Source organism: Planotetraspora thailandica (assembly GCF_016863335.1).
Classification (GTDB): Bacteria; Actinomycetota; Actinomycetes; order Streptosporangiales; family Streptosporangiaceae; genus Planotetraspora; species Planotetraspora thailandica.
Window position 1 is genome coordinate 1 of the sequence record NZ_BOOR01000007.1, and the last position, 115343, is coordinate 115343.

Consider the following 115343-nt stretch of genomic DNA (forward strand, 5'->3'; position numbering starts at 1 on the left):
TCAGACCCCGCATTTCAACAACCGGCCCGGGCAGGCCGTGAACCGGCGGAAAAGGCCCGTAAGCCGTCCGCTGACGACCCGAACGACGTGCCGCCCTTCTGACGGCCGAGACGAATAACCCCCGAGTTGTTCGGCTGCGGAATGGGGTTGCTACTCGCCGCCCCCCCGGTGCGGCCAGCCCGCCGTACGGCTACCCCCCCGTGCGGCCTGCTCGCTGTGCGGCCAGCTTCTCGTGCGGCTAGCCCGCCCAAGCCCGCTCGCAGTACGGCCTGTTGGCCGGAGGGGCCGAACACCGGTTCCGGCAGGTCCAACGGGGAGCCGTAGAGCGAAGATGCGGCCTTTGCCATCGTGGTGGCCGCTCTCTCACCCCCTGCGTGACGTCTACACGCTGACCTTGTTCAGGACGTGTCGCCCGGCCGCCAGATCCAGTTCTGCCTGGTGTAGAGCTGCTGGAGCCCGGCCCTGAGCATGTTGTTGAGCGACGGGTTGCTCTCGCCGTCCGAGGGCTGCCCGGTCTCGGCGACGAGCCAGCGGCAGCCCGCGCTCGCGGCCTCCTTGGCGCGGGCCGCGATCAGGGCCGACTGCGCCCCGCGGTTGCGGTGATCGGGCAGCGTGGACCCGGTGTTCAACGAGCCGACCTCGCCGTGGACGTACAGGTTGCCGCCGCCGATGATCTGGTCGCCCTCCCAGGCCGCGTACGGCCGGAAGTGCGGGTGCCCGACGCTGGCCACCAGCATCTCCGCGATGCCCTCCTCGGGCATGCCGAACGCCTTGAGGATCGCCGACGCCCACATGCGGGCGTCGCCGGCGCCGACCGGCTCGATGCGCAACCGGGTCTCCCCGGCCGGCACGACGGCTTCGATCGGGGCGCCGAGCTTCGCGATGTGCCCTCCCGGCTGAAGGCCGTGGGTGCGGGCGATTTCGGGCCAGTTCGGCGGAAGCACGGAGGGCGCGATCTGGATGACCGCGCCCTTGCTGCCTTCCGAGCGGTAGAAGTCCAGCACGCGGCCGATGAGGTCATCGGTGACCGGCTCGTCGAAACCGAATCCGAGCGCCTTGCTCCAGTAGCCGGTCGGATCGTGCCGCATCGACATGGCGACGCCGCCCCCGATGCGGCTGGTGGTGATGCCGAGGGCCGACGCGGTGGACGGCGGGACATTCGACTCGTACTGGTACATGAACTCCGCCTCGGCGCTTTCGGCCAGGGCGGTCAGCTGTTCGTGCGACATGGATTCCTCGCTGGGCGACGCGGTCATGGGGGCACGGCCGCGCCCCGTTCCTTGCCGCCCAGGGTACAAATCCACCCGAACTGCTAGGGAAGCCCGCTACTTCTCAGGAGGGGTGGCGCTGGACCAGGCGGCGCTGGTGACGAGGGTGTAGCTCGTGAGCTTCCCCTGACCGGAGGCGCTCTTCCCGAGGTTCCAGAATTCTCTGGCGAACGCCTGACCGGTCCGCGGATCGAAGATCAGCCGGACCTGACCCAGCGTCCCTGCGTCTCCGCGCCGGGTGTACGCGACGGCCACTCCCTTTCGGCCCTGTTGGTCGGTGACCTGACCCAGGGTGGTGACACCCTTCAGGCCGGCCATCATCCGGTAGGCCGCCGCGCGTACCTCCGGCGTCACCGGCATGTCCAGCACGAGCAGGTTGGCGCTCCAGAACAGGTACTCCGTCTGGGTCTCGCCGGTCGTGGTGTCCTGCTTCAGCAGGTACGCCTTCAACCTCGCAGGATCGGCAGGCAACGTGGACAACTCGGCCGCGGAGACCCGTCGGCCGCCGAGGACGAAGCCGGTACCACGGGTGGTCTTGAGCCGGCGTGGTCCGCTCGCCGCCGTGATGACGACCGGCTTCATCCCCCTCGGGGCCGGTTGCGTCCACTTCGCCGGGGAGCCGTCCCTTTTCCACGCGGCCGTGTCGGCGGGGGTGGCCGGTGCGGCACCGAGACCCTGGAAGAAGAACCGGCTCTGGTCCTTCGGAGTCCACGCCAGCCAGCTCTCCTGGCTGATCTTCTGGAGGATGTCGTACGGCCTGCCCGCGGGGCCGACCTGCCGGGTCGCCCCCTGCTCGGTCTTGATGACCCAGTAGCGGCCAGCGATGGCCTTCTCGTCGGCGACACGTTCGAGGGCGACGCGGTCCGCGGCGGTCAGCAGCAACTGCTGTGCCGTGGCCGGCGGCGATGCCTCCCGGCCTGTAGCCGTCGATGCCGGTGGTGGGGCGTCAAGCCTGACGACCACCGCTGACACGGCCAGTGCTCCGGCGGCCACCGCCGGGATCAGCCCGCCGGCCACCAGCAGCCGGCGCCGGCGGCGGCGCCTCGTGGTGTCCCGGGGGTATGCGGTGATCGCGTTCAGATCGAGGGGGCGGGGGCCCCGGTCGAGTTGCCCCGGCCGGGCCTCGGACAACATCTCCAGCACGTCGCGATGGCGGCTCACCGGCTGAACTCCTTTGTCGATTCGGTTTCGTCTACGTCGGTCAGGGCCTGTTCCAGTCGCTTTCTCGCGCGGTGCAGACGGACGAAGAAGGTGGCCACAGAGCAACCGACGACCCGGGCCGCGTCCCGGTTGGACAGCCCGTGCCAGGCCACGAGCGTCAGCAGTTCCCGGTCGCTCTCAGCTAATTGGGCCAGGGCGGCGAGCACGGAGGACCGTTCGGCTACGCCGTCGGCCACGTCCGCGTCCACCTCATCGACCCAGGCACGCAGTTCGTCCGCCAGGGAGGCCTGCCGTACCTCGTCCCTGTAGCGCCCGTGCATGACGTTGCGGGCCACGACCAGCAGCCATGGCAACGGCGCCGGGGGCATCGCGGACAATCGCCGCCACGCGACAAGGAAGGTCTCACTGACGACGTCGTCGGCGAGTCGGCGGCCCGCCCGGCTCACCGCGTACGCGTACACCTGCGCATGGTGTGCCGCGTACATCTCGGTGAACCGGGCGCTCGCATCTGGTTCTGTCACTGGCCGGTGCTCCTCCATGAGGAAGGGACGGTTTCACCCGGTAATGCACGTGAGGCCGCCGTTCTTACACAGGCCGGATCGTGCTGTCGAAGGGGGTTGTCGTACCGTTGCGCGATACTTGCTGCTCGTCATGGCAGATTCAATGGACGGTTCCAGAGCCCTCGACTTGGACGCTCTGGCCATCGGGGACAGATTCCGGCTGTTCAACTTCACCCGCAGGGACGACCACGTCGCCTACCTGTGGGTGCTCCGGGCGATGGAGCGCCTGCGCGCGGTGCATCGGGTCCAGGTCGACACCGACGACGTGGCGGCGGCGCTCCGCGATCTGGCGCAGGTGCACGACGATGTCCCGCAACTGGACACGGGCCTGCGGAGCCGGTTGGACGCGCTGGCCGACGACGGGATCGTCCACCGGCTCGAAGACGCGTCCCGCGCGGGAACGCTGGAGCGCTACCGGAACAGGCAGTCGGTCTACCAGTTCAGCGAGCTCGGCTACCGGGCTTTCATCGCGGTGGAAGACGTGCTGGCGGCCAGGGTCAGGGACGCGAACCTGTCCCGGCTGGTCTTCTCCGACATCCTCGACGACCTCAAGGCGCTGGCCGTCGCCAATCGCACCGGTGACCAGGAACAGGTCTACCGGCGGTTGTCCCGCCTGAACCAGGTCATGGAGGACATGGTCCGCAGGTCCGCCCAGTTCCACGTGACCCTCAGCGAGATCGTGAGCTCGACGGAGACTTCGCCCGAGCTGTTCCTCAGGTACAAGAACGCCCTGCTCGTCCACATGAGCGATTTCATGGCGGAGCTCGACCGTTACCTGCCTCGCCTGGACCGGGCCGTACGCGACGTCGAGGAGACGGGCGTCAACACGCTGCTGGTCAGGGCGGCCGACGCCGACGACCGCCCGTTCCTCAGCCCCGCCGAGCGGATCGAAGACTGGGAGAGGCGCTGGCAGGCACTGCGGGCGTGGTTCACGCGGCGGCCGGGATACGAGTCCGGGGCCGGTGAGCTGCGCCGGGCGACCAGGTCAGCGGTGTCCGCGGTGATCGCACTGCTGCGCCAGCTCACCGAGGCGCAGCGCGGCGGCGTCAACCGGGCCTCCGAGCTGCGGCATCTCGCCCAGTGGGTGTACAACACGCCCGATGAGGACGCGGCGTACGCCCTGATGTCGGCGGCCTTCGACCTCGGTTCGGCCCGTCACCTCGGCGGTGCGCACGACGACGTCGAGGAGATCTCGCCCAGGGCCACCTGGTGGGACGCGCCGGGCATCGAGATCGCGCTCACGCCCTTCCGCACGGGACGGCACGCCGGTCCCGGCCTTCCCCAGCCGGTCCGCGTCGACACGGGGCAGCGGGCCGACCTGCGCAGGCGGCAGATCGAGGCGAGGAGCGCCGAGCGGGCGGCCGCCCGCAGCCTGGCGAAGCGCGGCGCGCACGGCCGGGTCCTCGACGACGCCGAGACCAGGGTGGTGATGTCGTTGCTGACCCGGGCACTGGAGGCCCGGGCGGTGGTCGCCGGCCGGTTGAAATCCGGGTCGGGAAGCGACGACACGGTGGTGTTGAGGCTCGTCCCCGATCCGGTGGGCAGTTCCGTCCGCACCACGCACGGCGTGATGCACCTGCCCGGGTTCGCCCTGGAGATCGTCCCCCGTTCCGGGAGGGCGCATGGCTGAGCCGCGCGCGGCGGCCGACGTGCCGGTCACCGACCTCGCCGCCTATCAGGACGCCGTACGGCTGGTGCTCACCAGCGACCTCATCACGGCCATCCACCCCCGGCCGGGTGTGCTCGACCGGGTGCTGCCCTGGGCCGACCAGCTCACCCGGGACCTCCACGACCTGTTCGGCTACACCCTGATCGCGACGACCCGGCACGTGCGGCTGATCCGCCGCCTCGACGGGCTCAACCCGTCGCGCGGGAAGGTCTTCACCACGAAGGCGGGCAAACCCTTCGACCGCAGGCGCCTGGCCTATCTCTGCCTGATCCTCGGCTCCTTCCAGCGATCACGGGTGGAGATCAGCCTGGCCGACCTCGTCCGGCAGTTCGGGCCGGTGGCCAACACCATCGAGGGTCTCGGCTTCGACCCGCTGGTCCCCGGGCACAAGGCGGCGGTCGTCGACGTGCTCGGCTGGCTGGTCGAGCGCGGGGCGATGAGCCTGTCCGACGGCTCGGTCGAGGCGTGGACCCGCGGCGGCGGAGGCGACGCCCTCTATGACATCGACCACGACATCTGCTCGATGATCTTCCGGCCGGCCCGCCCCGTGCAGCATCTGACCAGCTCCGCCGCCCTGCTCGAGTATGTGTACGAGGGCAATCCCGACGCAGCCTTCGAGAACGCAGCCGAGCGCCGGGCGCGCCGGCTGCTGCTGGAGCAACCGGTGGTCTACTACGCCGACGTCGACGCGGAGACGGCCGCCGTGTTGCGGCGCGACGACGTCGCCGAGAACCTGGCCCGGCTCACCGGTCTGGTGGTGGAACGCCGGGCGGAGGGCGTCATGCTGGCCGATCCCAGTGGGAAGTTCACCGACCGGCCCTTCCCCGGCCGGGGTGGCGCGGTCAACCGGGCCGCCGGGCTGCTGCTCGGCAAGATCGCCGACCTTCTGGAGGACCCAGGCGCGCTCCGCCGCGTCGAAGCTCCGACCGAGGCGGAGCGGCAACGCGACCTGATCACGCGGATCGACTCCGCGCTCCCCGAAGGCGGGGTCGTGCACGACCTGGCGTGGTCGCCGGCCGAGCGCGCGCCCGCGCCGCGCCGCGAGCCCGAACTGCTCGCCCTCGTCGAACGGCACCGCCTGGAAGAGCTGATCGGGGAGCTGTACGAGAGGTTCGGCGCCGCGTCCTTCACCGGCACGTGGCAGCAGGACCCCCACGGCCTGCTCGACGCCGCGGTGGTCCTGCTGGCCGAGCTTCGGCTGGTGCGTCCCGTGCCCGGCGGCGTGCTGGTGCTTCCCGCCGCCCTCCGCTACCGCAACATCACCTTGGCGATCCCGGCGCCGCCCAAAGGCCAGCTCGACCTGTTCGATGGAGACACGAAATGACGAGATTCAAACCGTCCCGTGCCGGGCTGATCAACATCTGGGACTACACGGACGAGGAGTTCGTGTTCGCCGACGGCAGGCTGGTGCTGCGCGGGCACAACGGCTCCGGCAAGACCAAGGCCCTGGAGGTGTTGTTCCCCTTCATCCTCGACGGGGTCGTCGACGCCCGCCGCCTGGACCCGTTCAGCGGTGAGAACCGCACCATGAAGTCCAACCTCCTCTACCGGGGGCAGGAGTCGGAATACGGCTTCGTGTGGATGGAGTTCGCCGCGGACGCGCGGACGGTCACGCTGATCATCGCCATGCATGCCCACAAGGACCGGCCGGAGGTCAAAAGGTCCTACTTCGTGACGGGCAAGCGGCTCGGCGTCGACTTCGGCCTGCTGTCGGACGACTCCCGGCCGCTGACCGACCAGCAGCTCAAGCGCATGCTCGAACCCGACGCGTGGCAGGGCAGCCCCACCGACTACCGTGAGGCCGTCGACGGCGCGCTCTTCGGCCTCGGGCGGGAGCGCTACATCCAGCTGCTCGACCTGCTGCTCGCGCTGCGCCGGCCGTTGCTGGCCAAGGACCTGGACCCGGGTAAGGTCTCCGACACCCTCACCGCCGGGCTGAGCCCCGTCTCGGAAAGCCTCGTCGAGCAGGCCGCGCGTGACTTCGACAACCTGGCCGCCGTCCAGCGCCAGTTCGACGACCTCACCGCGGCCGACGGCGCCGCCCGGGCGTTTCTCGACCGCTACGCCGACTACCTGCGGGCCGAGGTGCGTTTCCATCTCGACCGGATCGCCGGCCGTACGCAGAAGGTGGCGAAGCACGCCGCCGAGATCGACGCCGCGCGGGCGGAGGCGGAGCGCGCGGAGGAGGCCCATGCGGACGCGCAGGAGGCGTGCGAGGCCGCGACCGGCGAGCAGAGCAGGCTCGCCGCCCGGCTCGACGGGCTGAAGAAGGACACGGCCTACACCGCCCAGAGCGATCTGGAGAACCTGCGCGGGCAGGTCTCCAGGGGAGCGCAGGAGATCGCCCGCGCGCGTGAGGCCAACGACCGCAGCGCCGCGCACATCGCCGAACTCCGCCAGGAGGCGGCCGAGCTCGACACGCAGCTCAAGGACGCGCGTGACAGCACCGGACGGCTGGCCGCCCGCAGGGCAGAAGCCGCCGGGCTCGCCGGCATCACGCACGCCGACGACGACGACCTCCAGGCCGCCCGGGCGCATGTCAGCGCACGCCGGCGAGACGTCGAAGACGTACGGCACCAGCTGGCCGAGCTCGGTGACGCGGAGAAGGCGCGAGGGCGCGCCGAGCGGGCGGCGCAGAAGGCGCAGCAGAAGATCGAGACGTGCCGGCTGGCCGTCGAGGCGGCCGAGCGGGACCTCGACGAGACGCGCATGCGGGCGGAGGAACGGCTGAGCGCCTGGGCCGGCCGCTGGACGGCCCAAGCCGCCGGCGAGGCCGCGGTGGTGCCCGCCGACGACGTGGCGGTCCTCACGGAAAGCCTGGCGCGGATCGGCGAGCCGGGCGCGCCGAGCCTGGCTGAGGTCTTCGGCGACCTGGCAGAAGGGCGGCGCACGGCGCTCGCCACCGGCATGGCGGCCCTCGACGTCGAGCGCCGCCGGCTCGCCGCCGAGCTCGAACGGCTGGCCGCGCTGCGCGACGAGATCGCCACCGAACGCGACGACGCGCCCGCGCCGGCCGCCCACCGGCACGCCGACAGGACCGGACGGCCGGGCGCCGCATTGTGGCAGCTCGTGCGGTTCGCCGACGACGTGCCGGACGCCGACGCCGCGGCCGTCGAAGGAGCCCTGGACGCGGCCGGGCTGCTGACCGCCTGGATCCACCCCGACCCGGGGCTCACCGAGGCCGCCGTCGCCGAGGCGGAGGCCGACGCGTACCTGATTCCGGCCCCCGCAGCGTCCCGGCCCGCGGGTCCCACCCTGTCGGGCGTCCTCGTTCCCGAAGATCAGGACCTGGTCCCCGCCCACGTCGTCTCCGCCGTGCTCGACTCGATCGCGCTGCCCGATTCGGTCGCCGACGGCGCGACGGCCGGTCCGGCGGTCAGCAGGAAAGGCCAGTTCACCTACGGCGTCCACCTGGGAGCCCAGCCCAAGGCCGGGGCGGAGTTCATCGGCGCCACCAACCGGGCGGCCCGGCGGCGGGCACGCCTCGCCGAGTGCGAGCACGACATCCAAGCCCGGTCGCAGGAGCTGTCGGACGTCGAGGCGGGGCGGGACACGCTGCAGCAGCGGCTGGCCGACGCCGGCCAGGCCAAGAGCGAGCTTCAGCCCGTGGGCAAGGAGATCCTCACACGCGTCGCGGCGCTCGCGGAGAAGTCGACCCTGCTGGCCGCGGCCCGTGCCGAGCACGCCGAGGCCGCCACGACATTGGACGACGCCACAGCCGAGCTGGACGCCGAGCGGCGCAGGCTCCGGCAGGCCGCCGCCGATCGCAACCTCCCGGCCGCTCCCGCGGAGATCGATGCGGTCGACCTCGCCATCGGCGACTTCATCGAGGCCGCCGAGCAGCTGTTCCAGGAGCGTACCCGGATCGGCATCTACGAGGACGACCTTCTCGCGCGCCGCCGTACGGTCGAGCGGCTCGAAAGGGAGCACCGGGACGCCGGCGAGGCACTGGCGGAGAAGGAGGAGGCGCACCTCAGCGTGGCCGAGCGCCTCGCCGCGATGGAGGAGGCGCTGAGTGCGCCGCTGAAGGAGATCCTGGACCAGATCAACGAGGTCGAGCGGGCGCTCCAGGCGGCGGGGGCCGCGTGGCGGGCCGCCGACGAGCGGGCCCGCCGGGAACATGACGCGCTCGTGCAGGCGCAGGCCGCCTGCCGGCACGGCAAGGACGCCCTCGTGGCCGCGCTGAGTGAGATGGTCGACGAGTTCGTGGCGTTCGGCCCGCTCGCCCAGGCGGAGTTGCGGCCGGTCATCGGGGTCGCCTCCGGGCCCGCCTGGCCGGACCGGGCGCAGTGGGCAGACCCCGAGCGGAGCGTCGCCGAGATCGTCGCCCGGCTGCCCGAGCAGGACGCGGGCAAGGCGATCGAGTCCGTGCTCCCGGAAGGCACGGCCGCCCTGCTTGACCACTACGAGGCGGCCACTGCGGGCCGGTCGGCGGGGGAGGCGGCCCGCAAGCGGGCCCGCGACCGCATGTCGGCCGCCATCACCGAGTTCGGCGACGCGCTGGGCGCCTGCGAGGAGGACTACCGGCTCGACTGGCAGCCGGGAGAGTTCGTGGTCGTCGTGCGCGTGCACGACGCCGACGGCCGTCACCCGGTCGCCGAGTTCGCCCGCCGTACGGCCGAGCGCGCGCAGGAGCAGGGTGTTCTGCTGGAGGAACGCGAACGCACCGTCCTGGAGGACGAGCTGCTCGCCGGCCTGGCCCAGCAGATCTTCGACCGGGTCTTCGCCGCGAAGGACCTGGTCAAGGGTATGGACGCCGACACCAGGTCCAGGCCGATGGCGACCGGAACCACGGTGGGCATCCGCTGGGTGGTGGCCGACAAGATTACCGATTTGCAACGGCAGATCGCCGAACTCCTCGGGCACGACGGCCTGGGAGGCGAGCAGCTGGCCGATCTGCGCCGGATCCTGCGCCTCATGATCCGCGAATATCGGGCCGGGCATCCCCGCGCGACCTACAAGGAAGTGCTCTCCAAGGTGCTGGACTACCGCGCCTGGCGCTCGTTCGAGCTGCGGCTCAAGGTCCCCGGCGAGGAGGAGGTGCGGCTGAGCAAGAAGCGCCACTCGCAGATGTCCGGCGGGGAGAAGTCGGCCGCCATCCACCTGCCGCTGTTCGCCGCGGCCAACGCGCTCTACTCGTCGGCCGCGGACACGTGCCCGCGGATGATCGCGCTCGACGAGGCGTTCGCCGGTATCGACGACGTCTACAAGCCCGACCTGCTCGGTCTCACCGTCCGTTATGACCTGGACGTGTTCATGACCGGCCACGACCTGTGGGTCCGGTACGAGACGGTGCCCGCGGCGGCGCATTACGACATGCACAGCGACAAGGCGTCCCACACGGTCTCGGCGATGCTCGTCCTGTGGGACGGCCGCCAGCTCGTCGACTCGGCGGCCGGGTTCTCCGGCAACGACGAGCTGGCCCAGGAACTGCTGGGCTTCGCCCCGACCCGGCGGGTGCCGGTGGCGACCGGCCTCCTGGCGATGGCGGGTGCGCAGGACACCCCCGGCGGAACACGAGTGAGCGAGAAAGCGTAGGGTCCCGACATGAGCGATCATTACGACGTCGTGGTGCTCGGCGCGGGCCCCGGCGGCTACGTCGCCGCGATCCGGGCGGCTCAGCTCGGGCTCCGTACGGCGATCATCGAGGAGCGTTACTGGGGCGGCGTCTGCCTCAACGTGGGATGCATCCCCTCCAAGGCACTGTTGCGCAACGCGGAGCTCGTCAACCTCCTGTCCCGGGAGGCCAAGACCTTCGGCATCCACGTCGACGGTGAGATCACCTTCGACTACGGCGAGGCGTTCCGGCGCAGCCGCAAGGTCGCCGACGGCCGGGTCAAGGGCGTGCACTTCCTGATGAAGAAGAACGGCATCACGGAGTACGACGGCCGGGGCACGTTCACCGACCCGAACACCCTGCAGGTGGACGGCTCCGACGGCTCCTCGACGACGGTGACGTTCGGCCACTGCATCATCGCCGCGGGCGCCACCACCAAGCTGCTGCCGGGCACCTCGCTGAGCGATCGGGTGGTGACCTACGAGGAGCAGATCCTCAGCGAGGAGCTGCCCGAGAGCATCGTGATCGCGGGCGCCGGCGCCATCGGCGTCGAATTCGCCTACGTGCTGAACGGCTACGGCGTGAAGGTGACGATCGTCGAGTTCCTCGACCGGCTCGTGCCGCTGGAGGACGAGGAGGTCTCCGCCGAACTGGCCCGGCGCTACAAGCGGCTCGGCATCGAGGTGCTGACCTCGACCCGCGTCGAGGCGATCGACGAGTCCGGCGACAAGGTCCGCGTCACGGTGTCACGCGACGGGCAGGCGCGCACCCTCGAAGCCGACAAGGTCCTGCAGGCCATCGGCTTCCAGCCGCGGGTCGAGGGCTACGGGCTGGAGAACACCGGCGTACGCCTGACCGACCGGGGAGCTGTGGACATCGACGGCTACTGCCGTACGAACGTGCCGCACATCTTCGCGATCGGCGACGTGACGGCCAAGCTCATGCTCGCGCACGCGGCCGAGTCGATGGGCATCGTGGCGGCCGAGACGATCGCGGGCGCCGAGACCATGGAGCTCGAGTACGTCATGATCCCCCGGGCGACCTACTGCCAGCCGCAGATCGCGAGCTTCGGCTACACCGAGGCGCAGGCGCGTGAGCGCGGTTACGACGTGAAGGTCGCGAAGTTCCCCTTCACGGCGAACGGCAAGGCCCACGGCCTGGGCGACACGACGGGCTTCGTCAAGATCCTCAGCGACGCGAAATACGGCGAGCTCATCGGCGCGCACCTGATCGGGCCCGACGTGACCGAGCTGCTGCCCGAGCTGACGCTGGCCCAGCAGTGGGACCTCACGGTGAACGAGGTCGCGCGTAACGTGCACGCCCACCCGACGCTCGGTGAGGCGGTCAAGGAGGCGATCCACGGCCTGGCCGGCCACATGATCAACTTCTGACAATCAGATTCCCAGGCGGGCGGCGACGCCGTCGAGCACGCAGTCGAGCCCGAGCTCGAACTGCCACTGCGGATCGTCCTTGCGGGTGGCCTCGCGGAGGTAGCGCCGGTAGGTGGGGTAGCGGCCGGTGCCCATGAGCCAGCTCATCTGCGGGGCCAGCCCTGTGCGGGCCTCGTCGCCGCTCGCCCACCCGCGTTCCCGCATGATCTGCTCAAGGCCGATCTCGGATTCGACCGCGCCGCGCACATAGGACGTGACGGTCCGGAAGACGGCCATCATCGTGTCGGCGTCCAGACCCAGGCCGTCGAGCGTGGACAGAACGCGTTCCGGCACGGCCATCTGGTTCGGCGTCAGCACCAGCACCACCGTGCGGATCATCCACGGATGTTTCAGCATGACGGCCCGGGTGCGGGTGGCGAGCGTGCGCATGGCCTCCCGCCAGTCCGCGGTGTCGTCGGACAGCGACAGCTCGCCGTGCACGAAGTCGGTCATCAGCTCCAGCAGCTCGTCCTTGCCGTTCACGTACCGGTAGGCGGCCATGGGGGCGACTCCCAGCTCGGTGGCCAGGCGTCGCATCGTGACGGCGTCGAGCCCTTCCGCGTCGGCGATCGCGACGGCGGCCTCGGCGATCCGCTGAGGGGTGAGGGTCGCGCGGGGAGCGGGAGCCGGGCGCTCGAGCCGCTCCCACAAGGTGAGCTTCGCCGGGTCCTGCTTCTCCTGGGAAGGCATGGGGCTCCTCTCACCGACCTGTCTCGCGTACACCGTATCAACAGTAGACGTTATATACCGAACTGTGTACGATGTATCTCGATCGATACGACGTACACATCGGAGGGGTACCCATGGCGGACGAACCATTGACCGTCGCGGTCGTCGTCGGCAGCACCAGAGACGGGCGTTTCGGCCCGGTCGTGGCCGAATGGCTGCTCGGCCACACCGCCCAGCGCGGCGACATGAAGGCCAACGTCGTCGACCTGGCGGTGACCCCGCTGCCCACCGTGATGCCGGCCTTCGGGAAACCGCCGTCCGACGACGCGATCAAGCTGCTCGGCGCGGTGATGCCCCGGATGGAGGCGGCCGACGCCTTCGTGATCGTCACGCCGGAGTACAACCACAGCTTCCCTGCGTCCCTGAAGAACGCCATCGACTGGCACAGCCACCATTGGCACGCCAAGCCGGTCGGCTTCGTCTCCTACGGAGGACTGGCCGGCGGCCTGCGCGCGGTGGAGCAGCTCCGGGTCGTGCTGGCCGAGCTGCACGCCGTCACCGTCCGCAACACCGTGAGCTTCCACAATTACGGCGACAAGTTCGACGCGGACGGCAAGGCCGTCGACCCGGCCAGCGACGGAGCGGCCAAGGCCATGCTGGACCAGTTGGCCTGGTGGGGCCACACCCTGCGCGACGCCAAGCGGGAGCGTCCCTATGTCGCCTGACACGCAGGCCGAGCGGGGCCGCCTGCCCTACCTCGGCGTCTTCGGGCTCATGCTCGGCATCTTCCTGGCGACGCTCGACGGCCAGATCGTGAGCACCGCGCTTCCCACGGTCGTCGGCGAACTCGGTGGCATCGAGCACCTCGCCTGGGTGGTGACGTCCTACCTGCTCGCCAGCGCCGCGGCCACGCCGATATGGGGCAAGCTCGGCGACCTCTACGGGCGCAAGGGCGCCTTCCAGTCCGCGGTCGTGCTCTTCCTGGCCGGCTCCGTCCTGTCCGGTCTGGCGCGGAACATGAACGAGCTCATCGCCTTCCGCGCCATCCAGGGGCTGGGCGCGGGCGGGCTGATGGTCGGCGCGCTCGCGGTCGTCGGCGTGCTGGTCCCCCCGCAGGATCGGGGGCGGGTCCAGTCGATGATCGGCGTGATGTTGCCCGTCGCCTTCGTCGGTGGACCTTTGCTCGGCGGGTTCCTGACCGACCAGCTGAACTGGCGCTGGGCGTTCTACGTGAACGTGCCGGTCGGCGTGGCCGCGTTGCTGACCGTCGGCATGGGCGTGCGGCTGCACGTCGAACGCGTCAAAGTCAGGATCGACTACCTCGGCGCCACCCTGCTGACGATCGGCATCCTGGCGCTCACCCTCGTCGGCAGCTGGGGCGGCGTCACGTACCCCTGGGCGTCACCGCAGGTCATCCTGCTGGGAGTGGTCGCGGCCGGTGCTCTGGCCGGGTTCGCCCACGCGGAGCGGCGCGCGGCCGAGCCGGTCATCCCGCCGCGGTTGTTCCGCAGCCGCGAATTCGCTCTGGCGCAGATCCTCAGTTTCCTCGTCGGCGCGGTCATGCTCGCCGTGGTGAGCTACCTGCCGCAGTACATGCAGTTCGTCCAGGGAGTCTCCTCGACGGCCGGGGGCATGCTGCTCCTGCCCCTCATGCTGGGCATGCTCGGGTCGCAACTGGCCACCGGCCGGCTGATGAGCAGCGGCAGGCGCAAGCGCGTCTACCCGGTCGTCGGCGGAGCCGTCATGGTCGCGGGCGCCCTGCTGCTGCTCAGCCTCGCCGTCGACACGACGACCGCCATGGCATCGGGGCTCACCGCGGTCATCGGGGCCGGCGTCGGCCTGCTCATGCAGAGCACCCTGCTCACCACGATGAACAACGCCGCGCCGCGCGACACCGCCGAGATGACGGCGACCCCCACGAGCTGAGCCCTCGCCTTGTCTCGCCACCGGGCACGGTCCGTCAGCCGAGGGGCGCCGGCTCGACGTGGTGCAGATCGAAGGGGAACAGGTCGTCGCCGTGATCCACGACGGTGCTGCACCGGTGCCGGACCAGTTCGATCGCCGAGGCGGGGTCGAGTGCATCCTCGTGGGCCCAGCCCGGGAGCATCGCGGCGTCCACGTTGTAGTGGAGTCGCCCGTCGACCACGTAGTCACGGCGGAAGTCGGTTCCCCACTGGGAGTTGTGGCCCCAGCCGTGCGAGAGGTCGTTCGTGGGCCGTGACCGGCGACGGTAGGTCCAGTAGAGGGTCGACCGGTCGGCGACACCGGCCACCAGGTGTTTCGATCCCGCCCGTACGACCACTCCGGCTCGCATCAGCAGCATCGCGCCGACGAGATGGCCGGGCCAGCGCTCCTCGACGACCGACGGCGGCTCGTCGGGGTCGTCGGCCTGCCGTACCTCGATGATCTCGTGGAAGAACGGGTGGAACTCGTGTACGGCGATGCGCTCGGCGCCCAGCGAATCGCAGAACGCGGGATAGGCGTCGGTCGGCGGGAGGAACTCGTCGGCGGCCGACGCGGAATCGGCCGGGGGATCCTGGTAGCGCAGGATGAGCAGGTCGAGGACGCGGCTCAGGTGGTACAGCTGCTCCAGCGGGCTGTAATGGTCCGGCTCGGGATGTTCTCCGAGCGAGACGAGATGTTTGCCCGCGTGGCCCCATTCCCGCACGTCTTCCACGTACTGCGCATGCTCGTCCAGCCAGCGCCGCAGTCGGCCGGTCAGCCCGGGTCCCTCGTGGTCGAGGAGGCGCATGTACAGAGCACGCCAGTGGTGACCTGGTGATATGTCCTCACTCACGCGTTCAATGATCGTATGTGGGTGCTTCTCGTGGCAAAGCGGTTTCCGTAGGGCAGAGTCTGCGAGCGGAGGCCATGTCCCGGTTCATCTTCTCCATGCTTTTCGCCATTTCTCGGGCGAATGGCGAGTGCATTTCGACCGTACGACGTCCTGAACGCTATATGTGCAAATATTTTCGCCTTGTTGGGTAATTCGATGGGATCGGCTCTCGTCGTGGAGAAGAAAGCCGCCTCCCGCCGGTTCGTCGTCCGGCGGGAGGCTGTCTTCCGGCCTGTCAGGTGCAGGGTCCTCTGCGGGGAATCAGCAGGGGACGACCATGTCGATGATGTCGTTCAGCGGCCCGCCGTTGTCGTAGCGCTTGTCGATGGCGAGGTTGGCGCGCCAGTCGTAGGCGTACGTCCAGAACACGAGCTTCCAGGAGCCCTCCCAGTTGTAGAAGTTGGCCCTGGTGCCCGTGGTCTGGTTGTTGGTCATCGAGGAGATGCGGTCGTTCCACTTGGCGCCGGAGGCGCCGGTGCCGACCCACGCGCCGTCCGGGTAGCGGTATCCGCCGAGGTCGTACCACCCGCAGGTGTAGAACCGGATGCCGTTTCCGCCTCCGTTGGAGTGCTCCCACGTGCAGAGGTAGTAGTAGGCGCAGGAGGCGGCCAAGGCACGCGCTTCAGCCTGCGTGCGCGGCAGCATGAGCACCATGCCGTCGGCGATCTTCACTTCGGTGGGGCTGATCTTCACCGCCTTCGGGTTGAGGCTGAGGACCTTGTCCACCGTGAGTTGCGCGCTTCCGGCCGGTGGCGCGGAGGGAGCGGCCTGGGCTGATCCGGCGGAGATGGCGATCGTGCATGCTGCGGTGAGCATGCCGACGATCACGGCGAGCGTGCGGGGGAGTCGCATGAGACTGCCTTTCTACAGAGCGATGATGTGAACTGCGGCATTGCCGTACGTCCGCGAGGGGTGCGTTTCAGCGCGCAGCACAAAAATATTCGCCGCTGCAGTGAGCCACCCCGTCGGAACTCTCCTTGCTCACTCTCATGACTCGCTATGTCGAATCACGCAAAGCAGAACGTAATTGGCGCCTCGAAGGAATGCAACCACTTGATTTGACAGGCATTTTCACGATGTGGAAAACCTGGCGGATAGTGGTCTTTCGAATTTATTCTGTGACCGGATTCGGTGAGCGATCTTTACTTGTCCGTCGCGACACTGTGTGATCGTCGATCGCTGTGCTCGCCGCGTTCACGCGGGGCCTGAGAGGCACGTGCTCAGGGGTGCGGTACGGCCTCTCACGTGCACGTTCGCTCCGTGGTGACGCGTTCGGCCGGCGGCCGGTGTGGAGGTCCCGCGGGCGGCGGGAGGTTTTCACCGTGGGCGTCCGAACGGCTCCTGTGCTCGTGCGGCGATACGGAAATCGGGCCCGCCGAATTCCGAGGGGAGCCGGAGAAATTGTTGCGCCCTCGTGGGAGAGGTGCCGATCCGGGCCGGCTATGCCGCGGCAAACGGGCCGGGAAAATTCCGGCCCATGCAGGGCTTGCCCGGCCGCCGAACCGGCCATGTGGTCAGGGGCTCTTCGGCGAAGTGATCGGGCTCGAACCGGGCAGGTCGACCGATTCGTCCGGGGGGCTCTTCAGCGAAGCGATGCCGTCCGGGCGGACACGTTGGCCGTCAGGCGCCGCAGGCTGGCCCGGGTCCGCTCGAACTCCTCCGGCTCCAGTCCCATGGCGTCGCCGATCGCGGCCGGGATGGACCGGGCGCGCTCCCGGAGGGCGGCGCCCTTGTCGGTCAGGGTGATCCGTACGGTGCGTTCGTCGTCCGCCGCGCGGTCGCGGCGCAGGAGGCCGGCTGTCTCGAGCCGTTTGAGCAGTGGGGTCAGGGTGCCGTAGTCCAACTGGAGGCCGGCGCCGAGTGCCTTGACGGGGACGTCGTCGTCCTCCCACAGGGCGAGCAGGACGAGGTACTGCGGGTAGGTCAGGCCCAGTTCCTCCAGCAGGGGGCGATACAGGGCGGTGACGGCGCGGGACGCGGCGTACAGGGCGAAGCACATCTGGTCGTCCAGGAGCAGGGAGAACTCCTCGGCGGCCGCTTCCGGCTGAGAGGTCATGGCGGTTCCATCAGGTGGGCGGGAGGCAGGGTGGAGGCCCGGCCACGCGACAGCATATTTCGCCACTGACAAAATTTCAACGTCCACACTTAGCTTGTGTACAAGGAAATTGCGCGCTAGGTTTCCTCGTGTTCAACGACGAAGGAGAGCCGCCATGAGCACGAACGTCACGCCTGTCCTGGAGCCGGCCGCCGCCGCGTTCGCCCAGGCCACCGCCAACCCGCCGTATCTGTTCGACCTGCCTCCCGTGGAGGGCCGCAAGGCGGTCGACGAGGTGCAGTCGAGCGAGATTGCCAAGCCCGCCGTCGATGAGGAGTGGGTCACCGTCCAGGGCGGGCCGACCGGCAGCGTCCGGGCACGCATCGTCCGGCCCCAGGGCGCCACGGGCACGCTGCCCGTCGTTCTCTACATCCACGGCGCCGGATGGGTCTTCGGAAACGCGCACACCCATGACCGGCTCGTCCGCGAGCTCGCAGTCGGCGCGCACGCCGCCGTGGTGTTCCCCGAGTACGACCTGTCGCCCGAGGCGCGCTATCCCGTCGCCATCGAGCAGAACTACACGGTCGCCAGGTGGATCGTCACCGACGGGGCGGCCAAGGGGCTGGACACGGCGCGGATCGCGATCGCCGGCGATTCGGTCGGCGGCAACATGACCGCAGCCCTGACCCTGATGGCCAAGGAACGCGGCGACGTGGCCTTCGTCCAGCAGGTGCTGTTCTACCCGGTCACCGACGCGTCGTTCGACACCGAGTCCTACCACCAGTTCGCGGAGGGGTACTTTCTGCGCAGGGACGGCATGCAGTGGTTCTGGGACCAGTACACGACCGACCCGGCGCAGCGCGCCGAGATCACCGCCTCGCCGTTGCGGGCCACCGTCGAGCAGCTGAAGGGACTTCCCCCGGCGCTCGTCATCACCGGCGAGGCCGACGTGTTGCGCGACGAGGGCGAGGCGTATGCGAACAAGCTGCGGCAGGCCGGGGTGCCGGTGACCGCCGTGCGCTTCCAGGGGATCATCCACGACTTCGTGATGCTCAACGCGCTGCGGGAGACCCACGCCGCCGAGGCCGCCATCAACCTGGCCGTCGGCACCCTGCGCAGCGCGCTCGCGTGACGGTCGGTGTGGTCAGAGGTCGAAGCGGACGCCGGTGAGGCGTTCGCTTTCGGCCCATAGGAAGGCACCCTCGGCGGGGTCGCCGGCCCCGTCGGGCAGCGCGACGGGGCGCGGGGTGCCGGAGGTCTGGTCGCGGCCGGCGGGGCCGATGAACTGGCCGCTGCGCACGTCGGGGCTGGTGCCGGCATAGAGGGACGGCCACGCGGCGCCCTCGGGTGAGCCCAGGAGGAGGCGTGAGGCGATGGCCACGAACGCGCGCGCCAGCGGGCCCTCGCTGTGGCGCTGCAGGTTGGTGACGGCCGATCCGGGGTGCACGACGACGGCTTCGACGGTGGTTCCGGTCAGCCGGCGGGCCAGCTCCTGGGTGAAGGCGACGTTGGCGCGCTTGGACTTCGCGTAGGCGGTCATGGCTCCGTAGCTGCGCTCGCTCATCAGGTCGGCGAGGCGGCCGCTGCGCCAGGTCGCGGCGATCGCGCTGACCGTCACGATGCGCGCCGCACGTGAGCGGCGCAGTGCCGGCATGAGTCCGGCGGTGAGGGCGAAGTGACCGAGGTGGTTGGTGCCGAAGGTCAACTCGAAGCCGTCGCTCGTGGTGCGGCGTTCGGGCACGTTCATGACGCCGGCGTTGTTGAAGAGCAGATCGATCGTCTCGGTCTCCGCCACCCGGGCGGTCGCCGTCCGGATGGACGCGAGGCTGCCGAGGTCGACGACGGCCGTGTCGAGCCGGGCGTCGGGCTGGACCTTGCGGATCTCGGCGACCGCCTCGTCGAGCTTGTCCTGGTTGCGCCCGGCCAGGATGACCCGAGCGCCGTGCACGGCGAGCACGCGGGCGGTCTCGAGCCCGATGCCGCTGTTGCCACCCGTGATGAAGGCGGTGCGTCCGTGCAGGTCGGCGATTGCTTCCGGGGTCCAGCGAGCGGTCCGGGTGGTGGCGGTCATGACACCCTCCAATCGAGTGAACATTCATTCAGTAAAGCGACTATGGCACGGCTGCGTCCGAGTTGTCAAATGAACGTTCATTAAGAACAATGGAGGCATGAGGACACGCGATCCGGAGACCAAACGGCAACTGCTGCTCGAAGCCGCGCTGGCGGAGTTCGCCGAGTACGGCGTCGCCGGGGCCCGCGTGGACCGGATCGCCAAGCGGGCGGGGGTGAGCGCCGGCCTCGTCTACTCCTTCCACGAAGGGAAGGAGGGCCTGTTCGAGGCGGTGTACGACGCCGTCGTCCAGCAGGCGGTCGCCGGCATCCCGATCGACGCCGACGATCTCCCGGAATACGCGGGACGCCTCTATGACGCCGGGCTGCAGCACCCCGAGGTGATGCGGTTCATGGGCTGGTACGCCCTGGAGCGCGGCGACACCGGAGTACGACAGGTCGTCGCGGAGGCGATGGCCGAGAAGGTCGCCGCGATCGAGGACGCGCAGCGGCGCGGGGTCGTCAGCGGCCGGATGGACGCCGGGCGCCTTCTCGCGCTCATCCTGGCCGTCGCGAACATGTGGCAACGGCAGGGGGAGGACGTTCGATCGCTCGCTTCCGAGGAGGAACGCCGGTCGACGGTCGTCGAGGGGGTCCGGCTGCTCGTCACCCCGTGACGCGGGCGCTCAAGCGGAGAGCGCCCGCCCCGGAGGACGGGCGCTCCCGTGTCAGCCGCGCAATGTCAGCCGCCCAGTGTCAGCCGCCCAGTGTTAGCCGCGCAGTGCGGCCATGTTGGTGTAGCTGAGTGCGGAGTACTGCAGGGACTGGCCCGGGTTGGCGGCGTTTCCGGGGGCGTTGTCCTGTTCGTACATCGGGTTGTGGTAGCCCTTGGCTCCCATCTGGGAGAAGAAGGCGGTGTAGTCGATGTCGCCGGTGCCGAAGGGGACCATGTCGTAGCCGTTGCCGGTGGCGGGGTTGTACTTGCCGTCCTTGGCGTGGAACAGCGGGAAGCGCGTGGTCTGTGCCTGCACGACGCCGAGCGGGTTGAAGATGCTTTCCTGCACGGAGCCGTCGGGCGCGGTGAAGGTGCGGTATCTGAACTGGGCCACGTGCGCCCAGAAGATGTCCATCTCCAGCCAGACGTTCTCGGGGTCGGTGATCTGGAGGAAGTACTCCAGGCGGCGGATGCCCGAGGAGCGGGTGGGGCGGCCCTGCGCATTCAGCGGCCCGGAGTCCAGCAGGAAGCTGTAGGCCACGTCATGGTTGTGGGTGTAGAGCTTGAGCCCGGCGGCCGAGGCGATCAGGCCGAGTTGGTTCCACTTGTCGGCGGCCAGATCCCAGTCGGCCTTGTAGGCGCTGCCGGTCGGGTCGTTACCGGTGCCCACATGGCCGAAGCCGAGGATGTTGGCGATCTCCAGGTGCAGTTTGAACCGGTCGAGGTCGGCCGGGGTCAGCGGCCAGGAGCCGGGGATGAAGCCGTGGTTGCCCTCGGCCTCCAGCCCGTTGTCGTCCAGCCACCCGCGCAGCAGCCGGGCTCCCTCGACGGTCTCCAGGTTGGCGCCGCCTTCGCTGTTGGCGTGCTGGGAGTACCCGGCGAACTCCACCTGCTTGTAGCCGATCCGGGAAAGCTCCTCCAACACCGGGCGGAACCCGGAGGGCAGGGAGGTCGAGCGCGGATCCCGGGAGATCGCGTCACGGACGGTGTAGAGGATGATGCCGCGCTTGCCCGGCGGCACCAGCACGCCGTTGGAACCGTTGCCGGCCGCCTGTGCGGCCGAGGCGAGCGGGCCGACTCCTGCGACGGCCGCCGCCGCCGTGAGTCCTGTCGTGGCTGCAAGAAACTGACGTCGGTTGAGGCCTAACCCGCGGCGCAGGGCGCCGGCGGTCTGCATCTCTTCTTCGTGTGCAGTCATCGTCTTCGTGACTCCATAGGGTGGAACGAATCGCTTGGTCCCCCGATGACTCCGCGGTGACTCCCTTCTCAGCGTCAGGCCGGATCGCGTAGGCGGCTCACATCGCTCCCGTCGGCCCGTTGCGGAGATCTTGACCTGGAAGTTACGCCCCTTTTGTCGCGAGGGGAAGAAGTTCTGTCCACATTGATGGATCTTTGGTCCAAACGCGCACAAAGTGTCAGGCTGGTGGGGTCGAAGAGAGTTGGCTCGTGGCCAGGTGCTTTTTTGCAAGGGAGATGCTTAGCGTGTCTCCATGAGCGGAAACCCTCTGGGCGAGTTCCTTCGTGCTCGGCGGCAGCTCACCGTTCCCGGGCAGGTCGGGCTCGTCGACTGCGGCGTCCGCCGCAGGACGCCGGGGCTGCGCCGCGAAGAGGTGGCCACGCTGGCGGGAGTCAGCACCGACTACTACGTACGGCTTGAGCAGGGCCGGGAGCGTAATCCGTCGGACCAGGTGCTCGAAGCCCTGGCGCGGGTCCTCCAGCTCGAGCCTGCGGCCGTCGAGCATCTCCACAATCTGGTGTGCTCCCGGGCCCACAAGAACACGGCCGCCCAGATCGATCGGCTCAGCCCGGAAATCGCTCAGTTCCTGCACGGGCTCGATCATGTCGTGGCGTTCGTGGTGAACCGCCGGTTCGACGTCCTGGCGATGAACCCCCTGGCCGCCGCCCAGTTCAGGGGGCTGGAGGGCAGCGACAACCTGATGCGGCTGCACTTCCTCAGCCCCGACGGACGGGAGTTCTACCGCGAATGGGAGAAGGAGGCCCGTTCCAAGGTGGCACAGCTGCGCGCCGCGGCCGGACCGGTGTGCGACGACCCGTCCGTGCTGGACCTCATAGAAGAGCTTCGCAACGGGAGCGAGGACTTCCGCCGGCTCTGGGCTCGCCATGATGTGCTCATCAAAGCCCACGAATCCAAGGAGCTCCACCACCGTGTGGTCGGCGACCTGACTCTCTGGTCGGAGTCGTTCACGATCAACAGCGCGCCCGGCCTGCAGCTCATCATCGGACAGGCCCAGCCCGGCAGCCCGTCCGCGGCCGCTCTGGCCAGGCTGGCCGCTCTCGCCGCCGCCGACATGTAGACGTCCGGGGCCGGCTCCGCGTCACCCTGCCCCGCGTCCCACTACGACGTCGGCAAAACCGTCAAACGAGACCGCACCATGACCCGTCCTACAACCACGCATAGGTTAAAAATCAAGCTAAGCGGGAGCACACAGATACCGGTACAGCTCACCAGCGATCGCCTTGGCGAGACCGACGGGGACGGCGTTACCGATTTGGCGGGCGATCTGGATCTTGCTGCCCACCCACTGGTATTCGGGCGGGAAGCCTTGAAGCAGGGCGGCTTCCAGGTGGGTGATCGGGCGGTCGGCCTTGGGGTGGAGGTAGCGACCCTTCTCGGGCTTGTAGAACTCCGTGCGGATCGTGACCGAGGGCCGGTCCCACCAGAGGCGACCCATGACGTCGCCGGAGCCGTTCCGGTGGTTGATCCAATTCTCGGTGGACAGCTCGTCTGGCAGGGAGCGGCGGTTTCCGCCCTCGGGGATCGCTCGGTAGCGCTTGAGCGAGAGTTCTGTTGGATTGCGCCCGATGTGAAGATCCGTGGTGCTGAAGGTTCCGGGCAACGTCGTACCGAGGAAGCTGCAGGTCCGGTCAAGGAGATTGGTGGTCTGGGTCTCCGGGGGGGTCGCGCTGAAGACCACGCTGGACGGGACCCAGTCGTCGAGAGGCGTGAAGAGTGTGCCCTCGCCGCCCTTCTTGTCCGGCTTCCGATGGGTGGGTTGAGGGTGTTCAAGCGGCTTGCGCGAGGGATGGGAGGCCACAAGATCTCGGTGGGTGGCTAGGACGATCACGCGCCTGCGCGTCTGCGGAACGCCGTAGTCGGCCGCATTGAGGAGCTTCGTTTGCAAGACGTACTCCTCCAGCTCGCCACCCGAGCGGGTGGAGTCCGTGAGCAACTCGTACTCTCGCGACCGTAGGAACCGGTCCACGTTTTCGATGACGAAGATCTTGGGCTTAAGGGCGAGGACTACTCGGACGTACTCCTTCCAGAGTTTGTTCCGGGGGTCGTTCGGGTCCTCCTTGCCCAGTCCAGAGAAGCCCTGGCAGGGCGGGCCACCGAGGATCACGTCCACGGTGGAATCCACGTCCTTGGGGTTCCACTTGGCAATGTCACCGGCGTGGATGTGGTCGGTTCCACCGGCTTCCTCGGCGAAGTTCGCCGCGTAGGTTGAAGCCGCCGCGATGTCCCACTCCACCGCGCCGACGGTGCGGAAAGCGCCGGGCTTGAACGTGTGGAACCCCTGGGTCAAACCTCCGCACCCCGCGAAGAGGTCAACGATGTTTATGGGGTTGGTGGTGCGGGCGGTCATGAGCGTCAACCTTATCGAGGTCAGCCGACCAGTGCTGCAGCGATTTGTCGGCCTATGGCCTCGGCGAGCGGGGGCGGGAAAGCCTGGGCGACCTGTTTGTAGCGTGCGGTCTTGCCTCCGGTGACGATCCAATCGTCGGGCAATCCCTGCAGTGTCATCACGTGCTCGACGGTCAGTTTGGGTATCCCATCCCGGCCGAGTTCCGGGTCGAGGACGAAGTTCACCTCAGGGACGTCGTTGCCGAGGCTGTGGGCGTTCACGGCCAGTTCCATCCACTGCTGCTTGGTTCGGGTGGGGCCGAGGTCAGCGCCGCCGTGGGTTTTCGATCCGCCCACGATCGTCGGTGCCACGCGGTTGGCCAACGACGCCCAGGCATCCGCAAAACGCCAACCCTTGCTTGCCATCGAGTCCCGAAGTACCTGCCCGACCGTCGCGCCGGGCCCGTGAGTCGGCGAAGGCCACATGAAGCGGGCGAAGTCGTCCGGGCGCATCGCGACCAACAGACAGCTGCGCCTGATTTGTGGCACACCGAAGTGCTGAGCATCGAAGACGTTCCATTCCCAGGAGTAGCCGAGGTGTTTCAGTTCGGCCTCGACCTCCTCTCGGACCTGTACGAACTTCGGGGACAGCAGCGATGGTGTTGTCTCCAGGAGGATCGCCCGAGGCTGCAGCTCTATCGCGAGGTATACCGCCGCGGCTAGCAGGTCTCGTTTGTCCTTGGTGCCCTCCTGCTTGCCGGCAATGGAGTACGGAGTGGACGGGACGCCGCCGGACAAGAGGTCGACGGTCGAGATGCGATGGTCGGCTCCGACGAACTGCTTGAAGTCCATCTCCAACACGTTCCAACCGGGTCGATTGGCGCGCAGCGTTCGACAGGCGTGAGGGTCGTTGTCGATCACGGCAACCGGATCGAATCCTGCCCGCTCCAGGCCGAGTGCTTGTCCACCGACCCCTGCACCGATCTCCAGGCCGGTGAACCGTACGCCCACGTGTGCATCTCCTTGATCCGGATTTGCCGAGAATACGCGATCCGTCTGCGGATCAAGCGCCCCAGAACTATTCCGGCATTGCTCCAGCGCTTGGGCTTTCGGTGAAGAGCTGCGTGAAGAGCCTGGCCAGGGAATCCACCGAGGTGGATCTCGTCCGCCCGTCCGAAGGCCCGATCGGCAGTGAGTCGTAAGGAACCAGCACGCCCGTCAACTCCTCGATCCAGTCGCGATAAGCGTCCACGTCCCTGGTGCTGTCTGGCGCGAGCGCCTCATAGGACAACGTGCTACCCGCGGTATTCACCACCTGGGCGAGCGTGTTGACCTGTCGTCCGGTACGGATCACCTCGGCGGCGAGCAGTCTGATGATCGCCTGGGCGGTCGGCCTGTGAAGGATGACGTCGAGCCTTAGCACCGTGTTCAAGACATCCTGATTACTGCAGGCCACCACGACCGGTCCATAATCCGGCCCATCTCGGAACAGTTCAGCGGCCCACCACAATCGGGCGAACGCCTGCGAATGAAACGCCCCAGAAAAACGGGCACGGGACACGATTGGGGGATTTCCGCGGCTCAAGTGCCGCCAATAGACATAATCAGGAGCCAACCGTAGGGCCAGATAGTTCCAGATTCGCGAGTCCGAAGCCTGCCGACGGGTCAATCGCAACGTCGAGTGCAGGATCGGAGCCAGCCAAGCGTCGGCCGAGGTCCGCTCCGACGGTGTGAAACGCTTCATCGCCTCGTCGAAAAGTTGTCGTAGCGGCTCGGCCTCCCACAAAGCCGGCTCCGAGATCTGATCGATTGCGGCAATCGGCAGCGGCTCGCTGTTCTCCAGCACGCCAGTGGTGAGGAACCTCATAGCGGCCTCGTCGGGCAACAAGCTCACCGTCGTGTTCACTCGTCCTCCGGCAAGGTCTTCTCCAGCGATCGGATGAAGCCCCCCAGGCTTCGCGGCATGCGTGCCTGTTTGGCCGCGGCATGTAGTACGCGCGTCTGGATCCCGCCTACGCCCCGGTTGACGATTTCCCGAAGCGCATCGTCCAGCGAATGATCGGGGAAGAGGTCGGGCAGCATGCGTTGGAGCACGAGACCACGCCAACCTTCTGGCCACTCACGGCTACCGACGCGATGAGCCGCCTCGTTGAAGAGCGCGGTCCACATGTCCACCGCGATCTGTGCCGCCAGCGCTTCGCGTATGGGCCGCTCCGCGGCTTTGGGGCTTTCGAGTACGGCACGCAGTCCGTCAAATCCGCTGTTCAGGTTGAGCACGGCCGCCTCGTCGGTGGTGCTCACCATCCAGGGATCGCTCTTGCACCAGACCAGTTCAGGATCCTGGGCGAAGTTCACCCAGCGCGTCTGGATGGATTCCCGCTGTGTCGCCCCCCGAGCTTGGAGATCCACGGTCCAGGGCTGCCCGACGGCCGCGATCACGCGACCGGGCACATCATCTACCGTCGCCACGAGCTGACCGGAGACCTGGACCCGGCCGAAGTGATCGTCACGGTGGAGTTCCATCTCGCCGGTCCATTCACCGGGCTGCCTCATCATGAGCTTCACGGCCGAATGCATGTTGGTACGTCGTTCCGACGCCGTGGCCAGGAAGGCCAGGCTGAACCAGGGACCCGTGTCCAGTTCGTGTCGCGGCGCAATCACATGGAGCATCAGTCGTACGACATTCCAGTCCTCGCGATCGAGGAGATGCAGCGCAACCGTGTGGTCCGGTTCCGAGATCATTCCGTACGGCAACGCCACATCGTCGAGCCGAACCTCGTGCACGGTCATGGTGACCTCGCCGACCAATACCGGATAAGGCATGATCTGCTTCATCGGCTGGCATCCTTGGCTTGGACCAGGTCAACCTCTGCGATCGCCATTTGACCGGCCACGGGGTGGCTGGCCACATCGCTCACACCCGTGAAGACCGCGGACCGCTCGCGGGCGGCAAAGAGCAGCACGTCGCCGCTCACCTCGCAATTCGACTCGGCGGAGAGTTCGGCCCAACGAGCTTCGGGCTTGGGGCCGGAGCGGGTGGCGAATCGGAGCAACGGTCGGAGCACCCAGGGATCTTCCCGCTCCGGCAGCTTGATCTCCACTCTGATCCGCCATGCGCCCTTTTGGTCGACTTGGCCGGTCGCGCTCTTGACGGTCGGATAACCCTTAGTGCGGGGCAACGGTATGGGTTCGAGGCTGGTCAAGTCTCGCAGGATGGAGGGAGCGCCCTCCTGCTCGACTGGTTCGGCGGGTTTCACGGCGCTTCGAACCATGGCGAAAATCGTCTTCCGGAACTCCTTCAGCCTGGTAGTGGCTCCTCGTGCATAGGTAGAAGTCAGGTCTTCGGTGGCCTTCCAGTCGTTGTGCTCGGGCGGCTCGGCGGCCCGTAGGAATGCTTCGGCAGCATTGTCGGCGGGAAGCTCGGCATTCGTTGCGATCCCGGCAAGCAGCACAGCCTGGAACTGAGTCGAACCAAGGGGCAGCCCGGTGACGGGCCGATCGAACACGGTCATTCTGGTGCCGCGCATGCCGACCAGCCGATTGGGTTTCTGGTCGCCCTCGGCCGCCGGCGTCACCAGCAGCACTGCTCGATGTTCGATCGGAACGGCGCCGGCCTGGGTCTTGCGTGGTGGCACGGTCAGTGGCACGGACAGTTCGACGACGTCATCGGCCTTGGTGAGCTGCGACACTGTGGTCCGATCAAGGAATGCCCGGACGGCACGTGCCCGCGCGGGCTCGTAGTGGTACGGGTCCACCCGCTCTTCGGCCACGACGACCTGGCCATCGCGCAGTGCCTCCACCGAAGCTTCCACCATGGGTGCCCGGCCGCGACCGGCGACCATGGACGCCCAGAAGTCGGAGGCCAGGCCGCGGACGAGGACTGTGTGCATCTCTTCGAGAGTGCTTGCCTCGCCGGAAGGATCGTGCGCACCGACGATCAGGAAGCTCGTACCGGGGTCGGCACTGCCCCGGGTGAGATACAGCTCTTCGACCGTGCGCTCTCCGGCCCACCAGGACCGGGCGGCGGACTCTCGCTTGGGATCGCGGTTGCCGAGCCATGCAGGTCCGGCGTATTGGACGCCGTCCAGCTCATGCCAGGGGAGATCAATGCGACCGATCATGCGGCGCTCACGCCGGTCCTCGTGAGGATCGGAGAGCGTGCTGTTCACAATCACCAGACCGAATCGGCTGGCCCCCCAGATGGTGGCCTTCCCCAGACCGAACGACCCGCCGGCGGGACCCTTCTTGTGGCTGTCGAGTTGCCTGCGGACCACTGCGGCGAAGCGGCCGTCGTCGTACTCCGGACCGGTCAGGCCGTTGGCGTTGTAGTCGTCGATGCGGAGCAGGAGCAGCTTGCCGGTTTCTCGGAGTGTATGGAGGCCATCGGCGAGCATACGGCCGACCTTCTGCTCCGAGCCGCCGGCCGCCTCGAGGTGAGGGACAAGGTCATCCCATCGGATGGCCTCCTGCAGCCTGCGCAGACGTTCGCCGGTGATCTCATGCAGGGTGAAGCGCATCCGGACCGGTCTAGTTCCGTCATGGCGTTCGTCCAGGCTGTTCTGTGTCGCTTCCCTGGCGGTGATCGCCAGGGAAGAGTCGAAGGCGAAGGCCGCCGCGTTTCCCAGCTCTCGGCCACCGTCAGAGTGCGCCAAGCGGTGGTGCCAACTGACGTAACCACTGGACTCGGGAGCCTCGTCCCGTGTGGTCGAGGAGCCGGCGGCCAAGTCGAGGATCTCTTCAATCAGTTTGACCTTGTCAATACGGGGAGTCGCGCGGCCGGTAATCCAGGCTGAGACCGCCGCGCGAGTCACGTCCAGGGCGGTGGCCAGATCCGACTGGCTCATGCCCTTGCGGCGTAACTGTCTGCCCAGCCATGCCCCGAATGCCTCCGGGTCTCGGGCGATGCCGTCACCGTCCTGCGTCATCGCGAGGTTTCTCCAGGTGAAACGGGGTTTGTTTGACGCCTCAGCCTAGCGTCAAACGGAAGTTGACACCATCTGCGGAGGCTCGTCCCTATGGCGGTCCGGGTGGTTCGAGGGGCATGGCGCATCCGCCAACCCTCCCAATACCGCCGGTTCATTGTCTGGATGTGTGGCATTTTGCTTATCTAAGTCCCAATTCGTAGACCATCTTGCGTATTGGGCATCCCATGTGGCAATCTAGCCTCGCTCTAAGGACGAGTCGGCGCGAAGGCTCCTCTGAGGGGCGAACTGTATCCAAAATGCCTGACTGTCCCCCTATCCGCTGACGGCGTCGAGACGTATCGAGTGCGCCCAGATCTGGGCGTCATGCTTGTCACCCTGGGTCCATCTGGAACGCCCGAAATAAGTCTCTCGCCACTGCTAGCACCTCCCGACTTGGTCGTTTCCTTTCCAGGAGTTGACTGCCGTGAGCAGTGAAGAAATCTCCGTCCTCGACGTCATCGTCAACCAGTCCAAGCGCGTGCTTGAGACCTATCGAATTGACTCAGGTCTCATTCAGGAACATGCCAACGGTGAACGGCGCATCAAAGAAGGTGGATACGGCGATCGCCAGGTTTATGAGCTCGTTCAGAACGGTGCAGACGAGCTACAGAATGAGCCGGGCGGTGAGATCGCCATCGTTCTCACGGCATCCCACCTTTACTGTGCCAACCAGGGCACCGCGATTACCCCGCAGGGTGCAGACACGATTTTGCGCATGGGGGTTTCCCGTAAGCGCGGTGGTCAGATCGGCCGTTTCGGGGTCGGCGTGAAGTCGGTACTGGGCGTAACTGACGTTCCGGAGTTTTTCAGCCGCGAGGATGATAAGAGCTTTGGTTTCGATCGCGAGTGGGCGGCGGCACAGATCAAGATGGTCAGCCCCGCTGCAGACGAAACCCCTGTGCTCCGTATGGCCAAACCCCTCGAGCGGGATTGGCACAAGACCAATGACCCCGTACTCGCTGAGTTGTTGGAGTGGGCGACTACCGTTGTCCGCCTTCCGCTCAAGCCGACTGCGGTTAACCGTCTTGCCCGGGACATCAGGGAATTCCCTGAGGAGTTCGTCCTCTTCTCGCCGCACGTGGGAACCGTGACCCTGCAGGATCGGAGGACCAGCAAGGCGGTGGTCCGTCAGATCTTCCAGCGAGACGACGGAGTTTGGCGCGATCTGCAGGTGGATCACTCCGAACAGGAATCAAAGATCGACAAATGGCGGGTCTTCGCCCGCCGACACGTGCCTTCCGCGCAAGCACTGGCTGAAGCCGGCGAACTGCACGACCGCCCAGAGGTAGATATCTCCTGGGCCGTCCCGATGGCACGCCAGAAGGGAAGGGGGAAGTTTTGGGCCTACTTTCCCACCAATTATGAGACCACCCTCCGGGGAATCATCAACGCTCCTTGGAAGACCAGCGAGGATCGGCAGAATCTCTACAACAAGAACGCGTTCAACCATGAGCTGATCAAGGCCGTTGCCGAGCTGATAGTCGACTCTCTTCCTCAGCTGTCTCGCCCGGACGACTTGTGCGCTCACGTCGACGCACTTCCAGCCCGCGGTGATGAGGAGCCTCAGTGGGCGGCTGCGGAACTGGTCAAGGAGATCTGGAAGACCGCTGCAGATCGCCCCACTCTCCCTGACCAGGATGGTGTTTTCGGAACGGTGGCCCAGGTGCGCCTCCACCCCGAGAAATTGCTTCCCGAATGGCTAAAAATGTGGGCGGAACATCAGGGCCGGCCAGTCAACTGGTGCCACCACTCCATCGAATCGGGGCGATACCGGCGGGAGAGGGTCGGCTACATTCAGGGGCCGGCGAAGGTATCCACGGCATCGGCCAAGGAGTGGCTTGAGGCGTTGGTTTCTGACGGGTCTCCCCAAGCGTCAGCCAGGGCCGTAAAGATCGCCGCTGACATGATTCGGCAGCAGCACGCCCAAGCGGGGGACGCCGCCCGCGCGAAGATCGTTCTGACCGAGACCCGCGGTATGGTGGCGCCATCGAATCTGGTGTTCCGCCGCTCCAGCAGTGACGGGCTTGCGGATAATACGGAGTATGTCGACGAGCGGGTCTACGCAGGAGATCCTGCAGTCGTCCACGCTCTTGACTTGCTCGGAGTGCATGAGGCTGACTATGCGGGACGCTTTGCGTCCGTCGTAGAGCAGGGATTCCACGCGTATAACGCCGATAACTGGGTTTCATTCTGGGAGTTGTCGCGCTTGGCAGGCCCGGCCAGCACACTGTCTGCTCTTCGAGAGCGGAAGGTAGACACCGCGAAAGACCTCAAAGTCCGCACGCTAACGGGTGAGTTCCGGCGAATCCGGGACTGCCTCATACCGGGTCGTGTGGTTCCCGCCGACGGCTCACGCGACAAGCAGGTCGCCGTGGACATTGAGTTCCACCGCGACGATCGGACGATACTTTTCGATCTCGGGCTGATCGAAGGACCGGTAGCTAATGTCGCCCCTGATGGGGACGGTTGGTTCGACGATTACAAGGAGGCGTACTGGCGGCAATACGTCTCCAAGCTCCCCGCGGGTGAACCTCGTCCGACTCTCGCCAAAATGCAGTTCGAGGGCACCAACCCGCCCGGTCCTCTGCACCTGTTCATGTTGCTTTCCTCGGAGGGCCGCGCGGCGTTCCTCAAGGCACTGCCGCCAGGCAGTGCGGTGGCGATCTGGACGATGCAGCCTGGGAACAAGGGGATGGAGAGTCGGCGCTCCATCGCCTCGCCGATTCGGTGGCTCGCTCGCACGCACGGTTATCTCCCAACCTCACGTGGGCTTCGCGCCGTTGCACGCTGTGTCGGTCCCGAGTTGAGCGCATACAAAAGCGTTCTTCCAGTTACCGACGCACCCAGCAGCGTCGCTTCGATGTTGGGGCTACCACATGATCTTGAAGGCTTGAGGGAGTCGATGTGGGCGGAGTTGGCAGAGGAGGCATCAGCGTCCACTGAGGACGCCTTCCCAGGCAAGGTCTACGCGCTCATGTTCGACGCCGGTGCGGACTGGCCGCAGAACGCAACCACGCGTTGCCGAGTTGGCGATGAGTGGCACAGCGACGTGGATGACACGGAGATCGCGGTCACCTCTGTTCGCACCGAGTATGACGCGCTCGTTCGTGAGCGGGTCCCGGCCTTGCTCGTGCCCACGGAGGACGTCGCGGAGCGGATGCGCGACGTGTGGCACATGCTCTCGCCCTCGGACGCGATTCAGAAGGAGATCCGTCACGTTGAGCAGGCGGAAGCTGTACCCCTCATCGAGGAGTTTCCGTACCTCAAGGTGATTCGCCGCGCCCAGGTGGACGGCTGGTCCACGGTCCGCTGCGATGAACTGGAAGAGATCATCCGCACTCCGAACGGCATGCGGACCCAGGCGATACCGGCAGCGGCACTCTCACAGGAGCGGAAGGTTCTCGTCCGTATGCCGGCCGATGACCTGCAGGTGCTCAACGCGATAGACCGAGTGCTCAAACTCGGACTGGGGCCCGCGAACTGCAAGGGCGTCCTTGAGAGGCGTGAGCAGCAACGCAACGACGAGCGTTTGCAGCGCGTTCGGAAGGCCGAGGACGAAGCCGACAAGCTGTTGCTTCTCGTTGGCGAGGAAGCGCTCAAGAAGGGACTGCCTGAAGGACTGCTGGAAAGCGACGAAGCGGAGAAGGGCAGGCGCGCCGATGCCCGGCGAGTCGCCGAACTCGCCCACAACGCCCACGGAGCCGGAAGTCTTCGCGCCTACAGAAAGGACATCGAAGCCGTCGCCGGCGTCTTTGCGGGTTTCAGCGGCGATGCCAATTCGGTGCGTTTGGTGAGCAATCTCGGCTTCTCGGAATCGTATGCCGGTACCAAGGTTGAGACCTTGGCTCCGCTTGAGAAGGTAAACGGTCCCACTGCATACCCGCGGCTTCACGACTACCAAGAGAAGCTGGCGCAAAAGGCTTTCGATCTGCTGACCAGGTACGAGGCGCCGCGTGCGATGCTGTGTCTCCCCACGGGTGCCGGCAAGACCCGTGTCGCCGCCGAAGCCGTCATCCGGTTCGTGAAGGAACGCGGACTTGGCGGTAGGCCTGTTCTGTGGATCGCGCAGAGTGCGGAGCTGTGCGAACAGGCGGTGCAGAGTTGGTCGTTCGTCTGGTCCAAAGTGGGACCGGACGAGCAACTCATCATCAATCGGCTTTGGTCGACCCGCGAAGCCGCCGCAAGCAAAGACACCGCACAACTGGTGGTGGCCACGGACGCCAAGCTCCAGTCAGTCCTGGACAAGCCCGAATACGCTTGGCTCCGGGACCCGGCGCTCGTGATCGTTGATGAGGCCCACACTTCGATCACGCGTAGCTACACAAGCATTCTGGCCTCACTCGGCCTTACGCACCGGGAAAACTCTCGGCCGTTACTTGGTCTGACGGCCACGCCGTTCCGCGGCTTCAACGAGACGGAGACGCACCGACTGGTAGAGCGCTACGGGCGGACTCGTCTTGATGAGGGCATCTTCGAGAGCGGGGATCCCTATGCCGAGCTCCAGGAACTCGAAGTGCTTGCAAGGGTGGACCACCGGCAGCTCGAGGGCATGACGCTCACGCTTTCCGAAGATGATCTGCGCCAGGCGGCCGCCTTTGAGGGAGCCCGACTGCCCTCATCGGTGGAGGAGAAGCTGGGCCTGGACATGGAGCGTAACAAGAGGCTGATCAGGGAAATCGAGGCGCTGCCGCCCGATAGCCCGATCTTGCTCTTCGCAACGTCGGTGAATCACGCCAAGTTGATGGTGGCCCTGCTCAATGGCCGTGAGATTCCTTCTGCGGCGATCGACTCCGGCACTCCGGACGCCGACCGGCGCACCCTGATCGAGAAGTTCCGGCGGAAGCAGATCCGCGTGCTGGCCAACTACGGCGTACTCGCCCAGGGCTTCGACGCCCCGGCCACCGAGGTGGTGATCGTGGCTCGGCCGACCTACAGTCCCAACGTCTACCAGCAGATGATCGGGCGCGGTCTACGCGGCCCGAAGAACGGCGGCAAGGAGACCTGCCTGATCCTCGACGTGGCCGACAACATCATCAACTACGACAGGCAGCTGGCCTTCACCCAGTTCGAGTACCTCTGGGGCAAGAAGTGAGCGACGCCTACAGCGGCACCCCTCCACTCACTGATGAGCAGCGCGCTGTCGTGGAGCAGCCTGCCGACGCGCTAACCCTGGTCACCGCCGGGGCAGGCGCCGGAAAGACGCACACGCTCGTGCGTCGCCTGGACCGCCTCGTTGCGGAAGCAGATCTGAGCGCCGGTGAGATCCTTGTGCTCACCTTCTCCCGCGCCGCCGTCCGCGAGCTCAGGAACCGCCTTTCTCAGTACGGCGAAGCCGCCCGGCATGTGCGCGCGCAGACCTTCGACTCCTGGGCACTCGACCTACTCACGCGGGTCGACGCCCAAGGCGACTGGCCCAGCAGGACTTTTGAAGCGCGAATCGAGGGTGCGCGGAAGGCGATCGACGAGGGCCTTGCCGACGAGCTGTACGAGCACGACCTCCGTCACGTCGTTATCGACGAGGTTCAGGACCTGGTCGGGGCGCGGCGGGACCTGGTGGAGGCTCTGCTGGATCGGTTCGACTGCGGGTTTACCGCGGTGGGCGATCCGGCTCAGTCGATCTACGGCTTCACGATCAAGGACCTCGCGGAGCGTCAGGGCGAAACCAACCGATTCTTCGAATGGCTCCGTGGCACCTTCGGTGAAGAACTGACCGAGTTGCGGCTGACCGAGAACTTCCGAGCGAGGACCGAGGATGCCAAGGCAGCGCTCGGTTTCGGCCCTCGGCTCCGGGCGCTCTCAGAGTCCGGCAACCAGGATGGCGAAGCACAGTACAAAGAGCTCCGCGATGTCCTCACCGGTGTCATGGACTTCGGGGGGTTGGATGAACTCGCAGCCGACGCGCTTACCAGCTACGCAGGCACCACCGCGATTCTTTGCCGGACCAACGGTCAGGCGCTGATCCTCTCGGAACGGCTCCACTCCGCCGGAGTGCCGCATCGTCTCCAGCGGTCGGCTCGAGACCGGGCCGTTCCCGCCTGGGTCGGCGTGCTGATGGCTCGGCGCGACTCGTCCTCTCTGAGCCGGGAGGAATTCGAGGAGATGAGGCCCAACCTTCCGCTGCCAGACGGTTCGGATGGTGATCTTCTGTGGCGGTTGCTTCAGCGCACCGGTTCCGGCCGAGGATCGGATCGAGTCCTCGATCTTTCCCGGTTGCGATCGACACTCGCATCCGGGCGGCTGCCCGACGAGTTGACCGCGCAACCGCCGGCGCGGTTGGTGGTCTCGTCATTCCACCGGGCCAAGGGGCTTGAGTTCGATCGAGTCCTCGTCGTGGATCCCGGTCCGCTGCAGATGGTCGAGGCCAAAAAGCGCAAAGGCGGCGAGAAGGATGCAGCCGAGGAAGCCCGGCTGCTCTACGTGGCCATGACCAGGCCGCGGGACGAGCTCTTTCGACTCGAGGTGATGGAGAACCTCAACATCCGCGTGGACAATCGAACCAGCCGGTGGGGGCGCTATTTCTACCAGTACTGGCGCCGTGACGGCCTCGAGCTGCAGGGCGGCGACGTGGTCACCGAATACCCCGCCGGGACGGTGGATTTCGACGCCGACGTCACCGACGTGCAGCACTACCTGGCGACAGCCGTACGTCCTGGCGATGTCGTGGAGCTGGAGCGCCTCTACCCGGACCCCGTTGCTCTGCTGGAGAGCCCGCCGTACGTCATCAAGCACCGTGGGCGTGCGATTGGAACGGTCTCCGAACGGTTCCGAGCCGATCTGTACCAGTACCTGAAGACCAGCAAGACCTACATCCCGCAGAACTTTCCAGCTGTGATCTCCGGTGTCCGCATCGATGTGGTGGGGACGGTCGCCGGCGATGAGGCGGCGGGTGTCCGCGCCGGACTCAACCACGGGATTTGGCTGGCGCCGCGCCTTGTCGGCCTGTCCACCTTCGCATGGGACAAGAAGACTCAGGAAACGGAACTCGATGTCCAAGCACAGTGAGCACTATGCCTTCCGGGGCGACCTGGTCGAGCGCTTACGGGTCGACACTGTCGGCCCGGTGGGCGGGGGGGATGAGATTCTCACGGACTCCCCGGTGACGACCTACGCAGCGGGCGTGCTGTACCCCCAGCGGCGCGATCGCGAAGAGGTCCGGGAGGAGACGGGGGAGCGTGATGTCGATCTCTCGCCCGAGACCCGGGTCAAGGACGATGCCCCTGACACCGGTGTCTCCCTGGCGAACGACCAGGCGCCCTCGTCCATGGGGCTGACCTTCGGGGTCGCCCCCACGATTTCGCCGATCGTCACGGTGACCGTTACGGCAGCGATCTACGAGTCGGTGGACGGCACCGGACGTCCGGTGAAGGCCCAGCGTGCCGAGCGTCGGGCTACGGAGGAGCAGGAGCTGCGCTGGCGTCGTCGCCAGTTGGAGATCGACTCGGTATCCGTGGATGTGAACATTGCCGGCCAGGTCACCGAGACTCTCGCCCCGGGCGTCGAGCTTCGAGTCCGGGTGCGGAAGCCGAAGGACGGCGCTGTCTCCGTCACCGTGGCCCTGCTCAACGTGCATGAGATCGAGCAGTTCGGCATTCGTGACGCCTACTGCCTCTTCCAACCGAGGATTCACGTTTCCGGTGCGGAGGGGACGAAGCCGTTCGTGGAGCGCCCGGTGCCCGTCGGGGCGGACGAGGACGAAATCAAGGCGAACCGGCTGCTCTACCGATACGCCCCGAACTTCGCGGTCGGCCACGGCTGCGCGGCCGACTGGGACTGGACGCCGCCCGCTCCGCGGGACGAGGTGCTGCTTAAAGGCACCCCGGCCGCGGTCGCCGAGGTCTGGACCGAGTTCGTCCCGACCAAGGAAGTGCTGCTCACCGACTCCAACCCGGAGATCGACGACTCGGCGCTCCGCATGATCGACTTGGCTCGAAGGTCCGACGAGGAAATCATCTCGGCCATGCGCGGGCTGGTGGAGGACTACCGCGCCTGGATCGCGGAACGGGCCGAGGAATCCCGTCTGCTGGGCAACACGGAGTACGGGCAGGCCGCAAGGGCCCAGGTCAATCTGTGCGAAGCCGCCTGCGACCGGATGGTCTCGGGCATCGAGACACTTCAGCGCGAACCACAAGTCATGGCCGCTTTCCGTTACGCCAACGAGGCAATGGCCGTGCAGCGGGCCCGCACGAGTTGGATCAAGGGACAGAAGCAGGGCGAGCCAAATGTGGAAATGGGCAAGTGGCGCCCATTTCAGATCGCCTTCTTGTTGCTCTGCTTGGATGGCATCGTTGATCCCGATCATGATGACCGGCGGGTCGCCGATCTCCTCTGGTTCCCTACCGGTGGCGGTAAGACCGAGGCGTACCTCGGCATCATCGCGTTCACCGTCTTCCTGCGACGGCTGAGCAAGGGCGACCGGGGAGGCGGGGTCACCGCGATCATGCGGTACACGCTTCGACTGCTCACTCTGCAGCAGTTCGAGCGCGCGGCCGCCCTCATCTGCGCAATGGAGAACGTCCGGAGCGCCCGGCCGAAGGAGCTGGGCAACGAGACCATCTCGATCGGCATGTGGGTAGGCGCCGCAGCCACGCCGAACAGGCTGAAGGACGCGGCCGAAAGCCTCAAGAAACTGCGGGACGGTGGCGACCTGCATAAGGAGAATCCGGTTCAGCTCCGCTTCTGCCCGTGGTGCGGCACCGCCATGGGACCGAACGAGTACGAAGTCGACGTCACCAGCTCCAAGATGCGCATCTACTGCGCCGCCGAGGAATGTGACTTCCACGACGCGCTTCCGGTCCACGTGGTGGACGAGAAGATCTACGCGGTTCGACCGACGCTGATCATCGCGACTGTGGACAAGTTCGCGCAGATCGCCTGGCGGCCTGAGGTCGCGGCACTCTTCAACCGGGATCGCGAGGGGACGGCCCCGCCGGAGCTGATCGTTCAGGACGAGCTCCACCTGATCTCCGGGCCGTTGGGCAGCCTCACCGGGCTCTACGAGACCGCGATCGACGTCGCCGCAGACCAGCCCAAAGTGATTGCCTCGACTGCGACCATCCGCCGCGCAAAGAAGCAGGGCAAGCGGCTGTTCAACCGCGATGTGGCACAGTTTCCCCCCGCCGGCCTGGACGCTCGCGACTCCTGGTTCGCTGTGGAAACGCCGGCTCCGGACAAGGCGTCACGGCTCTATGTGGGGTTGCTCGCGCCCAACACCAGTCAGGCGACACTATTGGTCCGCTCGTACGCGGCGCTGTTGTACCACGCGGGCCAGATCGAGGGTCCCGAGTCGGTTCGGGATGCCTACTGGACCTTGGTGGGCTACTTCGGCAGCCTGCGAATCCTCGCAGCGGCCGAACTACAGGTCTTGGACGATGTCCAGGACCGGCTCAAGCTTCTGGCTAAGCGGCATGGCATCGAAGCCCGACGAGCGGACCAGCTCACGGAGCTGACCAGTCGGGTGAAGTCCAGCGAGATCCCAAAGCGACTCAAGGACCTGGAGCGCATGCTTCCGGACGAGGGCGTCTTCGACACCGTGCTCGCAACGAACATGATCTCGGTCGGTGTGGACGTGGACCGGCTAGGTCTCATGGCCATCATGGGGCAGCCGCAGACCACCGCCGAGTACATCCAGTCGAGCAGCCGCGTCGGCCGCCGGCACCCGGGCCTGGTCGTCACGCTCTACAATGCCAACCGGTCCCGGGACCGCTCGCATTACGAGAGCTTTGTGCCCTACCACTCGGCGCTCTATCGGCAGGTGGAGTCCACCAGCGTTACGCCGTTCTCGCCTCGAGCTCGTGACCGGGCGCTGCACGCCGTCCTGGTGGGCATGGCCCGGCTCATCTACCCCGAGCTCCGGCTCAATGGGGCGGCGGCAGCCGTGCTCAAGCACATGAGCCGGATCGAGGAGCTGCAGGATTTGATCCTGGCCAGGGCTAAGGCCGTCGATGAGGAGGAGTTGGACGGGGTCGAGAAGGATCTGAACGATCTCATCGCCAAGTGGGTGCAGCTCGCCGACGACAATCCGGATCTGGTCTACGAGGCCAAGCCCCGGTTCAAGCGGAGCGAGCGGCGTAATCCCGACGAGGCGCTGTTCCGCACCTACACCGACAGCGATCTCACGAAGGCGATCCCGACGCTGTGGAGCCTCCGTGACGTTGACGCCGAAGCCGACCTTTACCTGGAGCGATAGAGATGGCACTGCGTAACGCACGAACGCGACCGGCCGGCCGGAACGGCGATGCCGATGTCACGCGGAAACCGCTCGGCGCGGTGCGGAGGGCCCAGGCCATCACCACGTATGGTGTCGGAGCTGTGATCGCTATCGAGGATCAGTCGTACATCGTCAGTGGGCTCGACAGTTGGCGTGTGTGGCCCTCCGATGTGATCTTCGAGCCGCGGCTCCAACACTGGCTCCGGGTCGCAAAGTTCCAACTCCCCCCCGCGGACGACCCCTCCTCCGGGGATGGGGTCAGGGTCCGCCTGTTCCCGGAGATGTACTCCTGTGCCTCGTGCAAGAAGCTCCAGGAGTTCCGCAGGTTCGGTTCGCCTTCGGGCAAGAGTGTCTGTGGTAGCTGCGAGATGCCGCTGACGCCGTCTCGATTCGTCATCGCCTGTGAGAACGGACACCTGGACGACTTCCCGTACTTCGAATGGGTGCATAAGAAGAGCGAGCGGACCTCCGGTGAGAACGAGCAGGTCAAGCACGAACTCACGCTGGAGAGCACCGGTCAGACGGCTTCGCTGCGGTCCGTCGTGATCAAGTGTTCGTGTGGGGTGCGACCGGCGTCGTTGGAAGGGGCTTTCGGCGGCGGCGCCATGTCCGCCCTGGGGATCAAGTGCAGGGGCGGGCAGCCATGGCTCGGGCGTGACGCGAAAGAGCCCGGGTGCGCCGCCGTACCGCGGACCCTCCAGCGAGGTGCTTCGGCGGGGTGGTTTCCGATCAACAAGTCGGCGTTGTCGATCCCTCCGTGGTCGGAGACGCTGCAACAGCAACTGAACCCGCATTACGCCATGTTGGGCGTCTTGCTGGACAACGACCTGCCGGACGCGCTCATCCTGGAGACGATCAAAAAGACCGACATTATGGACGACGGTCGATTCACTGCGGACGAGGTTCTGGCGGCTGTCCGCCGGCGTCGCGAGCTGGAGGCAAGCGCGCCGCCCGATTCGGACGAGACGGTGATGTTCGAATCGGCGAACGAGCTGCGTCAGGAGGAGTACAACCAGCTCTACGACGGCACCGGAAGCGTCGGGCGCGACGAGAATTTCGAGTGTATCCCGGCACCCGGTGACGGTGGCGCGCTGCCCTACGGCGTCAAGCGTTCCATGCTGGTGAAGCGGCTTCGCGAGGTCCGGGCCCTCCAGTCGTTCACCAGGGTCACCATGCCGGACCCGACTGGAGGCGACACGCGGAAGGCCGCGATGGCCAAGGGGTCGGTGGACTGGCTGCCTGCGGTCGAGGTCAGCGGCGAAGGTGTCTTTCTCGCCGTGGACGAGCAGCTCCTGTGGGAGTGGGAGCAGCGGTCGGGACCGGTGCAACGGGCACACCAGATCTGGGGCAACCACACGGCGATCCTGCGCGAGCGGGCGGAACGGGCCGGAAGCACAAAGCATCCCGGCGACATCAAGTCTCCGGTGACGCCTCGCTATCTGCTCCTGCACACTCTGGCGCACATTTTGATCAACGAGTGGAGCCTGGATTGCGGCTACCCCGCCGCGTCGCTCCGTGAGCGGCTGTACGTCTCCGACCGGATGGCCGGCGTGCTCATCTACACCGCTACCAGTGACTCTGCGGGCAGCCTTGGTGGCGTGGTCGCCCAGGGCGAGCACCGCAAGCTGCACGAGACGCTGGAATCGGCGCTGGCACGGACCGAGTGGTGCTCGCAGGACCCGCCATGCATGGAGTCCGAGGCCAACGGCATCGACAGCCTCAATCTGGCTGCCTGCTACGCCTGCGTGCTGCTGCCCGAGACCAGCTGCGAGACCAACAACGTCTTCCTGGACCGCGCGATGCTGATCGGAACCCCGGAGGACCCGTCGACCGGTTTCTTCTACAAAGGCAAGTGAGTAGCGTGATCTTCCGGCCCGATCCTGACCGGTCGGGCCGGAAGCCGAGCTGAGGAGGAGTACGACGTGGCACGTCTGGGCATCCACCAGGACTTCCTGCAGGATCTGATCCGCTTGGAGCGCCCAGTCCAGCAGAAGGTCGTCGACACCATCCTCAGGTTCGAGCAGACCGCGCACGCCGGAGCACATCTGGAGAAGCTCAACAAGATCCGTGACGAGCGGCTGAAAAGCATCCGAATCGATCGGAAATACCGGGGCATCGTCCTGGCTCCTGACAAGGGCGATCAGTTCACCCTGCTCCGCGTCGACACTCACGATGAGGCCTACGAGTGGGTTCAGAACCGCCGAGTGTCTGTCAACATGGCCACCGGCCACATGGAGATCCGCGACGAAGCGAGTATCGACATGACGATCGAGGCGCTGACGCAGGTCCCCACGAGGCCCCTGAAACCCCTCTTCCACCACGTCTCCGACGCCGACCTGATCCGGCTGGGCATCGACGACCAGATCCGCAAGTTCGCGCGGATGCTGACCGACGTCGCCATGCTGGAGGCGCTGGAGGGCAGACTTCCCCAGATCCAGTACGACGTGCTTTTCGGACTGGCCGCCGGGATGTCCCCCGAAGATGTCTGGAACGACGTGGTCGGCTCCGCAGCACCCGAGAAGATCAACCCGGACGACCTTGAGGCGGCGACTCGTCGTATGCCTGACAAGGTGGCGTTGGTCCACGGGCCGGACGAGCTCATGGAGCTGTTTGACAAGCCTTTCGCTCGCTGGCGGGTCTATCTGCATCCGTTGCAGGGGGAGGCGGCCTTGCGGTCGTATTCGGGTGCGGCGCAGGTGACGGGTGGTCCCGGAACCGGCAAGACCGTCGTTGCCCTGCACCGCGCCAGACACCTCGCCCGACAGGGTGGGCGGGTGCTGCTCACCACGTTCACCGCGACGCTTACTCGTTCGCTGGCCGAGTCGCTCCGGTTGTTAGAGGCCGATGACGAGGTGCTGTCACGGATCGACGTGCTCACCGTGGACCAGGTCGCCCGCCGAGTGCTCGATGGGCACTCCGGGAAGTTCGCGCTGCTCCGCGAGGATGAGGAGATGGAGATCTGGCGGCGGATCGTCCGTCGCCGTGACCTGGACTTCAGCGAGACCTTCCTCCGAGAGGAGTGGCGGCAGGTGGTCCTGGCCTGGGAGATCACTGGGTCCGACGGGTATCTCGCCGCCCGTCGTCTCGGGCGCGGCCGGCGCCTCGGCTCCCTGCAGCGGGCGAAGATCTGGCGTGCCATCGCGGAGTTCGAGCAGGAGTTGAACGACCGTGACCTTCGCACGTTCGAGACCGTCTGTGTAGAGGCGGCCCGCTCGTTGGCCGAGAGGGACGGCAAGCCGTACGACCACGTGATCGTCGATGAAGCCCAGGATCTCCACCCGGTTCGCTGGCGGGTACTGCGGGCAGCGGTGGCCGAGGGGCCAGATGATCTGTTCATCGCCGGCGACACACACCAGCGGATCTACGACAATCGGGTTAGCCTCGCTTCGGTCGATATTCACCTGGCCGGCCGATCCACTCGCTTGAAGATCAACTATCGCACCACCGAAGAGATCCTTGCATGGAGCTGCGCCATGCTGGCTGGCGAGAAAATCGACGACCTTGACGGTCGGCAGGCGAGCCTGAGCGGCTGCCGCTCCGAAGTCCACGGAGCCAAGCCCGAGCTGTTCCGAGCCTCGACCAAAAGCGCCGAGCTCGCTCACCTTGCGGAGACCGTGCAGTCCTGGCTGGACGCGGGAGTGCAGCCCGAGGAGATCGGTATCGCGGCGCGGTCGGGCCCGCTGGCCCAGGAGGCGGCAGCCGCGCTTACGCGTGCCGGCATCGCCGCGACCCACCTCACACGTGACAAAGACGGCGCTGAGGGGCACGTACGGACTATCACCATGCACCGAATGAAGGGCCTGGAGTTCCGCTGCGTGGCGGTGATCGGGGTGGGCGCGAACCAGGTGCCGGCCGCGAGTTCGATCACACCGCTAGAAGAGGACGCCACGACCCATTGGAATGACCTGCAACGGGAACGTTGCCTGCTCTTTGTCGCCTGTACCCGGGCGCGCGAACGCCTGCAGGTCTCCTGGCACGGTGAACCGAGCCCGTTCCTCAACCTCGCCAGTGGCTGACGATCGCCGCTATTTCCTCGCTGGAGATCGCCGCAAGTCTCAGAGGGGATGGTCTGCGGTTCCGGCCGGTTACGAGCAAACCCTCGCCGGGAGGCAACGACTCGGCGCCCATGTGGTCGAGCACCCGCATGCTCTGTTCCGTCGTTGGCACCCTCAGGGCCAGCCGGGCTGCGATGTAGGCCTTGACTCGACTGGTGATCACATGTTCGTCGGGCGAGGCCGTACGCGCTATGACATGAACGCCGACCGCGCGGCCTTCCCTGGTCAGCTCCGTGATCGCCTTCTCCGTGGAAGCCAGCCGCATGGGTTCGGCCAGCTCGTCGACGACTGCAAGCACGTGCGGATGGACCAGTTCGGTATTGCCCAAGGCCCCGAGAGGGACAGGCGCTCGCCCTTCGCGCACCTCCCGGTTGAACTGGTCGGTGGTACGGCAGCGCGTCGAGGAGAGATCGGCATAGCGTCGTTCGACCTCGGCGACCGCCCATGCCAGCGGATCCTCTTGATGCACCACGTGGGGGAGTTCCCAGAACGGAGTCAGGCGGCCCATGCGGGAATCGAGCAGCGCGAGGCGGAGCTGATGTGGGCTGCGTCGCATCAGAGCCGAGGCAATGAGGGTGTGCAGTGGATCAATCTCCCCGACGTCACCGCCGATCAAAAAATGTGGGGACTGCGTCAGGTCCAAGACGGCGGGATTCCCATCCCGGCCACGTCCGATGATCAGCGCCTCTTCCGTGGGCGTTTCACGCAGCAGATCACCAAGGCTGATCAGGTCGGGTATGGCGTGCGGCACCTCGACGCCCACGGCGGCGACACCTGGCAGGGGCGAAGTCGATCGCTCTAGCTCGACAAGTCGGACCGCGGTGTTATTCAAGGCGGCGGTGAAGGCGGCCGACAACGTGAGTACCTGGGCGGCGGGCGTGGTCGGTCCGAGCCTGATCTCGTACCGAGTTAGACCGGGGGCGCGAGTGTATCCGGCCACCTTGGCGTCGATTCGTGCCTTGCGTAGGACGGCCTCGATTTTTTTCGCCGCGGCGTCGTCAACGTCGGTGTGCTTCCGCTCAGGAACGCCCGACTTCAGCAGCCTCTGTGGCGGAGGCTGTCGAACATTTTCGGCACCGGCAGACAGTTTGGGTTGCGGAGCAGGCGGAGTCCGCATGGCCTTCAATCGAGCGGCGACCTCCCCGGCCGTCTGCGGGCGGTCCTCAGGCTTCTTGGCCAGCGCCTGGAGGATCAGCTCGTCCAGTTCGGCCGGGATTTCGGCACGGGTGGCGCTGGGGGCCTCCGGAGTTTTGGAGCTGTGCTGGAAGATCAGTTGCCAGCCGTTGCCGAGGAAAGGGCGATCACCGGTAAGCATCTCGTAGAGGACGCAGCCCAGAGAGTAGAGGTCACTCCGCTCGTCCGGTTGGCCGTCGAACTGCTCAGGAGCCATGTAAGCGGCAGTGCCCACCTGCGTGGTCGCCTTGCTCTGATCGGGGTCGAGGACCCTGGCGATCCCGAAGTCGCAGAGCTTGGGCCGATCACCAGGCTGAAGCATGATGTTGGCGGGCTTGATATCCCGGTGGATGACTCTCTTGGCATGGGCGGCGGCCAGTGCGTCAGCCAGGCGCGCTCCGATTGTTATGACACGCTCGATCGGCAGGCCGTTCTGGGCCTTGTCGATGACCTTGGCCAGGTCCTCGCCGGACAGCAACTCCATGACGAAGAACAGCTGTCCCCGGTGTTCGTCAGCGTCATGGATCACGACGATCCCGGCGTGTTGAAGCGCGCCACAGATCTGTGCCTCGGCCCGGAAGCGCTCAACCCGATGCGGCTCCGGATCGAGATGATTGGGGAAGATCTTGACCGCCACATCGCGGTTCAACCGCAGGTCGAAGCCCTTCCAGACCTCTCCCATAGCTCCCGCGCCGAGCTTCTCGTTCAGGCGATACCGATCGGCCAACGTGACGCCGTCCAGCACGGCACCCTCCGTTTCGATCAAGGGGAGCCATTGAGATCGCGGTGACTCCGGCCCCGAGCCCGTGACGGTGATCGGAGTTCGGTACGGATCGTAGTCGCTCCGCAGGGTATGGCTACGTTTGTGGAGGAATCGGGGTCGCACGTCAGTCATCGCCAGCCCGGAGTCTCCGCCGTACAAGAGCGCGCCGGCCGGGACGGGGCGATCAAGTTCGACGGAGGCCGAGACGAACAGCGCGTCGCCGCCGGCGTACCGCACGAGCCGGGCGGGCGTCGTACGGTAGGGGCCGTGACGCGAACGGGTGCAGAGTCGTGGGCGTCCAGTGCCGCGACTCGGGCGAGCATGAGATCGAACAAGGGCCGGGATACGAAGCCAGAACTGGCCCTTCGTCGAGCGGTGCATGCAATTGGTCTGCGTTACAGGGTTTGCTTCCGCCCCCTCAAGAGTGTTCGCCGGACCGCTGATCTGGTGTTTACGAAGGCGAAGATCGCTGTCTACCTGGACGGATGCTTCTGGCACGGATGTCCCCAGCACCACACTGTCGCGGTGACCAACGCAACCTTTTGGGCGGAGAAGGTACGGCGAACCCGGGAGCGTGACGCTGAAACTGATCGCCTGCTACAGGAAGCCGGGTGGTTGACGATCAGAGTGTGGGAGCACGAAGAGCCCATCCGGGCGGCGGCGCGTATAGCAGATGTAGTTACTTCTCGTCGCGCGACGGCGCGGGAGAAAGCTGAAGAAAGACCTCGGCAAACGGATCAGCAGCCTCCTGATCGGAACAACCTCCATCAGCATTAGAACTAGCGGTCAGGGTCGCACAGCTTTCTAAAGGACGCGTCCCAGTCGTAGTCCGAGAGTTCCCGCCCAACAGGAACCATGGCGAATGAGTGGACCAGGAACTCTTCCAGATTCTGGCGAGAAATCCAGGCGTGGAGCGGATCGGTCCAGGGAAGCTGAAGAATGGCCTGCAGCCATCCGAAACCCGCATCCTGCAGGCAAATGTCTTTGCATGAACATTCGTCGGGCGGGCATGACCGGTTAAGTCCGGCAGCGATAGTCTCACGAGGGACATCGAAGACTGCGATAAGCGGAACGTACATGCGCACGTGGAGCGGCATCTCGGTGTCGTACGTGAGAAATGCGGAAAGCATGACCGCACCTTCAACATCGAGGTGGAGGGAAATACATGTCTCAAATCTCGTCATGTGAGCTCCTGTGGGGGGTGCGGGTTGGAGGACTCCGGGTGAGCCTTTGTTAATAGGCATAGATGTTCTACTCGTGCGCGATCTCCCTCGGCGCGAGGCGCGTCTTTGGTTATTCGTTGCACTGCAAATATGCCCCTCTAGGGCTATATGCAGCAAATGGTAGGCAAGACTAGAAGTAGGCCGATTGCTAAATAGCGACCATGTTCGGGGATAACCATTGCATAGTCTGCCGGATCTGTCCAGAAGGGAATGGTGACATTTTCGGGCGCTTCGGTCGTCGCCGTACCTTCAAGTAGTGATTTGTCGGAATTATTTGTATGAACAGTCTGCTGTGGACTGGGTGTCATCGACGGTCGCGGGAGCGATTTGCCCCAAATTGTCTGCTTGCTTGGGTGGCGGGGTCCAAGGCGACTGCGGCTCCTACGGGGTGTCCACCCGGAGTGCGAGTGGCGCATATAGCAAGGGCCCTTGAGGCAGTGTCAATTCACATTTGACTCATCTTCTGTTGTCAAATTTGATGTGCTGAATGGCCGTCGTCCGCGAGGGCTCGATGAGCTGCCTCGGCTCGACCCGGACAGGGATAGACAGCCAGTCGACCGTGTCAGTGGTGCTGGTGCTGGTGGCGCTATGGGTTGGTCACTGGCGGCGACCGGCTGAGGTCAGGCTTCGATGCGGTGCCTGGACAGGTGGGCGAGGACGGCGTGGTTGGCTTCCCAGCCGTCGGGGAATTTGACGGGCACGTTGAGCTGGACGCGCCCCGTGGACGGATGGTTGTCCAGCAGTTCGGCGATTCCCGCGCGGGCGACCACGATGCAGGCGTGTCGGTGGCGTGAGGTGAGCACGCACAGGCGGCCGGATTCGAGGTGGAACGCGGTGGCGTCGCGCCGTCCGGACAGCGGGTGCAGGACGATCGTGACGTCGTATTCGCGGCCTTGGAGCCGGTTGGCGGTGTCGACGGTGACGCCTGCGGGGATTCCCGCGGCGCGGATGGCGGCGACCTGGTCGTTGTGCGCGCAGCCGATGGCGATGCGGTCGGGGCTCACGTCGTGGGAGCCGTTCTCGTCGTGGGCGACGGCTCCGCGCTGCAGGAGGCGGGTGGCCAGGCCCGCGCAGGCTTGTACGGCTTCGGCGTCGGTGCGGATGGTGTGCCGGCTGGGAAGCTCGTGCAGGGCCCATCCGCTGGCGGCGGCCTCGTTGAGGGTGCGGTCCCAAGGGACGGGGAACCCGGCGGTGGTGAGCCGGAGCTCACGGTCGGCGGCGGCCGTACCGGATCGGAAGGACGCGAAGGGATAGAACGCCTCGGAGACGAGCGGCGCGGCGGACGCGGGCAGCCGCCATGAGACGGGCAGGCGGTGCACGGGCAGGTTGTTGAGGCGGGCGATGACGGCGACCGCGCTCTGCATCGGGTCCCAGGCGAGCCCGGCCCAGCGTTCGGTGTCCACGACGGAGAAGGGGTCGAGTTGCCCGGGGTCGCCGACGAACAGAGCGCGATCGAAGAGTGCGGCGATGGCCAGCAGCTTGTCGGAGCGCATCTGGTAGGCCTCGTCGACGATCGCCCAGGTCCAGGTGCGGCCGGTCACGTAGGCCCACTTGTCCGCAGTGGCGATCACCACCGTGCAGGCTTCCACGTGCTCGATCTTGTTGGAGGCGGTGACGCCGGGGTGCCGCGTCACCCGGGCCGGTACGGAGAATCCGTCGCTGTGCAGGCGGCCGATGGTGAGCGCGGGAGCTTTGGACGCCAGCTTGTCGGCGAGGTCGTCGACCTGCTCGTTGGTTTGCGCCACGATCATGAGCCGCTCACCGGAGTCCGCGAGCGTCGTGGCCGCGGTGACGACCAGAGTCGTCTTGCCGGCGCCCGGCGGGGAGTCGACGATGACACCCCGGTGCGCGCCGCCGGTGAAGTCGGCCAGGATCGCCTCGGTGGCGGCGGCCGCCGCCTGCGCCGGAGTCTCCGCGATCACGACCAGGCCTCCTCGGCGTCCTCATCGGTGGGCGTGTAGGGCGTGGGCGGGCCACCGTGCGTCCACGGGGTGTCCTCGCCGGCGGGCAGCCGCGGCCGTTGCCCGCCGCCGGGGTCGAGCTCGGCGTAGCAGACGACGTCGCCGACCTCCGGAAGGCTTCCGGGAGCCGGACTGGCGCCGCGGCCCATCTGGTCGTTGATCTGGAGGACGACGAGGTCGCCGTCGATGCCGACGACCTCGGTCCTCTGCTTGCGGTTGCGGCTGGAGAAGAGCTTTCTGCCGGGCGAGAGCCGTACGGGGTCGCTGGTGCGGATCGTGACAAGCGGGCGAGGCGCCGGCCGGGTCTTGCCCGCGGGCACGATGCGCCGGGCGGCGTCCACGCCGACGACCTCCCCGGTGAACGCCTTGCCGGCGACGCGGTGCTCGATCATCACGAGAGGGTCGTCGAAAGCGCGCTGCGCTTCATAGGTCTGCACGACCGACTCCAGGTCGGCCAGGCGGATGGCCGCCCGGACGGCGCTGTCGACGCGCCCTCGCGGAGAGCCGCCTTCGGCGAGGCGGGCGGTCTCGCGGGTGAACTGCTCGCGGTCCCTCACCCAGCGCACGTCGACGGTCGCCGCCTCGGGAAGGCCGCGCAGCAGCCGTACGGCATGCCACATGAGCGACCAGGTCGGCGTTAATTGGCTTCGCAGCGCCTCGCGCACCTGAGCCTCCGAGCCCGACGTCTCGTAGGCCCGGATCGCGTGTTCCAGCACCTGGCCGTCGAAGTCGGGATGCGTATCGGGCCCGGCGGGAGGAGAGATGAGCGGGTCTTCCGCGGCCAACGCGGCTTTCGCGCCGCTTTGGCCGTCCGGGGGGCTGATCCACGCGAGCTGCGTGGCGAGGTTGGCGTCTTCCATCGGGCTCTGCCCGGTGGCGAAGTGAAGGGCGAGCGCGTCGGTCATCGCGACCAGCGCGGACGACCCGGCATATTCGGCGCGGTCGGCGAAGAACGTCAGCCACTGCCCGAGGACGGGAACGGTGGGGTGCACCGGATAAGGACCGTCGGCACGGCGAAACCGGGTGGAACGGCCGAGCAGCTTGGTGAACGCGACGCCGCCCCGGCTGGGCACCAGGATCTGCGGGGCGTCGGCATATCTCTCGTACGGCGTCTTCGCCTCAACCGTCTCCACGACCTCGGCGAAGCCCTCGATGTACGGCAGCATGACGTCGGCGAGCTCGGCCATGAAGGCGAAGCGCAGGTCACGGTTGCGCGGCTGGGGGACGACGAGAAGCCGCGGGTTCTCCGGGTCGGTGCCGACCATGGCCGCCAGAGGTGCGGCGGCCTCCCCGGCGAGCCTCAACGGGATGAACACCATCGGTGCGGCCGACAGATGCACGTGCCGTACGGTCGCGACCGGCTGAGCCCGCCCTTCCTGTGCGGCCAACGCCCGCGCGTACGAGCTCATGATGCTCATGCGATCGCCTCGGTGTAGAGGCGCCGGACGTAGCGCAGCTGCTCGGCGATTTCGAGCTGCTCGGGAGACGGCGGCCTGCTTTCGTCGGCCAGGCCGAGCACGGCGGGGATGGATTCGAGGCCGCCGAGCGCGTCTCTGGCGGTGCGGCCGAGCAGGTCCGTCGACCCGTCGCCGCGTGCCTCGGCGCGGCAGAACAGCGCCATTTCACAGCTCGACAGGCATTCAGGGGCGAACCGTGCCCCTACGGAACCGACCGCCTTGCCGACCTCGTCCGGCGACTGCGTCTCGAGGTCGAACGTGAAGTCGGCCGGGAGCTCCTCGAGGATGCGGTCGATGCGGGTCAGCCGGGACAGCTGCCGTCGGAGCGCCGCAAGTTGCTGGCGCACGTCGAGTAGCGTCGCCGTCGGGTGGTTGGCGAAGTCCTTGGGGCAGACCAGCACGACGTCGTGGGAGACGCGTTCGGGGTCGAGGCCCTCGGCGGCGAACAATTCGCGCAGCGCGTGCACGTAGACGGCGGACTGGCGGGCCGCCGCCGCGACCTGACCGGCGTCGGCCTGGTCGTCGACGACGGCGAAGGACTTGATCTCCACGACGTGGAACCGGCCCTCGATCTGGAAGGCGATGATGGACGGTTCGAGGTAGACCTCGTGGCCCGCGACGGTGAGCTTGAGCAACGGGTGGTCGAAGAGCGTGCAGGAGCCGTCGCCGCCGGCGGCGGCCCGCTTCAGCAACGCGCGGGTGCGGGTGTGCCGCATCTGATGACTGTCGTTGCCGCCGACGTCGGAGATGTCGGCGTAGGCCGCCTCCGAGATCGACAGGCCGAGCGTCTCGCGCAGCAGCCGCAGCAGGTGGGCGCAGCCGTTCGCCTTGACGAGCGCGTCGAAGGACGCGGCACGGGTGATGGCGAACGGCGACTGCCCGAAGGGGGCGGGATGCCCGACATAGGCGGCCGTCTTCTGCTTGTCGACTCCGGCGGCGTCGAGCAGGGCACGCCGGTCGCAGCCGGGGTTGACGGCCAGGGCCGCGATGGTGCGGGCGTTGTGGTCGAGGGGAGCGACGGGGCCGCGGAGCGTGTCGAGACGGTTCACGCCGTCCTCGCGGTCTTCAGTCCGGCGCCGAACAGGCGCGTGACCTGGTCGAGTTGCTTCTCCGCCCGTTTGGCGGCCTGTCCGCGTTCGTGCATGTCGCTTTCTCGATGGATGGTGAGTTCGGCCCCGGCGGCGGCGATCACCTGCGCGGGTTCGGCCCGGTCGAAGCCGTCGACCGCTCCGGGAATGTTCTGGGCCATGCCGGTGAGCAGCCGATAGGCCGCGAGTGAGGCGTCCTCGCCGGCGTGGATGAGCCGGGCGATGTGCTCCGCGATGCGGATGGCCGAGGTCAGGAAATCGGTGCGGGGGCTCAGCGGCCCGATTATCCGGATCTGCGCCGGCCAGGTGCTCACCGCGAGAAGGCCGCGCGCGGGGGAGAGCAGCTCGGAGGTCAGCGCGGCGCACAGATAGTACGGCCTCGCGTACGGGGAGGTCCGGAAGGATTTCTCCTCGTCCCGGCGCAGGCTGGTGAGCTGGCCGGCGGTGACGCGGCCGGCGAAGAACGCCTCGTTGACGGCGACGATCATCTTGCCGGCCGTCGGCACACCGAGCAGCGTCAGCGCCTGATGCACCTGCTCACGGACGGACAACGAAGGGGCTTGCGCGGGCTCCGGCTCGGGATCCAGCGCGTCGTCCCACGCCCTTTCCGTCTTGCGCAGCTCCGCTCGCAACAGCCGTACGGTCGCGTGGTCGGCGGCTGCCTTGGCGGCCCGCACCTGTGCGCGCAACTCGGCGATGCGTCGCTCCAGAGCGTCGAGTTCCACGGTCGGGGAGCGTATCAGAAGTCCCAGGAGTAACCGGTCTATTCCACTTGCTCCCGCTGTCTTCCAGTATCGATGGCACGACGCGATCGACAGGGCGCGTGTTCGTTCGTCGGTAGGCGGGGACGTTCCGAGCTTCGAAATCGGCATGATCCATCCCGAAAATCCTGTGCGGGAAATATCCTCTGGACGTCAGCTTCTGGGATTGACCGATCTCCCGGACGGTTCAGATGGCCAAAAGGAAGACCGCCGCGACCGGCGAGAAACCCGATCGCCTGGGTGTGATCGTCGGTGCGATCGCCACCGTGATCGCGGCGATCCTGACAGGCGTCTTCACGCTCCTGGCCAAAGACGACGACGGCGGAGCCAAGTCGCAACCCTCGTCCGGCGCTCCCAAGGAGATCGTGCAGTGGGAGGGCTCCTACACGATCGAGTCGGGCACGCCCTTCACCCTCGGCACCGGTGCAGGGCAGCCCCCCACGGACCAGTCGAACGCGTACAGCGCCGGCAGTTCTTCGACCGGCGACTTCGCTTTGGAGACCAAGGGCGCCGGGGTGCTCGTGGCGGCCAAGAGTTACGGGTCCGACCAGATGAACCTCAAGGCCACAGGAGGCGGCAGGCTCACCCGGTGGGTCTTCGAGGGGAAGCCCGGCAGAGACGACTGCGCGGGTCTCCTCGACCGGGATCTGCGCACCGTCGTCGAAGGCGCCTCCAAGGACGACGTCCTCTGCGGGGTCACCCTTTTGAAGAACATCGTGCGCATCGAGGTGGTCGACGAGTCCCAGGACAGCCTCAAGGCCCGCGTCACCGTCTGGGAGCCTCGCGTCCCGGTGACGAACTCTCCCACCTCCTCACCCACGCCCTGAGCGGAGGCACAGACCGTGACCTCTGCACGCTGGCGGCGCCCCCTGGTGTACGGCTTGGCGGGCACGGTCGCCGGTTCGGCGCTCGGCCTGGGTGGCGCGTGGGTCCTGCGGTCGTCCGATTCCTCCCCTGTGGAGAACCGGACTCCGTACGCCGGCCACGTGTTGCGACGAACCCCCGAGCCCGTGCCACGCGTGACGCCCACTCCGGTCATGCTCGCGCCCACTCACATGGTGGGCGATCCGCCGTTGCCCGGCGGCCTCGCGCCCGGTGACAGCAGGCTCCCTTACACGGTGCACCGCCATCCTGAGCTGGGTTTCCAGACGGAGGCGACGGCCTCACGAAAGGTGCTGAAGCTGCCCGGCTGGGTGAGATATCAGGACGTCGCGCGACAGGACCGGCCCTACGTCGACCTATCCGTACGGTTTTCTCCGCAGGCAGCCGATCCGGCGCTCCTCGCCCAAGGCGAGCGGGATCTCTTCGGCGATACGCAGGGCTACCGCGAGTACCGCTGGGTCATCGGCACCGGCGGGCGGTTTCGCGGAGCGTGGTCGGTCCTGGAGACGACCAAGGCTCCGATGGGCTTCTACTGGAACGAATCGGTCAACCCCGACACCGACTTCGAGCGCACCTACATGCTCTACTTCCACGACGGGCGCGGCGCCGCCTATGAGATCACGGCCTCCTACATGCCCGAGGACGCGCCCCGGGCCGCGGAAGAGGTCGACCACATGCTGCGCACCTTTACCTTGATCGGTGCGAAGGCACCGGCCACGCTGCCCGACGACCACAGCTGACGCGGGACACCAACATCGGATCGATATCGCGGGGATCTTGAGGGTTTCATCAAGATCTGCCGAGTATGGACTCATGTCGGAGCCGGTGATCGATCCCGATGTTCCCGAGCGGGAGAGGAAACTCCTCCTGGGCGACCCGGAGGCGCTCGGCTCGCGCGGTGTTCCAGCCCGCAGGCCGTGGTTCGGCGGCCGCACGTGGCAGGACGCGGGCGTCTGCCTGCTGCACGCCCCCATGTGGACGCTGCTGCCGGGGCTGATGGGCTGGTTCTACGGCGGGCGTGTACGGCTTGCCGGCCTGGCCGTACAGGCCGGTGTGGTGGCACTCGCGGTGGCCGCGGCCGCGGCAGGGCCTGGACTGGGCGCGTTCTTCGTCGCGGCCGGGTGGGCCATGCCCGTCACCTTCGGGGTTCTCCTGTGGCGGTGCGGCGAAGGACCGGCGGCTCGGCTCGCGCGGAAGCTCCGGGGGAGATACGTGCGTCCCGACGACCTCACCGAGACTGCGGCGGGCCTGCTGCGCCGGGCTCAGACGGCCGCGGCGGCCGTGCTCGAGTCCGAGGTGAACAGGACCGGCCTGCTCGACGACGTCCGCAACGCGGTGACGTTGCCCGCCCAGGTGTGGGAAGTCGCGTCCGTGCTCGTCCGGGTGGACACGTTGCGGCGCGAGCACGAGGCCGTGACCGACCGGGAGCATCGGCGGATCGCCGAGATGCTGGACGCGCAGGCGGATGCGCTCGACCTCGCCACCGAGTCGGTGACCCGGCGGGTCTGCGCGCTCGAGGACTACGCGGCCATGGTGCGCGGCGCGGACGACGCGTTGCGGCAGTGGGAGACGGTGCAGCGGTTGACCGCGCGGAGCGACGAGTATCGGGATCTGCTCGCCAGGACCGTCCGGGACGAGCTCGCGATCGCCCAGATCACCGAGCTGACCGAAGAGGCACGCCGGGTCGAGGAGGCGTTGCGCGCCAGCGTGAAGCGGGCGCGCAAGGCCGGGCTCGCCCTGTCTCCGAACCTGGCGCCGAACCTCGCGGAGGCGAGCTGATGGCGTTGTCGCGGCAAGGGCGGCGGATCACCGGTCCCGTGCCCCGCTGGGCCGGTGGCCTCGGCGCATTCATCCTGTTCGTCTATTTCGCCGCTTTCACCCTTTATGACGGGAGCTCCGCCCAGCCGGCGCAGGTCAGATATATCGTCGCGGTCCAAGGGCTCGCGGATGTCGAGATGACCTCGCCGGGCGGACGATTGAAGCGGACCCGCACGGACGGCCTCTTCGAAGACTTCGTCTTCCACGACGGCGACAAGGTGTCGGTCACCGCCAGGGGGGTGGGCGGGATCCTGGTGACCTGTCGCCTGGAGGTCGACGGGAGTGCCGTCGCCCAGTTCACCGGCCCGTACGCGGCATGTGGCGGCAAGGTCGGCGACCCCGCCAGCTACATGCCCCCGCCGATGAGCGGCCCGGGCAACGACTACGCCCAGGCCGGCGACCGCATGGAACTGCCCCGATATTCCGGCAGGTCGTCCCTTGTCGCCGGACGGTCGACCGACCGTGCGGCAGGCATCTCGTACGCCCGTCTCGGCGGGGGCTGGGACACCCCGCCCAGAGAGGGCCAGTCGAGCGTGCCTGGAAGCGTGCTCACGCTCCGCCAGGAGTCCCGGCCTGAGCGAGGGTGGTTCGCCTTCTACGGCTCGGGCCGCATGAACCCGGACCTGCTCTATCGCTATACCGGCGAGAACCGGCTCTTCCAAGCGGCGTTGGCTGAGATGGACACCTATACGACCTGGACGGATGTCACCTATCAGGACATCGTCTCAGCGCCCCTGACCGTCGACGGCCGTGAGGCCTGGGTCATCACCAGGCAGGAGACCTTCAGCCCCAAGGCGAGCACCAACATACGCACCATTCTGCTCACCATGGTCATGATCGACACGGGGCTGGGACGCCCGGTCTATTTCTTCGTCAGCATGCCGGATCCGGCGCAGGACTACCTGCCCGACGTGAACCGCCTGATCTCCTCCATCCGTGTTTTGTGAGCTCATTCATCAACGACAGCGGCGGGTGCGTGTTCGCGCTTGACCACTGTGCCGTGCACGCCACCGGATCCGGCTGATCCCTGTCTAGACTGCCGCCGTGGCATCCCCCCAGTTACCAGTGCACGCCGCCGTCGACGCCGTCGAGGCGGCGATCGCCGCACGGAAGACGTCGTTGCTGGAAGCGGCCTACCGTGATCTGTCGTCGATCCCCAAGAGCGAGCTGGCAGGGCACTCGGCTGAGATCGCCCCGCGCCTGGCCGGGCTGTTGTCCGAGATGCCGGAATGGCATGCGGCCGTCTACGCAGTGCTGGTGGGCGCGCTCGTCGAGTGGAACGCCGACGCGGCGGCCTGTGCGCCTCACATCCTCAGAGGTCTGCAGGAGAGTTTGGAGCGCGCGCTCGAGTTCGCCCGGCTGTGGAGAGAGAGGTTCGGCGACGACGAGGACCTGCCGGACCCGGCGGAAATGCCCAGCGAGGAGTTGCAGGCCGAACTCGGACCCGACTACGGGACGGTGTGGCACGCCCTCTACTTCGGATGGCTAACCCTCCACAGGTGGGAGATGGCCGCAGTCGCGGTGCTGGCGGATCCCGGCGTGCGCCGGACGCTGGCGAACCGCAGCGAGCTGGTCGAACTGACCGAACGGATCGAGCCGGACTACGGCGATCTCCAGTGTGTGCAGCGAGCGCTGTTGTTGCTCGACGAGGAACCGCTGCTGGTTCTGGACCGCGCTTCCCGGCGAGGGTTTCGGATGCGCATGAGCGGGATCAGCGGTAACTACCAGCTCCAGACCCTCCTCGCCGGCGTCCTCATCGGTGGCGGGCATCTGCCCGGCGAAGCTCCGAGCCCCGAAGCCGTCGCGATGTGTGGCGACGCGAAGATCGACATGGACAACTTGGACGCGCTGCCGCATGCGCTCGAATGCTTCAACTTCGCCGAACCCTCTGGCCGCTGGATTTGGAGCGCCACTACCCCCAGCCGGATCCCCGTCGTCGACGGCATCCGCCAGCTCGTGCTCGACCCGCCGGTGTTCCGTCATCACTACCAAGCCGTGCGATTTCTTCCGCGTGTTCCCGGGCGCCTAGTAATCGAAGCGGTCCTGGAACCAGATGAAACCGCGCCCTACTTCGCCAAGGTCCAGGAGCTGATGTCGTGGGAGGAGGCCGGCCGCCTCGCCGCGGACGGATACTGACCAGGTCTCTGATGCCGTCCGGTCGTGGGCTCGCCGAGGAACGGCCGGAGATGGGCGGGAAACCCGCCCATCGCGGCCCGGACTGCTAAAACGCTCGTTTTGGCGGCAGGCCGACCTCGGCGTCCTTGACCAGGTAGCGCATGACCCGGCGGAGGAACGCGCGGTTGTCGACCGCGTTGCGCCTGCTCTCCCAGCCGGGCCCCATCAGCTTCTTCAACTGCTCCCCGACCGCCCAGTCCACGGCGAAGTGGTCCTTGCCCCCAGCATGTAGTCGTACACCCGGGCGATGCTCGGCCTGCTGAGATCGAGACCGGTCGGAACGCGCCCCTCGTCGTCATCTCCCCAGCTCAGGTCATGCGCTCGCGAGGACATGGGCTCCCTTTGCGTGTTGGTTGCTTCTACAACCCGACACTTGTCGATCGCATTCCGTCACTCTACAGTTTTGTTGCGTATCGTGAAATAAGCGGGTCAGATGGGGAGTTTCCGACCCGCACCACGCTGCCTGCTGCGCGGCGGCGTCGCCCTGCGACGAAAGGCGGGGAAGATCAGCCGGCCGGAATCACCATGGGCAGGTCGTGCAGAATACGCAGGCTGGTGATCTGCCATTCGTCATGGTCGCGGTGCAGGCTGGCGTCGTAGTAGCCCGCCTCGTATGGCTTGATGGTGCCCTGCACCCCGGCCGTACCGGAGGGCCAGCCTCCGTCAGGCTCCTGGGTGCCCTGAACGGCGTAGGTGATGAACTGAACGTTCAGGTGCGCCGTGTCGCCCTTGACCGAGACGACCGGGTCGCTGGTGACGTGGTGCTCCGAGCCGAGCACCGGCAGGGGCGCCTGGAGGTGGGTCACCGCGTTGTCGATGGCGTCCCGGCCGACGATAGGCGCCCCGACGGCCTCGTAGCGGCCCTTGGCGTTCTTCGCGTAGATCTCCACCTTGCCCTTCGAGGTGAAGAGCTTGGACAGGGACGCGCCGTCCCGGTGGTCGGTGTCCCGGACGTAGCTGGCCAGGGTCTGCTGGACCTGCCAGGTGGCGTCCGGCGCGGAAGCCGTACGGGAGGCCGGTGCCTCATTGGTGGCGGCCTCGGCGGTGCCGAAACCGGCGACGGCGAGGACGAGGGCTCCCGCGACGAGGAGGCTGGTCCGCGCGGTGGACAGGCCACGGCGCCGGGTGGTGTGTGTGTTCATGGTTTCCGTTCTCTCAGATAGGGCCCACGGTCAGGAGCCCGTGAGCCGGGCCGTGATCGGCCGCTTCGGTCCGCGGCGGCGCTGTGCGCACGCCCACGGCCATGGGGGTCGTCAGGCGATCTCGACGACGATCTTGCCGGGCATGCCGGTGGACAAAGCGCGCTGTGCGTCTGCCGCGCGCTCCAGGGGGTAGGTGGCTGCGACCCGTACGTGGAGTTCGCCGGCCTCGGCGAACTCGACCAGGGCGGCGAGATCGGCGGAATCAAGGCGGCAGAAGACCGGGGTGACGCCCGGCACACCGACCTCGGTGATGGAGGCCACCCGGGCGCCGGGGCGGGCGGCACCCGCCGTCGCGGCGAGCACGCCGCCGCCGACGCAGTCGAGGACCACGTCCGCCCCTTCCGGAGCGAGGTCCCGGACGCGGTTCGCAGTCCCTTCGCCGTAAGCGACCGGTTCGGCGCCGAGCGACACCAGGTAGTCGTGGTTGCGCGGGGAGGCGGTGCCGATGACACGAACTCCGCGCGATCGGGCGATCTGGACGGCGAGGGAGCCGACCCCGCCGGCCGCTCCGTGCACGAGCATGGTCTCCCCGGGCTGAACGTCCAGGGTGTGCACGACGGCCTGGTAGGCGGTCAGTCCGGCCAGCGGCAGCCCCGCGGCCTCGGCGAAGTCCATGGTGCGCGGCTTGCGCACAAGGGTGCGCACGTCGGCGGAGACCAGTTCGGCCAGTCCTCCGTGGGCCCGCTGCACGTCGCCGCGGATGTAGCCGATGACCTCGTCGCCGGGGGCGAACTCCGGGGTGGCGAGGCCGGGGCGCACCACCACGCCGGCGATGTCCCAACCGGGGATGACCGGGAAGTACGTCTCGACAGCGCCGTCAAGCGCCCCGGCCTGCAACGCAAGGTCGGCGGGATTGAGCGCGGCCGCCCGCACCCGTATCAGGACCGAGTCGACGTGGGTTTTGGGCTCCGGCAGCTCGGTGAGCTCCAGGACCTCTGGGCCGCCGTAGCGGCGGTAGACGATCGCCTTCATCAGGCACCCGGGACGGCGATCGGCATGTCCAAGAGGACGTCGTGCTTAACGATCTTCCACTCACCGTCGATCTGGCGCAGATCGGTGTCGTAGTACCCGGATTCGATCGGCCGCACGGTGCCCTGCGCGCCGAAGACCCCGGCGGGCCAGCCGTCAGCCGGGCGTGCCGTGGTGCGCACCTCGAAGACGACGAACTGGGCGTTCATATGGGCGCTGTCGCCGTCGACCTCGATGATGTGGTCGGAGGTGGTGTGGTGGCTGGAACCGCCTTCCGGGTGCGGCGCCATGAAGTTCGTGACCGCGTACTCCACGCCCGCCCCGCCGACCAGTGGCTCACCGAACGGCTCGTAGCTGTCCGGTCCCCGCTTGACGTAGATCTGCACGACTGCCTCGTCGGTGAACAAGGCACCCTGTGCCTTGCCATCACGCCGGTCCGTCGCGCGGACGTAGCGGGCCAGGACCTCTTGGACCTTTCGCTCATCGCTCATAGGGCACTTCCTCATCAGTTCTTTCGAGACGCACCAAGGACTCCGCAGTGGTGTCCTGTCCCCCAGCCCACCAGATGGCACGGCTCAAGAGCTATGAGCGTTTGAGTACCCAGCGATACTCCGAGGGTATGGATCAGCCGGGGATCTCCGGGAACTCGTCGGGCTCGCTCCCCTACGGCAGCCGCCGGGAGGGCGAGCCTCCCGGCGGCTGTACGCCGTCCCCCGACGGCGACTCAGGGGTTGGTGTTGATGGTCATCGTCGAGGTGGTGTTCCTGACGGAACCTCCAGAGCTGTAGCGACTAGGGAAGCGCGGAGGAGCTGAAGGCCCGGCGCTCTGGTCGCTGCCATCAGGGGCAAAGTAGCTCTGCGTGATCGTTGTTCGGCTAGCTCGTAGGCTGGATGGTCGGTCACGTCCACGGGAGTGGTGTATGAGTTGACCTTCGCGTGATCCTGTTTCTGCAGGTTAAGCGGTGAGTGTTCTGCGGGATCGGGTTCTGGGCCGATGTGTCGACTGGCACGAGTCGGATGCGGGCTTTGGCGAGGATGTCCAGGCCCATGTAGCGGCGGGCTTCGCTCCATTCGTCGGTCTGCTCGGCCAGGACTGCTCGCCGATCCGGATCGCCCGCTGGGGCCCGGGCCGGCCTCGCAAGCGACCGGCGCGGGTCCTGGCGGATAAGGCGTACTCCTCCCGTGGTAACCGCGCCTACCTGCGCAGGCGCGGTATCAAGGCGGTCATCCCGATCAAGAAGGATCAACAAGCCAACCGGCTCAAGCGGGGCAGCGCCGGCGGGCGTCCGCCCGGCTTCGACGCCGAGTGGTACACCGAGCGCAACACCATCGAGCGGTGTTTCGGCAAGCTGAAGAGTCACCGGGCCGTCGCCCTGAGAACCGACAAACGCCAACTCATCTACCAGGGCACCATCGACGTCGCCTCGATCAGGATCTGGCTCCGCACCCCAAATCCATGATCCGCGGGACACGCCTTAGATCCAGATTGTTCGACGACCGAGCCGTACCCGGGATCTACTTGCCGGCAGAGTCTGGGTTCGTGCTGCTTTCAAAGGCGGAGGCGTCCATGAGTGTGGCTCGCCCGCGCGGGACGACGAAGGACTTGTCCAGATCTTGCTGGTCGGTGGGACGGCCGACGAACGGCACCAGCCAATAATCGGCCTTCACTCGCTCACGGTTGATGTCCAGGATCATGTAACCGTTGAGCGTGTTGAGGTACTTGATGTGGGGGTTGGGGTTGGCGGCGGCGTTGGCCTGGTGCGAGGCCAGCATCCGCTCCGGCGTGGTCTGCGCCGTGGCGGATTCCGGTTCCGGGTCACCGGCGGAGCTGATCGACGGTGTCACGAATTCCACGGCGACAGCGCCGCGGCTCGTGGCCGGGTCGTAGGCCTCCGGGTTGTTGGGGTCGCGGGTGACCTCCATGGCGAGCGCCGCGTGGACGTCGCCGGTGACGATGACGACGTCTTTGACGTGGTGCTTTTCGAGTGCATCGAAGACGCGGTCACGGGCGGGGTTGTAACCGTCCCACTGGTCGGGATTGGCGTAAACGCTCGCGTTGGTGGCATTGGGCGCGCCGACGAACTTGTACTGGGAGAACATGACCTGGTTGCCGATGATGCGCCAGGCGGCGGTGCTGTCGCGCAGCGAGTCGAAGAACCACTGCTCCTGGGTTTCGCCGAGGATCTGGCGCGTGGGGTCGGCGAAGGCGCCGGTCTGCGTGAAGCTGTCCACGTGCCATGCGGCTTGTTCGTCCCGTCCGATCCGGCGCGTGTCGAGCATGATGAGATCGACGAGGTTGCCGAACGAGAAGCTGCGGTAGATGCGCTCGGGGTTGTGCGGCTCGGGCGACCTGATGGGCAGCCACTCCAGCGCGGCCTGTCGGGCGGCGAGCTTCCTGGCCGAGAACGGTCCGTCCTCCGCCTCGTCCTGATTCTTGGGGTCGGCGCCGTCGCGCCACGTCCCGTCGCACGTCTCGTGATCGTCCCAGACCCAGATCATGGGGTGGTGGCGATGCATTTCGGCCAGGTTCGCGTCCAGCCTTTGGGACGCATACCGACCGCGGTACTCGTCAAGGGTGCGGACCTCGACGGGCGGGACGGCAGGGCGCACCTTGTCCTGCTTGCCGCCCTCGTAGATGTAGTCGCCGAGGTGCACGACGGCATCGATGTCGTCGCGCTCGGCGATGCGCCCGTAGGCGTTGTACAGCCCCTGCGTGTAGTCCGCGCAGGTGACGATCGCCAACCGCAGGGAGTCGGGTGATCCTTTCGGTGCCGTACGAGTGCGCCCCACCAGTGATTTGCCGCCGAACGCGGAGAAGGCGTAGTAGTAGGTCCTTCCGGGCTTGAGCCCGTCGGCGTCCACCTTCACCGTCCAGTCACGTGACGCGTCGGTGGTGGAGGTGCCTGACGCGACGACGTGCTTCAACTCGGGGTCACGAGCGACGACCCACGCGACCTCGGCATGAGTTGACTGTGCTCCCGGAGCGGTCACACGAGTCCACAGAATGACCCGGTCGGTCAGCGGGTCACCGCTGGCCACCCCGTGCGGGAAAAGACTCGGCTGAGTAGGGATCTGCGGCTGACCGGGCTTCTTCGACCCATCCGAATGGGCGAGTATTGCACCAGGTAGCAAGGGCACCACCCCCGCCGCCAGCGCAGATTTGAGAAGCTCTCGACGGTTCGGGTCGACCATGGTGTCTCCTGGGCCCAATGCGATGCTTGGGACTGATGTGTTTATGGGTGGTTTGGTATCACCTAACCGATTGGCCGTGGCGCTGAGGGCAAGGTCTCCCCAACGACCGATGAACACCCGGCTCTTCGAGGGAAGGCCTTCGCTCCCGCGCTCGGTACCCTCGCCGAGGAAATCGAGCGTTACGGAGGTGGCGGCGCGGATGGCGGATGAGATCACGGTCGTTCCGGCGAATGAGACGCTCTGTGTCGCCGACCTCGATGATCAAGCCGGTGGGACCGGCTAACCGCAGTGGGACCAGCCGCTCTTCCAGCTGGACGTGCCGTACCCGCCGCCCCAGACCACGCACTTGGCTGCGGCCGACAGCCGGAGCGGGCCCGCGTAGACGGTGTAGTTGCCGGAGTCGCCGCTGCTGGAGCTGTCCTGAACCTGCAGAACGGCACTCATCTTGATCTTCTGGGTGATGACGTACTTCGACATCGTCACCACGCAGTTCTTCCCGGACCCGTTGCTGTAGAGCAGGTAGACGGTGGCGCCGCTCAGGGCGTGCGAGTCGATGACCTGGTACCCGGACCCGCATACCTGAGTCGGCGTGTACGGGTTCGGTTTGGGCGCCGTCGTGGCCGGTGCCGTACTCGGTGGGGGCGCCGACGTGGCAGGTGGCAAGGGCGCCCGTGAGGGGTTCGTTGTCCGTGGTGCGGTACCCCCCGAAGTCGTCCGGGAATCGGACGTCGCGGGTGCCCGAGTGGATGCGCCGGTCCCCTTCGGACCCTTGGCCGCCGATGTCTTGTCCGGCACGCTCCCGTCGGCCTGTGCGTTCGCGGCCTGACCGTCGTCCTGGGTCTGCCCGTTGCCGGGCGCATCCACGGCAGGTGCCTGCTGCGCGACGGGCGTGGAGCCGCTGGACGCGCCGGATGACTTCATGAACGCCACGGTGCCGGCGACCAGGGCCGCAGCGACCACCGCTGAGACCGTCAGCGTGATAGCCAGTCGCGGCTTGCCTTTCCGGCCGTCGGTGTGGCCGACAATGTGCACGTCGTTTCTGACGTTCACAATGTTTCCGTTATTGCTTGGCTTATTGCCTATTTGACCGCTTTGGGATGTATGGGGGTTTCTGCTGGTCTGCCGATCGCCTGTGCTCGCTTCGGCCGATTGCTGACCCATCAGGCGGGCCGCCACGCTCTCGGCTGAAGGACGGCGGGTGGGGTCCTTGGACAGGCACGCGGCGACCACGTCACGCAACGGCGCGTCCAGGGCGGTGAGGTCGGGGTGGTCGTTGAGGATTCGCGCGATCACCGCAGGGATGGTGTCCGAGCCGAAGGCGGGGCTTCCGGTGGCGGCGAACACCATGGTGACGCCCCAGGCGAACATGTCGGCCGCCGGGGTCACGGCCGTACCGTGGACCTGCTCGGGGGCCAGGTAGGCGGGTGTGCCGAGGGCCTCTCCGGTGGCCGTCATGCCGGGTGTGTCCAGTGCCTTCGCGATGCCGAAGTCGATGACGACGGGGCCTTCCGGGCCCATCAGCACGTTGGCCGGCTTGAAGTCGCGGTGCAGGACGCCCGCCCGGTGGATCGCGGCCAGCGCGGTCACCGTGCTGATCGCAAGGCGGTCGAGCGAGGCTCCTCGCCGCGGCCCCTCGCGCTGCACCAGTTCGCGCAGCGACGGCCCCGGAACGTACTCGCTGACGATGTAGGGCTGGTTGCCTTCGAGGTCGGCGTGCAGGACGGGGGCGGTGCAGAACCGCGCGACCCGTTGGGCGACCGAGACCTCACGCAGGAATCTGGCGCGGGCGTCGGGGTCGCCGGAGAGCCGGGCGTGCAGTAGTTTGACCGCAACCTGATCGCCCGACGGTGAGCGGCCGAGGTAGACCGCGCCCTGTGCGCCTTCTCCGATACGCGCCACGATTTCGAAGGCGCCGAGGCGGCGCGGGTCATCAACCGTGAGTGCGTGCGCCACACCGACTCCCCGTTAGCGGATTTAGCACAACTTGTGAGGCAGAACAGTATCAGTGGGGCTTCTGACTTCATTTCCTGAATGGGGATTAAGTCCGCCCAAATGGCGTGGCTCCTGACGGCAGGGGGAGGGGCATAGCGCAGGGTCTCGATTAGGTTACATTCACATTTTGTAACGTAAGGGGGTGGCCTCAGCAGTGCTGTACGGGAGAGATCGGGAGACGGCGGAGCTCGACCGTCTCCTCGATGCGGCTCAGCGGGGGCGGGGCGGCGCCCGCGTGCTCCGGGGCGATCCGGGCATCGGCAAGACGGCGCTGCTTCGGTACATCGAGGGCCGGGCCGAAGGCCTCACCATCCTGAGCAGCAGGGGAACGCGGTCGGAATCCGCCATGGCCTTCGCCGCCCTGCACGAGCTCCTGTGGCCCGTGCTCGATCGCGTGGACGCGCTTCCCGCACCTCAGGCGGCGGCGTTGCGAGCCGCCTTCGGCCTGGGCGAGGGCAGGACCGACAGCCTTCTGCTCGGGGCGGCCACGCTGACTCTGTTGTCGGAACTGGCACGCCCGCGGCCGGTGCTGATCCTGGTGGACGACGCCCAGTGGATCGACCCGGAGTCGGCGAGCTGTCTGGCCTTCGTCGCCCGCAGGCTGCGCACCGAGTCGATCGCCCTGGTGGCCACCGATCATGGTCCTGCCGAGGGCAGATGGAGCGGCGTCGCGGAAATCCACGTCGAGCCGCTCGACGAGTCCGCCGCGCATGCGTACCTGCGGGCCGAGCATGCCGAGCTCACCGATTCGGCAGTCAGGGCGGTGCTGCGTTCCGCCCACGGCAATCCGCTGGCGCTGCACGAGTTCTCCGGGATGGGCGGCGCCTGCCTTGCCGTGGGGGACACGCTTCCTCCGGGGCCGATGTTGCGCCAGGCGTTCCTCGCCACGGTCGCGTCCCTTCCCACAGCGGCGAGGACGCTACTGCTCCTGGTCGCGGCGGAGGACCGCGGCGACCTCGGGACGGTGAGCGCCGCGGCCACCGTGCTCGAGATCGGCCCCGAGACGTGGGACCAGGCAGTGGTGGACCGGTTCCTCGACCTGTCGGGGACGCGGGTGAGTTTGCGCCACCCCCTGATCCGCAGTGTGATCTACGAGGCGGCGCCCGTGCTTGAACGGCAGGCCGTTCATCGGGCCCTGGCCGCCGTGCTCGCCGGCGGGGACGACATGGACCGCCGGGCCTGGCATCTCGCCGAAGCGACGCTGGAGCCGGACGCGGAGGTCGCCGACCTTCTGCATCGCTCGGCGCAGCGGGTCTTGGCCCGGGGCGGGTGCGCGACGGCCTCCAGAGTGCTGCGGCGTTCGGCCGAGCTGACCCCTGACAGGGAGCTGTCGGGCAGAAGGTACGCCGAGGCCGCACGCGCCGCCTGGCAGTCGGGGGAGCCTGAGCCCGCGCGCGAGCTGCTGACGCGGGCGCGAAGCCTGGCCGCTGAGGCCGTGGTCGCGACGCTCAGCAGAGGGCTGCGGGGTCTGCTGGAGTTCGTCCACGGTGAGCAGGCGCGCGCCCATGGGCTGCTGCTGGCCGACGCGGTGATCGTCGAGGATCCTCGGCTGGCTGTGCAGCTCACGTGCCTCGCGCTGCGGGCGGCGTGGAACATCGACTCACCTGAACACTGGGCTCGGGCACTGGGCGTCCTGGACGGATTGCCCGCGACGGGGGACGAACAGGTCGATCTGCTGGTCAAGGGCGTTCGCCATTGGTGGTTCGAGGGTGCGCTACCCGGCGGCCAGGCCATGCCGGAGATCACTCAGGGAGACGACCTCGATCTGATCACATGGCTGCTGCTTCCCGCTCCGATCGCCATCGCCTGGGGGCTGGAGGAGCAGGCACGAGTCTGCTACCAGGGAGCCGCCGACCGGTCCAAGGAGACGGGGACGCTGTCCGCGCGAGCCTTCCTGCTGGCGCAGCTCGGCACGGTCGAGTTGATGAGCGGTCGCTGGGCGGAAGGACGGCTCAACGTGAGCGAAGGACTCCGGCTCGGCGAGGACATGGGGGCGGAGAGCGTGATCGCTCAGGCCATGACCGTGGTGGGCTGGCTCAGGTCCACCACCGAAGGGGAGACCGCCGCGGAAGAGCTGATCCGCGATGCGCGACGGAGCAGGTCCAGCAGGTCGTCCCGGGCGCTGACGGGCTCGTCCTACTGGTACCAGGGGGTGGCGGCGCTCGGCGCGGGCCGGGCCGCGGACGCCTCCGAGCTGCTGGACAGGTTGATCACGCCAGGCGGCGAGGGGGAGCATTCGACCTTCGCGGTGCTGGCGGCGGCGGACGCGGTCGAGGCCGCCGTCCGCGCGGGACGCCACGACGCGACCACGGAGTGGATGCGGCTCATCGAGGAGTGGGCGGACCGGAGCGGGGCCGATTGGGCGAGGGGCGCGGCCTTCCGCTGCCGGGGGCTGACGACGGAAGGCGATGAGGCGGAGGACTTTTACACGCTGGCGCTGGCCGGATACGCCGCGGCCGACCGCCCGTTCGACCACGCCAGGACCGAGCTTCTCTACGGCGAGTGGTTGCGCAGAGCCCGCCGCAGGGCCCAGGCCAGAGGACATCTGCGCGCCGCCAGGGAGACCTTCGCCCAGCTGGGGGCGCATGAATGGCAGGCCCGCGCGGAGGCGGAGCTCGCTTTGGCCGGCGAGACGGGCACCCGGGCGGAGCAGGCCTCCGGTCCCACCCCGTTGACGCCGCAGGAGACACGCATCGCCAGGCTCGCCGCGCAGGGGCTGACCAACAGGGAGATCGCGGCCTCCCTGTTCATCAGCCCCCGGACGGTCGGCCATCACCTGTCCAGCGTCTTCCTCAAGCTGGGCATCACCTCCCGCGCCGAGCTCAGGGAGCGCGCCGCGACGCTGGGCGAATGACCGGGCCGCCTGCCGTACGCGCTTGGGGGCGCCGAGAGCGGGCGCATGACTGATGCGATGACCGATGCGATGACCGATGCGCGTTCCGATGGCCCGGCCTAAATTCATTTCGGTTCAGACCGGAAACGAGAGAGATCACCTATGTCCCTGAATGAGGCCGTCCGAGTAGCCGTCATCTATTACTCCTCGACGGGAACGGTCTTCGAGCTCGCCAAGACCGCCGCCACCGCCGCGGAGAAGGCGGGCGCCGAGGTACGGCTGCGCAAGGTGCGCGAGCTGGCCCCCGCCGAGGCCATCGCCTCCAACCAGGGCTGGAGCGACCATGCCGCCGCCACGCAGCACATCGTGGAGGCGTCCTTGGACGACCTGGAGTGGGCCGACGCGATCATGTTCGGCACACCCACCCGCTACGGACTGCCGGCGTCGCAGCTCAAGCAGTTCATCGACACCGCCGGCGGCCTGTGGGCGCAGGGCAAGCTCATCGACAAGATCGGTTCGTCGTTCACTGCGAGCGGCACCCGGCACGGCGGGCAGGAGACGACGATCGTCGCGCTGAACAACACGTTCTACCACTGGGGATCGATCATCGTCCCGCCCGGTTACGCCGACCCGATCCAGTTCCAGATGGGCAACCCGTACGGCACCAGCCACACGTCCAACAACGCCGAGGTCCCGCCCGGCGAGATCGAGCTGGCCGCGATGGAGTTCCAGGCCCGCCGCGTCGTCGAGACCACGGCCACGTTCGTGCGGGGACGCGCGGCCCGGTTCGCGTGACGTGACGGCGGGGCCCTGCCGCTGCGAGAACGCGCCGGTGATCAGGCCCCGTCGAGGATGAGTTCTGCGGCATGCCAGGCCATCGCCATGATGGGGCCGTTCAGATTGCCCGACACCATGGTCGGCAAGACCGAGCAGTCCATCACCCGGAGATTGCCGACGCCTCGCACGCGTAACCGGGAGTCGACGACATCGGCGTCGTCCGGTCCCATGGCGCATGTCCCGATCGCGTGGTAGCCGCAGTAACCGCCGTCGAGTGCGGCGTCGATGACGTCCTCGTCCGACTGGATCTCCAGGCCCGGGAACGTCTCGTGCATCAGCCTCGAGGCGATCGGCTCCTGGGCGAAGAACTCGCGCATCCGGTGGAAGAGGTCGACGCCCACGCGACGATCGTGGTCCGAGCCGAAGTAGCCGGGGTCGACCCGCAACGGAGCGTCCGGATCCGCCGATGTGATGGCCACGCTGCCTTCCGACGTGGGGCGGAGCACCTCGGCGACGACCGACACTCCCGGCTCTCTTTCGACGGCGACCGTCTCACCCGCCTTGTACGTCGCCACCGACCACGGCCCCATGAGCAACTGGGCATCCGGCCGGTCGAGTTCCGGGCGGGACTTGAGGAAGGCGATCACGTCGTAGGCGGGTGCGGCAAGGGGGCCCTTCCGGTTCAGCAGGTACTTCAGCGCGGTCACGCCCTGCTGGGCCGGCGTGGAGAGCAGCCTGTTGTAGCCCAGGTCCTCCTTGAGGCGGAACTTCAGGGCGAGGCACCGGTGCTCGCGCATGTGCGCGCCCACTCCCGCCCGGTCCAGGCGGAGCTCGACCCCGGCGGCACGCAGCACGTCGGAAGGCCCGATGCCGGACGACTGCAGCAGTTTGGGCGTGGCGAGGCTGCCGAGGGACAGGACCACCTCTCTGCGGGCCAGGTAGTCCACCAGGCCGCCCTTGGCGTCGCGCGCCCGGACGCCGATGACCTTGTCGCCCTCGAACAGCAGCTCGGTCGCCAGGGCGCCGGTGACGACCGTGAGATTGCGCCGGCCGCGGACGGGGTGCAAAAACGCCCTGGCCGCGCTGAATCTCCGTCCGTCCTTGATAGTCGCCATCGCGTGGCCGATGCGCTCGCCGTCGGACTCGTTGACGTCCACCACGGCGGTCAAGCCGAGCGCTGTGCCGGCGGCGATCATCTCCTCGCACAGCGGATCGGGGTCACGGGGGAGGGAGACGTGCAACGGCCCGCCCACGCCCCGGGTCTCCGTCGCGCCCAGCGCGTTGTCCTCGATGGCGCGGAAGATCGGCAGGATGGTGTCCCAGCCCCATCCCGGATTGCCCAGCCGTACGAGTTCGTCGTAGTCGGCCTGATGGCCCCGGTTGTACACCATTCCGTTGATCGAACTGGATCCGCCGAGGACCCTGCCGCGGGGCCAGATCTCCGATTGCGCGCTCGGGCCGAACGGACGCGTCGGGTAGTGCCAGACCTTCGTCGGATCGTCGAAGAGTTTTCCGAATCCCTTCGGAATTTGATAGAGCGGGTTGCGGTCAGAGCCGCCTGCCTCGATCAGCAGCACGTGGACCCTCGGGTCCTCCGACAAGCGGTTGGCCAGCACGCACCCGGCCGACCCGGCCCCGACGATCACATAGTCGATCATGCAAATGGATATATCGACGTCCCTATATATCCGTCAATGCGCATTTGCTGGCTTTAGTGATCTCCATGGAGAGGCCCCCAGGTCAGGGCCTGGGGGCCGCGGGTCAGCTCATCCGGACAGGCGTCAGAAACCGCCGTAGACCTGGAGTTCGTAGATGCTGCCGCCGTTCCAATTGGACCCGGTGACGGTCAGCCGTACATATCGGGCCTGCACCGGTGCGGGGGCGAAAGCCGTGTTCACCCGCTCCGTGGTGGCCACGGCCGTGTGATCGTCGAACGTCGACCACGCCGTCCCGTCCAGCGAATATTCGAGTCGGTACTTGTAGCCGTTGGTCAGCTCGAACGTCGTCACGATGCCCTTCACGGACGTGGCCTGACCGAGGTCGACCTGGATCCACGACGGGTCGGGCAGCCCGAGACCCTGCGCCCACCGGGTCGACAGGTCACCGTCGACGGCCAGCGACGGGACGTTCGGCTCCGAGTACGACGACACGGTCACCGGCTTGTGCAGCGCCAGGTCGTCGTCCGCCGGCGTCGTCAGCGTCAGCTGGCTCGGCGCCGACTCGTTGCCCGCCGCGTCGCGCGCGGTGACCGAGAACGTGTACGGCGTGGCGGGGGCGAGCCCGGAGACACGCAGCGTCGTCTGCCCGGTCAGCGCGATCTGCTTGCCGTCCTGGGTCACCGCGTATCCCGCGATGCTCGTGTTGTCCGTGGCGGCGGGCCAGCTGAGGTCGAGCGTGCTCGGCAGGAGCACGTTCGCCGCCGGCTTCCCGGAGATGACCGGGGCCTGGGTGTCGGCGGCCGACGTCAGCGGCGTGCCGTACACCTGCAGTTCGTAGATGCTGCCGCCGTTCCAGTTGGAACCGGTGACGGTCAGCCGCACGTAACGCCCGGCGATCGGCTGCGCGAGCGACGTGTAATTGGCCGAGGTGGTCGTGCTCGCGGCGGTGTGATCGTCGATCGTCACCCAGTGGCTCTGGTCGGTCGAGACCTCGAGCCGGTACTTGTACCCGCTCTGCTTCTCGAAGGTGGTGATCACGCCGCTGACGTTGTGCTGCGCACCGAGGTCGACCTGGATCCACGACGGGTCGGGCAGTCCGAGGCCCTGCGCCCACCGGGTCGACAGGTCACCGTCGACGGCCAGGTCAGGGACGTTGGGTTCCGAGTACGACGAGACGGTCACCGGCTTGTGCAGCGCCAGGTCGATCCCTGCGGGCATCGTCACGGTGACCGCCTTGCTCGTGCGGGACTCGTTGCCCGCCGCGTCCCGCGCCGTCACGGTGAAGGTGTACGTCTGTCCCGCGGTCAGGCCGGTGAGGCGCGTCTGCGGGTTCTTCGAGGCGCCGACGAGCTTGCCGTCGCGGAAGACGGAGTAACCGGTGACGCCGGTGTCGTCCGTCGACGCGGCCCAGCTCAGGTCGGCCACCGTCGGGAAGGCGGTCACCGCGGAGGGCTTGCCGGGCGCCGACGGAGCGGACCGGTCGCCGGACGGCTGGTCCGGGTCGAGGTGGCGGTACTGCGGTTCCAGGCCGGCGTTGTCCACGATGGAGGCGGGCAACTGCTGACAACCGTCGACCGTCGTGTTGTTGGCGACCGTCGAATCGAGGGTGTTGAACTGGGTCGAATACTGGGGCTGCGTGGTGAAGTTGTATTCGGCGTCGATGTTCAGGCCGTGGTTCATGAGCATCCACTGGAAGGCCACGTTGCAGAACGCGTTCTGCGTCGTGTGGAAGTAGCGGCTGCCCTCGTCGTGGTAGATCGCCCCGTAGGCCGGAGACGGCACGTCGGAGATGTAGTTGCCCGACACCACGCTGTTGGGGTTGGAGCTCAACGTGTAGATCGCCCCGCCGTCGGCCTGGCGCTTCATGATGTCGTAGATCCGGTTGTCCGTGATGACGTTGTTCTTCGCCGTCGTGGGGGTGTCCCAGATCGGCACGCCGGAGTTGCCGGGGTAGTTCGTGTCGCCGCCCTGGTCGGTGAGGCCCCAGCCCCAGCCGAGCGAGATCCCGCTGTAGGGCAGGTTGTAGACCTTGTTGTGGCTGATGACGGTGTGCTCGGTGTAGCCGGCGAAGATGCCGAGGGACCCGCCGTACTGGTCGGCCACATTCGTCACCACGTTGTTGGTGACCGTGTTGTCCTTGGTGATGGACCGCGGGTCATCGGGGTGCGCGTCGATCACGTCGGTGCCGCCGACCTGCAGGCCGGTTCCCGCGATCTCCTTGAACACGTTGCCGTTGATGAACGTGCCCTGGGTGCCGGTGTTGAGGTTCAGTCCGACGGCGCCGAGGTGCGTGAAGGTGTTGTCCGTGAACGCGACGTCATGGCCGTAGGCGACGTTCACCGCTCCGGGCGTCTTGACCCACTTGAGCCGGGTCGAGTCGAAGTTCGGATTGTCGGTTCCCGTGATGCGGAAGCCGGCCTGTCCTTCGACCATGCCGTCCGGTCCGCTGGGCGCGAGCCAGGTCGCGTAGGAGAAGGTGATCCCGTCGAAACCGACGTCGCGCACGGGGTGATCGATGTCGCCGTTGAGGTCGACCAGGTCCTGCACCATGGGCACGGTCACCGTGGCGGTGGACAGGTTCTGGCCCGGCTTCGGCATGTAGTAGAGGTCGCCCGTGGTCTTGTCGAGGTACCACTCGCCCGGAGTGTCCAGGAACTCGTAGGCGTTCTCCAGCCAGCTCGGGGTCTGGATCTCCTGGCCTTCATGCAGGTTGGCGTTGTGCCAGCACTGCTGCTGCATCGTCATCGCCGTGGCGGTGATGTTCTGCACCGGGCAGCGGTAGTGCATCCAGCCCCAGCGGCTGTCGACCTCGATGTACTGCTGGTTCTTCAGGTTCTGCAGACTCTGGTCGGTGATCGTGTATCCGGTCGCGGTCTTCGAGAAGCCGGGCGGGTTGTCGCGGTCGCGGGCACGCGTCTCCAGCTCCCCGTCGACGTACAGCTGACGCGTGTCGATGTCGCCGACGTGCGCCTTGTAGATGTTGTGCGCGGGATCCGACAACGTCCATCCGCGCACCTGGGTGCCTCCGCTGATCACCGGGTGGGCGCCGGGCGCGGCCGTGTAGGTGATCCGGTGGCCGTTCCGGCCCGAGTCCGCGCTGGTCAGCGTGAAGGTACGGGAGAGCGGATAGGTTCCGTCGGCCAGCACGACGTCGATGTCACCGTGGGCTCGCCGGGAGATGTCCCGGACATGGTCCCGGGCGCCCTCGAGCGTTTTGAACGGCCTGGCCTTGGTTCCCGGGTTGGTGTCCCGGCCGGTCGCCGACGAGACATAGACGCTGACATCCGCTGAATGCGCATTGTCTGCCCAGGCGGTGCCGGGCACCAATGCGCCGGCGGCGAGGGTGATCCCGGCCGCCGCGGTTAACACTTTCACGGATAAAGATGGCATTGAATCCTAATCAACGCGTACGGGAACAAATGGGGTGATAGTTGGGCGATCTTCTCGCGAGACCGAACTGGGCCGCGTGGAACGGCCGGATGGGCCAGGGGAGGCCGGGGTTATGTGCGGGTGGCCAGCCGGTCGCGGATCCGGCATCCGGACCGGTCGCCCGCGGCGGCGTCACGGGCTTCGTGGCGGTTTCGGGGCGGGGATGCGACGTCGACGTGCTGGGGGACGTTCGTGTCCACCGCCATCTGCCCACTCCTCACAGCGGATAGATCTGTTCTATCGCTGGAGAGTATGCACGCCGGAGCGCGGAGATAGAAGAGTGTGCGCCAATTATCCTATGCATCATCTTGTGATATCGGATATATAGGCATGTATCGGGACGAAACGGGAGTGATTGATCGCATCTATCAGGCAAGCAGCCTGGGCATGATTAATCAGATCTATCGAGACAGCTCGTCTCGCCTGTGGACCACGCCGGAAAGACCAGGTTGGGTGGGCGGCGTCAGATGGAGGCTGCGACATGGCTGATTGGCGGCATGCGCGGCTGACCGCCGTCTTCTACGACTTCGGCGTCGAGCACGAACGGCTCGGCCGGATCGGCGGCAGATTGTTGTGGGGCGCCGACCTGAGTCGCTTCTACGGCGACATCCACCGTCTACGGGAGCTGGCGAACGGCGGTCGGATGCTCGACGTCCCCTGCGGCGGAGGCGTCGCCTTCCGCGGGCTGCCGAAGGAGGGCGCCCGTCGTTATGTGGCGCTCGACCTGTCCCCGGTGATGCTGCGCCGCGCGCAGGCGAATGCGGGCCGGCTCGGGTTGCCGGGCATCGGGTTCGTCCAGGCGAGCGTGACGGCTCTGCCGTACCGGGAGGGCTGCTTCGATCTGTGCCTCAGCTACTTCGGCCTGCACTGCTTTGCGGATCCACCGGCGGCTCTCGCGGAGATGGCCCGCATCCTGCGGCCGGGTGGGCGCCTGCGGGGAACCGCCGTCGTGCGGGGGAGCGGCCTGCGGCAGGACACGGTGATCTCGTTGTGTCAGCGGAGCGGGATCTTCGGCGCCGTGGGAACGGCCGAGGATCTGTCGTCCTGGCTCGCCACGGCCGGCCTCGACGAGATCGGCGTCGATCGTGACGGTGCCGTCGCCTTCTTCTCCGCACGGCGCTGACCGTCACCGCCCCTGGGGGCGTACGAAAAAGCGCGTGCCGGGAGGCCCCGGCACGCGCGCGTATTTTCCGTTACTCGTTCGTGTAGACCAGGTGCAGCACGCCCGTGCTGAACGTCGCCGAGCTCACCAGCTTCAGCGGGACCTTGGCGGAACCCTCGAACAGCCGCTGGCCGGTGCCGAGCACGACGGGGTGCACCAGCAGGTGCAGTTCGTCGATCAGTCCCTCCGCCAGCAGCGATCGCACCAGCGTCCCGCTGCCGGTCATGCCCAGGTTCTGATCGGCCTTCAGCGCACGCAGCTGGTCGTACACGTCCTCGCCGCCGACCACGGTGGTGTTCTCCCAGTCGGCCTGGGTCAGCGTGTTCGACACCACGTACTTCTTGGCGCTGTTCATCTGCTTGGTCATCGGGTCGTCGGCGTCCGCGTTCGGCCAGTAGCTCGCGAACTCGTCATACGTGTGGCGGCCGAGCAGCATGGCGTCGTTGCCCGCCATGAGCGAGCCAACCGCGTTGCCCATCTCGTCGTTGAAGTAGCCGAAGTGCCACGTGTCCGGGGCCTCGGTAACGCCGTCGAGCGAGATGAACAGGCCGGACTTGATGCTTCCCATGTCGGTTCTCCTCAAGATGTCAGGCGGACAGGCCGTTGAGCCAGGCCTGCCAGGTTTGCGTGGTGTCGGTGTCGTCATGCGCGAAGATGTGGTGGCCCAGGACGATCGAGCCGAAGTAGCCTCGGACGAAGCGGTAGAGCGCATCCGGCGTCCGGATGCCGGTGGCATGCGGGTTGGCGAAGTCGACGACTCCCTCGATGGACGGCAGTCCGGGCACGGTGGCCTGGACCGGGTCTCCGACCCGGGGCGAGTCCGACAGTCCCAGGGCCCGGTGCAGTTCGGCCCAGGCGGTCGGCCAGTCGGTCACGGGCGGCCCCGACACGGTGACCGGTCGTCCGGTACGGCCGGCGAAGTGGTCGAGGTACGCGACGAGCGTCGCGAAGTACATCGCGCCGCCGAGGCGCATGGCCTCGAACTCGTCCTCCCAGTCGTCGCCGGGCAGGAAGCCGCTCGACACCAGACGCAGCACGGTGCTGCCCTGGTCGCGCCCCTCGATGAGGTACTCGAACGCGACGAACCGTCCGTCCGGGCTGTCGGTGCCGCGATACGCGAACCGGTGCGGCGGCTCCCACTCGGTGATGGCGGAGCCCATGGTGAACGTCCCCATCGTTGTGCGGACCGCGCCGTCCGGGCCGGGGTCCACCTCGTTGCGACCCATGAACCACGAGTCGATGCCCGGGCCGGTGGCGATGGCCTCCCACACCTCCTCGACGCTTGCCTCGACCGTCGCCTCGTCGCGCTGCTCCCAGTGGTGGCCCACGTCAGGACTCTTTCTTCTCGTCGGCCTGCGCTGCTTCCGCGGCCTTCATTTCGTCGCCTGCGGTCTGGGGAATCGACGGGTGGACGGCCAGGATGACGCGGTACGCCCGGCCGCCTGCCGCCTTCTCGTCGTGATATTTGGCGACCAGCCCGGCCACCGCGTTGGTGAGCTCCTCCGCGAAGGCGGCACGGTCGTGCGCGGTGGCGAACCGCACCTCCCCGTCGAGCGTGTAGGTCGCGACACGCTTACCGGCCTTGGACGCCCCGGTGATGAGCGTGCCGACCTCGCGCACCAGTCGTGCGCCCACCGCCAGCAGCCACCGTGCCGAAAGCCGGTCCGGAGACCGCGACGGGTCCGGCTCGACCGCGGCCAGCGCCGCCGGCGAGATGACGTACGACGACGCCGTCGCCTGGAGCACCCGCTCGGTCATGTTGCCCTTGCGTCGCTCCTCGACCAGCTCGACCAGGCCGTGCCGCTCCAGCTCCCGGAGGTGGTAGTTCACCTTCTGCCGGGGCTGCCCGACCCGGACCGCCAGGCTGCTGGCCGAGCCGGGCTCCGCCAGCTCGGACAGCAGCCGTGCCCGGATCGGATCCAGCGCGGCTCCCGCCGCAGCCGCGTCTTCGATCACCGCCACTTCCCACATGCCGAAACCTTCTCATCCGACAATCAATCCTGTCAAGAAAAAAATTATCGTCGGTCGTGATGGCTTCTGCCGTAAGGCACTGCCGATGTCCCACGGCGGTCGCATCGCCGCAGACCATCCCGGTCTCGCGTATCAGTCGAGCACGGTTGCGATCTCGTCGACGACCTCGGCCGCGCCGGCATCCGAGAGCAGCATCCAGGCGTGGGTGCGGCCCTCGTATTCACGGAGGTCCACTTCGGTGCCGGGGCCTGCCGTACGGCGCGGTGTACGGCGACTCGCCAAGGCCGAATTCCAGCTCGCCGCCGTCGAGGACGAGGTGCTCGGCGCGCTCGACGACAACCAGCGCGAGCAGCTCTACAACCTGCTCCAGCAGGCGGCCAACGGCGGCGAGTTGAGCTGCTCAGGTGCCGCCGACGAGCCTGACCGGCTCCCCGCCGGCGAGGACTGACGACCTTCTCGCCGCCGCGGATTCCAAATAGGCGTCGAGGATCCAGACATTGGGAATCCTTGAGAACGGGATTACCGATGGAGGGCGAGCCGATGCCGACGAGCACGTCCGGTTACGCAGTCGTCGACGTCGAGACGACGGGACTGCGACCCGCTTGGCACGACCGGGTCATCGAGGTGGGCATCGTTCACGTCGACGACTCGGGGGAGATCACGCGCGAGTGGGCCACACTCGTCAACCCGGGCCGCGATCTGGGGCCTCAGCGCATCCACCGCGTCGCCGCCGCCGACATCCGCCATGCGCCGGCCTTCGAGGAGGTCGCGGGCACGGTCGCCGCCCTCCTCCGCGGACGGGTGGTTTCCGCCCACAACCTTGCCTTCGATCTCCTCTTTCTCACGAGCGAGTTCAGGCGGCTGGGCATCGACGTCCCGCTCAACCCCGAGGCAGGGGTGTGCACGATGAAATGGGCGCCGCGGTTCCTCTCCGACGCGCCGCGCAATCTGGCCGGGTGCTGCGCCCTCGCTGAGGTTCCGCTGAGCGGGCATCACGACGCCCTCGTCGACGCGCGGGCCGCCGCCGGTCTCCTCCAGCACTACATCACGCTTTCCCAGACGCGGGTTCCCTGGCGGGACCTGCTCGACGCCTCCGCCCGGGCCCGCTGGCCCGACCTGCTCGACCGGGGGACATCGGTGGTGCGACGCGGCGTTTCCGCCGAGCGCGACACCCATTTCCTGGCCCGGATTCTCGACAGGATGCCGCGGGTGCCCGAGCCGGTCGTGGCCGACTCCTACCTCGCCCTGCTCGACCAGGCGCTCCTCGACCTCCACATCTCGCCCACGGAGGCCGACGCTCTGGTGGAATTCGCCGCTGCGATGGGGTTGAGCAGGTCCGACCTCGACCGGCTGCACGTCGACTACCTCGTCGCGCTTGCCGCAGCGACCCGGGTCGAGGGCGCCGTCACGGAGGCCGACCGGGACACGCTCGCCCGGGTCGCCGCACTTCTCGGGCTGCCTGCCGACTCCGCGACGCGTGCTCTGGCCCACCCGGATGGGGGGACGTCGCGCCCGTTCGACGGGCTCCGGCTGGCGACCGGAGACCTGGTCGCCTTCACCGGTGAGTCGGAGACCGACCGGGAGGTCTGGGAGGAGCGGGCCCGCGCGGCGGGATACGTCCCGCATCCGCGGGTCACCAAAAAGGTCAGGCTGTTGGTCGCCGCCGACCCCGACACCCTCTCCCAGAAGGCACGCAGGGCGCGCATCTATGGGATCCCGATCGTGACGACCGAGGCGTTCCTGCGGCTGATCGGTCGGTAACGGATCCCGAAGAGACCGCCGTCGTCCCGTTCATCGGTCACCTGAGCCGGGCGCCTGCGCGGGCCGTACGGGAACGGCTCGCGTCTTGCCTGCTCAATGAGCCTGTTCAAGCCCAACCGCATGAGTATGATGCGGGGTATGAGCGGGGACAGGAAAGCCCGGATCACGATCACGGTGGATCCTGACGTAGTCGAGTACGCCGAACACCTGGTAGCCAGCGGCAAAGCATCCAGCGTGGCCGCCGTCTTCAACGACGCCATCGCCGACAAGCGGCTCGCGGACCAGCGGGCACTGGCACTACTCAGGGAACGAGCTCGGCAGGCAGACCCGGCACGCGTGGCCAGGATGATGGCCCACGTAAACCGGCAGCTCGCCGAGCAGGGATTCCCCGAGGCGTCAGGTGAGTAGTTTCACCCCGACGCCGCACATCCTCGACACCAGCATCCTTTCTGACGTGGCCCGCGGCGACGCAAATCTGATCGGCTTCCTCCAGGGATTCGACCAAGCGGGCCAAGCGCTGGTCATCCCCACGCTCGCAGCCGCCGGCGCGCTGCGCGACAGCCGTGGCCTACCAGACGCGCAGGCTTTGCTCGTGGGCCTGGCCGCATTCGAGCGTGCCACTGTGGCACCGTTGGATGGCATTCACCAGGTTGCGAAACTCGCCGACGTGATGGCCATCACCGGACTCGACATCTACGACGCACACGTGGCCGCCATCGCCGACGTGGCAATCTGCCCAATCCTCACAATCGACGCTGTGAAATGGAAGGGGCCGGCCCGCGCTCTTGAGCAGCCGCTTCACATCGTCGAGATCGTCGACCCTGACTAGCGCAGGCCCTGATGACCGTGGTCATGGTTGTTCGATGATGTCGGTGAAGGTGCTGATCAGACGGACGAATCGGCGGACCGCCGGCTGATCGCCGTCGATGTCGATCTTCGGCTCCGGCCGGTCTGGCTGGCTGAAGACGAATTGGACGAATGCGTCGGTGGTGGTCGTGACGGTGAGATCGGGCCTGGACCGTGGTGAGGTCGCGGTCAACGTCCACTGGCGACCGTCGCATTCCACCAGGTAGTCGTCGTCGGGGAACCGGAAGTGCCATCGGGCGGGTTCGCGGTCGTCTGTCGTGTGCTCGATGGCTTGGGTGATGGCGGCCAGCAGGTGCTCGACGTGCAGTGGCTCACCGGGCTGTGGCGGGCGCCAGGCGTGTCGCAGTCCCCACAGGTTCAGGGCATCGACCACAGGGCCGAGTTCGCTGCCGGCGGTCGTCAGCCGGTACCGGACCTCGCGGCGGCCGGGCTCGCGATCGACCGCGACGATGCCGACGTCGGTGAGTTCGTGTAGGCGTTGGCTGAGCGTTTTCGGGGTGATTCCGCCGAGCCGTCCCATCAGGTCGGTGAACCGCTTGGGGCCGGTCAGCAGGTCGCGGACCACCAGCAGGCTCCATCGGTCACCGACCCGCTCCAGGGAGCGGGCCACCAGGCAGAAGTGATCGTACGTGCGGACGTTGCGGGTCACTCTGGCATTCTACTAGCCATTAGATACTATCTAGTAGCTACTAACTGTCAGATAGTAAACCGAGGTGATCGCGATGACCGGTGCGCCCGTCCATCTCTGGGTGCTCACTCTCGCCGGAATGATCGGAATACCGGGGCTGACCAGCTTCGTGTTGTATCAAGGCGCGAAGCTCGCGGGTCTCGGTCACCGGCGCGCGGTGGGGGTCGGCGTGGTCTCGGCGGTGCTGCTCGGCGGCTGGTTCACGATCAGCGGGGTGATCGCGGCGCACGGCGGGTATCTCGCCGAGCTCGGCCGTCGGCCGCCCGGGCTGCCGATCGCGGTCGTCGCCACGCTGGTCGTCCTGCTGGCCGCCACCTGGATTCCCTCGGTGGCCCGCGCTCTCGCCGCGCCCGGCATGCTCAGCCGTCTTGAACTGCCGCACACGTTCCGAGTGGTCGGGGTGGCATTCCTGATCACGATGGCCCTCGGTCACCTGCCCGCGCTGTTCGCCCTGCCCGCCGGCCTGGGCGACATCGCGACCGGCATCGCGGCGCCCTTCGTCGCGCGCCGCATCGCGAAGGGCACTGGTCGCCGGATCGCGGTGTGGTTCAACGTGCTGGGAATCGTCGATCTCGTCACGGCGCTGACCCTGGGGACGCTCACCGGTTTTGGGATCCTCAACGTGACACCTTCCTCACGGGCGATCACCGAACTCCCGCTCGCCCTGATCCCCACGGCTGCCGTCCCGCTGCTGCTCACGCTGCACATCACGTCCCTGCGGCGACTGGCCGCCACCGCACGGACGCAGAACAACGCGACGGGCAACGTTGGTGCCCGTCTCAGTCACCACTGAACGCTCGCTTCTGCCGTTGGTCGCGCCCAAACGCGGAACGCGCTCATCTGCCGATGTCGGTACACCCGATCATGGCTGATCGGCATGCTCGCGAGGATTGGCTGGACTGGCGGTCCGGTAGGGCGTGGTGGGTACGGAAAAATATTTGCTACGACGCACGAACTACTTTACGCTCGTGCCCGTGACCGAGAAACGTGACATCTCCGCGTTCGCCGGCGCCGTCATGGGCCTGGTGAACGTGATCCGCCGTGGACAGGGCCGGGCCTTCGACGTCGAGCTCGTGGGGATCATGGAACTGCTGCTCCGGCGCGGCCCGCTGTCGCCCGGCGAGATCGCGGCCGAGTTGAACGCGAAGCCGTCCTCGGTGACCGGCCGCGTGAAGTCCCTGCGCGAGGCCGGGCGCGTGGTGATCCGCCCGGACCCCGCGGACGGCCGGCGCTACACCGTCGGGCTCAGCGAGGCCGGTGAGCAGGAGATCGACCGCATGGTCGACAACGGCCTGCGACTGTTCGCCGCATGGACCGCCGCCTGGACGGACCAGGAGATCAGCACCTTCACGCACCTCGCCCAGCGGCTCGTGGGCACGAGCGGCCCAGAGCCCACGCGGGCCAAGACGGACAGGCGTGACCAGTGGTGGAAATACCAGGCGAACAACGACGCGACCAATGGGGGGACCTTATGACGTGCACCACGCCATCGACACGGTCAGACCAGACAACCCGGCCGAGTGAGCCGGACCGGCGATCAACGCCCGACAGGGCCCTGACCGCCTTCGGCATAATCGGCCTCGCCTCGCAGATCCTGTTCATGGCCGGCTGGCTGATCCCCGCCAGCTGGCAACCCCACAGCTACAGCATTGTCCGGGACACCATCAGCGACCTGATGGCCCGCACGGCGCCCCACGCCGAGGTCCCGGTGACACTCCTGATCGCGGCCGGCATCGGCACCATGCTGTTCGCCCTTTTCGGACTGCGTCCAGCACTGCGCGCCGCCGGCCGAACCGCCTTCTACGCCCCGTGGATGCTCGCCTTCTCGGCGCTCGGCTTCGGCAACATCCTGTCATTCCTACAGATCCCCTGCCAGAGCGGCGTCTGCGGCGCACACCAGGCCACGTCCACCTTCGCAGGAGCCCAGGACGTGATCGGCGGCGTCGTCGTGGTCACGCTGCTGGCGATCTCACCATTCCCGATGTCCCGTCGCCTCAAGGAAACCCCCGGCTGGCAGCGGCTCGGTGGCCCGTCTCTGTTGACCGGTCTCGCCGTGATGGCGTCGTTCATCGCCTTCGGACTGCACTCGACCGCAGCCATCCACGGCCTGCTTGAGCGAGCCGTCGCCACGATCGGGTCAGGGTGGACCGCAGTCCTCGCCGTCCACCTGATCCGGACCGCTCGACAGCCCGAAAGACGGACAGCAGCAGCTGTCACAACCACTCGTCGATAACCGCAACCAGTACCGTCGCCTCGCAGCGGAAAGCCACGCCCATCGACCTTGACGACCTCGACCTGGTGAGCATCGACCCGCAGTAGTGTCACCGCGTAGACGATCACAGCCTTGTGGCCGCGGTCCTGGATCTGGTCGCACGGCCGTTCCCCACTGATGGATCCGGCCGTGGGTCCTGGCTCATCGGCGAGGCCGAGTCCGTGCCGGGCGGCCACTTCGCGCCGATCGCGTCGAGCCCAAGCCTCTACGAGACGCCAGCCGACGACGAGGGCGCGATCGTCGACATCTACGAGCGGGTGTACACCGAGTTCGAGGTCCGGCGCAGGCAGGCCGCCAACATGCTGGCGGCGATGTGGGGCCCGCCGCGTCCCCACTCGTTCGCGGCGGAGGTCGAACGGTTCTCGGTGTCACAGCCGACCAGCTTCTGCATCCAGTCCTCAACGCCTCGACGATGCCGACCGTCGGTGATGCCCATCATCACCTGTTCGTTCCACGAAGTGGCTGCGCCGCCAGGGTCGAGCGGGGCAGCATCGGCAGACAAATCAAGACGCTGCGGAATACCTGATGAAGCGCGGACATGGGAGTGCCTATGCCCAGGTCAGGGCTGACGTAGTCGCTCTCTTGAAAACTGCCGCCTGATTTGGAAGCCAAGGTCGAATAACCTTACTGAGCGACGCACTCTTCTGCCGCGAGCCAGGCGCTCATGCGGATGAGCGTGCATGTCGGCTCCGACGAAAGACGCGATGCGACAGCGGTATCGGCGTCCGGCTCGAAGCCGGACGGTCGATACCGCTGTCGCGAAAGGCCGGTGACGTGCCTACCCGGCCGAGGTACCGGACGAAGAACCGAGTCGTCGACTCTGATTCCTGCATCGAGCACTTCTCCGATCCAGATCGGAGACTTCTTTTCCTATTTCGGCGTCCCGCTCGCCGCTACGTCCTGTATCGGTAGAGGATCCGGCCGCGGGTGAGGTCGTACGGGCTGAGCTCCACGAGCACCCGGTCATACGGCAAGATCTTGATGTAGTTCTTCCGTATCTTCCCGCTGATGTGCGCTAGCACCTTGTGCCCGTTCTGGAGCTCCACCCTGAAGGTGGCGTTGCGCAGGCACTCGACGACGGTGCCCTCGACTTCGATGCCGTCTGTTGTTCTTGCCATATCTTCGCACTTCTCCGGTCGGTGACTGTGAGGTCGGTGAGGAAACGAATTCCGTTGACGCAACCGTGATGGAGGCGCCTCGGCAGACGCGGTTGTCGCGGACGGCGGCCGCGACCGGCCGTCCCGCGTGTTACGGGAACCGATGCTCGCTCATCAGGTCGGCCTGTGCCGCGCGTGCTTCGGGCCCGGTCCCCTCGCGCGGTGATGCGGTGGGGCGTCAGCGGAGCACCAACTCCAGGTTGCTGCTCGCACGCCGGGCGCCGATGCCTTCGAACAGCGCCATGGCCGCCCCGTTGGATTCGTTCACTTCGGCCGATGCCGTTTCGATCCCGCGGCGGTGCAGCGAACCCAGCACGTGGGCGAGCAGCGCCCGAGCGATACCGCGGCGGTGCCGGTCGGACCGGACTGCGATCAACCCGATCCGTGGCTGCCGGGTCACCGGCGCCAGCCGGACCAGTCCCACGTATTCATCGGACTGTGCTGCCACCGCGTACTTCGACGGGTCCAGCAGGGTAGCGCCGTCCGGGCGGGGCAACACCTCAGCCGGCATCTCCTGCCATCCGACGGTGGCCTCGACTTCGTCGCGAATCACGCGGTCCAACGTGCGCAGAGGGCCCTCCTCCGCCTCGCCGACGGCCACCATCGTCACGCCCGGCGGCGGTAGCACTGAGCCGAGTCCCGTGACCCGCGGGTCGGTGGGCACGAGGTACTCCCACTCGCGGCGTCGGGTCGTGAAGCCGGCTCGCTCCCAATTGGACGTCAAGTCGAGGTCAGCCTCGTCGACCACCGTGTACAGCGGCTTCGGCAGGTCCGCCAGCATGGCATCGGCGAGTTGGTCGAAGACAGCGCCATGCCACGCGTCGATGCTGACGAAGATCCGCCCGTCGGGCCTGCGCGAGGCGTCACCGCGGCCGACCACCCGGTCGTCCTCCACAGCGTGCCATTGCCTCTCCGCGACCCGCGTGATCAGTACGGCATGCTCGCCCATGCCCGAAGTGAAATGCGCAGAATTCATAGGTTGTTGCCTTTCGGGGTTGCCTTGTCGAGGCGCTCCCGGCGACACCTACGTCAATCGCCCGACCGTGACGACGAGGGGGAGCACCCACATCGATACAGCGTTCATGGGTCTCACCTCCTCGCGGTCTGGCACGGTCTCCCGCACGCTATCAGCCCGAATATCGTCCCGCCCAACCATTTTTCCGCCGACCAACTTGGCGGGCCGCCAACGTCCTCATCTGCCGCCGGCCGTACGCTCGGTCCGAGTTCGGCGACCACGCGGTCAGCGGCATGAGCGTGTGCGTCGCAGTGCCCCAGTATGGTGAGATGGCGGCTGTGGTGATCAGCGAAGTCGGCGGCTGGCCGGTGGGCGAGACCCTCGAGGACCTCACCGATTACGCGATGGCGCAAGGCGCTGAGGGATACGACGTTCACGAAGTACGGCTGTGCAGGTGCGCGGCGTGCGGCGGACATGTCTTCGGCGTTTGTGGCGATCTCGAGGAGCACGCAGCGAAGCGCATATGCCGCGGCTGCGGTGCGGAGCATTTCATCGCGGACAGCGGCGAGTACTGGGATGACGCCAGGTCCGGCATCATGGTCTGCGAGTGCGACGGTGACGGCGACGAAGAGGACTTCAACGTCGCGGTGGGCTACTCCGTCTACGCCGATGGTGACGGAATCCGTGCGATCGCCATCACGAGTCGCTGTGTCGCGTGCGGGCGTCTCGGCTACTGGGACGACTGGATGATCCGCGGCGGCGAGATGCACCTGTTGGATCTCGCGTAGCTGCAATCGGCCGGCCGAGCTGAAAAAAGTCAGCTCAGCGTGGCCGCCTTGCGCAGCAGCACTGAGCGTTCGCGCTGGTTGGCGCACAGCCGGGCCGCCAGCTCCAGCTCGGCGCGCGCTTCCGGTCGCCGTCCGAGCCGGGCCAGCAGCTCACCGCGTACGGTCGGGACCAGATGCGAACCGGGGAGCCGGTCCGAGGCGATCAGCGCGTCCACGATGGCCAGGGCTTGCGCCGGGCCCGAGGCCATGGCCACGGCGACGGCCCGGTTGAGCTCGACCACCGGCGAGGGTGCGACCCGGCCGAGTGCCTCATAGAGCACCACGATTCGGTCCCAGTCGGTTGCCTCGACGGAGGGCGCCGACGCATGGGTGGCGGCGATCGCGGCCTGCAGGCCGTAGGGGCCGAGGCCGCGAGTCGATGCCTTGGCCAGCGCGGCCAGCCCACGGCGGATCGCAGAGATGTCCCACAGCCGCCGGTCCTGGTCCTCGAGCAGGATCGGCGAACCGTCCGGGCCGGTCCGGGCCGGGAAGCGCGCGGCCGTAAGCTCGCACAACGCGAGCAGGCCGTGCACCTCCGGCTCTTCCGGCTGCAGCGCTGCCAGCGTGCGGGCCAGCCGGATCGCCTCGTGCGCGACGTCGGGGCGCAGCAGTCGGTCGCCCGACGTGGCCGTCGACCCCTCGGTGAAGATCACGTAGATGACGCTGAGCACGCCGCCCAGCCGCTCCCGGAGCTCGGCGGCCGGCGGCAGTTCGAACGGCACCCCGGCCGCCGCGATCGTCTTCTTTCCCCGGGTGATGCGGGCCTGCACGGTCGGCACGGGTACGAGGAACGCGCGGGCGATCTCCTCGCTGGACAGGCCGCCGACCACGCGCAGGGTCAGCGCCACCCGGGCCTCGGGGGAAAGCACCGGGTGGCAGCTGACGAACATCAGCGCCAGCACGTCGTCATCGATCTTGTCGGGATCGATTCCTTCGTCGACCGCCGAGTCGACCGCCAAGTCGGCCGCCAGCAGGGCGTATCGGTCCTGGAGGGCTGCCCGGCGGCGGATCGCGTCGATCGCCCGCCGTCGGGCCGTGGCCATCAGCCAGCCGGCCGGATTCGCCGGAGAGGCGAGCGGCCACGACACCAGCGCCTCGGCCACCGCCTCCTGGGCCGCGTCCTCGGCCAGCCCGAAATCGCCGGTGAACCGGGTCAGCGCGGCGACGATCCGAGCCGACTCGATCCGCCAGACGGCCTCGACATCGGCCGTACCCATCAGATCTGGCCGTTGCTCTCGCGCCCGGCCCAGTCCTTTACGATCACTCGTCGACCTGCGGGACCTCGTCGCTCCCGGGCACCCGGCGGACCTCGATCTTGGACCCGGGGGCCGCCGGGACCCGCTTGGCCCACTCGACCGCCTCCTGTTTCGAGGCGACGTCGACCAGGAAGAAGCCCCCGAACAGTTCCTTGGTCTCGCCGTACGGCCCGTCCGTGACCACCGGGGCCTCGCCGCTGAAGTCGACCACGACGCCCTGGCCCGGATCGTCCAGCCCTTCCGCCGCGAGGAGAACCCCGGCCTTGACCATCTCCTCGATGAACTGGCGGGTCGTGGCCATCATCTCGTCGATGTCGGCCATCATGGCCGCGTTCGACTCGTCGGTGCCCCGCATGATCAGCAGGTACTTCGGCATCGCGTTCTCCTCATCCGGCGGGGCCGCCTCTCGACCCTCGCACCCTCAGGTCGAACGAGCGGTCCGCGGATCGACACGGCCCCGGAGAAAACTCTCGCCGCGACCCAACCGATCCCTCCGACCCGCGTTGCGCCTCGTTGTTTGTTTGCCAACGCATGCGTGCGCGGTCGCATACGGTGCGCTCGCCAGAGCTCGGCATCACCGGCGGGGAGCTTGTTCGACCAGCCGGAGGCCAGCCGGATCCGTGCCAGATATGCCGACGGGTCCTCCGGGTAGCGAGGGCCGAGGTAGGGCGCGACCTGTCGGAAGGCAGACACTGTCACAAACTCGCCCATGTCGAGGACATTAGTCTCCGCCGGGCGGGCGCGCGGGCACAACGTCGAGCGCGCTGCGCCGGTGACGGGGGCCGCATCTCGCCGACCGTGACCCGCACCCGCAGCGAACCGAAGCCGCGACGCGGTCCGCCTGCCTGTTCAGCCTTCGGCGTCCTGCGGATACCAGCGCAGCTCCACGGTGTTGCCGTCGGGGTCCAGCACGTAGATCGAGGTCGCGTTTCCGCGCGCGCCGAACCGGCCCACGGGCCCCTCGATCACGGTGAAGACGCCCGAGTCGATGACCTCCTGCCAATCCAGCGGTTCCACGACCAGGCAGATGTGGTCGACGTTCGATTCGCCCCGGGGACGGCGAACCATGTCGATGATCGTCTCCGGGGTGACCCTTACGGACGGGAACCCGACCTCGCCGGCCCGCCACTCGGCGACGCGTACGGGCTCCAGGCCGAGAACTCCGCAGTAGAACTCCAGCGCGCGCTCGACGTCCTCCACGTTGAGCACCAGGTGGTCGAAGGCCTTCACTCGCATGACCGTCACCTCGATTCCAGGGCCAGCGCCTGACCCAGCCAGTCGGTGAACAGGGCCGGGTCGATGTCGTCGACGGCACGGAGCTTCGCCGAGGCCATCTGCCGGGCGCCCGCGACCAGGCGCCCCGACGAGTCGTCGATCTCCTGTCCCCGCCACAACCCGAAAGTGACGTACGACCCGTACGCCTTGAGCAGGCAGACCGGGATCTCCCCCGGTCTGCCGCCGAGGCTCCAGGTCGGATGACCGTGCCACATCGCCCCCTGGGCGCCGGGCAGGCCCGAGTCGATGACGGGCCGCAGCTTCTCGCCGATCTCCCGCAGAGTGCCGTCCAGGCCCGCCAGGTAGTCGGTGACATTCGTTGTGGTCATGAGGTTCCATCTCAGTCGAAGCTGTGCAGAAGGGCCGGTGGTGCGCGCCGGCGCCACTCCCAACGATGCTCCGGACGGCGAGGCCGACCAAGCCATGATCAGGCTACGATCGTTGACTCAGATTCAACGATGGGAAGTCGCCATGCTGGAGCGCCACGAACTCGAGACATTCCTGACGCTCGCCGAGGAACTGCACTTCGGCCGTACAGCCGAGCGCCTGGGGGTGACGACCGGGCGGATCAGCCATGTCGTCAAGAAGCTGGAACGCCGCATCGGCGCTCCGCTGTTCGAACGCACCAGCCGCGTCGTCAGGTTCACTCCAATCGGCCGACGACTGGCCGACGATCTGGCGCCGTTGGCGGCTCAGATGGACGAGGCGATACGCAGGGCCGTAGACGCCGGGCGCGGCGTCAGCGGACGGCTGCGCGTGGCGTTCCTCGGCGAGTGGACCGGGCCGGTGCTGCTCAGAGCCGTCAGCGTGTTCCGTGAGCGCCACCCCGACTGCGAGGTCGAGGTCCACGAGGTGCAGTTGTTCAACTCGCGGGCGAGCCTGCTCGACGGCTCGATCGACATCCTCATTGCGTCGTACCCCTTCGACGGCATGGCCTGTGGACCGGCCTTGCTGTCAGAGGGCCGGTCGCTGGCCGTGGCCGCCGACCACCCGCTCGCCCGCGAGACGTCGGTGTCCCTCGAGGTGCTCGCCGAGCACCCCGTGATCCAGTACCCCCAGGTCACCTCGGGGGAGTTCAAGCGCGACCGCACGCCCGACCACACGCCGTCGGGCAGGCCCGTGACGAAGGGCCCGGCGGGCAACACGTTCTCCGAGATGTTGTCACTGGTCGCGATGGGCAGGGGCGTGCTCCCCGTGGGTGAGCACAGCCGCCGGTACTACCCCCGGCCGGACATCTCCTACGTGCCGATTCACGACGCGCCCCCGATCGAACGGGGCCTGGTCTGGCTTGAGACCAACACCACGGCCCGGGTCCGCGAGTTCGTGCGGGCCGCGACGGACGCCGGCCGCCAGGCCCCGGCGGACCCCGATCACCGGGCCGCTGCGGACGCCGACTCCCGGACGGCGACGCCGTTCACATAACGTCATCAGGCTCATCGGGCTCATCGGGCCGGCGGGGCCGACGGCTGTGTGGGCGTGGGCTGCGATCCGAAGGAGGACGTTCAGTGGTTCCGCCGCGTCGGCACCTCGGTGATCGGTGTGTCCGTATCACCTCGTTGGCGTCCGTAGGTGAAGCCCGCGCGGTGGGCAGGCCACTCGTCGGCAAGCATGGCGAAGTCGAGCTCGGTGCTCCATTCGCCCTTGAAGAGCTCGTTGTGGATCAGCCGAGCCTCCTGTCGCATCCCGAGCCGGCGCGCTAGCCTCGCCGAGGCTTCGTTGCGCTCGTCAAGGCGCGCGATGATGCGGTGCAGGCCGAATTCGTCGAAGCCCAATCGCAGCAGTGCGTGTGCCGCCTCGGTGGCGTAGCCATGGCCGGCGAAGTCGGGATTCAGCACGTATCCAATCTCTCCGCCGCGATGTTCCCGGCTGTGCCAGAACAGGACCACGTCGCCGACGAGTTCACCGGTTCGGGCGAGCTCGATGCCGAGCGTCAAGGACTGCCCCTCGTCGGTGAGTGCGGTGGAGGCCCACTGCGCTTCGAGTCGTTCACCGATGACCTGACGGTCCATCGGCTCGAAGGGTACGTAGCGGCAGACATCGGGCCGGCTCCGGTATGCCAGCAGCGAGTCGACATCGCCGACGGTCAACGGACGTAGTAGCAGCCGTTCGGTGCGGATCGGATACTCGGGCTGCATATGGTTTGGCACGCGGATCATCCTGCCAACCGGCGCCGTCCCACGCCTTCGATTTTCGCGTGCAGCGCGCCGCCGGCCTGGTGGTTACCGATGTCCGCCACGCCTGTCATCGCAGTGGTTTCCGGAGAATGTAGTTGACGCCGAACTCCGTCTCGCTCGTGCGCACGTCGACGTAACCCAGCCGCTGGTAGAACCCATGCCCAGTCACGCTGGCGCCGGTTTCCATGTAGTCGTACCCCTCGGCTGCAGCCAGCGCCTCGATGTGGCGCATCAACCGCCGTCCGACACCCTGACCGATCGCCCGGGGATGGACGAACATCGTGAAGACCTTGTTGCCATCGCGGGAGACGGTGCCCGCGATCCCCGCCCGCTCGGCGACGAACATCTGCCGCTCGTCGGCGAGTTGCACGATCCGCTCGGCGGAGAAGTGTGCGCACATGCGCTCGATGATCTCTTCCGGGTAATCGCGACTGTTGAGTTCGCGCAGGCATCGCTCGATGACGTCGGCCACGGCCGGACCGTCGCCAGATCGGAACAACCGGATCTCCACCACCTCCGCATTCTGCCTCAGGTGCATTTCATGGGGAACGGCCATCCCGAACGCTGCCGATGCACACCCTCTCCCAGAAGGCACGCAGGGCACGCATCTATGGGGTCCCGATCGTGACGACCGAGGTGTTCCTGCGGCTGATCGGTCAGTAACGGATCCCGAAGAGACCGCCGTCGTCCCGCTCTTCGGTCATCTCGGTGCAGAGTTTGTAATCCAGGTCGGGACGTTCCCGCAGCGCATCGTCGAGTCGGTAGGAATCGATCGTCGTGATGTACTGCAGTCCCTCCTCTCGGCATGTCTCGGCGGCGAGGTCGAGGGCTCCGGCGACCTGGCGGGCGTCCACGTGATCGAGGAGGTGGCTGTCGTGTACCAGGAAGTCCGGGCCATGACCGGCCCGCTTCGCCGTCACCGCCATGCAGAGGTCGAAGCAGAACAGAGCCACACCCTCGACATCCTCCGTGGCGTCGCCGCCGATGGTGGGGACGAATTTGTACCCGGATCGCTTGGCCTGGATGGTCAACGCGGCGGGCCGCCTGTCGCCGTAGAGCCGGTACGCGAACGACGCGTACAGCCGTGAGATGTCCGCGATGTGGTCGCGCCGGTCATGCAGGTCCGAGCTGATCTGCAGCGCGAGCTCGGCCGAGCGAAGTTGGAGGTGACGGTCGGTGTTCCCCCATCGGTCGACGAGGGCGCGACGCTCCATGAGTTCGCTGAGCTGGCCGTCGACGACGGAGATCCGGCGCTGCAGTTCGCTGTAGGTTTCGAGCGCCCCGCCGGCCTCCAGCAGGCGCATCAGTTCGGCCCGTTCCCGGTCGAGCCCGGCCAGTTCCTCGCGGTCTCGTGAGATGTCCCGCAACCGCCGGGCATGCTCGTCCTCCAGATAACGACGCCGGTTGGAGACGATCGACTGGTGGAACGCCTCGACCTCGTCGAAACGGCGCGTGACCAGGTCCGGGAGCACGACGCCTACCTGCTCGAAGACATCGCGAAGATAATCGCGGTCGGGGAAACTCTCCTCGTTCTGCGACAGCGCCTTCTCGATGTCCCTGGCTCCGCGCTCGATGAGCACGAGATGATCGTTGATCTCACGGATCCGCCTGCTGACCTCGTCCGCCTGCACGCGGTGCTGGGCGTAGCGATCCACCACGTGAAAGTCCGCGATTTCCCTGGAGAGGTCGTCGCGCCGGATCTGCAGGGTCCGGATCTGGGCGTCGAGGTCGCTGGCCTTCCCCAGCGTCATACCCATGATCGAATCCTTGGCGGCTCTTCTCAGCTCGCGCAGGTTCTTGTCGGTCTCGCCCACCTCTCGCACCTTCGCCACCAGATCGACATCCAGGGCGAACAGATACGCGAGGGCGGGTTGAGCGTCGGCGGCCCGCTGCTTGCGGTAGGTCTCCGTCGGGGAGGCGAATCCGCCTGCCGTGACATCTCTGAGGTAATAGGCCATCAACGACCGGAAGGACGGCTCGTTGCCGCCGCCGTTGAGCCCGAACAACGCGTTGCCGAGGTAGGCGCGGAACTTCGTGATCCGCATGCCGGCCCCGTTCACCTGGGCGTACGCGAGATTCTCGGCGCTTCGGCCGATCGTTCTCGGTTGGCCGAAGAGATCGAGGGTGAGGCCGAACTCCGCGTGCGCCAACTCCGTACGGCGAAGCGGATGCCCGAGCCGGACATCGGACCCCAGCAGGAAGTCCAGGAGTCGCACGAAACTCGTCTTGCCGACGGGGTTCCTGCTGTCCGCGGCGATGGGCGTCCGGTGCCTTCTGGCGACGGCGATGTTCAGGCCGTCTCGGAAGTGCGCGGTCTTGAACCCGGGCAGGTTGCTTTTGAGCTCATACAACACGGCTCTTCCTCACCAGCTCTCCGTTGTGCTCATCGACGACGCCAATCGAGTAGAGAACGTCGAGTGCAAGCGAGAACCACCAGAACGGTAGCGCGGATCTCATGCCGCGCATCGACCGCCACTCCAGCAACCGATCCCAGACCGCGCTGACGCTGCCAGGCCGTTCGAGCTGGATCAATATCTGGGCGCCGACGGCCAGCAGGGCCTGGTCGGTCGGTATGGCCTTAGAAGGAAGCAGCACGACGGTGCTCCTGGGGGGCCTCGAAGATCTCGCACTGCTCGAAGAAGTGGGTGACGACCATGAGCGCCGCGCTGCGCTGCTGCGCCTTGTCCGGGTAGCCGTTCGTGCCGAACGCCTCCGCGACCAGGTCGTCACAGAGGGCGTGGAACACGGCGTCCGAGGAATCGAGGTGGGCGCGATGGCCCGCGAAACGGGCCCGCAGGTTTTCTGACACCTGAGCCTGCTCGCCTGGCGAGGCGAACGTGAAGTAGTAGCGCACATGTCCGGTGTGAACCTGAAACCGCTTGATCAACTCAGTCACCGCGTCGCCGAAGTCGTTGTGTTCGATCTTGCCGAAGTCGACCTCGGCGACCGGATCCAGGCCAGGATGAAGGCGCGTGCGCGCGAGCGACTCCACGCAGCGCGCGATGTATGTCATCCCCGCCGGATGGTCGGACGGGGGAGAGCCGATGATCGTCGCCAGGCGCTCCCGCGGCAGGAACGCGCAGTAGTTCCACAGGACCTGCGGAGGCCACACCTCGATCCGTATGGAACCGCGATGCTGCCGTCGCAGCTCGATGACGGCGCGTGCCGCCATTTCGGGCAGCCCGTTCGCGTTGTTGTGTATGAACGCCCAACGCTCCATGCTGTCGCCCCAGTACTTCAAGGCCGTGGTGAAATCGCTTTCGACCTTCTTCGTCACGTATCGCTGATTCGGGTTGCTCGCTCCATAGCAGGCGAGCATGAGCCCGCCTACCCACCCGTCACAGCCCTTGTCGCCGCGCCCGCCTGGGTCGACGGCTATGAACTCGCCGGGATGAACCGCATGCATGAGGTCGTTGACGAACGCTTGCCATTCGAAGCCGGTTTTTCTGATCGACAGAGATATGAATTGGCTGTGAAACCAGGACCTGTCCTGGTCGTCGTGTGAACTCATTGGTTCCTCGAGAACACGCATCGGCGCGCGCCACTATGCCACTTTGACCGTAACGCCGATTTGCTCCGATGAACAGTCCAGTGACGGTGATATGCCTGGCAGGCGGCTTTCCGTGGATCGCGGAACAGAAATTCCCGCGCGCCGAGAAGGCCTGCCAACTCGACGCAATGAGTTACAAAATTGGACGAAACGGTCGGTCGTCCGCTCAGATGGGCCGGCGTTGCCGGCCGTACAGCCGCTCGATGGCACGCATGATGACGAACGTGCGGCGGCATGCCGTACGGGGCCGGGCCATGTGCCGGCCCCGTACGGTTTGTGTCACTTGAAGGTGGTCAGGAACTCACTTGTCCGCAACGCGCGGGACGAGATGCGAACGTCGCCGACCCATCCGTAGAAGCCCTGGCCGAACTGCAGGGCAGACTGCGTGGCGCCGATGACGAACGGCTTGCCGAGGGTGGCGATGCCCGTCGAGGGCTGTGTGGGGTTACGGACGATCTTCGATCCGTTCACGTAGATCACTGTCGCCTGGCCGTCGTTGACCACGGCGATGTGCGTCCACTCTCCGGGCGGCAGGGCGTGGCTCCACGATGTGGGGCTCGAGTTCTGCACGTCCGGATAGACGATGTACTGCAGGAACCGCTCGGGAGACAGGTTCAGGCTGCAGGTCGGTTCGTCTTGGGAGTAGCCGTTGGTCTTGCCGGCGTCGCCGCTGCGTCCCTCCCAGCTGAGGATGCCCATCCAGGAGTGGTCGCCTTGGAACGGATCGGGCAGCTTGATGAACGCCTCGATCGTGTATCCAGAGCGGAACTTCATGCTGTTGACGGGCGCGTCGGCCACGGCCTCGAGAATCGCGGCCCTATTGGGGCTCTTGCCTCCGTCGAAGCGCAGGCTGGCATGCGCCGGCTGCCCGGTGTGGTGATCGGGCGACCAGGTCAGCAGATGGTTCGAGCCGTCTCCGATGCTCCAGTCGGCGAGCTGGATGAGCGAGTCACCGGAGTTCGCGGTGACGTTCAGCCGGTAGTACGCGTAGGCGGTCTTGTTGGTGAAGCTGTAGGTGTTGGTGGCGAACCGCCCGCTGAAGGTCTGCCCCGTCCGCGTGTCCAGGTCGGTCCACGAACTGCCGTCGTTCGACCCCTGCACCGTGAAGTCCTTGGGGTCGCGGCCCGGCGAGTCGTTCGCGGAGGTCAGCGCATACTGCACCACCACCGCGGGCTTGGCCAGCTGGTAGGTCACCCAGCCAGTCGAGGTGAACGCCAGCCACTTGCTCGACGAATTGCCGTCCTTGAGGTTCGCGGCGATTTCGTTCGGCGCGTTCTCGGCGCTTGCGGTCACCGCGCTGACCTGGCTCAGCAGGTTGCCGGGCACCGGAGTGCCGAGCAGCTGAACCGTCAGGTTGTTGCCGTTGCCGGTGAGGTCGCGAACCACCGTTCCGGCCGCGACGGGGCTTCCCGCCGTACCGGCTTCTGAGAGTCCTGCTTCGTCGAAGCGCCAGTACGCCACGGTGCCCTTGGGCGTCACGGCGCTCACCGGGCGCGAAGGGGGCGGCGTCACCGGGGCGAACCCCTGGAAGCGCGCGGCGAAGTCGATGTCGACGCTGAAACGGTCCGTCGGGCCGGTGAGTTCCAGCGTCTCGGCCTCGAGGGGAGACCGCTGCTCCGGGTCGCGGTCCAGGAACCACGGCGAGATGGTCTCGACGTCGATCACGTTCCGGACGAGGTCGAAGTGATACAGGCGGATCATGCCGCCGCCACCGTAGTAGCGGTCCTGGTAGTTGGTGATATGCGCGTGAACGTCGTTTCCGGCGTCGTTCTTCAGAACCGTGCGCGCGGGCGGCCAGAAGTGACCGTTGAGAGTGAGGAAGATCTGGTCGTTGCGGCGAATGATGCCGTCCCACAGCTGTTGCCCGTATGCGGACAGGGACGCCGTGCCGTTGTCGCCCGGGGCGACCAGTTCGTGGGTGGTGAGAATGACGGGCAGCGTGCGGTGAGCGTCGATGACGCCCTGCGCCCACTGCACACCCTTGTCCGACAGTCTCCAGTCGAGCGCGAGGATCAGCCATTCACGGCCGCCCGCCCGGACCACGTGGAAACTGTTGTAGCCGTCGGGGGAGGCGCCGCCGAACGTCGGCGACTTGGCGAAGCGCTGAGGGCCGAACACGCTCAGGTAGGGCGTCTTTCCGCGCTGGTCGTCCGACGTGACGTCGTGGTTTCCCGCGAGGACGCTGTACGGCACCTTGTTGTCGATGGCGCGGAAGGTCTTGCCCGCGAGCGTTTCCTCCTGCTCGGTGCCGTGCTCGGTGACATCGCCGAGGTGCGTCATGAACGCGATGTTCAGGTCCGCGCGTTCCTGAATGAGGTAGTCGAAGGTCTTGAGCAGCGGCGCTGGGTTGGCGCTGTCCGCGTCGAAAAGGTATTGGGTGTCCGGCAGCACGGCCAGGGCGAAACGCGGGCTCTCCGCGTCGAAGTGTCCCTTGCCGCCGGCGCCGTGTCCGTCGTCCGCGCTCGCCGGAGAGGCGCTTACCAGCGTCGACAAAGCGCCGACGGCGGGAGCGGCCAGTGCGGCCTGAATCAGGGCACGGCGTCCGACGCCGTGTCCGCCTACGTTGTTCATCAGTCTCCAACCGCTACGTCCTAGGTAACGGCCGGACCGTATTTGGCATGCGCGGCTGTCCGGTAAAGCCGGTCTGAATCGTGGGAGCCGCCCACAGGAAGAGAGAGGTCAATCCCGCACTCCCCGGCGACTACATCCGTGCACGCGCCTCCGATCGGGACGCGATGGCCGAGAGCAGCCGCCGGATGCCGACCACGTGACCACCCGTTCCGACGACGAGCAGCCGGTAGAGGCCGCCTGCCACGCCGGGAAAGGCCGCCCGGCTTTCGGCGCGCAGCAGCGATCGGCCCGCGTCGACCTGTTCGAGGCGGAAGATCAGGAAGTAGGTCGAAAAGTGGTGGCGTCCCTCGAGGACCAGCTCAGATCCCGGTGCCGCGGCGGCTACCCGAAACCCGGGGATCGTCGAACCTTCGGCCAGCGGCCGTGGCCCGGACGCCGTGTGGTCGGCGCACCGAACGGCCCGGGCGTAGCCGGTCACGTGAGGTCGTGAGAAGGTCCGGTCGAGCGTTTCGATGAGGACAGGCCAGACGTCGTCGACGCCGGCCGCGATGGCGGTCGTGTGTTCGTCCAGGTGGGGCAACTGAGAGGTCTCCATCAACGTTCTCCTGGGTTGCCGGGAGGTCGTGGGCCGACGCGTTCGTGCCGGCTTGTCGCGCAGTCGCGGGGATCGTCTGGCTCGTCGTTCCTGGAGTTCGTCACAATTTTACGTGTCGGGTCCGGTGCAGCCCAGTCAGCCCGTGAGACCTGCGCAGGTGGCCGTGAGCAGGCGGGTGAGAGTGTCACGGAAGTCATCCGGTTTCACGAGCGTGAGCGTCGGATCGGCGGCGAATGCCGCGCGTAGAGTCGGCGCGGGGTGGGTGGCCTGCCACAGAGTGGCGGCGAGGGCGTTGGCGGCGGTGACGACGTCGAGTGCGCGGGCCGTGCCGAGTGAGGGCGTCGCGGTGGCGATCGCCCGGGTCAGCCGAAGAACGGCCTCGCGGCTGGTCTTTTTGAATTCGACGACGCGGTCGACGGTGACCTCGTGTTCGAGGTGCAGCGGGACGTTGGCCAGCAGGTCACAGAACAACGGGTCCGCTGCGAGTGTCGCCACGAGCGTCCGGGCGAGCTCCGCCGCGTTCACCTGCCGGTCACGCAACGCTTCGGTCGTCTCATCGGCCCAGCGGTGCCAGCCTTCCGCCGCGAGTTGGAGCAGGACGTCCTTGTGGGAGTCGAAGTAGCGGCGCATCGCCGAGTGGTGCACGCCGGCACGCTCGGCGATCGCGCTCAACGTCACAGCCGCGACTCCCTTCTCCAGGGCGAGGGAGCGCGCGGCGTCGACGAGAGAACGTGCACGCTGCTGCTTGCTCTCGGCGGAACGAGCGCGTTGGAACGCTGGGGAGGCCATGCCTCAGGTTAGCGCACAGCCTGTGCGTTGACATTGCGGCGCGGAGCGCCTAGCGTCTTTAACGCACAACTTGTGCGTTAAATGGGAGGTTCACTCATGAGCAGTGACAACAAGGTCCTGATCGTGACGGGTGCCACGTCCGGCATGGGCCGTACGATCGCGCTGGACGCGGCGGCGGCCGGTTATGCGCTGGTCGCGACCGGGCGCGACCCGGAGCGCATGGCGCAGCTGTCGACGGACGCCGCACAGCGCGATCTCGAGCTGGACATCCGGTACCTCGACATCACCGACCACACCGGCGTCCAGACGCTGGTCCGCCAGGTGGCGGAGAAGTACGGGCACATCGACGCCGTGGTTTCGCAGGCGGGCGGCATCTTCGCTCTCGGCACGGCGGAACAGATCACCATGGAGGGATTCCGCTACGTGATGGAGCGGAACTTCTTCGGCAACCTGGCCGTGATCAAGGCGGTGCTTCCGCATCTGCGGGCCGGCAAGGGCCGCCTGGTCGTGACGACGAGCGCGAACGGCCTGGTCGGCGCCCCGTTCAACGACGCCTACGCCGCCTCGAAGTTCGCCCTCGAGGGCGCGGTCGAGTCCCTCGCCCCGGCGGTCGCCCGCTACGGCGTGAAGACCACGATCGTCGAGCCCGGCCCGGTGGCCACCGACGTCATGGCGCCACGCCGCTTCGAGAAGCTGCTGCCGAACGAGCACATCGACGACAGCCCCTACCCCGAACCCTGGGAACTGCTCTCGCGCATCATCGGAAACACCGGCGCTGTGCAGCCCGTCGAGGAGATCGGCCCGCAGATCCTCGACCTGCTCACCCAGGACGACCCACCGTTGCGGTTCCAGACCGCACCGTGGGCGAGCGAGTTCGTCGCCCCGAAGATGGGCGCCGATCTCGACGGCCGCAAGGTCAACGCCGCCAACGAGGCCTACATCGCCCTCGGTGACTGAACGTCACCGTTCGACGTCGGCATCGAGCGGTGGAGACCGCCTTCGACCACCCTCGTCTCATCGGATCGTCGACACGACCTAACGTTGTCCAAGGCTGTTTGTGCACCTCACATGCACGATTTGAATCAGGTGATTGGAAGTTGCGATGAACACACGACGACCGACCCCGGACCTGTCGTCGCCCTCCGACCCGGTCACTCCGTACGGAAACCCGGCCCTCTCGGCCGAGCAGGCCGTAGTGCCCCCCATGGACCATGAGCAGGCTCGTGAAGCGGTCAGCGCCGGCTGGACCGGAGAGGTGCTCGGGAGCCTCTCCCGTCTCGTGGAGATCCCCGCACTGTCACCCGCGTACGACGCCTCGTGGGAGCAGAACGGCCATCTGCGTGACGCGGTCGAGCACGTGCGGGCCTGGGTCGAGTCGCGCGGACTGCCCGGCGCGAAGTGCGAGATCGTCCAGCTCGACGGCCGTTCCCCGCTGCTTCTCGTGGACGTGCCGGCGACCCCCGGCGCCACGGAGAGCGGCACCGTCCTCCTCTACGGGCACCTGGACAAGCAGCCCCCGCACGGTGACTGGTCCGACGGGCTGGGTCCATGGCGGGCCGTGGTCCGCGAGGGCAGGTTGTACGGCCGTGGTTCGGTGGACGACGGTTACTCCGCGTACGTGGCCACGACGGCGGTGGAGGCGTTGCACGCGGCGGGCGGGCAGCATGCGCGGGTCGTTCTGCTGCTGGAGACGGCGGAGGAGTCCGCAAGCCCGGACCTCCCCGCATACCTCGAGCATCTGGCCGGTCGGCTGGGTGAGGTGTCCCTGGTGGTGTGCCTCGACTCCGGCGGTCTCGACCACGAGCGGCTGTGGCTGACCACGAGCCTGCGCGGCTTTCTGCAGGCGACCGTGACCGTACGCGTTCTGGAGACGTCCGTGCACTCCGGAGTGGCGAGCGGCATTGTGCCGAGTTCCTTCCGTGTCATGCGCATGCTGCTCGACCGGATCGAGGACTCCACGACCGGTGAGATCAAGATGCCGGAGATGAACGTCGCGATCCCGGACGACCGGCGCGCCGAGGCCGAGGCGCTCGCCGCCCTGGAGCCACGTGGCGTGGCAGCGCGGTTTCCTCTGGCCGAGGGGATGCGCGTCGCCTCGGATGACGACGTCGAGTTGATCCTCAACAACACGTGGCGGCCCGCACTGTCGGTCATCGGCGCATCCGGCCTCCCGGACCCGTCGGTCGCGGGTGCCGTGCTGCGGGATTCGACCTCACTGCGGTTGAGTCTCCGGCTCCCGCCCACGGTCGACGCCGAGGTCGCGCGTGCCGCTCTCGTGCGGGCATTGACCACCGACGTTCCGTACGGCGCGCAGGTCGAGGTCGGCGACTTCCTGACCGGGAACGGCTGGCACGCGCCGGCACACGAACCATGGCTCGCCTCGGCTTTGGCGAAGGTCGGTGACCGGGTGTTCGGCAAGCCCGCCAGGAGCGCGGGCCTCGGTGGTGGGATCCCGTTCATGGAACTGCTCGGCCGGACCTACCCGCGCGCGCAGTTCGTCGTCACCGGAGCCGTGGGATCGGACTCCAACATGCATGTGCCCGACGAGTGGCTGAACCTGGGCTTCGCCCAGCGGCTGACCGTAGCGGTCGCCCACATCCTCGACGAGCACGCCCGTCGGCCGGCCGATTGACCGCCGTACGGTGAGAGCGTGAGCAGCGCCGGTGGTCGGCGTCGGCATCCAGGGCGGGAGTGGTTTGACCTGATTAGAGGCGTATTGCCGGATCGCACTACACTCCTGTGATCCCGTCATCTGGCGCTTCGAGCGGCCCTTGACGTTGTTCACGGAAGGACTGACATGATCGATCTGCGCAGCGACACCGTTACGCGTCCGAGTCAGGCGATGCTGGCGTCGATGGCGGCGGCCGAAGTGGGTGACGACGTCTGGGGCGACGACCCCACCGTGCTGCGCCTGCAGGCGGCCGTGGCGGAGCGCGCAGGCAAGGAAGCCGGTCTGTTCTTTCCGAGCGGCACGCAGAGCAACCTCGCCGCGCTGATGGCGCATTGCGGCCGCGGCGACGAATACATCGTGGGCCAGTCGGCGCACACGTACAGGAACGAAGGCGGCGGCGCGGCCGTGCTCGGCAGCATCCAGCCACAGCCGATCGCGAACGCCGCGGACGGTTCCCTGCCGCTCGATGAGATAGCCGCGGCGATCAAGCCGATCGACGATCACTTCGCACGCACGCGCCTGCTCGCGCTGGAGAACACGATCGGCGGAAAGGTGCTGCCGGCCGGGTATGTCGCCGAAGCGGTCACGCTGGCGAACAGCCGCGGTCTCGCGACGCACCTCGATGGCGCGCGCGTTTGCAACGCGGCCGTCGCGTCGGGGCAATCGATCGCCGCGTTGTGTGCACCGTTCGATTCGGTCTCGATCTGCTTCTCGAAAGGTTTGGGAGCGCCTGTCGGTTCGGTGCTGGTCGGCAGCGCCGACTTGATCGAGAGCGCGCGCCGCTGGCGCAAGGTGCTCGGCGGCGGCATGCGGCAGTCCGGACTGCTGGCGGCGGCATGCCTGTACGCCCTCGAACACAACGTCGATCGCCTCGCGGAAGACCATGAGAACGCCGAGCACCTCGCGCGTGGGCTTGCGGAAATCGACGAGGTCCACGTGCAGTCGCACGCGACCAACATGGTGTTCGCGCAGTTTCCGCAGGAGCATTGCGCGCCGCTCGAGGCAGCGCTGAAGGAGCAGGGCATTCTCACGCAGGTGCTGTACGGCTCACGCTTCGTCACGCACATGGACGTCAAGCGCGCGGACATCGATATGTTCGTGTCGGCCGTGAAGGCGTATTTCGCCGAATAGGCGCCGGGCGACGCGGCTTATGCCGGGCCACGGTGGTCAGAAGTCGATGAGCTCGACGTTCACCGTCGCGATGTCACCTGCGTCGATGGCTTCGGCTGTGCGGACGGCGCGTTTGATGGGCAGCACGTAGGTGCCGTGCGCGCTGTCCGGGAAGATCGAGGTCTTCCATGTGCTCCCGCCGACGGTGACCCGCACCCGCAGCGAACCGAAGCCGCGGCGCGACCCGCCTGCCAGGTCACGGATCTCCTCGGATGCCTCGCCAGGCAGGCTGACGAAGGTCCACGTGTCGGAGCGCCGGGCATCCCATATCCACAGCTCGGCGTCGAAAATGACCACCACGCGTTCATCATGGCACCGGCGTCCGACAGTCCTGGGGGCTGTAGTGCGCTGAGGCGATGAGTTTCCGCGATGCCGGCGGTCCTATCCACATGGCGGGCTCCGCGATCTTCTTCGCCGTCGGCGCGACGGTTACGCGTGCGGACATCCCTGTCCTGTGCGCCGGCCTTGCCGAGCTGGTGCGCGGCCACGGTGGCGGCCACGGTGGCGGCGTCGTGGTCTGCGACGTGGCCGACGTGGCCCATCCCGACGTGGTGACGGTCGAGGCGCTGGCCAGGTTGCGCCTGACCGCGCGTCGGCACGGCTGGAATCTGACGGTCACGGGCGCCTGCCCGGACCTGCTCGAGCTCGTACGCCTGCTCGGGCTGACCGACGTGCTAATCCAGGCGGGCCGGCAGCCCGAACAGCGGGAAGAGGCGGGCGGTGTCGAGGAAGTTGTTGACGGCCGCGATCCGCCCCGCTGAGATCTCCAGCACGGTCAGGCCCCACGGGTCGTGACCGGAGCCGCTGGTGCTGGGCCGGTACTGCCCGAACGCCGGCATCCCGTTGGCCGTCACCGGCACCAGACGCGAGCCGCGGCAGCCGCTGCCCGTACCGGCCATCCAGGCGGTGATGTCGTCGTGGCCGCGCAGCCACAGCGGCACCGGCGGCATCGACAGCGTCGCGTCGTCATGCAGCAGGGTCGTCAGCGCCTCAAGGTCGTACTCCTCGAACGCTTTCACATAACGCGCGAGCAGCGCCTTCTGCGTCTCGTCCAGCGGCTCGTGGACGTCGGCGGCGGTGTCGGCAGCGGTGATCGTGGCCCGGGCCCGCTGGAGTGCGCTGTTGACGCCGGCCACCGAGGTGTCGAGCAGGTCGGCCACCTCCTGGGCCGACCAGGCCAGCACCTCCCGCAGGATTAGTACGGCCCGCTGTCGGGGCGGCAGGAGCTGGAGCGCCGCGACGAACGCCAGCCGGATCGACTCGCGTTGGGCGACCACGTCGGCCGGATCGGCGGCCTCGGGCAGCACCCGGCTGTCCGGTACCGGGCCCACCCAGATCTGGTCGGGACGCGGCTCGCCCGGGTCGGTGGCACGGCCGGACCCGGCCGGGCCGAGATCCATGGGCCTGACCCGCTGTTGAGCGCTGCCGAGCATGTTCAGGCAGACGTTCGTCGCGATCCGGTACAACCAGGACCGTAGCGCCGAGCGCCCTTCGAACCGGTCGAAACCGCGCCAGGCACGGACCAAGGTGTCCTGCACGGCGTCTTCCGCCTCGAAGGCGGACCCCAGCATCCGGTAGCAGTAGCCGGTCAGCTCAGGCCGGTACGACTCCAGTTGCGACTCGATCGGTGCGTTGGCCGTCACATCGCTCACCCTGACGAACCTAGCGGGCGACTACGACTTTTTCGGGGGCGAAGCGGCTCCCCATCCCGGCAGGGCCACCACGCCGAGTGCTCATGATGTGGATGCTTCCGAGCGTGCGGAAATTCGCCCCGCCCACAGCGATGAGTTTCCGTCGCCCGCCCGGTCTACACCGGTGTCAACGTCGACTGGGAAGCATGCGAGGAGCAATCATGACGGATTCGACCGCCGCCGGCTCGGGTCAGTACGCCGAGGTCAACGGAATCAACCTGTACTACGAGACGCACGGGTCGGGGCACCCGATGATCCTGTTGCACGGAGGCCTCGGCTCGGGCGAGATGTTCGGGCCGATCCTTCCCACCCTGGCCGACCACCACCAGGTCATCACTGCCGACCTGCAGGGGCACGGCCGGACCGCCGACATCGACCGGCCGCTCGACATCCGGCTGATGGGTGACGACATCGCCGCGCTCATCGACCACCTCGGCCTGCGGAAGCCCGACGTGGTCGGCTACTCCCTCGGCGGCGGGGTGGCGCTTCAGGTCGCGATCAAGCACCCGGAGAAGGTGGGTCGCCTGGTTACGGCGTCGGCGCACGTCAGCCGCGATGCGATCTACCCGGAGATCCTCCAGCAGCAGGGCCAGGTGAGCGCAGCGGCCGCCGAGTTCATGAAGGACACCCCGATGTACGAGCTCTACCAGCGGGTGGCGCCTCGTCCCGAGGACTTCCCCAAGCTGCTCGACAAGATCGGCGAGGCGATGGCGAAGGACTTCGACTTCTCCGAAGAAGTGCGCGGCCTGCGGATGCCGACGCTCGTGGTCGCCGCCGACGCCGACATGGCACCGCCGAGCCACTACGTCAAGGTCTTCGAACTCCTCGACGGCGGCCTGCGTGACGGTGGCTGGCAGGGAGAGGCCCGGCCCAAGGGAGGTCACGCACTGGCGATCCTGCCTGGTCTCACGCACTACGACATCTTCCTGTCCCCGCTCTTCGCAGCAGTCACCCTCGCCTTCCTCGACCAGAAGAGCTGAGCCGGTCCGCTGAAATCAGGTACCGGTACTCACCCCATCGGGCCTCCTCATTGGGATCTGGCGGCGGGCCGGTCTTTCCCGTCGGGCGAAGGATCGTCGCCGAGACGCGGTTCGTAGCATGGGGTCATGCGGTTGGCTCGCCGGCTGGGGGCGGCCGCGATGCGGCTGCCCCGTGGCTCCCACGATGTCGCCGTGCAGCGGGACGTGGCCGTTCCGGTCGCGGAGGGTGTGATCCTGCTCAGCGATCACTACATGCCGGTGGGTTCGGATCGTTCCCCCACGGTTCTGGTCCGCTCGCCGTACGGCCGGCGGGGTCCGTTCGGAATGCTGTACGGCTACGTCTTCGCCGAGCACGGCTTCCACTCGGTGGTGCAGAGCGTACGCGGGGGGTTCGGCTCCGGCGGTGCGTTCGACCCACTCGGCGACGAGCGCGACGACGGCCTTGCCACGGTGGACTGGCTACGCACACAACCGTGGTTCGACGGCTCGTTCGCCATGTTCGGGCCAAGCTATATCGGTTTCGCCCAGTGGGCGATCGCGGCCGAAGCGGGCCCTGAACTGAAGGCGATGGCGACCCAGGTGACCGCGTCGCAGTTCCACGACGCGATGTACTACGGGGGCGGCTTCGCCCTGGAGGCCGCACTGACGTGGGTCGACATGACGGCTCGCATGGAACATCCGCTCTCATGGCTGACCGCGGATTTCGTCTCGTCCCGGCGGGCCCGGCGGGCCGCGTCGTCGGGCCGTCCGCTGGCGGAACTCGACGCGCTCGCCACCGGGCAGCAGAGCAGGTTCTTCCAGGATGTGCTGCGGAACGGGCCGGAGACGCCGTTTTGGGCCAGGCGCGATTTCAGCGCGGCCGTAGCCGCGGTCGAGGCGCCGGTGACCATGATGGGTGGCTGGTACGACGTCTTCCTGCCGTGGCAGCTCGCGGATTACGCGGCGCTACGCGGGGCAGGCCGGCGGCCCTACCTCACGATCGGACCCTGGTCTCACTCCGACGGCCGGATGATGCGCGCCGCGGTGATCGATGCGCTCACCTGGTTCCGCGCCCACCTTTCCGGCGATTCCTCGCAGCTGCGGGACAACCCCGTCCGGTTGCACGTCACGGGAGCCGGCGAGTGGCGGGAGTTCCCCGACTGGCCCGTGTCCGGCATCCGTGAGAAGAAATGGCGGCTCCAGCCCCACGGCGGGCTCGCCCCGGTGGATCCGCCGGAGTCGGCACCGGACACCTACCGGTACGACCCCGCCCATCCGACGCCCTGCGTCTCCGGCCCTTCGATCACCGGCAGCGGCAAACCGGCCGATCAGCGCCGGTTGGAGAGCCGCCACGACGTGCTCGCCTTCACCAGCCCGGTGCTGACCGAGGATCTGGAGATCATCGGCCCGGTCGGCGCGGAGCTGTACGTGCGGTCCGACCGAATCCACACTGACGTCGTCGTACGGCTGTGCGATGTCGGCTCGAACGGCGAGTCGCTCAACCTGTGTGAGGGCATGCGGCGGCTGACGCCAGGCACGCCGGAGCCGGACGGTGACGGCGTGCGGCGGGTCCACGTGGAGCTCTGGCCGGCCGCGCACCGTTTCCGCGCCGGGCACCGTGTCCGTCTTCACGTGTGCAGCGGCGCCTACCCCCGGGTGGCCCGCAACCCGGGCACCGGCGCGGACCTCGGCACCGCCACCCACATGGTCACCGCGGATCAGGCGGTCTTCCACGACCCGGGCAGGCCGTCCGCCGTCGTGCTCCCCGTCGTCGGCTAAGGATCACACGAGGCCGCACGCTGCGGGTCAGCGGCGGGTCCAGGTGTAGCGGCATGATCGCCCGCCGCCGGTCGGCGAACACCGTCTTGAACGGCAGCCCGAGTAGGACCCGGGCTTCCTCATCTGCCTTGAGCACGTTGCCCGTCGGCAATTCTTTGATCTGGTGGCCCGAAGGCCTGAACCTTCGTGCGTCTGTTGATCTCTTATGGTCTGGACTGATCAACAACAGACCGGGGGACGCGTAATGATCGCGAGGGATTTCCGAACAGATGATCTGCCGGTAGGGGAAAGATTCGACCACTGGCGCAGCCTCACAGCCGATGCCCTACTTCCCGCCACGATTCGCAGTGATCACGCATCGAATTACTGGGGAACGTTACGGCTCCTGAATCTCGGCGACGTCCAGGTCTCGCTCCTGCGGTTCTTACCGGAGAAAGTGCGAGCAGGAATGACGGGTGCGTTTTACGCATTACGATCCGCTGGGCGGCGTCCATTGAGACCCAACGTCAGATCGACAGCCGGTCCCCGCTGCGAGTGCTTTTGGCGGAGGGGCACGGCGAGTCTCACATGGCGGCGCCGGGGGCGCTACCTCCGGCGAGCTTCGAGCGCATCCAGAATCAGGTTCAGGCCGTAGCCGAACTCGCCCATGTGGTCGTAGCCCGGCCGCAGGGCGTGGTCGACGATCATCTCTGTGAGGTACGGCAACTCGTCCGCCGGCAGGTGCTCGAGGATGCCGCCGGCGACTTCCTCGACATCGTCCGCCGTCGTCACCGGCAGGTTCGCCTCCTGGAGGACGAAGCCGCCGATGTAGCTGTCGATGAGCGAGACAGCGTGCGCGGCCATGGGCAGCGTGAACCCCGCCTCCCGGAGGACACCCAGGACGGCGTCGTGGTGGCGTAGCGTCGCCGGCCCCGGGTTGCGACGGGAGTCCATGAGGCCGAGAGCCCAGCTGTGCTGTGACAGGACCGTACGTGCAGAGAAAGCGCGCGCACGGATCGCGTCGCGCCAATCGTCGCACTCCGCACTGGGCAACTCGATCGCCGCGAACACCATGTCGACCACTCCGTCGAGGATCGCGTCCTTGTTCGGTACGTGGTGGTAGAGCGACATCGCCTCCACGCCCAGTTCCTGCGCCACCCGGCGCATCGTGATCGCCTCCACGCCACCGCGATCCGCGACCCTGATCGCGGCTTCCAGCACGAGACCTCTGCTGAGCGGTTGTGGTGGTGACACGACGGCTCCGGGGTAATGGGCGGGTTGACAGCCTTACAAGCGTAAGTCAGCCTTGCGTACGTAAGCCGCCTTACAAGCGTAAGTCCTCCGTTGGCATCAGCGGGGGGCTCGGCGAACGTCCAACCCACGACGCGCCCCGCCGGGGCGAGAGAAGGAGATCCCGATGCCGATGCCGAGGTGGTGGGGGCACGTGAACAAGCGGGTGTTCAACCCTCGCGCGATCGCGGGCGGGACGTGGCCGGTGCTGATCCACGTCGGCCGCATTTCGGGCTCGACGTACTACACGCCGCTCGATGCCCATCCTGTCGACGGCGGCTACCTGTTCGTTCTGGTGTATGGATCGCGCTCGGACTGGGTGCAGAACATCCTGGCAGCCGACGGTGCGCGGCTCCGGGTCGACGGGAGGGAGGTGGAACTCGCCGCCCCACGCCTCGTCGGGAAAGACGAGGCGTTCCAGGCACTCCCCGATGAGGTGGCACGCCCACCGAGGCTGCTCCGCATCACCGAGTTCCTCCGTATGGACCTGGTCGCAGGCTGACGATCGACGTCCGGTCCGGAGCCTCGGCACCGTTACGAACTACTCGCTGAGGGCCGCGTCAGGGGCCGAGCCGGGGCCGCCGCCTCCACAGGTCAGGGCGCGGAATCGCGGGTCTCCGTCGGCGCATCCTCGTCGACATCGCCTACCGCGGTCAGAGCCGCGGTGAACAGCCACGAGCGCAGGGGATCGGACCTGTCCGTGTCGAACAGGACAGGCACAGGTCGTCCCAGGTCAGCCATTTCTTCGACGAGGTCGCGCCGGCGTGCGACCCAGCCGTGGCGCGACAGCCACGCCTCGGGCTCGACGCCTGGACCGCCCTGGTCGGAGCTGGTCAACAGCTCGGCGACCGCACGGTCACCCGAGTCGGAGATCGGCACGTCGTCCATCCGGGACCGCCGGTTCAGGTATTCGGCGGCGAACACGCTGCCTGGTGCCGATATCGCACTGATCGCCGCCATCAGGGCGTCGGCCTGCGGTGCGGTCAGGTACATCAACAGACCTTCCACCAGCCAGACGGTAGGACGGCCAGAGTCGAAGCCCGCCTGCCGGAGCGCACCGACCCAGTCCTCCTGCAGGTCGATCGCGACGAGCACCCGTTCGGCCGCGCTCGTCGGCTCATGCTTCGCCAGGACACGAGCCTTGAAGTCCAGCACCGCTGGAGTGTCGACTTCGTACACGATGGTCCCCGCCGCCAGCGGTAGACGAAACGCACGGGTGTCCAGTCCCGCGCCGAGCATGACGACCTGTCGCCGGCCGTCCGCGAGGGCCTGCACAAGGTATCGGTCATAGAACGGGGTACGGCCCGCAAGATAGGCGCAGAGGCTTGTCCACAGCGCCGACGACCCGTCGTCGCGGGCAGGTCCGAGCCGTGGGAGCGCATCGCCAGTGCCTGCGGCCGTACCCACGGCGGAGACGACGAACGACTCCGCCAGCGGATCGACGAACAGCGCATCGCGGCGGCGCGACTCCTGCGCGCGGGCGTAGGCCGTGATGAGGGCGGTTATGCCTACCCCCGTCGGCAGCGTCGACGTGGTCGCGCGAACGCCTTCTCGCGCCGGCCGGCTTTCGGGGTCGTACATGGTTCTCGCATCCATTCAGGTCGAAGAGCAGCCACGAGGCGAGCCGTTGGTCTTTGAACCGGTCGCCGAGCCAACGCTGTCCCACGGCCGTCGACGAGGCGTAGACGCCCCGTTGGAGCCGGCGTGTCCATGGAACGTCGACCGGACGTCGACCTGGCGTGGTTACCGTTCGACCCCGCAGGCCAACAGACCGGACATCACACGTGGAGACTGCTATGTCGAGTGACACCGCCCTGCCGCCGACCCCCGTACAGGTGGTCGACAGCATGGAACGCATGAGCGGTGGGACCTATCCCGGCTATCGCCGTTCCGGCGCCCGGGGTGTGTGCTTCAAGGGCACGTTCACGCCGACCGGAGACGCGATGGGACTGACGACGGCCGCCCACTTGCAACGCCGACCGGTGCCCGTCACCGTGCGGTTCTCGAACTCGGAGGGCAATCCGCAGGCGCGTGACGGGGTGCCGGTGGCTCGTGGCATGGCGACCCGGTTCGCGCTGCCGGACGGCGGCGACACCGATCTCATCGCGTTGAGCGTGCCGGTGTTCGTCGCCTCGACACCGGAGGAGTTCCTTACGCTGACGGAGGCGCTGCGGCCGGACGCGGCCACCGGACACCCCGACCCGGCCCGGGTGCAGGCGTTCGTCGCCGCTCACCCGCACCTCGCCGAGCCGATCACGCAGCAGCCGCCGGTGCCGGTCAGCTACGGCAGCGCCGCCTACTGGGCGATCCACACGTTCGTCTGGGTCGACGCGGCCGGTAACCGGCAGCCGGTGCGGTACCGCTGGGAGCCCGAAGCCGGACGGATGGATCTGACCGCCGAAGAGGCGGCCACCCGAGCGGACCATTACCTGACCGCGGAGCTCCACGAGCGCCTGCAGGACGGCCCGGTGGCGTTCACGCTCCAGGTCCAGTTGGGCGAGGAGGGTGATCCGACGCACGATCCCACCGTCGCCTGGCCGGAAACGCGCAAGGAGATCACCGCCGGACGCCTGGAGCTGACCGCGCCGGTGGACGACCAGGAACGCTGGGCCGCGCAGGGGTTCAATCCGACCTGGGTCACGGCCGGCATCGAGCTGTCCGATGACCCGGTGCTCGCCTTCCGCGCAGGCGCCTACCCCGAGTCCCTCCGGAGGCGTGGCGAACACCGTTGACGCCGGCGGCGCCCCCGAGCTTCGGGGGCGCGTGACGGCGTCCGTTCAGCGGCGGGCGAGGTGGCGCTGCACGAGGCCGGCGACGTTCCACGCCGCGACGGCCTCGTGCTCCATCGTGGACGCCGCCGACTCCATCGCGTTGACGCAGTAGAGGCCCGGAGCTAGTTCGAAGGACGGCATGGGCCGGCGCGGCGTGAGCACCGGGTACGCACTCCACGATCCGCGCCAGACCTCATGTACCGCGTCGAACATCTCGGCGAGACCGGCGTCACCGACCGCCTCTGCCGAGAAGATCTTCCAGATCGGCGCCCGGTGCTGCGGTGAGAACGCCGCGGTCGCGAACGACGTGAACCGGAGCGCCGGGTCGTCCTCGGTGAAGACGGTGTCGGGCATGGTGTTCGCGCCGAAGAATCGGGCTGACGCCTGACCGGCGACCAGGGTGACGTGCACCGTCTGAAATGGCCGGTGGTCCGGCTGTACGGCAGGGTCGAACTCGATATGGGCGAGTTCCGGCGCAGCCGCGACGACGACCGTGTCCGCGGCGAGTTCCGCGCCGTCGGTCGTGGTGACGGCGTAGCCGCGCGGCGTCGCGTGCACGGATGCGGCGCGTGTCTCCAGCAGCAGGCGGGCGTTTGCGGCCGTGACCACCCGTTCGAAGAGCCGGCTGTTGCCGTCGCGCGCCGCGAAGAGGGTGCCTCCGGCGAGGCCTGCGCCGATCAGCGCGATCGATCCAGCGAAGGCGTTGACCGCCGGCGTCTGGTTGTAGATGTTGCGCAGGATGCCCGTCACGAACCCATCGATGATGGGCGTATCGACGTCGGCGTCGAGGAGCCGGTCAGCCAGTGAGACGTCGGGCAGAGAGCCGAGACTGACCGCCCGCAGCATCTGTCCGGGGTTCTCGAACAGCGCGCCGCGGTCCTGCAGCCGGTACACCGTCGACCAGGCGGACGCGACGTTCCGGGCGACGGCGGCCAGTCTGAGGACGTTCTCCTGGCCGTAGCGGGCGACGAGTTCGGGTTCGAGTCCCCCGGCAGGAGCGTTGAGCGTGAAACGAGCGCCGTTCCACACGGCGACGGCGGTAGGTCGCTCGGCGACGGGCGAGATCGGTATTCGGACCGCTTGGGCGAGGCTCAGGAGCCGGCGACCTCGAGAGTGGAGGATGCTGGCCCCGACCTCCAGGCGCGTCCCACCGAAGCTGATGTTCCGCGCGCGTCCCCCGACGTGACCGGAGCCCTCGAGCACGGTGATGGACGCGTCCGGCCCCAGGAGATGCCGGAGGCGGTAGGCGGTCACCGATCCGGCCGCTCCGGCACCGATCACCACGGCATGGGGTGGAGCGCCGGATCGGCCGGGTGACGTCATGGTTGGGGACGGCATGCGGCTCCTTCGAGACGGTTTCGACGAACACGAGCGGACAGAGCGTCGCGCCCCGGCATCGATGCCGGGTTGACGATCGCGCGACGTCCGGGCCGCGGCCCGCTCTGCCGGCCGTATACCGGGTGTCAACGCGTCGTTGACGGCGCGGTAGTGGACTTGGGTCGCAGCCGACATCACCGCCAGAGCGCACCTGCACCTGCACGTGGTGTCCCACGTGTTGGACCTGCGGCACGACCTCGCTCAGGTTGAGCGACCGAATGGTCGGGAGCTCGAGTTTCTTCCTCTATGCGCCCGCCTGTGCGACGGCGGGCCGGCCGCTTGGCACACGCACCATCTACCTGTAACGAGGGTTCGACATGAGACAGCTTTCCGCCGTGACCGTCCACGATCTGCCGGGGCCGCGCGCCCTGCCGCTGGTCGGGAATCTGCCGCAGATGCTGCGCGGCGGCACACCCCATCGGGTGCTGCAGCGGTGGTGCGACCGCTACGGGCCAACATTCCGGGTCACGTTTCCCGCGGGACCGGCGGTGGTGACCGCCGACCCGCTGATCGTCGACACGGTGCTCCGCGATCGACCGGATCGCTTCCGCCGTGGGGCCCGGGTCACACGGATCATCGATGAGGCGGGCGTGCACGGCGTCTTCACCGCCGAGGGCGACGAGTGGCGGCGGCTGCGGCGGATGGCGACCCGGAGTCTCAACGCCTCCTACGTGCGGGCCTACTTCACGACCCTGAGCCGGGTGAACCAGCGGCTGGAGGGACGCTGGTCGGCCGCGGCGGCCGGCGGTGAGCGCATCGACGTCCTGGACGTCATGATGCGGTACACGCTGGATGTCACCGTCGGCCTGACGATGGGCCACGATCTGAACTCGCTGGAGCACCTCGACGACGGGCTGCAGCGCCGGCTGCCCGGCATCTTCCCCGAGATCGGGCGGCGGCTCAACGCACCTCTGCCGTACTGGCGGCTGTTCCGGATGCCACGCGACCGGAGGCTGGACGCCATCGTCGCGGAACTGGACGAACTGGTCCGTGACCGGTTCGAACACGCACGGCGGCGCATGGCGACCGGTGCGCAGCCGGAGAACTTCCTCGAGGCACTGGTGGGCCCCGTCGGCGATGAGCCGTCCTTCACCCACGAGGAACTGTTCGGCAACGTGCTGACCATGATGCTCGCCGGTGAGGACACGACCTCGTCCACGGCCGCATGGGCGATCCACTACCTGGCGCACGACCCGGACGCGCAGCGGAGGGTGCGAGCCGAGGTGGACGAGGTCGTCGGCGCCGGCACGGTCGGCGATCCGGAAACGGTCCGGCGTCTCACGTACACCGAAGCCGTGGTGCTGGAGGCGATGCGGCTGCGTCCGGTCGCACCGCAGCTTGCCGTTGAACCGTTGCAGGGCACCCTGGTGGAAGGTGACGGGCTGTCCGTCGCCGTGCAGGCGGGCACGCCCATCATCGCGTTGACGGGTTATGGCGCCAGAGACGAGACGGTCTTCCCGAACCCCGGCGAGTTCCGCCCGCAGCGGTGGCTGGACGGCTCGGTGGCCGACCGGACGCATGCACCACGGTTCCTGCCCTTCGGCAGCGGACCGAGGTTCTGTCCCGGCCGCAACCTGGCCATCCTGGAGGCGACCCTGATCGCCGCGACGACATGCCGCGACTTCGACATCGCGCCCGACACGTCGGCGGGGCCCGTCGGGGAACGTGCCGCGTTCACGGTCTTCCCGACCAACCTGCGGGTCACGCTGGCACGTCGGCCTTCAGATGGTGCTTCGTGATGGCGCGCCAGAGCACCACTCGTGCCCGTCAGCGGCGCCCGCCGTCCAGGCGGAGGTCGATCTGGTTGGCGGACGGGTTGTCGGTGAGGAACAGGCAGGCGTGTACGGCGTCCGCCGTGGTGGTCAGGTCACGGGCGAGCGTGTCGCCTGCCAGTGCGTCGATCATGGATCGGTCGCCCTGCCAGAACGGGCTGTCGGCGACGATGCCGAGGTGGATGGCGTTGACGCGGATCGGGGCCAGTTCCAGCGACAGCGTCCTGACCATGCCGGTGACGGCGGCGTTGACCGTGGAGACGGTCGTCGAACCGAAGAACGGCGTGTCCTTGGCGGTGCCGCCGAAGAGCAGCACCGAGCCCGCGATCCGGTCCCGCAGCAGGTGCACCATGGTGGTGTAGCCGACGATTTTGACGGTCACCAACTGGACGGCTCGGGCGATGTCGTAGGCACTGACGGTGTTCAGGTCGCGTTCCATTCCGGCGAGCACCAGGGTGTCGACCGTGTCGACGCCGATGGCGTCCAGGTCGGCCAGCGACCGGGCGAGCTCGGTCGGATGGCGTAGGTCGGTGCGGATGCCGTACGCCTCGCCGTCGTTGCCGGTGGTCGCGTTCAGCTCGGTTGCGACCGCTTGCGCGCGTGCGGCGTCGCGTCCCGAGACGATCACCCGGTTGCCCCGCGCCAGGTGGGCGAGGGCGAGTTGCCGCCCGATTCCTCCGGTGCCACCGACAATCACAACGTTCTGCACGACTGTCCTTTCTGTTCAGCGGTCTGCGGCCGAGCCGGCGGCTCCGTCTGGCGCCGCCGGCGTCGGCCCATGCACGGGTGAAATAGCCCGGGGTAGGCGGCCGCCACTCGGTCCACGGGGAATTCGGACCGGGTGGCGGCGGCTCGTCAGGCGGGCTTGATGTTGTGGTTCAGGCGGAACATGTTCGTCGGGTCGACCTTGCGTTTCACCGCGACCAGCCGCTGGTAGACGTCCGGCTGATAGGCCCGCTGTACGGCCTCGGGCGCCACGTCCTCGCCGGCCATGAAGTTGAGGTACATCCCGCCGGTGCTCCACGGCTGCATGCGCCGGATGATGTCGGCCTCGGCCTTCTTGATCGCGGCGGCGTCGGCCGGCGTGCCGACGCTCGCGACGAAGAGCGTGAACGCGGCATCCCGGTTGGACACCGCGTTCGGCTGAGCCGGCTGCCGGCCGAGCGCGCCGCCGAGGTGCCGGATCTCGGTCATCGTGATCGGGAACGACGCTGTGGGCCCGGCCGCCGCGAGGAGCTCGTCGACGGTCTCGGCGGTCAGCTCCTTCAGCAGACCCGTCCGTTCGTAGATCGGAGCTGCGTCGACGGGGTCGGCGTGGATCGTGGCGAAGTCGCTGTACGGCATCTCGTGGACGGCGTCGATGATCGGCTTGGCCGCCCCGCGCAGCGGACCGAGCAGCTTGGCGCCGGACTTCGGGGAGCCGATGTAGGAGATGCGCACGCTGGTGACGAACTTTCCGCGCAGCGGCTCGGGAACGGCGGCCACGTCCGGCATCCGCATCAGCGCCACCGATGAGGACATCTCGTCCGGCACGGTCTTCACCCACTCGCGGTAGGCGTGCAGCACCTTCCCAGCGTCCGCGCCGTCGAACATGATCGCGCCGCCGTAGAGGGTCTTCACCGGGAACAGGTCGAACTCGATCGCGGTGACGACGCCGAAGTTGCTCTTGCCACCGCGGACGGCGAAGAACAGGTCAGGGTCGGTCTCCGCGGTGACGGTGCGAAGCCGGCCGTCCGCGGTGACCACGTCGACGCTGCGCACATGGTCCGCGGCGTAGCCGTAGGCGCGGCCCATGGTCGGGCTCAGCCCGCCGCCGAGCGTGTAGCCGACCACGCCGACGATTGGTGTGGAGCCGTTGAGCGGTGCCAGTCCGACTTTGACTGATTCGTCCACCACCTGTCCCCAGCGCACGCCTGCCTCGGCCCGAGCGACGCGTCGTTGCGCGTCGACGGTGACGCCGCGCATGGCTCGGGTCGTGATCAGCACGGTGTCGGGGCCGATCGGCGCCGATAGCTGGTGGCCGGTGGCCAGCACGGCCACCGGTGCGCCCCGCTCGGCGGCCAGGCGCACGCCGGCCTGAACGTCGCTCGCGTCGGCTGCCGCGATGATCACGCCGGGCTGGGGCGCCATCAAGAGGTTGTACGTCTTGATCTCGTCGGCGTAGCCCGGATCACCGGGGAGCAACGCGCTGCCCTTGAGGCCGGTGGGCAGGCCGGCTCGATCGAAGACCGGCTTGGGCGAGTTTCCGGCCTGCGCTGTCTCCTTCGGGGCGCATGCCGCCAGCAGCGCCGTCAGGCCCACTGCGGCGCCCAGGCCGAGGAGTGTCCGCCGGTTCAGGCTCGGCCGGGCAGTGGGGTCGTGTTCCATGTTGGTTCTCCGATTTCCTGTCGCAGTGCGTCCTGACAGGAGACCCGGCCCGTGTCGACGGACGATCACCGTCCCGTAGGGGCGGCGTTGACGCCGGCGAGACGCCTCGCCGTACGGCTTCAGCGGTCACGCCTCGACCGTCACCGCCGGCACCGGCTGTGTCGACGCCGCGCAGTCAGCGGCGTCGACAGAACGTCCACACGGTGCCAATGCCGCCGCGCTGGGATGAATCCGGCAACGGCGGAGCACGCCGGTGCCACGAGCGGCGCGTCACGCCGTCATTCGAGAGAGGCAACACGGTGACCATCGCCGAGCACCAGCAACCTTCGATCGATCCGTCGGCGCTGGCGGCGCTCGACGCCGAGGTGGCCGGCCCGGTCTTCACGCCCGACGACGAGGGATACGCCGCGGAGTCGGCGACATGGAACCTCGCGCTGCAGCACCGGCCGCTCGTCGTGGTCGGCGCGACGTCGGCCGCCGACGTCCAGGCCGCTGTCCGCTTCGCGGACCGGCACGACCTGCCCGTCGCCGTGGTCGCGACGGGCCACGGTGCGTTCGTGTCGGCCGACGGCGCGGTCCTCATCAGCATGCGGCGGATGACCGACATCCGCATCGACACCGCCACCGCCACCGCCGAGGTCGCGGGCGGGGTGGAGTGGCAGGCGGTGATCGAGGAGGCCGCGAAAGACGGTCTCGCCCCGCTGCCCGGGTCGTCGCCCAACGTCGGGGTGGTCGGCTACACCCTCGGCGGCGGGCTGAGTCCCATGCTCGGCCGCCGGTACGGGTTCGCCGCCGACCATGTCCGGTCCATCGAGCTCGTCACGCCCGACGGAGAGCTGCGTCAGGTCGACGCCGAGCGCGAGCCCGACCTGTTCTGGGCGTTGCGTGGCGGCAAGGGGAACTTCGGCGTCGTCACGCGGCTCGGCTTCGGTCTGGTCCCGGTGACCACGATCTACGGTGGCGGCCTTTTCTTCCCCGGCGAGCACGTCGCGGCGGTGCTGACGGCGTTCCGCGCCGTGGCCGCGTCCGCGCCCGACGAGCTGACGGTGTCGTTCGCGTTCCTGCGGCTTCCCGACCTCCCGTTCGTGCCGGAGCCGCTGCGCAACCGGTTCACCGTCCACGTACGTGTGGCGTACCTCGGCGCCACGGAGGTGGGCGAGCGGCTCGTCGCGCCGCTGCGTGCGGCGGCGCCCACGATCATCGACGCGGTGGGGGAGATGCCGTTCACCGCGGTCGCCTCGATCCACGCCGATCCGGTGGACCCGGTTCCCACGTACGAGCGGTCGGTCCTGCTGCGCGACTTCCCGCAGGAGGCGGCCGACGCACTCGTCGAAGCCGCCGGACCGGCGGTCGACACGCCGGTGCTGATGATCGAGATCCGGCAGCTGGGCGGGGCGCTCGCAAAGGACCCGGCGGTGCCGAACGCGGTCGGCAACCGCGACGCCCGCTTCCAGCTCTTCGCCGCCACGGTCGGCGCGCCGGGCATGGAGGAGACGTTCGCGCCGGCACTCGCCCCCGTGGTCCAGGCGCTCCGGC

General features: G+C 67.5%; 96 protein-coding genes and 3 pseudogenes (1 of these 99 running past the window's edge). 44 read left to right on the plus strand and 55 right to left on the minus strand.

Annotated features, from left to right (window positions below; all coding sequences use genetic code 11):
- Positions 1 to 398: 398 nt before the first annotated feature.
- The 3 genes from Pth03_RS05100 to Pth03_RS05110 all read right to left on the minus strand — a co-directional run bounded on the left by Pth03_RS05100 (position 399) and on the right by Pth03_RS05110 (position 2950).
- Positions 399 to 1229, minus strand: a complete 831-nt coding sequence (locus Pth03_RS05100) for a GNAT family N-acetyltransferase (protein WP_203942948.1) — start codon at positions 1227 to 1229, stop codon at positions 399 to 401.
- Positions 1230 to 1325: 96 nt separating this feature from the next.
- Complete coding sequence (locus Pth03_RS05105; protein ID WP_203942949.1) at positions 1326 to 2429, minus strand: CU044_5270 family protein; 1104 nt, start codon at positions 2427 to 2429, stop codon at positions 1326 to 1328.
- Positions 2426 to 2950 carry an RNA polymerase sigma factor gene (locus Pth03_RS05110; protein ID WP_239118765.1) on the minus strand — a complete coding sequence of 175 codons (525 nt, stop codon included), beginning with the start codon at positions 2948 to 2950 and terminating at the stop codon, positions 2426 to 2428. Before Pth03_RS05110 ends, Pth03_RS05105 begins: the two co-directional genes overlap by 4 nt.
- Positions 2951 to 3092: 142 nt before the next feature.
- On the opposite strand from Pth03_RS05110, the gene Pth03_RS05115 reads away from it, so the two are divergent.
- The 4 genes from Pth03_RS05115 to lpdA are packed head-to-tail and all read left to right on the plus strand — an operon-like array spanning position 3093 to position 11606.
- Complete coding sequence (locus Pth03_RS05115) at positions 3093 to 4619, plus strand: TIGR02677 family protein (protein WP_203942950.1); 1527 nt, start codon at positions 3093 to 3095, stop codon at positions 4617 to 4619.
- Positions 4612 to 5982, plus strand: coding sequence for a DUF2398 family protein (locus tag Pth03_RS05120; RefSeq protein ID WP_203942951.1), 1371 nt, complete (start codon positions 4612 to 4614; stop codon positions 5980 to 5982). Before Pth03_RS05115 ends, Pth03_RS05120 begins: the two co-directional genes overlap by 8 nt.
- Positions 5979 to 10196 carry a TIGR02680 family protein gene (locus tag Pth03_RS05125; RefSeq protein WP_203942952.1) on the plus strand — a complete coding sequence of 1406 codons (4218 nt, stop codon included), beginning with the start codon at positions 5979 to 5981 and terminating at the stop codon, positions 10194 to 10196. The genes Pth03_RS05120 and Pth03_RS05125 overlap by 4 nt, the downstream gene beginning before the upstream one ends.
- A 9-nt stretch (positions 10197 to 10205) precedes the next feature.
- Entirely contained in the window at positions 10206 to 11606 is a 1401-nt protein-coding gene (gene lpdA, locus Pth03_RS05130) for a dihydrolipoyl dehydrogenase (protein WP_203942953.1), read from the plus strand.
- 3 nt (positions 11607 to 11609) lie between these two features.
- On the opposite strand, the gene Pth03_RS05135 is transcribed toward lpdA, so the two are convergent.
- Positions 11610 to 12335, minus strand: a complete 726-nt coding sequence (locus tag Pth03_RS05135) for a TetR/AcrR family transcriptional regulator (RefSeq protein ID WP_203942954.1) — start codon at positions 12333 to 12335, stop codon at positions 11610 to 11612.
- Between the two features lie 113 nt (positions 12336 to 12448).
- On the opposite strand from Pth03_RS05135, the gene Pth03_RS05140 reads away from it, so the two are divergent.
- The gene (locus tag Pth03_RS05140) at positions 12449 to 13039 is read left to right on the plus strand and encodes an NADPH-dependent FMN reductase (protein ID WP_203942955.1); all 591 of its coding nucleotides are present in this window, start codon (positions 12449 to 12451) and stop codon (positions 13037 to 13039) included.
- Positions 13029 to 14240, plus strand: coding sequence for a DHA2 family efflux MFS transporter permease subunit (locus Pth03_RS05145; protein ID WP_203942956.1), 1212 nt, complete (start codon positions 13029 to 13031; stop codon positions 14238 to 14240). Before Pth03_RS05140 ends, Pth03_RS05145 begins: the two co-directional genes overlap by 11 nt.
- A 34-nt stretch (positions 14241 to 14274) precedes the next feature.
- On the opposite strand, the gene Pth03_RS05150 is transcribed toward Pth03_RS05145, so the two are convergent.
- From Pth03_RS05150 to Pth03_RS05160, 3 genes are all read right to left on the minus strand, one after another.
- A complete protein-coding gene (locus Pth03_RS05150) occupies positions 14275 to 15111 on the minus strand; it encodes a hypothetical protein (protein ID WP_203942957.1) in 837 nt (278 codons plus the stop codon).
- Positions 15112 to 15411: 300 nt separating this feature from the next.
- The gene (locus Pth03_RS05155) at positions 15412 to 16002 is read right to left on the minus strand and encodes a peptidase inhibitor family I36 protein (RefSeq protein WP_203942958.1); all 591 of its coding nucleotides are present in this window, start codon (positions 16000 to 16002) and stop codon (positions 15412 to 15414) included.
- A 730-nt stretch (positions 16003 to 16732) separates the two neighbouring features.
- A complete protein-coding gene (locus tag Pth03_RS05160; protein WP_203942959.1) occupies positions 16733 to 17206 on the minus strand; it encodes a MarR family winged helix-turn-helix transcriptional regulator in 474 nt (157 codons plus the stop codon).
- A 154-nt stretch (positions 17207 to 17360) separates the two neighbouring features.
- Here Pth03_RS05160 and Pth03_RS05165 point away from each other — a divergent pair, with 154 nt between their 5' ends.
- The gene (locus tag Pth03_RS05165; protein WP_203942960.1) at positions 17361 to 18317 is read left to right on the plus strand and encodes an alpha/beta hydrolase; all 957 of its coding nucleotides are present in this window, start codon (positions 17361 to 17363) and stop codon (positions 18315 to 18317) included.
- 12 nt (positions 18318 to 18329) lie between these two features.
- Here the strand turns inward: Pth03_RS05165 and Pth03_RS05170 are convergent, their stop codons facing one another.
- Positions 18330 to 19256 (minus strand): oxidoreductase, encoded by a 927-nt coding sequence (locus Pth03_RS05170; RefSeq protein ID WP_203942961.1) that lies wholly within the window; start codon positions 19254 to 19256, stop codon positions 18330 to 18332.
- Positions 19257 to 19353: 97 nt separating this feature from the next.
- On the opposite strand from Pth03_RS05170, the gene Pth03_RS05175 reads away from it, so the two are divergent.
- On the plus strand, positions 19354 to 19911 hold the full coding sequence (locus Pth03_RS05175) for a TetR/AcrR family transcriptional regulator (RefSeq protein ID WP_203942962.1): 558 nt from the start codon (positions 19354 to 19356) through the stop codon (positions 19909 to 19911).
- 93 nt (positions 19912 to 20004) lie between these two features.
- Here the strand turns inward: Pth03_RS05175 and Pth03_RS05180 are convergent, their stop codons facing one another.
- Positions 20005 to 21147 (minus strand): sugar phosphate isomerase/epimerase family protein, encoded by a 1143-nt coding sequence (locus Pth03_RS05180; protein WP_203942963.1) that lies wholly within the window; start codon positions 21145 to 21147, stop codon positions 20005 to 20007.
- 292 nt (positions 21148 to 21439) lie between these two features.
- Between Pth03_RS05180 and Pth03_RS05185 the strand changes: the two genes are divergently transcribed.
- Positions 21440 to 22264, plus strand: a complete 825-nt coding sequence (locus tag Pth03_RS05185) for a helix-turn-helix transcriptional regulator (RefSeq protein ID WP_203942964.1) — start codon at positions 21440 to 21442, stop codon at positions 22262 to 22264.
- A gap of 117 nt (positions 22265 to 22381) precedes the next feature.
- On the opposite strand, the gene Pth03_RS05190 is transcribed toward Pth03_RS05185, so the two are convergent.
- The 5 genes from Pth03_RS05190 to Pth03_RS05210 all read right to left on the minus strand — a co-directional run bounded on the left by Pth03_RS05190 (position 22382) and on the right by Pth03_RS05210 (position 28457).
- On the minus strand, positions 22382 to 23554 hold the full coding sequence (locus tag Pth03_RS05190; protein WP_203942965.1) for a DNA cytosine methyltransferase: 1173 nt from the start codon (positions 23552 to 23554) through the stop codon (positions 22382 to 22384).
- Positions 23555 to 23574: 20 nt separating this feature from the next.
- Positions 23575 to 24543: a DNA cytosine methyltransferase gene (locus tag Pth03_RS05195; RefSeq protein WP_239118766.1), complete on the minus strand. Its 969-nt coding sequence runs from the start codon at positions 24541 to 24543 to the stop codon at positions 23575 to 23577.
- A gap of 67 nt (positions 24544 to 24610) precedes the next feature.
- Positions 24611 to 25438, minus strand: coding sequence for a DUF6339 family protein (locus Pth03_RS05200; RefSeq protein ID WP_203942966.1), 828 nt, complete (start codon positions 25436 to 25438; stop codon positions 24611 to 24613).
- A complete protein-coding gene (locus tag Pth03_RS05205; RefSeq protein WP_203942967.1) occupies positions 25435 to 26367 on the minus strand; it encodes a hypothetical protein in 933 nt (310 codons plus the stop codon). Before Pth03_RS05205 ends, Pth03_RS05200 begins: the two co-directional genes overlap by 4 nt.
- Positions 26364 to 28457 carry a helix-turn-helix transcriptional regulator gene (locus Pth03_RS05210; protein ID WP_203942968.1) on the minus strand — a complete coding sequence of 698 codons (2094 nt, stop codon included), beginning with the start codon at positions 28455 to 28457 and terminating at the stop codon, positions 26364 to 26366. Before Pth03_RS05210 ends, Pth03_RS05205 begins: the two co-directional genes overlap by 4 nt.
- Positions 28458 to 28920: 463 nt before the next feature.
- On the opposite strand from Pth03_RS05210, the gene Pth03_RS05215 reads away from it, so the two are divergent.
- From Pth03_RS05215 to Pth03_RS05235, 5 genes are all read left to right on the plus strand, one after another.
- Positions 28921 to 33588: a DEAD/DEAH box helicase gene (locus Pth03_RS05215; protein ID WP_239118767.1), complete on the plus strand. Its 4668-nt coding sequence runs from the start codon at positions 28921 to 28923 to the stop codon at positions 33586 to 33588.
- On the plus strand, positions 33585 to 35498 hold the full coding sequence (locus Pth03_RS05220) for a UvrD-helicase domain-containing protein (protein WP_203942969.1): 1914 nt from the start codon (positions 33585 to 33587) through the stop codon (positions 35496 to 35498). Before Pth03_RS05215 ends, Pth03_RS05220 begins: the two co-directional genes overlap by 4 nt.
- On the plus strand, positions 35383 to 38682 hold the full coding sequence (locus tag Pth03_RS05225) for a helicase-related protein (protein WP_239118768.1): 3300 nt from the start codon (positions 35383 to 35385) through the stop codon (positions 38680 to 38682). Before Pth03_RS05220 ends, Pth03_RS05225 begins: the two co-directional genes overlap by 116 nt.
- Before the next feature lie 2 nt (positions 38683 to 38684).
- A complete protein-coding gene (gene drmB / locus Pth03_RS05230; protein WP_203942970.1) occupies positions 38685 to 40559 on the plus strand; it encodes an MrfA Zn-binding domain-containing protein in 1875 nt (624 codons plus the stop codon).
- Between the two features lie 66 nt (positions 40560 to 40625).
- Positions 40626 to 42719 carry a UvrD-helicase domain-containing protein gene (locus Pth03_RS05235; protein ID WP_203942971.1) on the plus strand — a complete coding sequence of 698 codons (2094 nt, stop codon included), beginning with the start codon at positions 40626 to 40628 and terminating at the stop codon, positions 42717 to 42719.
- Here the strand turns inward: Pth03_RS05235 and Pth03_RS05240 are convergent.
- Positions 42700 to 44676 (minus strand): DNA translocase FtsK, encoded by a 1977-nt coding sequence (locus Pth03_RS05240; protein ID WP_203942972.1) that lies wholly within the window; start codon positions 44674 to 44676, stop codon positions 42700 to 42702. The two genes, Pth03_RS05235 and Pth03_RS05240, sit on opposite strands and share 20 nt — an antisense overlap.
- Positions 44677 to 44784: 108 nt before the next feature.
- On the opposite strand from Pth03_RS05240, the gene Pth03_RS05245 reads away from it, so the two are divergent.
- Positions 44785 to 45471, plus strand: coding sequence for a very short patch repair endonuclease (locus Pth03_RS05245; protein WP_203942973.1), 687 nt, complete (start codon positions 44785 to 44787; stop codon positions 45469 to 45471).
- 2 nt (positions 45472 to 45473) lie between these two features.
- Here the strand turns inward: Pth03_RS05245 and Pth03_RS05250 are convergent, their stop codons facing one another.
- The 5 genes from Pth03_RS05250 to Pth03_RS05270 form a co-directional block, all read right to left on the minus strand.
- Positions 45474 to 45878: a hypothetical protein gene (locus Pth03_RS05250; protein ID WP_203942974.1), complete on the minus strand. Its 405-nt coding sequence runs from the start codon at positions 45876 to 45878 to the stop codon at positions 45474 to 45476.
- 659 nt (positions 45879 to 46537) lie between these two features.
- Positions 46538 to 47839 carry an AAA family ATPase gene (locus Pth03_RS05255; RefSeq protein WP_203942975.1) on the minus strand — a complete coding sequence of 434 codons (1302 nt, stop codon included), beginning with the start codon at positions 47837 to 47839 and terminating at the stop codon, positions 46538 to 46540.
- Complete coding sequence (locus tag Pth03_RS05260) at positions 47836 to 49296, minus strand: hypothetical protein (RefSeq protein WP_203942976.1); 1461 nt, start codon at positions 49294 to 49296, stop codon at positions 47836 to 47838. Before Pth03_RS05260 ends, Pth03_RS05255 begins: the two co-directional genes overlap by 4 nt.
- Positions 49293 to 50384 (minus strand): hypothetical protein, encoded by a 1092-nt coding sequence (locus Pth03_RS05265; protein WP_203942977.1) that lies wholly within the window; start codon positions 50382 to 50384, stop codon positions 49293 to 49295. Before Pth03_RS05265 ends, Pth03_RS05260 begins: the two co-directional genes overlap by 4 nt.
- Positions 50381 to 51148 carry a hypothetical protein gene (locus tag Pth03_RS05270; RefSeq protein WP_203942978.1) on the minus strand — a complete coding sequence of 256 codons (768 nt, stop codon included), beginning with the start codon at positions 51146 to 51148 and terminating at the stop codon, positions 50381 to 50383. The genes Pth03_RS05265 and Pth03_RS05270 overlap by 4 nt, the downstream gene beginning before the upstream one ends.
- A 227-nt stretch (positions 51149 to 51375) precedes the next feature.
- Between Pth03_RS05270 and Pth03_RS05275 the strand changes: the two genes are divergently transcribed.
- The 5 genes from Pth03_RS05275 (at position 51376) to Pth03_RS05295 (ending at position 56020) form a co-directional block, all read left to right on the plus strand.
- Positions 51376 to 52011, plus strand: a complete 636-nt coding sequence (locus tag Pth03_RS05275) for a hypothetical protein (RefSeq protein ID WP_203942979.1) — start codon at positions 51376 to 51378, stop codon at positions 52009 to 52011.
- A gap of 15 nt (positions 52012 to 52026) precedes the next feature.
- Positions 52027 to 52806, plus strand: coding sequence for a hypothetical protein (locus Pth03_RS05280; RefSeq protein ID WP_203942980.1), 780 nt, complete (start codon positions 52027 to 52029; stop codon positions 52804 to 52806).
- Positions 52807 to 52879: 73 nt separating this feature from the next.
- On the plus strand, positions 52880 to 53845 hold the full coding sequence (locus Pth03_RS05285; RefSeq protein WP_203942981.1) for a hypothetical protein: 966 nt from the start codon (positions 52880 to 52882) through the stop codon (positions 53843 to 53845).
- Positions 53845 to 54831, plus strand: coding sequence for a hypothetical protein (locus tag Pth03_RS05290; protein WP_203942982.1), 987 nt, complete (start codon positions 53845 to 53847; stop codon positions 54829 to 54831). The genes Pth03_RS05285 and Pth03_RS05290 overlap by 1 nt, the downstream gene beginning before the upstream one ends.
- 97 nt (positions 54832 to 54928) lie before the next feature.
- A complete protein-coding gene (locus Pth03_RS05295; protein ID WP_203942983.1) occupies positions 54929 to 56020 on the plus strand; it encodes a hypothetical protein in 1092 nt (363 codons plus the stop codon).
- 85 nt (positions 56021 to 56105) lie between these two features.
- Here the strand turns inward: Pth03_RS05295 and Pth03_RS05300 are convergent.
- The 5 genes and pseudogenes from Pth03_RS05300 to Pth03_RS42440 all read right to left on the minus strand — a co-directional run.
- A pseudogene (locus tag Pth03_RS05300) lies at positions 56106 to 56273 on the minus strand (hypothetical protein); the annotation flags it as partial.
- Positions 56274 to 56565: 292 nt separating this feature from the next.
- Positions 56566 to 57201 (minus strand): nuclear transport factor 2 family protein, encoded by a 636-nt coding sequence (locus tag Pth03_RS05305; RefSeq protein WP_203942985.1) that lies wholly within the window; start codon positions 57199 to 57201, stop codon positions 56566 to 56568.
- Between the two features lie 111 nt (positions 57202 to 57312).
- Positions 57313 to 58233, minus strand: a complete 921-nt coding sequence (locus tag Pth03_RS05310) for an NADP-dependent oxidoreductase (RefSeq protein ID WP_203942986.1) — start codon at positions 58231 to 58233, stop codon at positions 57313 to 57315.
- A complete protein-coding gene (locus Pth03_RS05315) occupies positions 58233 to 58721 on the minus strand; it encodes a nuclear transport factor 2 family protein (RefSeq protein WP_203942987.1) in 489 nt (162 codons plus the stop codon). The genes Pth03_RS05310 and Pth03_RS05315 overlap by 1 nt, the downstream gene beginning before the upstream one ends.
- A 408-nt stretch (positions 58722 to 59129) precedes the next feature.
- A pseudogene (locus tag Pth03_RS42440) lies at positions 59130 to 59327 on the minus strand (hypothetical protein); the annotation flags it as partial.
- A 12-nt stretch (positions 59328 to 59339) separates the two neighbouring features.
- On the opposite strand from Pth03_RS42440, the gene Pth03_RS41270 reads away from it, so the two are divergent.
- On the plus strand, positions 59340 to 59690 hold the full coding sequence (locus Pth03_RS41270) for a transposase (RefSeq protein WP_373318505.1): 351 nt from the start codon (positions 59340 to 59342) through the stop codon (positions 59688 to 59690).
- Positions 59691 to 59745: 55 nt separating this feature from the next.
- On the opposite strand, the gene Pth03_RS05325 is transcribed toward Pth03_RS41270, so the two are convergent.
- Both Pth03_RS05325 and Pth03_RS05330 read right to left on the minus strand, forming a co-directional pair.
- Positions 59746 to 61422 (minus strand): alkaline phosphatase D family protein, encoded by a 1677-nt coding sequence (locus tag Pth03_RS05325; RefSeq protein ID WP_275413028.1) that lies wholly within the window; start codon positions 61420 to 61422, stop codon positions 59746 to 59748.
- Positions 61423 to 61701: 279 nt separating this feature from the next.
- Positions 61702 to 63375 carry a serine/threonine-protein kinase gene (locus Pth03_RS05330; protein WP_203942990.1) on the minus strand — a complete coding sequence of 558 codons (1674 nt, stop codon included), beginning with the start codon at positions 63373 to 63375 and terminating at the stop codon, positions 61702 to 61704.
- A 181-nt stretch (positions 63376 to 63556) separates the two neighbouring features.
- On the opposite strand from Pth03_RS05330, the gene Pth03_RS05335 reads away from it, so the two are divergent.
- Together Pth03_RS05335 and wrbA are read left to right on the plus strand one after the other, a co-directional pair.
- Positions 63557 to 66268, plus strand: coding sequence for an AAA family ATPase (locus Pth03_RS05335; RefSeq protein ID WP_203942991.1), 2712 nt, complete (start codon positions 63557 to 63559; stop codon positions 66266 to 66268).
- A 141-nt stretch (positions 66269 to 66409) separates the two neighbouring features.
- Positions 66410 to 67042 (plus strand): NAD(P)H:quinone oxidoreductase, encoded by a 633-nt coding sequence (gene wrbA, locus Pth03_RS05340; RefSeq protein WP_203942992.1) that lies wholly within the window; start codon positions 66410 to 66412, stop codon positions 67040 to 67042.
- A 41-nt stretch (positions 67043 to 67083) separates the two neighbouring features.
- On the opposite strand, the gene Pth03_RS05345 is transcribed toward wrbA, so the two are convergent.
- The 3 genes from Pth03_RS05345 to Pth03_RS41980 form a co-directional block, all read right to left on the minus strand.
- A complete protein-coding gene (locus Pth03_RS05345; RefSeq protein WP_203942993.1) occupies positions 67084 to 68682 on the minus strand; it encodes a GMC family oxidoreductase in 1599 nt (532 codons plus the stop codon).
- 123 nt (positions 68683 to 68805) lie between these two features.
- Positions 68806 to 72057, minus strand: a complete 3252-nt coding sequence (locus Pth03_RS05350; protein WP_203942994.1) for a discoidin domain-containing protein — start codon at positions 72055 to 72057, stop codon at positions 68806 to 68808.
- A 125-nt stretch (positions 72058 to 72182) separates the two neighbouring features.
- A complete protein-coding gene (locus Pth03_RS41980) occupies positions 72183 to 72317 on the minus strand; it encodes a hypothetical protein (protein WP_275413029.1) in 135 nt (44 codons plus the stop codon).
- A 275-nt stretch (positions 72318 to 72592) separates the two neighbouring features.
- Between Pth03_RS41980 and Pth03_RS05355 the strand changes: the two genes are divergently transcribed.
- The gene (locus Pth03_RS05355; protein ID WP_203942995.1) at positions 72593 to 73234 is read left to right on the plus strand and encodes a class I SAM-dependent methyltransferase; all 642 of its coding nucleotides are present in this window, start codon (positions 72593 to 72595) and stop codon (positions 73232 to 73234) included.
- Between the two features lie 70 nt (positions 73235 to 73304).
- On the opposite strand, the gene Pth03_RS05360 is transcribed toward Pth03_RS05355, so the two are convergent.
- Genes Pth03_RS05360 through Pth03_RS05370 form a run of 3 tightly spaced genes read right to left on the minus strand, consistent with a single transcriptional unit; the run spans position 73305 to position 75244 of the window.
- Positions 73305 to 73841 (minus strand): dihydrofolate reductase family protein, encoded by a 537-nt coding sequence (locus Pth03_RS05360; protein ID WP_203942996.1) that lies wholly within the window; start codon positions 73839 to 73841, stop codon positions 73305 to 73307.
- Between the two features lie 19 nt (positions 73842 to 73860).
- Entirely contained in the window at positions 73861 to 74601 is a 741-nt protein-coding gene (locus Pth03_RS05365; protein ID WP_203942997.1) for an SRPBCC family protein, read from the minus strand.
- Position 74602: 1 nt separating this feature from the next.
- On the minus strand, positions 74603 to 75244 hold the full coding sequence (locus Pth03_RS05370) for an ArsR/SmtB family transcription factor (protein ID WP_203942998.1): 642 nt from the start codon (positions 75242 to 75244) through the stop codon (positions 74603 to 74605).
- Positions 75245 to 75482: 238 nt separating this feature from the next.
- Between Pth03_RS05370 and Pth03_RS05375 the strand changes: the two genes are divergently transcribed.
- The 4 genes from Pth03_RS05375 (at position 75483) to Pth03_RS05390 (ending at position 77834) form a co-directional block, all read left to right on the plus strand.
- On the plus strand, positions 75483 to 75692 hold the full coding sequence (locus tag Pth03_RS05375) for a hypothetical protein (protein ID WP_203942999.1): 210 nt from the start codon (positions 75483 to 75485) through the stop codon (positions 75690 to 75692).
- Positions 75693 to 75784: 92 nt separating this feature from the next.
- Positions 75785 to 77005, plus strand: a complete 1221-nt coding sequence (locus tag Pth03_RS05380; protein WP_203943000.1) for an exonuclease domain-containing protein — start codon at positions 75785 to 75787, stop codon at positions 77003 to 77005.
- Positions 77006 to 77143: 138 nt separating this feature from the next.
- Entirely contained in the window at positions 77144 to 77413 is a 270-nt protein-coding gene (locus Pth03_RS05385) for a hypothetical protein (RefSeq protein WP_203943001.1), read from the plus strand.
- A complete protein-coding gene (locus Pth03_RS05390; protein WP_203943002.1) occupies positions 77406 to 77834 on the plus strand; it encodes a PIN domain-containing protein in 429 nt (142 codons plus the stop codon). Before Pth03_RS05385 ends, Pth03_RS05390 begins: the two co-directional genes overlap by 8 nt.
- 21 nt (positions 77835 to 77855) lie before the next feature.
- On the opposite strand, the gene Pth03_RS05395 is transcribed toward Pth03_RS05390, so the two are convergent.
- The gene (locus tag Pth03_RS05395; protein ID WP_203943003.1) at positions 77856 to 78521 is read right to left on the minus strand and encodes a winged helix-turn-helix transcriptional regulator; all 666 of its coding nucleotides are present in this window, start codon (positions 78519 to 78521) and stop codon (positions 77856 to 77858) included.
- 73 nt (positions 78522 to 78594) lie between these two features.
- Between Pth03_RS05395 and Pth03_RS05400 the strand changes: the two genes are divergently transcribed.
- The 4 genes from Pth03_RS05400 (at position 78595) to Pth03_RS05415 (ending at position 81401) form a co-directional block, all read left to right on the plus strand.
- The gene (locus tag Pth03_RS05400) at positions 78595 to 79353 is read left to right on the plus strand and encodes a DUF8737 domain-containing protein (RefSeq protein WP_203943004.1); all 759 of its coding nucleotides are present in this window, start codon (positions 78595 to 78597) and stop codon (positions 79351 to 79353) included.
- Positions 79354 to 79534: 181 nt separating this feature from the next.
- Positions 79535 to 80035, plus strand: a complete 501-nt coding sequence (locus Pth03_RS05405; RefSeq protein WP_203943005.1) for a MarR family winged helix-turn-helix transcriptional regulator — start codon at positions 79535 to 79537, stop codon at positions 80033 to 80035.
- A 125-nt stretch (positions 80036 to 80160) separates the two neighbouring features.
- Positions 80161 to 80793, plus strand: a complete 633-nt coding sequence (locus Pth03_RS05410) for a DUF998 domain-containing protein (protein WP_203943006.1) — start codon at positions 80161 to 80163, stop codon at positions 80791 to 80793.
- A gap of 113 nt (positions 80794 to 80906) precedes the next feature.
- Complete coding sequence (locus Pth03_RS05415; RefSeq protein ID WP_203943007.1) at positions 80907 to 81401, plus strand: hypothetical protein; 495 nt, start codon at positions 80907 to 80909, stop codon at positions 81399 to 81401.
- A 324-nt stretch (positions 81402 to 81725) separates the two neighbouring features.
- Here Pth03_RS05415 and infA read toward each other — a convergent pair whose 3' ends face one another.
- Complete coding sequence (infA, locus tag Pth03_RS05420; protein WP_203943008.1) at positions 81726 to 81950, minus strand: translation initiation factor IF-1; 225 nt, start codon at positions 81948 to 81950, stop codon at positions 81726 to 81728.
- 217 nt (positions 81951 to 82167) lie between these two features.
- Entirely contained in the window at positions 82168 to 82938 is a 771-nt protein-coding gene (locus Pth03_RS05425; RefSeq protein ID WP_239118772.1) for a GNAT family N-acetyltransferase, read from the minus strand.
- A 335-nt stretch (positions 82939 to 83273) separates the two neighbouring features.
- Here Pth03_RS05425 and Pth03_RS05430 point away from each other — a divergent pair, with 335 nt between their 5' ends.
- Positions 83274 to 83732, plus strand: a complete 459-nt coding sequence (locus tag Pth03_RS05430) for a hypothetical protein (protein ID WP_203943010.1) — start codon at positions 83274 to 83276, stop codon at positions 83730 to 83732.
- 29 nt (positions 83733 to 83761) lie between these two features.
- Here the strand turns inward: Pth03_RS05430 and Pth03_RS05435 are convergent, their stop codons facing one another.
- From Pth03_RS05435 to Pth03_RS05450, 4 genes and pseudogenes are all read right to left on the minus strand, one after another.
- Positions 83762 to 84988 carry an RNA polymerase sigma factor gene (locus Pth03_RS05435; RefSeq protein ID WP_203943011.1) on the minus strand — a complete coding sequence of 409 codons (1227 nt, stop codon included), beginning with the start codon at positions 84986 to 84988 and terminating at the stop codon, positions 83762 to 83764.
- A pseudogene (locus tag Pth03_RS05440) lies at positions 84988 to 85403 on the minus strand (YciI family protein). The gene Pth03_RS05435 and the pseudogene Pth03_RS05440 overlap by 1 nt, the downstream one beginning before the upstream one ends.
- Positions 85404 to 85876: 473 nt before the next feature.
- Complete coding sequence (locus tag Pth03_RS05445) at positions 85877 to 86263, minus strand: VOC family protein (RefSeq protein WP_203943013.1); 387 nt, start codon at positions 86261 to 86263, stop codon at positions 85877 to 85879.
- Positions 86264 to 86268: 5 nt separating this feature from the next.
- Positions 86269 to 86631, minus strand: a complete 363-nt coding sequence (locus Pth03_RS05450) for a DUF1801 domain-containing protein (protein WP_203943014.1) — start codon at positions 86629 to 86631, stop codon at positions 86269 to 86271.
- Positions 86632 to 86773: 142 nt separating this feature from the next.
- Here Pth03_RS05450 and Pth03_RS05455 point away from each other — a divergent pair, with 142 nt between their 5' ends.
- Positions 86774 to 87724 (plus strand): LysR family transcriptional regulator, encoded by a 951-nt coding sequence (locus Pth03_RS05455; RefSeq protein WP_203943015.1) that lies wholly within the window; start codon positions 86774 to 86776, stop codon positions 87722 to 87724.
- A gap of 80 nt (positions 87725 to 87804) precedes the next feature.
- On the opposite strand, the gene Pth03_RS05460 is transcribed toward Pth03_RS05455, so the two are convergent.
- From Pth03_RS05460 to Pth03_RS05495, 8 genes are all read right to left on the minus strand, one after another.
- Positions 87805 to 88458, minus strand: a complete 654-nt coding sequence (locus Pth03_RS05460; protein WP_239118773.1) for a GNAT family N-acetyltransferase — start codon at positions 88456 to 88458, stop codon at positions 87805 to 87807.
- 85 nt (positions 88459 to 88543) lie between these two features.
- Positions 88544 to 88948, minus strand: coding sequence for a GNAT family N-acetyltransferase (locus Pth03_RS05465; RefSeq protein WP_203943016.1), 405 nt, complete (start codon positions 88946 to 88948; stop codon positions 88544 to 88546).
- Between the two features lie 184 nt (positions 88949 to 89132).
- Positions 89133 to 90830 (minus strand): ABC-three component system protein, encoded by a 1698-nt coding sequence (locus Pth03_RS05470; protein ID WP_203943017.1) that lies wholly within the window; start codon positions 90828 to 90830, stop codon positions 89133 to 89135.
- Positions 90820 to 91071, minus strand: a complete 252-nt coding sequence (locus Pth03_RS05475) for an ABC-three component system middle component 6 (protein WP_203943018.1) — start codon at positions 91069 to 91071, stop codon at positions 90820 to 90822. The genes Pth03_RS05470 and Pth03_RS05475 overlap by 11 nt, the downstream gene beginning before the upstream one ends.
- Entirely contained in the window at positions 91055 to 91987 is a 933-nt protein-coding gene (locus Pth03_RS05480) for an ABC-three component system protein (RefSeq protein WP_203943019.1), read from the minus strand. Before Pth03_RS05480 ends, Pth03_RS05475 begins: the two co-directional genes overlap by 17 nt.
- Positions 91988 to 92305: 318 nt before the next feature.
- On the minus strand, positions 92306 to 94597 hold the full coding sequence (locus tag Pth03_RS05485) for a LamG-like jellyroll fold domain-containing protein (RefSeq protein WP_203943020.1): 2292 nt from the start codon (positions 94595 to 94597) through the stop codon (positions 92306 to 92308).
- Between the two features lie 130 nt (positions 94598 to 94727).
- Positions 94728 to 95192: a hypothetical protein gene (locus Pth03_RS05490; RefSeq protein WP_203943021.1), complete on the minus strand. Its 465-nt coding sequence runs from the start codon at positions 95190 to 95192 to the stop codon at positions 94728 to 94730.
- 135 nt (positions 95193 to 95327) lie between these two features.
- Positions 95328 to 95981, minus strand: a complete 654-nt coding sequence (locus tag Pth03_RS05495) for a TetR/AcrR family transcriptional regulator (protein ID WP_203943022.1) — start codon at positions 95979 to 95981, stop codon at positions 95328 to 95330.
- Positions 95982 to 96077: 96 nt separating this feature from the next.
- Between Pth03_RS05495 and Pth03_RS05500 the strand changes: the two genes are divergently transcribed.
- The 3 genes from Pth03_RS05500 to ltaE all read left to right on the plus strand — a co-directional run bounded on the left by Pth03_RS05500 (position 96078) and on the right by ltaE (position 99783).
- Complete coding sequence (locus tag Pth03_RS05500) at positions 96078 to 96938, plus strand: SDR family NAD(P)-dependent oxidoreductase (RefSeq protein WP_203943023.1); 861 nt, start codon at positions 96078 to 96080, stop codon at positions 96936 to 96938.
- A gap of 145 nt (positions 96939 to 97083) precedes the next feature.
- Positions 97084 to 98613, plus strand: a complete 1530-nt coding sequence (locus Pth03_RS05505; protein WP_239118774.1) for a M20/M25/M40 family metallo-hydrolase — start codon at positions 97084 to 97086, stop codon at positions 98611 to 98613.
- Between the two features lie 165 nt (positions 98614 to 98778).
- A complete protein-coding gene (ltaE, locus tag Pth03_RS05510; protein ID WP_203943024.1) occupies positions 98779 to 99783 on the plus strand; it encodes a low-specificity L-threonine aldolase in 1005 nt (334 codons plus the stop codon).
- A gap of 36 nt (positions 99784 to 99819) precedes the next feature.
- On the opposite strand, the gene Pth03_RS05515 is transcribed toward ltaE, so the two are convergent.
- Complete coding sequence (locus Pth03_RS05515) at positions 99820 to 100122, minus strand: DUF1905 domain-containing protein (RefSeq protein WP_203943025.1); 303 nt, start codon at positions 100120 to 100122, stop codon at positions 99820 to 99822.
- A gap of 56 nt (positions 100123 to 100178) precedes the next feature.
- Here Pth03_RS05515 and Pth03_RS05520 point away from each other — a divergent pair, with 56 nt between their 5' ends.
- Positions 100179 to 100583: an STAS domain-containing protein gene (locus Pth03_RS05520; protein ID WP_203943026.1), complete on the plus strand. Its 405-nt coding sequence runs from the start codon at positions 100179 to 100181 to the stop codon at positions 100581 to 100583.
- On the opposite strand, the gene Pth03_RS05525 is transcribed toward Pth03_RS05520, so the two are convergent.
- Positions 100497 to 101474, minus strand: coding sequence for a sigma-70 family RNA polymerase sigma factor (locus Pth03_RS05525; protein ID WP_239118775.1), 978 nt, complete (start codon positions 101472 to 101474; stop codon positions 100497 to 100499). The two genes, Pth03_RS05520 and Pth03_RS05525, sit on opposite strands and share 87 nt — an antisense overlap.
- Before the next feature lie 200 nt (positions 101475 to 101674).
- Here Pth03_RS05525 and Pth03_RS05530 point away from each other — a divergent pair, with 200 nt between their 5' ends.
- The gene (locus Pth03_RS05530) at positions 101675 to 102493 is read left to right on the plus strand and encodes an alpha/beta fold hydrolase (protein ID WP_203943027.1); all 819 of its coding nucleotides are present in this window, start codon (positions 101675 to 101677) and stop codon (positions 102491 to 102493) included.
- 126 nt (positions 102494 to 102619) lie between these two features.
- The gene (locus Pth03_RS05535) at positions 102620 to 104251 is read left to right on the plus strand and encodes a CocE/NonD family hydrolase (protein WP_203943028.1); all 1632 of its coding nucleotides are present in this window, start codon (positions 102620 to 102622) and stop codon (positions 104249 to 104251) included.
- Positions 104252 to 104836: 585 nt separating this feature from the next.
- Here the strand turns inward: Pth03_RS05535 and Pth03_RS05540 are convergent.
- On the minus strand, positions 104837 to 105484 hold the full coding sequence (locus tag Pth03_RS05540) for a TetR/AcrR family transcriptional regulator (protein WP_203943029.1): 648 nt from the start codon (positions 105482 to 105484) through the stop codon (positions 104837 to 104839).
- Positions 105485 to 105647: 163 nt separating this feature from the next.
- Between Pth03_RS05540 and Pth03_RS05545 the strand changes: the two genes are divergently transcribed.
- Entirely contained in the window at positions 105648 to 106022 is a 375-nt protein-coding gene (locus Pth03_RS05545) for a nitroreductase family deazaflavin-dependent oxidoreductase (protein ID WP_203943030.1), read from the plus strand.
- A 92-nt stretch (positions 106023 to 106114) separates the two neighbouring features.
- Here Pth03_RS05545 and Pth03_RS05550 read toward each other — a convergent pair whose 3' ends face one another.
- On the minus strand, positions 106115 to 107101 hold the full coding sequence (locus Pth03_RS05550) for an SAM-dependent methyltransferase (RefSeq protein ID WP_203943031.1): 987 nt from the start codon (positions 107099 to 107101) through the stop codon (positions 106115 to 106117).
- A 215-nt stretch (positions 107102 to 107316) separates the two neighbouring features.
- Between Pth03_RS05550 and Pth03_RS05555 the strand changes: the two genes are divergently transcribed.
- On the plus strand, positions 107317 to 108252 hold the full coding sequence (locus Pth03_RS05555) for a catalase family peroxidase (RefSeq protein WP_203943032.1): 936 nt from the start codon (positions 107317 to 107319) through the stop codon (positions 108250 to 108252).
- A gap of 45 nt (positions 108253 to 108297) precedes the next feature.
- Here Pth03_RS05555 and Pth03_RS05560 read toward each other — a convergent pair whose 3' ends face one another.
- Positions 108298 to 109629: a prenylcysteine lyase family protein gene (locus tag Pth03_RS05560; RefSeq protein WP_203943033.1), complete on the minus strand. Its 1332-nt coding sequence runs from the start codon at positions 109627 to 109629 to the stop codon at positions 108298 to 108300.
- 356 nt (positions 109630 to 109985) lie between these two features.
- Here Pth03_RS05560 and Pth03_RS05565 point away from each other — a divergent pair, with 356 nt between their 5' ends.
- Positions 109986 to 111407, plus strand: coding sequence for a cytochrome P450 (locus Pth03_RS05565; protein WP_203943034.1), 1422 nt, complete (start codon positions 109986 to 109988; stop codon positions 111405 to 111407).
- A 28-nt stretch (positions 111408 to 111435) separates the two neighbouring features.
- Here Pth03_RS05565 and Pth03_RS05570 read toward each other — a convergent pair whose 3' ends face one another.
- Together Pth03_RS05570 and Pth03_RS05575 are read right to left on the minus strand one after the other, a co-directional pair.
- Complete coding sequence (locus Pth03_RS05570) at positions 111436 to 112149, minus strand: SDR family NAD(P)-dependent oxidoreductase (RefSeq protein ID WP_203943035.1); 714 nt, start codon at positions 112147 to 112149, stop codon at positions 111436 to 111438.
- Between the two features lie 146 nt (positions 112150 to 112295).
- Positions 112296 to 113807, minus strand: coding sequence for an FAD-binding oxidoreductase (locus Pth03_RS05575; RefSeq protein ID WP_203943036.1), 1512 nt, complete (start codon positions 113805 to 113807; stop codon positions 112296 to 112298).
- Positions 113808 to 114016: 209 nt separating this feature from the next.
- On the opposite strand from Pth03_RS05575, the gene Pth03_RS05580 reads away from it, so the two are divergent.
- A protein-coding gene (locus Pth03_RS05580; RefSeq protein WP_239118821.1) for an FAD-binding oxidoreductase crosses the window boundary here: on the plus strand, positions 114017 to 115343 show its 5' portion. 173 nt of this gene lie beyond the right edge of the window; the window shows 1327 of its 1500 coding nt (coding positions 1-1327); the start codon lies at positions 114017 to 114019; its stop codon lies beyond the right edge, outside the window.

Coding starts and splice junctions, on each gene's coding strand:
- Pth03_RS05100 (WP_203942948.1), bottom strand. CDS start 1,229: ATGTCGCACGAACAGCTGACCGCCCTGGCCGAAAGCGCCGAGGCGGAG.
- Pth03_RS05115 (WP_203942950.1), top strand. CDS start 3,093: ATGGACGGTTCCAGAGCCCTCGACTTGGACGCTCTGGCCATCGGGGAC.
- Pth03_RS05120 (WP_203942951.1), top strand. CDS start 4,612: ATGGCTGAGCCGCGCGCGGCGGCCGACGTGCCGGTCACCGACCTCGCC.
- Pth03_RS05125 (WP_203942952.1), top strand. CDS start 5,979: ATGACGAGATTCAAACCGTCCCGTGCCGGGCTGATCAACATCTGGGAC.
- lpdA (WP_203942953.1), top strand. CDS start 10,206: ATGAGCGATCATTACGACGTCGTGGTGCTCGGCGCGGGCCCCGGCGGC.
- Pth03_RS05135 (WP_203942954.1), bottom strand. CDS start 12,335: ATGCCTTCCCAGGAGAAGCAGGACCCGGCGAAGCTCACCTTGTGGGAG.
- Pth03_RS05140 (WP_203942955.1), top strand. CDS start 12,449: ATGGCGGACGAACCATTGACCGTCGCGGTCGTCGTCGGCAGCACCAGA.
- Pth03_RS05145 (WP_203942956.1), top strand. CDS start 13,029: ATGTCGCCTGACACGCAGGCCGAGCGGGGCCGCCTGCCCTACCTCGGC.
- Pth03_RS05155 (WP_203942958.1), bottom strand. CDS start 16,002: ATGCGACTCCCCCGCACGCTCGCCGTGATCGTCGGCATGCTCACCGCA.
- Pth03_RS05160 (WP_203942959.1), bottom strand. CDS start 17,206: ATGACCTCTCAGCCGGAAGCGGCCGCCGAGGAGTTCTCCCTGCTCCTG.
- Pth03_RS05165 (WP_203942960.1), top strand. CDS start 17,361: ATGAGCACGAACGTCACGCCTGTCCTGGAGCCGGCCGCCGCCGCGTTC.
- Pth03_RS05170 (WP_203942961.1), bottom strand. CDS start 19,256: ATGACCGCCACCACCCGGACCGCTCGCTGGACCCCGGAAGCAATCGCC.
- Pth03_RS05175 (WP_203942962.1), top strand. CDS start 19,354: ATGAGGACACGCGATCCGGAGACCAAACGGCAACTGCTGCTCGAAGCC.
- Pth03_RS05180 (WP_203942963.1), bottom strand. CDS start 21,147: ATGACTGCACACGAAGAAGAGATGCAGACCGCCGGCGCCCTGCGCCGC.
- Pth03_RS05185 (WP_203942964.1), top strand. CDS start 21,440: ATGAGCGGAAACCCTCTGGGCGAGTTCCTTCGTGCTCGGCGGCAGCTC.
- Pth03_RS05190 (WP_203942965.1), bottom strand. CDS start 23,554: ATGACCGCCCGCACCACCAACCCCATAAACATCGTTGACCTCTTCGCG.
- Pth03_RS05205 (WP_203942967.1), bottom strand. CDS start 26,367: ATGAAGCAGATCATGCCTTATCCGGTATTGGTCGGCGAGGTCACCATG.
- Pth03_RS05210 (WP_203942968.1), bottom strand. CDS start 28,457: ATGACGCAGGACGGTGACGGCATCGCCCGAGACCCGGAGGCATTCGGG.
- drmB (WP_203942970.1), top strand. CDS start 38,685: ATGGCACTGCGTAACGCACGAACGCGACCGGCCGGCCGGAACGGCGAT.
- Pth03_RS05245 (WP_203942973.1), top strand. CDS start 44,785: ATGGCTACGTTTGTGGAGGAATCGGGGTCGCACGTCAGTCATCGCCAG.
- Pth03_RS05250 (WP_203942974.1), bottom strand. CDS start 45,878: ATGACGAGATTTGAGACATGTATTTCCCTCCACCTCGATGTTGAAGGT.
- Pth03_RS05260 (WP_203942976.1), bottom strand. CDS start 49,296: ATGAGCATCATGAGCTCGTACGCGCGGGCGTTGGCCGCACAGGAAGGG.
- Pth03_RS05275 (WP_203942979.1), top strand. CDS start 51,376: ATGGCCAAAAGGAAGACCGCCGCGACCGGCGAGAAACCCGATCGCCTG.
- Pth03_RS05285 (WP_203942981.1), top strand. CDS start 52,880: ATGTCGGAGCCGGTGATCGATCCCGATGTTCCCGAGCGGGAGAGGAAA.
- Pth03_RS05290 (WP_203942982.1), top strand. CDS start 53,845: ATGGCGTTGTCGCGGCAAGGGCGGCGGATCACCGGTCCCGTGCCCCGC.
- Pth03_RS05305 (WP_203942985.1), bottom strand. CDS start 57,201: ATGAACACACACACCACCCGGCGCCGTGGCCTGTCCACCGCGCGGACC.
- Pth03_RS05310 (WP_203942986.1), bottom strand. CDS start 58,233: ATGAAGGCGATCGTCTACCGCCGCTACGGCGGCCCAGAGGTCCTGGAG.
- Pth03_RS05315 (WP_203942987.1), bottom strand. CDS start 58,721: ATGAGCGATGAGCGAAAGGTCCAAGAGGTCCTGGCCCGCTACGTCCGC.
- Pth03_RS05325 (WP_275413028.1), bottom strand. CDS start 61,422: ATGGTCGACCCGAACCGTCGAGAGCTTCTCAAATCTGCGCTGGCGGCG.
- wrbA (WP_203942992.1), top strand. CDS start 66,410: ATGTCCCTGAATGAGGCCGTCCGAGTAGCCGTCATCTATTACTCCTCG.
- Pth03_RS05345 (WP_203942993.1), bottom strand. CDS start 68,682: ATGATCGACTATGTGATCGTCGGGGCCGGGTCGGCCGGGTGCGTGCTG.
- Pth03_RS41980 (WP_275413029.1), bottom strand. CDS start 72,317: ATGGCGGTGGACACGAACGTCCCCCAGCACGTCGACGTCGCATCCCCG.
- Pth03_RS05355 (WP_203942995.1), top strand. CDS start 72,593: ATGGCTGATTGGCGGCATGCGCGGCTGACCGCCGTCTTCTACGACTTC.
- Pth03_RS05360 (WP_203942996.1), bottom strand. CDS start 73,841: ATGGGAAGCATCAAGTCCGGCCTGTTCATCTCGCTCGACGGCGTTACC.
- Pth03_RS05370 (WP_203942998.1), bottom strand. CDS start 75,244: ATGTGGGAAGTGGCGGTGATCGAAGACGCGGCTGCGGCGGGAGCCGCG.
- Pth03_RS05380 (WP_203943000.1), top strand. CDS start 75,785: ATGCCGACGAGCACGTCCGGTTACGCAGTCGTCGACGTCGAGACGACG.
- Pth03_RS05385 (WP_203943001.1), top strand. CDS start 77,144: ATGAGCGGGGACAGGAAAGCCCGGATCACGATCACGGTGGATCCTGAC.
- Pth03_RS05400 (WP_203943004.1), top strand. CDS start 78,595: ATGACCGGTGCGCCCGTCCATCTCTGGGTGCTCACTCTCGCCGGAATG.
- Pth03_RS05410 (WP_203943006.1), top strand. CDS start 80,161: ATGGCCGGCTGGCTGATCCCCGCCAGCTGGCAACCCCACAGCTACAGC.
- infA (WP_203943008.1), bottom strand. CDS start 81,950: ATGGCAAGAACAACAGACGGCATCGAAGTCGAGGGCACCGTCGTCGAG.
- Pth03_RS05425 (WP_239118772.1), bottom strand. CDS start 82,938: ATGGGCGAGCATGCCGTACTGATCACGCGGGTCGCGGAGAGGCAATGG.
- Pth03_RS05430 (WP_203943010.1), top strand. CDS start 83,274: ATGGCGGCTGTGGTGATCAGCGAAGTCGGCGGCTGGCCGGTGGGCGAG.
- Pth03_RS05435 (WP_203943011.1), bottom strand. CDS start 84,988: ATGGGTACGGCCGATGTCGAGGCCGTCTGGCGGATCGAGTCGGCTCGG.
- Pth03_RS05445 (WP_203943013.1), bottom strand. CDS start 86,263: ATGCGAGTGAAGGCCTTCGACCACCTGGTGCTCAACGTGGAGGACGTC.
- Pth03_RS05450 (WP_203943014.1), bottom strand. CDS start 86,631: ATGACCACAACGAATGTCACCGACTACCTGGCGGGCCTGGACGGCACT.
- Pth03_RS05455 (WP_203943015.1), top strand. CDS start 86,774: ATGCTGGAGCGCCACGAACTCGAGACATTCCTGACGCTCGCCGAGGAA.
- Pth03_RS05460 (WP_239118773.1), bottom strand. CDS start 88,458: ATGATCCGCGTGCCAAACCATATGCAGCCCGAGTATCCGATCCGCACC.
- Pth03_RS05480 (WP_203943019.1), bottom strand. CDS start 91,987: ATGAGTTCACACGACGACCAGGACAGGTCCTGGTTTCACAGCCAATTC.
- Pth03_RS05485 (WP_203943020.1), bottom strand. CDS start 94,597: ATGAACAACGTAGGCGGACACGGCGTCGGACGCCGTGCCCTGATTCAG.
- Pth03_RS05490 (WP_203943021.1), bottom strand. CDS start 95,192: ATGGAGACCTCTCAGTTGCCCCACCTGGACGAACACACGACCGCCATC.
- Pth03_RS05495 (WP_203943022.1), bottom strand. CDS start 95,981: ATGGCCTCCCCAGCGTTCCAACGCGCTCGTTCCGCCGAGAGCAAGCAG.
- Pth03_RS05500 (WP_203943023.1), top strand. CDS start 96,078: ATGAGCAGTGACAACAAGGTCCTGATCGTGACGGGTGCCACGTCCGGC.
- Pth03_RS05505 (WP_239118774.1), top strand. CDS start 97,084: ATGAACACACGACGACCGACCCCGGACCTGTCGTCGCCCTCCGACCCG.
- ltaE (WP_203943024.1), top strand. CDS start 98,779: ATGATCGATCTGCGCAGCGACACCGTTACGCGTCCGAGTCAGGCGATG.
- Pth03_RS05520 (WP_203943026.1), top strand. CDS start 100,179: ATGAGTTTCCGCGATGCCGGCGGTCCTATCCACATGGCGGGCTCCGCG.
- Pth03_RS05530 (WP_203943027.1), top strand. CDS start 101,675: ATGACGGATTCGACCGCCGCCGGCTCGGGTCAGTACGCCGAGGTCAAC.
- Pth03_RS05535 (WP_203943028.1), top strand. CDS start 102,620: ATGCGGTTGGCTCGCCGGCTGGGGGCGGCCGCGATGCGGCTGCCCCGT.
- Pth03_RS05545 (WP_203943030.1), top strand. CDS start 105,648: ATGCCGATGCCGAGGTGGTGGGGGCACGTGAACAAGCGGGTGTTCAAC.
- Pth03_RS05550 (WP_203943031.1), bottom strand. CDS start 107,101: ATGTACGACCCCGAAAGCCGGCCGGCGCGAGAAGGCGTTCGCGCGACC.
- Pth03_RS05555 (WP_203943032.1), top strand. CDS start 107,317: ATGTCGAGTGACACCGCCCTGCCGCCGACCCCCGTACAGGTGGTCGAC.
- Pth03_RS05560 (WP_203943033.1), bottom strand. CDS start 109,629: ATGCCGTCCCCAACCATGACGTCACCCGGCCGATCCGGCGCTCCACCC.
- Pth03_RS05565 (WP_203943034.1), top strand. CDS start 109,986: ATGAGACAGCTTTCCGCCGTGACCGTCCACGATCTGCCGGGGCCGCGC.
- Pth03_RS05575 (WP_203943036.1), bottom strand. CDS start 113,807: ATGGAACACGACCCCACTGCCCGGCCGAGCCTGAACCGGCGGACACTC.